We start from the raw sequence: 115343 nt of genomic DNA, 5'->3' as shown, positions 1-115343 counted from the left end.
GCTCTGTTCATTCCGGCTTCGCTGGTACCGTTGTTCATCGTTGTGGAATTGGTGATGCTCGTAGCCGCTTTTATTATCCGGATCCGGGGGCGGCATATCGGCTACGGGTTCCTGTATGCGTTTACCGCGGTTTCCGGGGTAACGCTTTATCCGGTCATTCAGACGTACGGCGGTCTGATCGGAGCAAACCTCGTGTCGGGAGCGTTTTTCGCGACGGCGGCTATTTTCGGCGGACTGGCTTTTTACGCGCACCGTTCGCAAAGAGATTTCAGCTACCTGGGCGGATTTCTGTTTGCGGCGACGATCGGCCTGATCGTGATGAGCCTGATTGCGATGTTTGTCCCGATGGGCGGGACGATGAATCTCGTCTGGTCGTTGCTGGGCATTCTGATCTTCAGTGGCTGGGTTCTGTACGACGTCTCGCAGTATAAACACGGCGTCGCGGCGGAAGAAGTGCCGCTCGCAGCGCTGAACATTTATCTCGATTTCATCAATTTGTTCCTTTACATTTTGCGGTTTCTCGCGGCAATTACCGGCAACAGCCGGAACTGAACGAAATCATGCGTTTGCGGGCATAAGCAAAATACGGCAGAGCCCCGGAGCGATCCGGGGATGCTGCCGTTTTTGTTTTGTTTGCGGGGGCGGATAAGAAAAAAGGGGGAGTTATGTGGAACCGAAACTTAAACTGAGCGTGCTCGATATGGTGCCGATCCTGGAAGGAAGCGGCCCGGAGGAGGCGCTGCGCCAGGCGGCGCTGCTCGCACAAACCGCCGAAAGGCTCGGATACAGCCGCTACTGGACGTCGGAGCACCATGACATGGAGGTGCTGGCGTCGGCAAGCCCGGAGGTGCTGCTCGCGCATATCGGCATGCGGACGAGCCGCATCCGCATCGGCTCGGGGGCGGTGCTGCTGCCGCATTACAAGCCGCTGAAGGTGGCGGAGGCGTTTCATCTGCTCGCCGCGCTGTATCCGGGCCGGATCGATCTTGGCATCGGTCGGGCTCCCGGCGGGTCGGCCCATGCGACGATGGCGCTGAACGAGCGGTTTCTCGAGCAGGTCGGCCGGCTCCCTGAAGCGCTTGGCGATTTGACGGCGCTGCTCTCGCACACGTATCGGATCGAAGGCGAGCCGGTCATTGCGCGCCCGGTGCCGTCCGTCCCGCCCGAGCTGTGGCTGCTCGGCACCAACGTCAAAAGCGCAAAGTACGCCGCCGAATTCGGCGCGGGTTATGCGTTCGGGCATTTCATGAGCGAGCACGACGGAACGGAGGCGATGGCGGCTTATCGCGACGGCTTCCGGCCGTCGGCGGCGTTCGCCAAGCCGCAGACGATCGTAACCGTACAGGCCGTGTGCGCGGAGACGGAGGATGAGGCGCGCCGGATTGCCGCCGCCGGGGCGACGGTGTTCGGCCGCGGCGCCGCCGAGCTGCCGGAGGAGGCGCTTGCGGAGCGGCGGGCCCGGCTGCTTGCGGGAACGGCGGAGCAGGTGAAGCTAAGGCTGCTGGAGCTGCGGGAGAGGCTTGGTGCGGAAGAGTTTATGATCGTCACGTTGGCGCAGGAATACGGCCAGCGCCTGCGGTCTTACGAGCTGCTGGCGAAGGCCGTATTATAGGTGCGGAATATTATTGATCTTCGCTGTAGGATCCACGTTCTTCGGCGGCTTTCTGCATTTCCGGCGATAATATATAATCGATCACCTGGAATGCAAGTTCTTTTTGCTTGGACTGATTTGTGATAAACATGGCGGTCGATTGCGGTTGGAATTTCGCATGGGGCGCTTCCGGGAACACCGGAACTGCGGAAAAATCCCAGTTCAGGTTTTTGTTTTCGCTCGCCCATTTGGCTACGGTATCTACGGTATCGATGGCCATGGCGATCTTGCCTTGGGAGAATGCGTTCGTTTTGACGAGCTGATTGCCGGGAATATCATAGAAACGCCGAATGTTATTTGTAATTTTCGTCCAATTGTCTGAAATTAGTGCAGCCTTGTCTTCATTCGGATCGAGCGAAGGCTCCGACAGCTGGTTCCACATCATGTAATGGGAAGGGTTCACCTGGAACCCTTTGTAAGTGATGTCACCTTCCTGCCGCGTCAGCTTTTTGGCCAGCTCGTAAGCTTCGTCCCACGTCAAACCGGGCTTGGGGTATTCGACGCCGAATTTGTCGAAAATGTCCTTGTTGTATACCAGCACCCATTCGGCGGAGCTGTACGGCAGCGAATAAAGCTTCCCGTCCGAAGCGATAACGGACTGCTGCAGCATGGCCGGATTTATTTTGCCGGTATCGAAATTGTACTTTTTGATGAGCTCGGTCATGTCGTACTCCAAATTGTACCTGCGAATTTCCCGGTATGTGTTGCGGGCGGAATCGTCGATCACGATGTCGGGGACGGTTCCCGCCGCGAGCAGGTCCTTAAACTGCCTGCCCGGGTTATCCCATTGGATATGTTTGAAAGTGACGCCGGGAAACTTCTTGGCGAGGTACCTTCCGACCTGCTGCTCCCAAATTTCCTCTTTGATATAAAATTGCGGCCACACCGTGTAATTCAGCAGCTCGTTGCCGCCGGAGGATGATTGCGCTTGCGGAGTTTGGGGCGATGGAGCGCTTGAAGCCGTTTGCGCAATGGGGGATTCGGGTCCGCCCTCGCACCCGGCCAATACGGTGAAGCTTAATGCCGCCGACAACAAAAATCTGACTTTCATCATCTCACCCGCCGTTTAATGTTATGAAAACAAATTTATATTAATCGTACGGCGGGCAGGTTGGTAATTCTAAAATTTTAAGAAAGGTGGAGTATTTTAAACAAGATTTGCCGCAGACTTGCCAAAGGGTTCACGGTGAACGGCTCAATCGGAACGAGCACCAGGTTCCACCGTTTCGCTGCTGCGGTAATCGGTGGGGGAGACGCCGTATTTTTCCCGGAACACCCGGTGAAAATACGAATAGCTGCCGAAGCCGCAGCTTTCCGCGATTTGCTCCAGCGTCATCGTGCTGTATTTCATCCGTTCGATCGCGGTGGACAGCCGGATTTCCAGTGCGTATTGGATCATCGTTTTGCCGAAAATTTGCTTGAACAAATGAACCGCACGGGAAACGCTGAGACCGACGTGGTTCGCCACGTCCTCGACTTTGAACGGCATATTCGCATGTTCTTCCACGTAACTTTTCATCCGCGCGCCGGTAAACGATTTGCCGCGGTACGCATTCGTCTCCGAGACGGCCCGCTCGAGCTGCAGGCACAACGTGCGCAGCAAATAATCGGTAATCTCAGGATTTTCCTCCCCGATTCTTCTCCGTTCCAAAATGAGCTGCCGCCACGTCCCGAGCAAACTTTCACTCATATTGATGCGGGTCAGCGGGGGGCGAGAAGGCACCCGGTTCCACCATTCGTCGAGCCACGTTCCGCGGCACATCACATAATAGTCCCCGCTGGCGACGACCGCTCCGTTCCGCGGCGTATCGTGCTCCTCGATCCGCAGTTCGTAAGGGTCTCCCGGTTTAAACAGCAGCAAATCCCCGCCCTGGATCGGAACGAAACTTCCGTTCACCAAAGCGTGGCAGCTTCCTTCGGTTTGCAGCCGGAATAGGTAGGAAGGCAAGCCGCTTTTATGACCGTTGTAAAAACGTTGAGAATGATACGAATATCCGCAAATCAAGAGCTCTGCCGACATCTTTGCACCGTCACTTTTTAGCAAAATAGTTCATGTACTGACCATATAGTTCATTCCCATTATAAGCGATTTGCTTATACAATAGTAGTTGGGCATTGATCCTTCAATAACGTTAGGAGAGAGAATATGAGAAGAATGGGCATCGGTTTGCAAATGTACACGCTCCGTGACGAAACGGCCAAGGACTTTACCGGAACGCTTCGCCGCGTGGCCGAGCTGGGCTACGAAGGCGTTGAATTCGCCGGTTACGGCGGCTTGGCCGCAGAAGAGCTTCGCGATTTGCTTCAAGAGCTGAACCTGAAGGCGATAGGCGCACATGTCAGCCTCAAAAACCTGAAAGAAAATCTTGCCGGTGAAATCGCTTACCTGAAAACGATCGGCGCTCCTTATCTCATCTGTCCTTACGTAGCGCCTGAAGACCGGCAAACCGCCGAAGACTGGAAAGGGATCTACGCTTTCTTCCAGCAGGTCGGCGAAGAAGCGAAAAAGCAGGGACTGCAGTTCGCTTACCATAACCACGATTTCGAATTCCATCTGCAGGTGGACGGAGAGTTTGCCTTCGATGCGATGTACACGGCGACTTCCGCCGATGCCGTCAAAGTTGAGATGGACGTATGCTGGGTTCAGTTCGCCGGACAAAATCCGACCGAATACATCGGCAAATACGCCGGCAGACTTCCACTGCTGCACTTGAAAGATTTCACGAAGGATGCGGAAGGCAAAATGAACACGGTCGAGCTCGGCGTCGGCAGCGTCGATCTGAACGGCGTCATCTCCGCTTCGTCCGATGCGGGTGTCGAATGGCTGATCGTCGAGCAGGACCGCTGCCAAGGACCGTCGATCGAAAGCGTCACGATCAGCATGAAGTGGCTTCAGCAGCATTATTTGCCGGCTTTCCAAAACGCCTGATCCATAACTGGCGATAACCACATTTTTAGGAGGAACAGATCCATGAGCAAAATCAAAGTCGCCGTGATCGGATGCGGAGCTATCGCTCAGCGCCGTCACATTCCCGAATATGAAGAAAACCCTAATGTCGAGCTGGTGGCATTCGCCGATCCGGTTTTGGAAAGAGCGGAGCTGTATGCCAAGAAGCACAATGCGAAGGCGTACGCCAATTACGAAGATATGCTGAAGGAAGTCAAAGCGGACGCTGTCAGCGTGTGCACGCCGAACTATTTGCACGCTCCGGCGGCCATCGCCGCCGCCAACGCCGGCGCGCATGTGCTCGTCGAGAAGCCGATGGCGGCAACGGAGGAAGAAGCGCTTGCGATGATCGAAGCGGCCCGCAAAAACGGCGTTTATTTGATGGTCGGCCATAACCAGCGGCTCATGCCTCCACACGTGAAAGCGAAGGAGATTTTGGATTCCGGACGCCTCGGCAGGGTACTGACGTTCCGCACGTCGTTCGGCCACCCGGGTCCGGAGCGCTGGAGCGTCGACGGACGCGACAGCTGGTTTTTCCGCAAAGAAGAGGCGATCATGGGCGCTATGGGCGACCTCGGCGTTCATAAGTCCGACCTGATCCGTTACTTTTTGAACGACGAAGTGGTTGAAGTTGCCGCGTTCGTCGGCACGCTGGATAAAAAAGGCACCGATGTCGACGACAACTCAACCTGTCTGCTGCGCATGAAAAGCGGCGCGATCGGCACTCTGGTCGCCAGCTGGACTTATTACAAAGGCGAAGACAACAGCACGGTGTTCTGGTGTGAGAACGGCGTGATGAAGATCGGCACACACCCTGACGACCAAGTCATCGTCGAGCTTCGGGACGGCACGGTGGAGCGTTATAAAGTCGGCGCCATCGCCACCAACGAGAAGCAAACGAGCAGCGGCGTCATCGACGCATTTGTCGAAAGCATCGTGACGAAAACGCCTCCGAGCATTTCCGGGGAAGAGGGAATGCGTTCGCTCAAGGTTATTTTGGCCGCGTTCGAATCTCAGGCAACAGGTCAAGTCGTAAAGCTTGGCTGATCGGATACAATCAGGACAGTCTCTTCGGGGGCTGTCCTTTGTTTTTCAGAAAAAGGAGGAGATCAAGGGGATATTGTTGAAATATACATAAAAATCCAGAGATGCAGATTGAAGGGGATACGTGTTCATGGAGAAAAAGCTCGTTAAAGGAGCTGTGTATAGCTTTGTGTTAAGTTTTTTGCTGGGATTGTTGGTGTTTCCGGATACGGATACGGTTCATACGGGCAGCGTCGTAGAGACAAGAATTATACTGATGAGGGAGTATTTGTTTGAAGTGATCCGGTTTTCCATAAAAATGATGTTTGGAACGATCGTTGTTATATGGCTTTTCCACATGTTCAAGTTTGAAAAAAGCGAAGCCCTGCAGTTTATTTCCGGGTTTGTCAAATCGTTTGTGATTGTGTTTGCACTAATTATCTTGGTGGTGGTTCTTTTTTCAATTTGGTGGTGATAGGGGTTTAAATGTAACAACGACATATGAATTATTTCAGGAGGATAAATATGAATAAAATACTGTACTTTCCATATATTTCGATACCTAAGGGAGCTTGGTTAACCTCATCCATTTTATATTGGGATAAAGTAGCTTCTATTGTTCCATATGAATTTATTGAAAAACCACATAAATTAGATAAATATATGCGCTCACTTGTTGAATTGGAGCTGATTGAACAAATTATTCCCGAACAATATACCTGGAGAATTCATAAATTTGAAGATTCTTTTCTTGAGATGATTGACAGAAACCCGGTATTTCATAATATAGCTGCACTTAATAATGCCGGATTGATTAATCCTAATGGTGTAATAAAAGATACGATAAAAATTCATTTAGGAAAACTGGAAAGCATAGGAGAAAAATTGATGGAAAGAGGCTTAGCCTGGAGGGAAGGCTGGTCGTGGTTTGTTATGGATTCATATACTGGAAATTTATTCATGACCTATCTAGCGACTGTAATTGGTCAGGAGACCGATTTTATTCCATCGACGGATAGTTATGACGGATTAACATATTTATTGCCTGTTAATAAGAGAGGCAATCCTCGTCAAAGAGTTCAACAAGAACTATACGCACAAATACTCCCGGATATATTTCCGTTACCAGATCAGATTGGCAATCCGTATGAATTATATCGATTCAAAGAAAAATACAATTATGAATTGTTAAGGTTAAGGAGATATGTTGAGAGTTTTATATTAGATTTAGAATTAATACCGGAAACTCAAAGAAAAGATAGAATCAAAATATTCGTTGAAGATATAAATGATGAGGTTGGTTATATAACAGACCGAATGAGATCTTTTCACTGGAGGAATATAAATTTTACTACGATATGTTCAATTGCCTCTTCTGCGATTCCTTTGATAAATGCTGCTAATACTAATGATTCAGCAAAGGCTATTGAAAGCACTCCGGGATTAATAAATACAATTTACTCATTGGTTAATAATGTAGAAAAAAGAGAAATACAAAGAAAACCGCTGGCTTATGCAGCAATAGCAAGGAAACGTTTCGGAAATCGCCTCTCACGGAATTCATCACATGGAGAACAAGCCTCCTCTGCCTATCAAGAGGAATAAGCAAAAACTGTTAGTCAGTGATGGGAACGGCTGTTAACTACCCTACCCCCCAAAAGAAGGTTTTGTCAGCGGGCAGTCGGGAATAATCGGGATGTCCCGGTTAAAGTCCGACAACTTGCTTAAGAAATAACACGTTTCCGGGATGTGATGCTCCAGAAAGCGCAGCGTCGCCCGGTTCAGCACTTCGGAATCTTTATACAGGGCGATCACCTCCAGAACAAGCTCATAGAAGGCGGTCACCGTTTGGGCAACCTCTGCCGCAAAGCGGAGTTGAAGCGGGAAGTTCGGCGGGGTAAAACGCAGATAACCTTTGATAGCTAAATTTTTGGCCATATGGGCCTGAAATTGTTTTGCGGCCGCATGCACCCGCTCGACAAGCGGAATTTCCGCCGGATCAAGGACATTGGCAAGCAGCAAAGCGTGGCCAAGCTGGTCTTCGAGCCACAAATCCAATAGCGCGATCAGCGGAAGCGGGTCAGGATGCTCGCCGCGCACAAAATAAGAAAGCAGCCGCAAATATTCGGCATTTTCGCTTAACGTGCCGTTCAGAAAAGACGGGGTTAGGTTCAAATTGATCCTGTTGAAAATGCGCAAGTGCTGCATATGGCCTTCCAACCGGTAGTAACCGGCGGAGGAGGATTGGCTTTCGAAGGCGAATTGAATCATTTGCGGGGAAGAGGGCGGAAGATCCCTTCCCAACGTCTCCAACCGTTCACGGAGCCGGTGAAATTCGTCGATATAGGATTGTGCGGCAGAAACCCACTCGGCTTCTTCCGGAGACATATAATCCCTCAAGAAGTGGGCATGGTCGCACAATATTTCCAGCCAAAATCGGTGTTCTTCCCAAACAGGCAGATCGTTAGCAACCGGCATCGTAAATCCCTCCCCAGCACATCATTGCCATTATATGCCGAAGACTGCCTCATTATGTCATATAACGTCCCCGTATAAATCTGCTTTAAAGAAACGGGCCCCCCGGTGCCTATAAGTAGATCAGGGAGCTTAAGCAAAGGAACTTGCTTAGGCTTTTCTTTTTTCTACTAATGATGAAAGGTATTGATGGATGGATAGGTTTCATGTAAACTTCTGGTAACAAGATGAAGGAGACTGCCGCTATGCACGAGATCAGAGAAATGGCTTTACAAGACTACGAGATGTGCATCGAATTATGGAAACGAACGGAGGGGATGGCCTTAAGCGATGCGGATTCCAAAGAAAATATCGAGCTTTATTTGAACAGAAACAAAGGGTTGAGCTTCGTTTGCGTAGATCACGGCCGGGTCGTGGGAACCATACTTTGCGGACACGATGGACGGAGAGGGTATATTTACCATGTTGCCGTAAGCCCGGACTATCGCGGCCAATCCATCGGCAGCAAGTTGGTGGATTACGGCCTGTCCAGGCTGAGATCGGAAGGGATAACCAAGTGCCATATCATGGTGATCGAAGATAACGAGGTCGGAAACCGTTTCTGGACGAATGCCGGCTGGCAAAAAAGAGATGGCATCCTGCTATACTCCAGCAGCACGGAACGGAGAAACCCATGAACATTCTGTGGGATTTTGACGGCACTTTGTTTGATACGTACCCGGCATACACGAGAATTGTTAAAGACGTATTGGGTGACACCGCCACCTATGAAGAAGTTTACGCCCGGCTCAAAGTTTCTTTTCCCCATGCTATTCAGCATTACGGAGAACCTGCCTGTTTCAAAACGACACGCCGGGGGCGGATATTTACTTGACAAGGTATGAGGATTTTTTTGAAATCGTGTATAAAAAACTTGACGGATAGGAGAACGGCACAATGGGGAGAGGTCATCAAGATGTGAAGTTTGCTCTTTATACGATGTGCCTGGTGCAGAATGGAAACAAGGTGCTTCTTGTAAACAGACCGGATAAGCTTGGATTTCCGGGATGGATCGGACCGGGAGGCAAAGTCGACTTTCCGGAAAGTTTGACGGAAGGAGCGATTCGTGAGGTTTGGGAGGAAACGGGTCTTCGCGTGAAGGAACTGGAGTACAAAGGACTGGATGAGTTTGTGGACCCGAAACAGAACAGCCGCTATATGGTGTTCAATTATTTAGCCAAATCGTTCGAAGGCGAGCTGCTGCAAAACCCGCCGGAAGGCGAGCTGCGTTGGATTCCGATCGAAGAGGCGCTTAGTTATCCGATGCAGCCGTGGTTTAAGCGGCGATTTCCGCTGTTTTTTGAAAAGGGAACTTTTGAAATCTATGAGATCTACGATCAAGAGGAACAGAGAACGATTAAGGAGTCTATTAAGAAGCTTTAGTTTAACCGTCTTCAAAAATACGGAAGGAGTTTTTTACGGCAGATGAAAGGACTCTCGTTATAGCGATATTCATGGATGGGAAGGAGGGCACCCGATTGGACGAGCTAGTGGCCGATTTACCGGGTACAACGATTTACTTTATAAGACACGCTGAATCTCCCTATACGCCGGGAAATGAAAGAGAAAGGGGGCTTTCGGATAAAGGAAGGGAAGACGCTCAGAGAGTAAGCGCCGTTTTGGCGGAGGAGCAGATCGAATTGTTCGTATCGAGCCCTTATGAAAGGGCGATCCGGACGATTGCGCCGCTTGCGGCTGCCCAAGGCAAGGATATCGCTATCGAAGAGGATTTGAGAGAGCGGAAGATGGCGGGGGCGGACTTTATTATCGGGGACCGCTTTATCCAGTCGAAGCAATTGCTGTACGAAGACTTTAACTATTCGTTTCTCGGCGGAGAGTCGAGCAGGGAAGCTCAACATAGAGCGATTGACGTTATCCTCAGGCTGCTGGACGAGCATAAGGGGAAGAAGATAGCCATCGGCACGCACGGGGATATTATGACCCTTATGATGAACTATTTTGATCCGGCATATAACTTCGAGTTTTGGAAGCAATTGACGATGCCCGATATTTACCGACTCCTTTTCAAAGGAACAAAGCTGGTGGAAGTGGACCGAATGAGGTTTTCCTGATAGGAACGCGAACGGGCGGCGAGGGGGATAAAAGTATGAGCGTATTATACGTATCCGACCTGGACGGAACGCTGCTGAATGACAATCAGAAGCTGGATACGGAGACGGTCGGGAAAATTGTGAAATCTTAACAAATTATTTACGTTCCCTTTACATTTCACTTACTCTAGCAGAACGTGAACCTACTATAATGAAGCTTGCATATACAAAAATGGGAGAGTGATCGATGATGAAAATCAGATTAACCGTCCTGGCCGGCCTCACTGCTAGTACGTTGTTCGCGGGAAGTGCGCTGGCCGCTCCGGTAAAACCGGTTTCGCATGCGGACTGGATGCAGAAAAAAACGTTTATCGAGGGCGAGGGGAGCGGCAATCTTGCGCTGGAGAGGAATTTAACGGTCGCCGAAGCGGTCACCGTTATCGCGCGCGTAAAGGGAGAGAAAAATTTGAAGGCGGACGCTTCCGCTTCTCATTGGGCGGCGGGAGCGCTTGCCTGGGCCAGCAAAAACGGCATCATCACCGATGCGGAGGCCAAGGCACCGAACCAGGCGCCGACCGCTTCCAGAATCACGGAGATGGCAAGCAAAGCGGGCTACAGCTTGTCGCTGCCGGAGAAGGATGCCGTCACGAGAGCGGAGTTTTTCAATGCGCTCGGAGACGCGATCACCCTGCATATTACGATCGGCCATACCAATGACGTACACGGACATATCGAAGAAAACACAGGGAACAAGGAGTTCGGTTACGCCAAAATCGCCACGCTGATCAAGCAGTGGCGCGAGGAAAACCCGAATTTTATGCTGATGGATGCGGGCGATACATTCCAGGGAACGGTGTTCGTCAACCTGTTTAAGGGCGAGTCGATCGTGCCGATTTTGAATTCGCTTGAGTACAATGCGATGGCTGCCGGCAACCACGAATTCGATTTTGGCTACGAGCAGCTGCTGAAGCTGAAAGGGATGCTCAAATACCCGGTCATCAACGCAAACGTGTTTAAAGAGGACGGCACCGAGCTGTTGACACCTGTTTATTACGCTGAGGTTGGCGGCCAGAAGTTTGCATTCATCGGTTTTGTAACCGACGAAACGCCGATTTTGACCCACCCGGACAACGTCAAAGGGCTGACGTTCAAGAAGCCGGTCGAAATTGCCAAGAAGCTCGTACCCGAGCTGAAAAAGCAGGTCGATCACGTCGTTGTCGTGTCCCACGTCGGCATCGAAACCGACCGCGAAATTGCGAAAAACGTACCGGGCATCGACTTCATCGTCGGCGGCCATTCTCATACCCCGATCCGTACGCCGGAAAACGTAAACGGTACATACATCGTGCAGGACTGGGAATACGGGAAATCTCTCGGACGAGCGGACCTGTACTACTTGGGCAAGGAGTTGGTCAACTTTACGGGCGGGTTAGTCGAATATGACGAGAAGGTGGCCGCCGATCCGGAGGTTGCCGAAATGGTGAAAAAAGTGACCGGCCAAATCGACGAGGCGCTGAACGTCGTCATCGCGAAAGCGGAGGTGCCGCTTGACGGGGACCGTTCGATCGTGCGCAAACGCGAGAGCAACCTCGGAAACTTCATCGCCGACGCGATGCTGGAAAGATCGAAATCGTTCAAGGGCTACGAAGCCGATGTCGCATTGACGAACGGCGGCGGCATCCGCACGCAAATCAATCAAGGCGATATTACGAAAAAAGCGCTGTACGACGTGCTGCCGTTCCCGAACACGCTCGTCGTTCTCGAAGCGACGGGAGCGGAAATCCAAGCGGCGCTGGAAAACGGCGTCAGCCAGGTCGAAAACGGAGCGGGCCGTTTCCCGCAAATTGGCGGCATGAGCTTCACGTATAATCCGGACAAGCCGGCCGGCGAACGTGTGATCGAAGTTAAGGTTGGCGGCAAGCCGATCGATCCGGCCAAAACGTATAGGCTCGTAACGAACGATTTTATCGCTTCGGGCGGAGACGGTTACTCGATGTTCACGAACAAGAAAGCGATGAACTCCGGCGTTACGCTGTATGAACTGGTGGAAGAAGCGTTCATCAAGCAAAAAACGATCAACGCCGCTGTAGACGGCCGCATCCAGGAAGTAAAGTAAGCCTATAGCATGGCGAAAAGCCTCCGGCCAAAGGACCGGGGGCTTGCTTTTGCCGCCTGCCCCGAATATCCTTATTACACCGGCATAATTGAATGCGATTACAGCGGCTTCAATGGGAAAAAGCCGGGCAGGCGAGCCGAATGTGCATTGCTCGTCTGACGAGCTGCTCTCATTACCATTTGATTTGCCGGATCAGACGGATCATGCCGTCGCGCTCGTCCGCTTCGAGCGGCCAGGAACGGATTTCCCGGACGATTTGTTCCATATTGGCGTACCCTTTCGCCAAGCCGTTCAACCGGGCGGCCAAGGTGGAGTTGACCAAATCTTCATGGGACGGATAGATGGCGCCGAGTTTGGCGATAGCGTCGGGATACCGCTTCAAATAATATTTCTGATGTCTGTCCTCGGCTAAATAAAATTCAGAGAAGGGCGATACCTCGGTGTCGGGTTTACCCGCACCCTGCTCTTCAAGCTTCTTCATCGTCTGAACGATGACATCAAATTGCCGCTTGTCGCGGTACAAAACCAAAGATCTATACTGCCGCCCTTTATAATCGTTAATATTGGCCGGGTTATGATGGGACCAAAACACATTTAGTAGATGTCCCAGCGTTACCGTTTGCGGGTCAAAATCGATTTCGACCGTCTCGGAATGATCTCCGAGCTGCCGGTACGTCGGATTCGCCGACGTTCCCCCGGCATAGCCGACGCGCGTTCTGACGACGCCGGGCAAATGGCCGAATAAAGCGTCGGGGCTCCAAAAGCACCCCATACCCAGTGTCACCGTCCGGACGTTGCTGCTGTTCATGACGATCGCCTCCTAAAGGCCATCATACCACTACTTTTTCGGAATTGACAAAAAACGGCGGGGCATTTAGACTGGGTAAAAACTTGGAGAGAACATGCCGGATATAAGATGCGCGGTATCGTTCTTGTGAGGGGGATCCGGTAATGGTTAGTCAAGGTACGCTGCTGGCGTTTGCCGTCGTATCGCTGGGCATGGTTTGCACTCCGGGCCCCAACATGATTTACCTGATTTCCCGCTCGATCGCGCAGGGGCGCCTGGCGGGAGTCATTTCTTTGCTCGGCGTCATGCTCGGCTTCATCGTCTACATCGTCGCGACGATGTTCGGGCTGACCGTTCTGTTTACGGCGGTGCCGTACGTGTTCGAAGCCGTCAAGCTGGCAGGCGCCGCCTATTTGCTTTATTTGGCCTGGAATGCCGTAAAGCCGGGTGCCGCTTCAGTGTTTGAGCCCCGCGCCCTCACCGTGGACCCGCCGAAGAAGCTGTTTTTGATGGGCTTCATGACCAATCTGCTGAATCCGAAAATCGCGATCCTGTACATGTCGCTGCTGCCTCAATTCGAGGATCCTGCCCGGGGATCTTTGCTGCTGCAAAGCGCAGCGCTCGGCCTCGTGCAAATTTCCGTCAGCTTCACGGTCAACCTGTTGATCGTGCTCGGGGCAAGCCGGGTCGCCCTGTGGTTCGGCAAACGTCCGGCGTGGCTGCGGGTGCAGCGCTGGATCATGGGCGGCGTGCTGACCGGTCTTGCCGTGCGACTGGCATTTGAACGCCGGCAGTAAGCGGATGCCGTAAGATACAAGCCCGATTTCGATCCCAGTCTTAGGAAGTTGCAACCGTTGGAGGGGAAATGGATTTTGCCACAAACGAAAGCGGCCGTCGCTTTGTTTACCCTCGCCGGCATCGGCACGGAGCGTGGGTTTATGGACCCGATCCGCGAGGAACTGTCACTGTGGCTGCGAAGCCGGGGTTACCCCGTAAAGGTGGCCTCGCTGTATCCGTACGGAGATTGGACGCGGCGGATCGCTGCCCAAGTGCTGGAAATCGTCTGGGACTGGGCGGACATCCATGAGCGGTTCTGGAGTTCACTCGGCACGCGGGCTGCTTGGGAGCCGGTCCTGCAAGCGGCGGCGGACGGCTGCACCGTGCTGCTGGTCGGACACAGCGGGGGCGGGGTTACCGCCATTCAGCTGGCCGCGCTGCTCATTCGGGCGGGACATGCACCGCCGCTCGTCGTCCAGATCGGCTGCCCGAAATGTCCGATCCGCGACGATATGAAGGACCGGGTGCTGTACTTGTACGGCATGATGGACGGCGGCGGACGCAAAGATCCGATCGTCCGCCTCGGCGGATGGGGAGGCTGGGTCCGAAGAGGCGGAATTCCGCTGTGGAAGCGGGATGCGCACGCTCCGGACGCGATCGCGGGTTTTCCGCTGGTCGGCGGCCATCCCGACTATTTTCGCGGATACCGGCCTTACATCAATGAGGAGGGCAACTCTAACCTCGAGCAGACGCTAAGGCCGCTCCTGCCATGGCTGGAACGCAAGCTGGCTGCGGAGGGGGGCGAGGCGCACAGGTAGCGGACAGACAATTGTAATAGTTTTGCTAATTTGCCGATAAAAATTTATTGACGGGTTCGTTTTTGCATAATAGAATATTCCAAACTGTTTGTAAAGGAAGTGTGGCCAATGAGGAGATACCGTTGGATCAAGTGGCGAAGATTCCTCCTCTGGGTCGCCGCCCTCGCCTGTGTAGGCGTGCTGATATGGCAGGGTGGACCGAGAACGTGGTATGTGGCTCTCGAGATCGCCGGCCTGCTGTTTCAGCTGCTGTTTGCCGTGCTGTTCATGATCATCCAGTTCGTCGCTCTGTTCTGGTTTTTGGCGCGGGGCCGCACGTACTGGATATTGCCCGGCGAAACCGGAGCGACATGGGACGATTACCGGGGGAATCCCGAGATTGTGGAAAACGCCAAACGGATTGTGACGCTGCTGAGCGGCGTCAAGGAGTTCAAGGAGATGGGCGGCGAAGCGATTCGCGGCTTCCTGCTCTGCGGTCCGCCGGGAACCGGCAAATCCTATCTGGCCCAGGTGATCGCTAACGAAGCGAAGGTGCCTTTCGCTTACGCCTCCGCGCCCAGCTTCCAGAACATGTTTTTCGGCGTCGGCAACCTGAAGGTGATGAGTTTATACAAAAAAGCCCGCAAACTCGCCAAAGTATACGGGGCTTGCATTATTTTCATCGACGAGATCGACGCGATCGGCATGCAGCGGCAGTCCGGCGGCATGGGCGGGATGCTCGGCATGGGCGGCGCAGGCCTGCTCAATGAGCTGCTGCTGCAGATGGATCCGCCGAACCTCGACAACTCGCGGATCGCCAAGCTGCTCCGTTCGCTCGGTCTGCGCCGCAAGAAGGCGGAGCGTCCAGCGGTGCTTACGGTGGCGGCGACGAACCTGCCCAGTGTTCTCGATCCGGCGCTGCTTCGGCCGGGCCGGTTTGATCGGCAGCTTTGGGTGGATGTACCCGACTACGATGGGCGCGTGGACATCTTCCAATATTACTTGCAGAAAATTAAGCGGGATGCAACGCTTACGCCGGAGCGGGCATCGCTCGATACGATCGGCTACAGCCCGGCGCAAATCAAACATATCGTCAACGAATCGGTTGTCATCGCCCACCAGCGCGGCGCATTGGAGGCCGGATACGAAGACTTCCGGGCGGCGATGGAAACGTACGAGTGGGGGCTGAAGCAGCCGCACCGCTCGATGAGCGACGATGAGAAGCGCAATGTCGCTTATCACGAAGCAGGTCACGCGGTAGCCCAATATTTCCTGAAGCCGCATGCGCGCGTGTGGAAGGTGACGATCATCCGACGGGGAGACGCATTAGGGCTTGCGGTGACGAAGCCGACGCAGGAGCGCTACAACTGGACCGACAGCGAGATTTTGGCGGAAATTCAGGTTTGTTTGGCAGCCAGGGCGGTTGAGGAGGAATTCCTCGGCAAAAAGCTGAACGGCGTCACCTCCGACCTGCAGCAGGCTACCCAACTTGCGGGTACTTATCTAGGCATGGTCGGTATGGGCGACGAGCTGTTCAGCTGGCTGGCCCTCGGCTCGCGTGCCGATGCGCTCAAGGCGCTGCGGCCGAAGATCAACGAGCTGCTGAAGGATCAAATGGCCCAGGTGAAGAAGCTGGTCAAAGAGCACGCCGATTTTGTCCATGCGATTGCGGAAGAGCTGCTGCTGAGGGAAGAACTGACGGGCGAGGAAATCGAACAGATTCACGTTCGTTTATATGGGCAAACCCGTCCGGAGCCCCCCGCGGTGAAAAGCATCGCATTCGATTCGCTGGCCCAAGCGGCCCCGACTCAGGAAGAACCCGCCCGGAGCGAGGCGGACGATCCGGAAGATAACGAGAATAACGAATAACATACTAGCATACGTTGTGGAGCTTGCCTCGAAGATGAGGCAGGCTCTTTTTTTGGAGGCTCCCCCAAAAGTAGCAGGAATAGGCCGCAAAGGTTCACTTCACTTTCGGGGGATTTGTTCCGTTCGGCGGCCGGGACCGTCAAAATTTCAACCTTAGATCGAAAGATTGCCTCCTCGGCAGAGGCGCTCCCTTTTTGTACGATGGAAATGCAAGGAAATTGCAAAGAAATCGATGAGCCGAAAGGGGAACGAAAGATGAGTCTGTTCAAAAAATGGGGAGCCGCAGGGGCGGCACTGCTGCTTGCCGCATCGGTCACCGCGTGCAGCGGCGGAGGAGCGCCGGCTTCCGCTCCTGCGAAAAACGGGGGAGACGCAAAGCCGGGAACGACTACGGATAAACCGGCGGATAAGCCAACGGATAAGCCGGTGGAGCTGGTTTTCTGGTCGCTCGGCACAAACGGTTACGAAAAGCTGGCTGAAGAGTACAAAACCGTGAAGCCGAACGTGACGATCAAAATCCAAAATACGGCGGACCAAACCGCCCATCATAACAACATGATGACCGCTTTGACCGCAGGAAAGGGCGCTCCGGATATTTTCATGCTCGAGATCGCCTTCCTGGAAAAGTTTCTCGAAGCGAAGGACAAGTTCAACAATCTGAACGAACTTGGGGCCGATAAAATCAAGGGCAACTACCTGGATTGGAAATGGAAGCAGGCTTCGTCCCCGGACGGGAAGTTCCAGCTCGGGCTGCCGACCGATGTGGGGCCTACCGTCGTCTACTACCGCACCGATCTGATCGAAAAAGCGGGTCTGCCGAGCAAGCCGGACGATTTCGGCAAAGAAATCGCCACCTGGGCCAAGTTTGCGGAAACGGCGAACAAGTACAAGGAGAAGACGGGAAAACCTTTCGTCGATATGCCGGATTTGGTGTTTAACGGCGTCCGCGATCAGGGCAACGAAATTTATTACAACGACAAGGACGAATTCATCGGCGATAAAAATGCGCAGGTGAAAAAGGCGTACGATTTCACCGTAAAAGGCATCAAGGAAGGCTGGGTCGGCAAAAACCAGCTGTGGACGCCGGAGTGGGCGAAAGATACGAACGACGGCGGCTTCGCGGTCATGCTGGCTCCGGCCTGGATGAACGGCGTCATCAAGGGCAACGCGAAGGACACCTCCGGAAAATGGATGATCACGCAAATGCCGGAAGGCGCGGGGAACTGGGGCGGTTCGTTCCTGACGATTCCGAAGGAGTCGAAAAACGCCAAGGAAGCGTATGAGTTCATCTCTTGGCTCGTCGGCAAGGAAAGCCAGCTGAAATCGTACGTCTCCAACGGGCTGATGCCGTCGATTCCGGCCGTGTACGACGATCCGAAGTTCAAGGAGCTGAAGGATCAGTTCTTCGCCGACCAGGCGATCTCCGTCGAATTCGCCAAAGCGACGAAAAGCGTGAAGCCGATCCGCTACGGCAAGCTGCACGATGCGACGGACGCGATTGTCAAGGAAAGCCTGCGCAACGTCCAGCTAAAAGGAGCCGATCCGCAGGCCGAATGGGACAACGCGATCAAGAAAATCAAAGAGCTGAATAAACGCAGCTGACGGGCGATTCCGAAGAGGCGCAGGTTCACGGGCAAAGGCTGTGAGCCTGCCGCCGTTTTCGGAGCCTTTTTCATGACATAGAAAATCAAGGGTCAGTCACTTTCGGGGGACCTTGTTTGGAGGTAGAAAATGATGAATGCAGGCGTTTCCGCATCACCCGCAGCAGTTCCGGCACGTCCCTGGCTCACCGAGCGGCGAAGAAGCCGGATTGCCGCTTATTTGTTCATATCCCCGTTTTTCATCCTGTTTGCGGTGTTCGGGGTGTATCCGATCTTTTTTACGTTTTATTTGTCGATGTACAAATGGAACGGGCTCGGCGACATGAAGTTCGTCGGCCTGAAAAACTTCGAGCTCGTGCTGACCGATCCGACCTTCTGGACGTCGTTTTTCAACACGTTTTTGATGGGCGGCATGGGCACGATCCCGCAGCTGATTCTGGCGCTTATTCTCGCAGTGGCGTTAAATTCCGCATTTATCCGCGGGACGAAGTTTCTGAGGGCGGTGTACTTTTTGCCGAACATCACCTCGATTGTCGCCGTGACGATTATTTTCAGCGGAATATTTGCGAATAAAGGCATTGCCAACTACGTCGTTTCGCTCGTCGGACTCGGTCCCTACGCGTGGACGGTTCAATACTGGCCGGTCAAAATCGCCGTAGCGATCATGGTCATTTGGCGCTGGACCGGGTACAACGCGATCATCTTTTTGGCCGGACTGCAAAGCATTCCGGGGGACTTGTACGAAGCGGCGCGCATCGACGGGGCGAACCGCCGCCAGCTGTTCCTGCACATTACGGTGCCTTTGCTGAAGCCGTTTATTTTGTTTACGACGCTCATCTCGACGATCGGCAGCATGCAGCTGTTCACCGAGCCGTACGTGTTCCTGAGCCAGGGCGGCACAGGCTCGACCCGTGAGGAAGGCGTCACAATGGTCATCTATTTGTATTCGGAGGCGTTCAAAAACTCGTTCTTCGGCACGGCGGCCGCTACGGCGGTCATCTTGTTCGTCTTTACGATCATGTTCTCGCTGCTGAATACGTGGGTGTCGCGCCGGATGGGAGGAGAAGCGTAATGCCTGTAGGGGAAAAACACGGCTTCCTTGCCCGCACGCTGATTTATGTCGTGCTGATTGCGGGAGCCGCTTTGTCGGCATATCCGTTTTATTGGATGCTGGTCATCGCGACGCGGACGAGGGATGCCGTTTACGAAATGCCGCCGGCGATTCTGCCGGGCCCTGAGCTGATCGCGAATATGTCGCATGCGCTGGAGCGGATCATCTTTTTCCGGGCGCTGTGGAACTCGGCGGTCGTTTCCGCTTCGACGACGGCGTCGGTGCTGTTTTTTTGTTCGCTGGCCGGCTACGCGTTCGCCAAATTCGATTTTCCGGGAAAAAAATGGCTTTTCCTGCTTGTGCTCGGTACGCTGCTCGTTCCGCAGCAGCTCAGCGTGCTGCCCAACTACATTTTGATGAGCAAGCTGTCGTGGATCGACTCGTATAAGGCGATCATCGTGCCGGGGATGGTGTCGGCGTTCGGCATTTTCTGGATGCGGCAGTATATCGGGGCGAGCATCCATCAGGAGCTGATCGAGGCGAGCCGGATCGACGGCTGCGGTTATTTCTACACGTTCGTGCGGATCGTGCTGCCGATTATTGTGCCGGCCCTCGCCACGCTCGGCATCTTCACGTTTTTGAACACGTGGAACGACTTTTTTTGGCCGCTCGTCGTGCTGAAAAACAACGAAAACTTCACGATTCAAATCGCGCTGCAGCAGCTGTTTTCCCGCAACGATTCGATCGATTACGGCATGATCATGGCCGCGACTTTTTTCGCTACGCTGCCGCTGCTCGTTGTCTTTGCACTGTTTAGCCGCTGGTTCATCTCCGGACTTACGTCGGGAGCCGTCAAAAGTTGACGCCTGACCCATGGGTAAGCAGGAAAAAATTGTCCGGGGTGAGAATTTTAAAAGTAGAATAATGTTTTGGAAAGGGAGCAAAGGAGAAAGGGGGAGCCGCAGGCATCCCCCGTCTTTTTAGCGTTACTTTTCCGCCGGAGGCCAACCATGTCGCTGCGCCATAAAATTATGCTTGGTGTGATCCTGCTCGTGTTTGTCCCCGTTCTGCTGATGGGCGTCGTGACGTTCCGGCTGTTTACGGGGGCGATCGGCGAGCAGACCGAACATTTCTATGCAAGCAGCTTGCTGGAAACGGACCGCAAAATGCAATACGCCTTGGGCGAAATGAACGGCGTATCCGATCTGAGCATTACTCAGCCGGTCGTGCAGCAGTTTTTGAAATTGAAGCATGCCGCGGATTTCCGGTTCGGGGAAGGACCGGCAGGCCGGCAGCTCGCGACGGAGCTGAACAATTTGCTGCTCTCCCATCCGAAAATCATATCGCTTTCGCTGTACGATCAAAACGACCTGGTGCATTCCACCGGCCCCGTGCCCTCCGTATCGCTGAGCAGGCTCAAGCAGGAGCCGTGGTTTCCGCGAATGATCGCTTTGAAAGGCCGGCCGCTATGGCTCGGTCCGTTCGAAAATGCGGCGATGCCGGGCCAGCAGCTAACCCACGTGCGAACGGTCAAGGACTACAATTCGCTGGAGGATATCGGGACGCTTGTGCTGACTGTGAAAACGGACGCCATCGAGCATATTTTATGGGAAGCGAGCACCTTGAAGGAAGGGGAAATGATGATCGTCAACCGGGACGGGACGGTCATTTTCAGCAAATCCGGCAAACACCTCGGCGAGCGCATGATCTTCCCTTTCCTGAATAAAAACGGCGAGCGGCATGCTTACACGGATCAATATGAAGGGGAGAAAACGTTCATCACCTATTACCCGTCGCAAATCGAGGGCTGGTACCTGGTCGCTTTGACCCCTTTGAGCAAAATGTATGCCGATACAGCCGGCATCCGCAATTTGGCGCTCGGGCTGCTTGCCTTCACGCTGCTCAGCGTGCTGCTGTTCGACATGCTGTTCACACGCAAGCTGGTGCGCTCGATCGTTTCCGTCGTGAGGGCGCTGAAGCTGGCGGAGTCCGGCCAATTTACGGAAATAGCGGCGCACCGCGAGATGTACCGGGACGAATCCGGGCTGCTCGTCCGAGGTTTCAACCGGATGAGCGGGCAAATTCAGGAGCTGATCCGGCGCGTGGAGGAAGAGCAGCAGCGCAAAAACGAAGCGCAGATGCAGGCGCTCGTCGCGCAAATCAATCCCCATTTCATTTACAACTCGCTGGAGACGATCAATTCGATGGCTGTGCTGCAGGGCAACAAGGAGATCAGCCGGCTTGTCATCTCCCTCGGCAAGCTGCTGCGCATCAGCATCAGCGAGACGCAGGAGCTTGTGCCGATCGCGACCGAACTCGAGCATGTCCGGCACTACCTGTTCATTCAGACATGCCGGTTCGGCGACAAGCTGCTGTACGAGATCGATGTGCCCGAGCGGTGGAAGCGGCATTTGACGCTCAAGCTGATCGTGCAGCCGATCGTTGAAAACGCGCTGTATCACGGGATCGAGCAGATGGAAGGTCAAGGCATAATCCGCATCCGGGTGATCGAGGCGGGGGACGACCTCGTCGTGGAAGTGGCGGACAACGGCCAAGGCATCGATCCCGATCGCCTCGAGCGGCTGTTTGTGGAGAAAACCGACGGCATGAGCAAATCGAAGCATCGGGGTGTAGGGATGAGAAACGTGCATGACCGGCTGCGCATCCGCTTCGGCGGCAAATACGGCATCATGGTTTGTTCGGCGGCGGGTGAGGGAACGATCGTGCGCATTCGAATTCCTCGCATGGACGCAGTCATAAAGGGGGCGGCGATATGAGCGGGCGGCTGCATAAGAGCCTGCTGACCTTTGCGGCAGCGGCTATGTTGGGAGCGTCTTCCGGCTGTTCGCCGAAAGCGGCGGATCCGCCGCAGGAGAAGATCAAGCTCAGCTTTCGCCATGTATGGATACAGGAGCATAATTTGAAAATGCAGCGCATCGTCTGGGATGTGATCAAGCAGTTCGAGGCGGAGCATCCGAACGTGCGGGTCGATTTCGAAGGGCTGCACCAGACGATCCATCGTGAGATGAGACTGAAGAGCGAGATGGTGACGGGCAACCCGCCGGATTTGTTCGCCTTGTTCGGAGGCGCCGAGATCGAGCCGTACGTACGCGCAGGGCGGCTGCTCGATTTGTCCGGATTTTTGCAGGAAAACGGGATGGAAAACAGCTTTCACGACCTCAGTCTGTGGACATTCGGCCAAGGCGTTTACGGACTGCCGATCGAAGGCTTCGCCGAGCCGGTGTATTACAACAAGCGAATATTCGCGAACCTCGGGCTGACCGTGCCGACCGATTGGATGCAGCTTGTCGATACGATCGGGAAGCTGAAGGCGGCGGGCATCGTGCCTTTCGCGATGGGAAACGAGGAACGTTGGCCGGGCGCCATGCACTACCATTACTTTTTGCAGCGGTATGCCGGCTCGGGAGCGATCGACCGTATCGTGAAAGGAAGCGGCAGCTTCTTAAGCGGCGAATACGAGCGGGCGACCGAACGTTTTGCCGAATTTGCCCGGCTGAATCCGTTTCCCGACCAGTCGGAAAGCCGCAGCATCGCGTATGCGGAAAATTTGTTCATGGACGGGAAGGCCGGGATGTTTTTGAACGGGAGCTGGGAACTGAATTTGTTTCAGGGCGACGGTGCCAGAAACGGCTTTGCGGAGAATGTGGGGGTGTTCAACTTTCCGGAGCTGGCGCAGCCGGCCAAAGATTCTTCGCAGGGGCTTGCCAGCGGCTACACGTTCGGCATCGGTCTTTCCGCCAATCTGGAAGGGGAACGGAAAAAGGCGGCGCTGGAGCTGCTGAAGGCGATTTACTCCCCGGACGTGCAGCGGCGCATCGTCTATGAGTCGTCGCGCCTTCCGTCGATGAAAATCGATGTCGATTATGCCCGGACCGGGCCGGTGTACAAGCAAATCGTCGATTTGCTGGAGGCGTCCAAGGCGACATTCGTGCCGTATGATAACACGCTTCCTCCGGCGCTGCAGGAGCCTTTTTTCCAGGCGGCCGAACGGCTCATTTCCGGAGGCGTCACCGCCCGGGAAGCGCTGGAGTCGATGGAAAAGGAGCTTCGCCAGTATTATGAGCTGACCGGGAAATAAGGAACACGCCAAGAACGATTGAGACGAAATCTTTAAAAGGGAGGAGGTTTCACTTGTCCAGGATGTACCGGGTTGTCCTTGTGGACGACGAACCGATCATTTTGCGAAGTCTAAAGGTCGCGCTGCCGTGGGAAGAGCTGGGCATTGCGATCGTCGGCGAAGCGGCCAACGGCGAAGAAGGGCTTGCCGTGATCCGAAGCGCGAAGCCGGATATTGTGATCAGCGATATCCGGATGCCGATGCTGGACGGGATCTCCATGATGAAGGAGGCGGGGCAGCGCGAGGGAACCCCTCTTTTCGTGCTGCTGAGCGGGTACGGGGAGTTCGAGTATGCCCGGGAGGCGCTGCGGCACGGCGCTTTCGACTATTTGCTCAAGCCGATCGACCACGAGGAATTGGAGTCGGTGATGCGCGAAGCGAAAACCCGCCTCGATCAGGAGGCCGAGATTCATTCGGAGCGCGATTACTTGACGCGGTCGGCTCAGGCGCTGTCCAGCCTCGTCAGGGAACGACTGATCGGCAGCATGCTGGAGGGCGGCGACAAGCCGTTCGATCCTTCGTATTGGCTGCGAGGCTGGGATCTCGAGCATCCGTACGCGATGCTGGTCATCGCGCTCGACGACATGCTGGAGGTCGCCCGCTGGAGCCGCGAGGACCGGAAGCTGTGGTTTTTCGCGGTCGGCAACGTGCTGACCGAATACGGGGAGAAATGCGGCGCGTTCACCGTATTTCCGTTCCGCAGCGGAGAATGGGTCATGCTGCTGCAGCATGCCGATTCGTCCCGCGGGGATCAGGCGGACGCGGAAATCGGGCGGATCGCCGAAGAGATCATCCGGCTGGTCAAATCGTGCACGAAGCTGTCGTGTTCGGTCGGCATCAGCCGGAAGCATTCCGGCGTAAGCGAGCTTTACGCATGCTACCGCAGCGCGTCGCATGCGCTGCTGGCGCGATTCGCCGGCGGACGCGAGCGGGTGTACGCCGATGCGCAGCCGTCGGCAGTCGGACAGGAGGCAGGCGGCGGCACGTCACCGCGCAGCCGGACCGCCGCAGCGGCGCTGCCCGGCTGGGAGCTGCGGCTTGCCGAGGCGATGGCCGGCTTCGACAAGCCGCGGCTGGCTGCGCATATCGGGCGGCTCACCGGCGATATGCGGGAGGGCGACCTGCACCAGGAGGAGGCGGCCGCGCTGATGATCGAGCTGTCGGTCGGCCTGTCCCGCCGGCTTGCCGATCTGTGCGGCAAACCGCTGCCGCAGCTGCAGGAGCTGATCGCCCAGTTCCCGCAATGCGGCACGCTCGACGAAGCCGAACGGCTGCTTGCGGCGACGCTGGAGCGGTATATCGACGAATTTGCCGACGACGTTTCCCGGGAGGAAGAGAAGCGTTCGATCCGCAAAGCGATGGACTATATGGCGGAGAGGTACCATTACGATCTCGGCATCGATGAGGTTGCGGAGTTCGCGGGCCTCAGCTGCAGCCATTTTTGCGTGCTGTTCAAGAAAGAGAGCGGCGTGACGTTTCTTGAATATTTAACCCAATTGCGCATCGATCGGGCATGCTCCATTTTGCGGAATACGGAAGTGAAGGTGTATCAGGTGGCGCCCCTTGTCGGTTACAGGGACCCGAAATATTTTACCCAGGTGTTCAAGAAGCTGAAAGGCAAGACTCCGTCCGAATACCGCACCGCGGTTCAATTGTGATACAATGGCTGTGGGTACGCTGACGGACCTGCAGCCCAATTAACCGGGAGGTGCAGATGATGGAACATCGCGAAGTGGCGATGGGGTCGGCAACGCCGATCATCCGCATTTTTGATGAAGAGAAGGCGAAGCGGTTTTACTTGGACTTTTTGGAGTTCCGGTGCGACTGGGAGCATCGGTTCGAGGAGAATTTGCCGCTGTATATGCAAATTTCCCTCGGCTCCTGCGTGCTCCATTTGTCGGAGCATCATGGGGACGCTTGCCCGGGGGCGGCGGTTCGCATCCCCGTAAGCGGCATCGCTGAGTACCATGCGGGACTGCTCGGTAAAAACTATAAATACGCCCGTCCCGGACTGGAGCGGACTCCGTGGGACACCAAGGAGTTTAGCGTGCACGATCCGTTCGGGAACCGAATTGTTTTTTACGAGGAGGCCGCTCCTCGTCAAGATGATTGACCGTGATTAAACAGTACGGTATCATAAAAAGTAATTTCATACGCCATGGGAGCCCGCAGGAGCGGGCTGAGAGTACGGCCGGTCCGCCGTTTACCGTTTGAACCTGCCAGGATAATGCCGGCGTAGGGAGAGCGAAGATGCAGAGCACCTTTGCCTGACGCGGAGGTGTTTTTTTGTCTGCTTCGCGAAAAAAAAGGAGGAAAACCGCATGACCGTAAACTCCGGGCGAATCGCCGACATTTTGGAGAAAGTGCGGGCCCAAAGCCCGCTAGTGCATAACATTACGAATGTGGTGGTGACGAACTTTACCGCCAACGGGCTGCTCGCTTTGGGGGCATCGCCCGTGATGGCCTACGCCCATGAAGAAGTGGCCGATATGGCGAAAATCGCCGGCGCCCTCGTGCTGAATATGGGGACGCTCGACGAATCGGTCGTTCGGTCGATGAGGATTGCCGGCGAGTCGGCGAATTTGCATGGCGTGCCGGTTATTTTCGACCCGGTTGGAGCCGGGGCGACGCCCTACCGTACGGAAACCGCCAGGCGCATCATGAAGGAGCTGCGGGTGTCCATCTTAAGAGGCAACGCGGCGGAAGTGGCCAATGTCATCGGCAAAGCTTGGTCGATCAAAGGCGTCGATGCGGCTGAGCAGTCGGGAGCCGATGTCGTCGCGTTGGCCCGCGAAGCGGCGAAAACGTTAGGCTGCACGGTGGCGGTTACCGGCAAGGAAGACGTCGTGAGCGATGGCGAGCTCGCGTACATAGTCAGCGGCGGAACGCCGCTCCTGACCCGAGTAACGGGAACGGGCTGCCTGCTCACATCGATCATCGGTGCGTTTGCCGCAGTGGAGCCGGACCCGGTGGCGGCTACCGCAGCGGCGCTCGCCTATTACAGCGCAGCGGCCGAAGCCGCCGTACGGCTTTCCGGCCCGGATAGCCCCGGCGCCTTTCAGGTGGAGCTGCTGAACCGGCTGCACCGGATTGGCCGGACCGAGCTTGCCGAGTACGCATCGGTTCGCCGAGCCGACTAGACGGGGGAGAAGCGCATGACGGCGAAAGTCGCGTTTTTATTTGCCCATCCGGACGACGAGACGTTTCTTTGTTCGTGCCTCATCCGCAAGCTGGCGGACGCGCAGGTGCCCGTATCGCTGCTGCTTGCCACAAAGGGGGACGCAGGGTACAAAAACGGCTACGTCAAAGATTTGAATTTGACCAGAGAGCAGCTTGGAGCAATCCGTGTTCGGGAAATGGAAGAGGCGGCACGCATCCTGGGGATTCCGCAAGAGGCGGTTCAGTTTCTCGATTTTCCGGACGGGCAGCTGCAGGAAGCCGATCCGGACGAGTTTTTGCGGCAGGTGACGGCTTTTTTGCAGCGGCACGAACCGCAGGTGGTCGTGACGTTTCCGCCGGACGGGGGAAACGGGCATCGCGACCATATCGCGATCTCGCAGGTGACGACGAAGGCGGTGCTCGGCGGAGGAGGCCCGTCGGTGCAAAAGCTGTACTACTGCTCTTCTCCCGCGCTTGAGTTAAGCGGGCATCTTCCGTCCGTCAGGCTGGACACGGCGGACATGTGGGCGATGAAAGCGGAGGCGCTCAAGGCGCATCGCTCCCAGCTGCTGGCGATCGAACGCGCATTCGGAACGTTGGATAAAGTTCCGGAAGCGAGGCGCTACGAGGAGTTTGTGCTTGCCTGGGAGCGGGGAATCCGCTGGCCGAAAAAAACGGAGAAGTCCGTGCTGGATGGGCTTCATGACGACACCAACCACAGTTAAATTTGCGTTTATTTTCGCAAACGGGATGCGATGATTTTGTCCCTGCGATGATGGTATGATGGGGATGAATCTTATTAAACGCAGATTGGGTGATCATTTTGAAAATTGCGGCACAGCTATACACGTTAAGAGATTTTTTGAAAACTCCGGAAGACATCGCGGCGACGCTGAAAAAAGTGAAGCAAATCGGTTACAATGCGGTTCAGGTGTCCGGGGTAGGTCCGATCGACAGCCGCCGGCTGAAGGAACTGGCGGACCAGGAGCAGCTGGCGATCTGCGCGACGCACATTTCGTACGGAGATTTGACGGAGAAGCTGGACGAAGTAATCGAGAAACACCAGCTGTGGAACTGCAAATATGTCGGGCTCGGCGGGTTGCCGCAAGAGTTTCGGGATTCCCGCGAAGGGTACGAAAAGTTTGCCAAAATCGCCACGGATATCGGCAAAAAGCTGCGTGAAGCCGGGCTGCAGTTTATTTATCACAACCACGATTTCGAGTTTGTCAAATTCGACGGCAAAACCGGCATGGACATTTTGTTCGAGCAGGCCGATCCGGAAGCGGTCCATTTTGAGCTCGACGTGCATTGGGTGCAGGCCGGCGGCGCCGATCCGGCGGCGTGGATCGAAAAGGTCAAAGGCCGCATGATGGTCGTGCACCTGAAGGACATGAAGGTAACGAATAACCGCGGCGAGCGGTTGTTTGCCGAAGTGGGCGAAGGCAACATGAACTTCCCGCGCATTTTGCAGGCATGCGTGGATACCGGCGTCGAGTGGGGCGCGGTGGAGCAGGATCAGTGCTATGAGCGCAATCCGTTCGACAGCCTGGAGATCAGCTTGCGCAATTTGCAGGCGCTTGGCTTCGGAAAATAAATCGGCGAATCGCGGAAAGCCGTCCCGACGGGGACGGCTTTTTTGCCTTATTAGGAAACTAGGTGCGGCTGATATTTGAGGATAAACGGGGGCCCCCAAAATGTATTTCCAAACGCTTTGATCGGCGAATCCAGGAAGTTCATCCGTGGTTAGGTGGAGCGTCCGGTGCCGGCAGATCCTTCTGCTCTAACGGTATAGGCTGCGGAGGTTCACTGCACTTTGGGGATTTGTTCGCGTTGTTATGCCGCCGGTTACGTGTTTTTTCGCAAGATGGGGGTTACAATGGGTAAAAAGGGTGCGGATTTAGGAAAGGAGAGAGAATGTGCCGACGTTCATACCGCCCATGCTGGCCGCGCCGGGAACGGCGCCGTTTGACGACGATAATTACATATTTGAGCCGAAATGGGATGGAGCGAGGATACAGCTGCACAAAAACGGCGACCGCGTGGAGGCATATGCCCGAAACGGGGCAAATGTCACCTTTAAATTCCCTGAGCTTGCGCAGGCGGCCGACGCGATCGATGCGCATTCGGCGATTTTGGATTGCGAAGGCATCTGCCTGCGTGACGGCAGGCCGGCGTTTGACGATTTTGCCTATCGGCTCAGGCTCAGCCATTCGCTCAAAATCGAACAGGCGCTGCGAACGCATCCTGCGACATTTGTTGCGTTCGACGTGTTGTTCAGCGGCGGCGATTCTCTCTTGAACGAACCGCTGATGGAACGGAAGCGCCGTCTGCAGGGCATAATCCGGCCTTCCGCTCTTTTGACCCCTACGATGTACCGGGAGGGGGACGGACGCGTTTTGTTCGAGCAGACGGATGCGCTCGGACTGGAAGGAATCGTGGCGAAGCGGAAGCATTCGCTGTACGTCCCGGGCTCGCGCACTGCGGACTGGCTTAAATTCAAGCATGTCCGGACCATTGATACCGTAGTGCTCGGATACCGTATGGAGCCGTTCGAACTGGTGCTCGGCCTTCATTTCCGAACAGTCAAAAACAAACCGGTCGCATCGGTCAGCAGCGGCATTTCCGAGGAAATGCGGCGGCTTTTTCTGGAGTTGGCGCAGCCTTTGCATGCGGCCCGGGAAAGGGGCGTTCAGCGGCTGGAGCCTCGCCTCGTGTGCCGCATCCAATATGCGGACCGCACGGATACGCATCAGCTGAAGGAAACGTCGTTTGTACGGTTCGTTCCGGACAAGGCTCCGGAAGATTGCGTTTGGCCAGGGTAAGCGTTTCGGCGCTGCGGAGGCGGTCGGTCAAACGCTTAAAGGGGCGTCAGATCAGGCTTTCAGCTTGCGGTATTCGGTCGGGACTACGCCTTTGCTCTCCCGAAAGATGCGGGAAAACGTCTTGTACGAGCCGTAACCGACCTCCAGCGCGATTTCCGCCACGCTCATTTCGGTGGAAACCAGCAGGCCGCAGGCGTGGCGGATACGCAGATCGTGCAGAAAGTGGACGAACGTCTGCCCCGTCGTCTGCTTGATCACCTCGCTGATGCGCGAGACGCTGAGCGGAAACTTTTTGGCCAGATCGGAAAGCGACAGGTCCTCCTGGTAGTTGCGGTGAATGTAATGGATGATCGGCCATACCGGATACCCTTGCTTGACGGCGGGGCGGGACGGAGTGGCCGGGTCGGATGCGTGTCCCCTGCGGAAACGGTCGAAATAGACGAGCGCCTCCTTCAGCTTGAGCAGGATCACCGTTTCTCTCCAGCGCCCGCTGCCTCCATATTCGCGGTACATTTGATCGAGAAGGCGGTCCATGCATTCCATATCCGAGCCGGTAAGCTGCGCGTAAGAAGGAAGCAGCTCCTCATCGTCCAGCAGCGCGGAGAAATCGCCGTCCGTGCTTTTTTCCATGAGCAGGTCCATGCTGAACATGCAGTTGTACAGCACCAGCGTGCTGCCAGGGTCCGTAAACAGCTCGTGCACCTGATACGGCAGCACGAACGTAAAGGTACCGGGCTCCATGCGATGATTGATGCCGTTGATCGTTTCCGAGCCGCTTCCCTCGACCACGTAGGAAAACTCGAGAAAATCGTGGCGATGGGCCGGATAGCCGTTCGACAGCCGGTTCATGCTCAGGTGAAACGGAAAAGAGGAGTGCATATTCGGGTACGTTTTTAAATATTTTGGAAAGTAAGTCATGCCTCGGGCGGTTCCTTTCCGAAAATGGATTCCGAAAAAATGGGATATTGTCCGAAAAATGCGCAACGCTTTTTTCTCCGCTTTATTTTACCATATATTCGTGAGGAAAAATTTGTTGAACACGCTTCCGAGGAGGAATTTTCGATGGGAAACAGCGGTAAAATCAGAATCGGCGTAATCGGAGCCGGCAACATTGGAAACGTTCACATGCGCGAATTTTCCAAGCTGGGGAATGAATGCGTCATTACGGCGGTGACCGACGCCTATATGCCTTTGGCGGAGCAGCGCGCGAAGGAATATGACATTGCCAAAGTCGCTTCCAGCCCGGAGGAGCTCATCCAGAGCGGCGACGTTGATGCCGTCATCATCGGCGTGCCGAATCAGTTTCACGCTCCGTTGGCCGTTCAGGCCCTCGAAGCCGGCAAACACGTGCTGCTGGAGAAGCCGATGGGCCTTAACGCCGAGGCGGCCCGGCAAATCTATAAAGCGAGCCAGGCGTCGGACAAAGTGCTGATGGTGTCGCATCAGATGCGCTGGGAATCCGTGGCGATGCAAATCAAGGAGCAGGCGGACCGCGGCGAGCTTGGCCGCATTTACACCGCCAAAACCGGCTGGTTCCGCCGCAAGGGGATCCCCGGCTGGGGCACCTGGTTCACGCGGATGGACCAATCGGGCGGCGGCCCGCTCATCGATATCGGCGTGCACATGCTCGACCTCGCGCTCTACCTGATGGGCAATCCGAAGCCGGTTTCCGTATTCGGCTCGACTTACGCCGAGTTCGGGCCGCGCCGCAAAGGGATCGGCACATGGGGCAAACCGGACTGGAACGGGGTCTACGACGTCGAGGACATGGCTACCGCGCTGATCAAAATGGAAGACGGCAGCACGCTGACGCTGGAAGTCAGCTGGGCGGTCCACATGGATACCGACAACGTGCCTTTCATCCATTTGATGGGCACCGAAGGCGGCGCTTCTTATAAAGGACCGCAAGGCAAGCTGCTGACCGAGAAGTTCGACCGTCCGATCGAGACGGAGCTGCGGAGGCCCGACAACGACGAAGGCGAGCGTCAGCGCCTGAGCCGCCACTTCCTCGAATGCGTGCGCGAAGGCAAGGAGCCGATCAGCTCGGCATTAACCGGGTATACGAACAATTTGGTGCTGGATGCGATTTATGAATCGTCCCGCACCGGACATGAAGTGCGGCTGAAATGGGATTAATGGACGATTTCATAAGGGAGGCGGAATACGTATGCTGAGAGGGTTAACGCGCGCCGGACTTGGCGACATCGGGAGCAATGAACGTTTTATCGAGCTGGCGGCGCAATACGGCTTCCAGTCGGTCGATGCAAGCGCGAAGGAGCTTGTCGACGCGCATGGTGTGGACGGTGCCAGGGCTCTGCTGGAGAAGCACGGGATAAGCATCGGCTCCATTGGCCTTATCGTACAGTGGAGGACGACGGAAGAGGAGTTTCGCGCCGGATTGAGCGGGCTGGCGGCGCACGCCGAAGCGGCGGCACAGCTCGGCTGCACCGCGTGCACCACGTACATTTTGCCGTCGACGGATTATCCGGCTGCGCATTTTATGGCTTTGGCGACGCGGCGCCTGCGCACGTGCGCGCAAATTTTGGGAGCGTACGGCGTGCGTCTTGGCCTCGAATTCGTCGGGCCGCACCATTTGCGCACCCGATGGGCGAACCCGTTTATTTGGACGCTGCAGGAAACGCTCGATTGGATCGATGCCATCGGCGAACCGAACGTGGGCCTGCTGTTTGACGCATATCATTGGTATACGAACGAGCTGAACGTGGACGACATACGCGCGCTGCGGCCGTCACAAATCGTGCATGTGCACATCAACGACGCGCCGGACGTGCCGGTGGCCGAAGTGCTCGACAACGAGCGGCTGTATACGGGCGAAGGCGTGATCGACCTGGTCGGCTTCGTGCGCGGCCTGCGCGATATCGGCTACACGGGCGCAGTGGCGCAGGAAGTGCTGCTGCCGAAGCCTCCGGCCGAATCTCCGGAGAAGCTGCTCGAGCGGTCGAAGGCAGGCTTCGACAAGGTGTTCGGCGCCGCCGGGCTGTAACCTGCGCTGCCGGATGGCAGAAGCGGACCGGCTAGAAATAGAGCCCAATCGGCGGTTGGGCTCTATTTCTGTTTTCAGTGCGTGCACGGTCTTGCGTGCCCATTCCCGGCTGGCCGCATTCAACATGCCGGGTCAGAAGTTTCGCTTCATATCCGCGTAGGTCCGGATGACCGGCGGTTTTACGCTCGGTTCCCAATCGAGGTACTTATCCGCGTGCGAAGTGTTGAAAAGCACCACCGTTTCGCGGCTGCCGATCCAGCCGCTCGCCCGCAGCCGCAAAAAGCCCGCCCAAGTGGAAGCTCCTTCGGGAGAGCAGCTTAGCCCTTGGCGGCCCATCTGCCGTGCCGCATCCTGAATCTCCTCCCGGCTCACCGCGACGGCCGTTCCGTTTGTTTTCAGCAATATAGATACAATCAGCTCGCCGTCCGGCGGATTCGGCACCCGCAAGCCCGTAGGGCTCGATGACGCGTGGGCAGGCTTGGAAGGCCAACGTCCTCCTTGGCGCACCGCATCGACGATAGGCTGGCAGCCGGCCTCCTGCACGCTCACGAGACGAGGCAGATCGCCGCTCACCCAATTCATTTGTTTCAGCTCGCGGAACGCTTTCCACAACCCGACGATTCCTGATCCGCCGCCGGTCGGATAGATGATCACGTCCGGGAGCCGCCAGCCAAGTTGTTCGGCGATTTCAAGCCCCATCGTTTTTTTGCCTTCGACTCGCCCCGGCTCCCGCATGGTGCCGATATTAAACCACGTTTGCTCGTCTTTTCCTTCGTCGATAATCCGGCCTGCATCGTGGATCAACCCGTCCACATAATATGTTCGTGCTCCATAGCGTAGACATTCCTCTACGATGATCCCCGGGCAATCTCGGGGTACGATCACCGTCGCCTCGATGCCGGCCCTGGCGGCGTAAGCGGCCAGCGCGGATGCCGCGTTGCCGTTGGAAGGCACGGCCGCTTTGCGAATGCCCCATTCTTTTAACAGGGAGACGGCCGCCGAGAACCCCCGGGATTTAAAGCTGCCCGTCGGATTCTGCTCCTCGCGTTTCACGAGCAGCGCAGCGACATCGTGCCGTTTTTCAAGCACCGGCATGCGAATCAGCGGTGTCCAGCCTTCCCCCAGCGTGACGATAGATTTCTCGTCCGACACGGGAAGCCATTCCTTATACCTCCACATGGATGAAATACGCGCGCACAGCTCCGTCTTCGTCAAAGCGGAAGCGATGCGCTCCAAATCGTATTCGACCAGCATGGTGCCGCCGCAACTGCATTTCGCCTTGAGCCCGAACGGCTCGCGGCGGTGGCATTGCAAGCACACCAGATCCAACTTGGTCATCAGCATCACCACATTTTCTTTTTGAAGTATGCAGCCTGGATGGAAGCGGAATGCATGAAGTGCCATTATTACAATAATCCGCGCGGCGGATATGGACACGGCAGTTACCTAAATAGCGGCAGGATAGGCAGGAGTCCCGAAACAAAGGCGGGCTCTTTCATACTATAGGGTAACGTCTGATTCCGGGAGTTGACCTTGATTGCAAAGATTGATGTGCAAAGGCAAAATACATCGGGCCACCGTCACGGAAGCCCGTCTCGATTACGTAGGAAGCATTACGATAGATGCCCGTTTGATGAAGGAAGCGAATATTCGGCCTTACGAAATGGTGCAAATCACCAGCCTGAGAAACGCTACCCGCTGGAAAACGTATGCGATCGAAGCGCCTGCAGGTTCCGGGAAGATTTGCTTGAACGGACCGCCGGCCCATCTGTTTCAGCCCGGCGATATCGTGATCATACTGAGCCTCGGCTTGTTTGACGAAGAGGAGCTGAAGACGCTGCGGCCCAAGGTGGTGTTTGTCGATGAAAACAACGAAATGACCCGCATCGAAACTCACGATCTGATCGTGAGGGAGCAGGACGATGCATTGAGAGAAGGGTAATGGACAATGCCGGGCAAATGGGGGCTGCACCGCTTTTATGCCAAGGACAACCGCATTAAAGGTCATTTGCCGCCGACCGAGATTTTCCGGCTGAATACGCTGAGGAAATTCATGCGGTTGTACGGTTCCGTCTATATTAAGCCGAACATGGAGCATATGGGAAAAGGTATCGTGAAAGCATGGAGAATTTCCGAGGGCTATACTTTCGTCAAGGTGAGGGGAAAGCCTTCGCCTGCGGTGCCAACTGTACGTGAGCTTTATCGAATGCTGAACATTACGCCGAAATCGTCTTCCCACATTATTCAAAAAACGATCGAGCTCGCCGAAATCGACGGCCGCCCGTTTGATATCCGCGTGATGATGATGCGAAACGGCCGGGGAAAATGGGAGTATGCGGCCATGCTCGCCAAAGTTGCCGGCCAGCGCAGCATCGTCACCAATGTGCGGCGCGGCCGCGGATATGTGCTTGAGGTTCCCGAGGCGCTGAAAAAAACCAAGCTGTTCGGTTCGAAGCAAATCGGCATGCTCGAGGAAGAACTGATCGAACTGAGCGAGCGCATTTGCCGCAGGTTCGATAAATACAAGCGTTCCTCGCAAATCGGTATAGACTTTGCCGTCGACAGGGCTGGCCGCATCTGGGTGATCGAAATCAATTTCGATTTTCCGTCCCATGAACTGTTTAAGAAGCTGCCGGATCTAACGGCATACCGCAAAATCAAACGGATGGCGGCCGTGCTGCGGCGGTTGCGAAGGAAGCGAAGCCGCCGGATAGAGTCTTGAGGGAGACTGCCGCCGCATATTAAAGGTCGGGATCAAGGAGCGGAAAATACCGGCCGCCACAACGTGAGGCCGGTATTTTCGCAATTGCCGGGAGTAAGCCCAATTATCCAACATTTACAAACTGGGCGGTTATTTTCGATTTTGACGGATTGATCCGGGATACGGAGACGTTCGATTGAAGATTCGCCGATCGGCGCCAAAGCAGCCAAAGCGGCAGGCATGCGCTGCGTCATCGTGCCGAACGAGCTGACGATGAATTTGCCTTTTGGCGAATACGATTTGCGGTTAAGTTCGATGCTCGATATGGAATTGGCGCGAATTGTCCAATTGTTTAACAATTGAAGCTTGATTATTTTGCCGGAAGGCGCGATGATATGTAAAGAAGAGATGGCAAAACTTAGGCGCAGTGAAAAACGGCAAGTTTATATAGGACAAGCCGGCTGTGCGATCTGAAGGAGGAGCTGCAGGGAATGGGTTTGACGAAGGAAACCGCACGCATCGGATTTATCGGCACGGGAGTTATGGGCCAGAGCATGGTACGCAATTTAATCAAAGCCGGCTATGAGCTGCATGTTTACAGCCGAACGAAATCGAAAACGGACGAGCTTGTCGCGCTCGGCGCGAAATGGCACGATACGCCGGCGGAGCTGGCTAGGGAAACGAACGTCGTGATTACGATGGTCGGCTACCCGCACGACGTGGAGGAGATTTACCTCGGTGAAGCGGGAGTCGTCCGCCATGCGCAGCCAGGCGCTTATCTTATCGACATGACGACCTCCAGCCCGTCGCTCGCGCGGCGCATCGAGAAGGAAGCGGCGCTGCGGGGCTGCCATTCGCTGGATGCTCCGGTTTCCGGCGGCGACGTGGGAGCGCGGGAGGCGCGCCTGTCGATCATGGTCGGCGGCGAGACGGAAGTATTCGACGCCGTCAAGCCGATTTTCGAAGCGCTCGGCACCAACATCGTTCATCAGGGACCGGCCGGAGCGGGCCAGCATACGAAAATGTGCAATCAGATTGCAATCGCTTCCAACATGATCGGCGTCTGCGAGGCGCTCGCCTACGCGAAGAAAGCCGGTCTTGATCAGGCGACGGTGCTGAAGAGCATCGAAACCGGCGCGGCCGGCAGTTGGTCGCTCAGCAACTTGGGGCCGCGTATGATTGCCGGCAATTTCGAGCCGGGTTTTTACATCAAGCATTTCATCAAGGATCTCGGCATCGCGCTGCAGGCTGCAGAGGAGATGGGTCTGGAAACGCATGGCGTGAAGCTCGCCAAATCGCTGTACGGGCAGCTCGCCGCACATGGAAAAGAAGACAAGGGCACACAGGCGTTGTACACACTTTATATATAAGGCCGGTGAACGCGGTTGGAAACCTTTTTGCAATATGGGAAAACGTCGCTTTCCGTTACCGTCCCGGACAGCTCCGTGGTCATAGAACCGCGATTTTTGGCGGGGCTTTCGGATGAGAAGGCGGCGGTTCAGCAGGCGCTGCTCAGTCCGATCGGGCTGCCGCCGCTTAAGGACTTGGTGAAATCGACCGACAAGGTGGCGATCGTCATCAGCGACATCACCCGGCCGACGCCGAACGATAAATTGGTTCCGTGGCTGCTCGAAGAGTTGGCGCATGTCCCGGACGAGCAATTCGTCGTCATTAACGGGACGGGGACCCACCGCGATCAAACGCGCGAGGAGTTCGTGCAGATGCTCGGGGAGAAGGTCGTGAGCCGCGTAAGGGTTGTCAATCATCACTGCCATAACAAGGACGAGCTTGTCCACCTCGGGCGCAGCTCGTTCGGCTGCGACGTATATTTGAACAAGGAGTACGTGGAAGCCGACTTCCGCATCGTGACGGGGTTTATCGAGCCGCACTTTTTTGCGGGTTTCTCCGGCGGGCCGAAGGGCATCATGCCCGGCATCGCGGGCATCGAGACGATTCTCACTTTCCATAATGCGCGGATGATCGGAGATCCGCTCGCAACATGGGGCAACATGGAGAACAACCCTCTGCAGCGGATGGCGCGCGAGGTGAACGGCATGTGCAAGCCGGATTTCATGCTGAACGTAACGCTGAACAAGGACAAGGCGATAACGCAGGTGTTCGCCGGCGAGCTGTTCGAAGCGCATGAGAAAGGCTGCGCATTTGCCAAGGAGCACGCGATGGTACCGGTTTCGGAACGTTTCGACGTCGTCATTACTTCCAACTCCGGTTATCCGCTCGACCAAAACTTGTACCAAGCGGTTAAAGGAATGAGCGCGGCCCACAAAATCGTGAAGCAGGGCGGAACGATCATCTGTGCGGCCGAATGCTCCGACGGCATCCCGAACCACGGCAACTACACGGAAATTTTGCAAATGAGAGCGACGCCCAAGGACATATTGGAAATGATTGGCGACCCTTCGTTCCAAAAGTTCGACCAATGGCAGGTGCAAAAGCAGGCGGTCGTGCAGGTGTGGGCGGACGTGTACGTCTACTCCTCGCTGCCGGATGAAGATGTGAAACAGGCGATGCTGAAGCCGACGCACGATATCGCAGCGACTTTGGAGCAACTGAAGGCGCGATACGGCGAAAACATGTCGGTCGCGGTACTTCCGCTCGGTCCGCTGACGATTCCTTATGTGAGCGGCACATAACTTGCCCAAACCCCATATGCTATAGGCGAGCAACCATATGGGAGATGGGTATGACATGATCGCTAACGAAACGCAAATTCGTCGGATCCGGATGCATTTGCCGCAAGGCGCGGAGCTGCTTACGATAGAGCGGCCGTTTCCTCATCCGGCCGCGGTGGCGGCGGATTTGGACGGCGACGGCATCGCGGAGCTGGCCGGGGCTTACCGCCTTGAGGGGCAGGTCTACGTCATCGTGCTGAAAAGACAGGGCAGCACATGGATAGCAGCGGCCCGTTTGCATAACTCGGGCTATAATGTGACGGTGCTGACCGCCGCTACGGTTTCAATCCGTAACCGGCAAAATTTGCTCGTCGGCTGGCAGGCCGGCGCGAGCTGGTCGCAGCTGTCGGTTTACGACTGGGCCCGCGAAGGGGTTCGCGACATCGCCCCGGCAGATACTTACTTCAGCTTCCTGGAAACGGAGGATATGCCGGGGCCGGCCGGAAGGGACGGCCTGGCGGAGCTGGCGCTGTGGATCCACGATACGGGGGACGCTTACCGCGTGGAGGTGATCCGGCGGCAGCACGGCCGGTGGACGGAGGCCCGCGACGTATATCCGCATTATTTTCGCCGGGTTGCCGGCTATTATGAGCGGATGGTCCGCCGGTTTCCGGACTACGGGTTTTACTGGTATTACCTCGCCGACGCGCAAATCAAGGTGGGAATGAGAAATGCGGCGATCGCTTCGCTGCGCAAGGCGCTCAGCTTCCGGCAGCCTTATCCGTCCAGGGAAAAGCTGGAGCAAATGCTTGAGCAGCTGGAGGCTGGGGCTGCGACGAGGGGACCGGCTCTGTTCCCGGCATCGGTGAAAACGGCGAGCGGCACAAAGTGGGGATACATCGACAGCCAAGGCCGGATGGTTATCCGGCCGCAGTACGACGATGCTCTCGATTTTCAGGACAACGGCCTCGCCATCGTTCAGGTCAATGGACGAAGCGGCCTCATCGATACGTCCGGGCATTTTGCAGATCAGCCGGTTTACGATTCAATCAGCCCGTTTTCCGAAGGCCGTGCGGTCGTGATCGACAAGCAAGGATTTAAGCTGATGGACACATCCGGGCGCATCGTTACGGGCAAAGCATATGATTATATATCCGCCGTACGCGGCGGAAGGGCCGTGTTTTCAGAAGTAAGCGGCGGTGTCAACCGTTACGGTTATCTCGACCTGCAGGGGCGAGAGGTCATTCCTGCGCAGTATATGCAGGCGGATGACTTTCATGACGGCAAAGCGGTTGTGAAGGTGAAGGAAGGCGAATTTGTTTTGATCGATCCTTCCGGCAAAAGGCTTGCGGCTTATCCGTATTCCAATGTCGGTTCGCTGCGCGAAGGGCTGATGCCGTTCCAAAAGGAACAATCCGGCAGGATGGGCTACATCGACGAACAGGGGCACGTCGTCATCTCTCCCGCCTATACGGGAGCGCTGCCGTTCCGCGACGGCCGGGCCGTCGTGAGTACAGCCGAAAATTATAACTACCGGTACGGTTTGATAGACAGGCAAGGTAAAATCATCATCCATCCGGAGTTTAACGACATCCGCCAGCTTGGCGAGATGAGGGTCGCCGTCGGCAAGCCGGTCGATCCGGCTAAACCCTATGTCGGCTCACTGTTCGCGATTGCCGATAACGATGGCCGCTTTCTTACCGACTACCAATATTACGATGTCACGGAATACGAGCGGGGTTTGGCGTCGGCTTACGACCGGACGCATACGTTTTTTATCGACAAAAGCGGTCTTCCGGCTCCCGGTCTTCCTCGTCTGAGCGGCAGCGGAAACCTGCGGATGGCGGACGGTCTCATCCAGGCGAACGTAGATCAGAGGTTGTCTTACCTGAACCGATCCGGACGTGCGATCTGGAGCCAAAACACGGTCATTCCGCTTGTCCCGCCGTACCGGATAAAGGAAGAGAAGTATAAACCCAATAAGGATTATTTGGTCTATTACCCGCAAATCGAAGGAATGGCCGATACCGCCGCGCAGCAAAAGGCGAACGCGACGCTGAGGGAGATGTCCGGGGTCAAAAGTGTGCCTGCCGGTGTGCAGCTTGATTATTCGTATACCGGCGATTTCGACGTAACATTTTTCCAAAAGCATCTGGTCGTTCTGAACATGAACGCCTACAATTTCCCGTTCGGCGCCGCGCACGGCATGCCGTCCAAGCTTTATGCTCATGTCGATCTGGCTAGCAGCCGCTTCTACGAGCTAAAAGATTTGTTCAAGCCGGGCAGAGACTACGTGCAGGTGCTGAGCGGCATCGTCGGCAGGAAAATAAAAGAGGACCCGCAATATTCCTACGTATTTCCGGGCAGCTATAAAGGCATCAAGCCGAATCAGCCGTTTTATGTAACGCAGAACGCTTTGCATTTGTATTTCGAGCCGTATGAAATCGCTCCGTACGCGGCCGGCTTCCCGACTTTCACGATTCCTTATGCGGAGATTATGACTATTATCGCGGTTGACGAACCATTCTGGAGGTCGTTCCATTGAGCCGCCCGGCTGCCGCAGATCAAGCTTGCCCGCGGGAGCGGGCTTTTTTTTCTTGCTTGACGGGCCGGACAAATGGGCATACAGTGGTAAGGTACATACACATCCTGCAGAAAAAGAAGGTTCGGCCGATGGAAGCATGGCGACGCAACTTGTACATCTTGTGGTTCGGAAACTTTTTTTGTTCCGTAGGCATCAGCATGATCATTCCTTTTTTGCCGTTATACGTCCAGGAGCTTGGCGTTCATGATCCGAACAAGGCCGCGCTTTGGTCGGCGATGATTTTCGGCATCAACCATCTGATGATTGCGCTTGTTTCACCGTTTTGGGGAAAATTTTCCGATACTTACGGGCAAAAGCTGTCGCTCGTGCGGGCGGGCTTCGGCCTCTCGGTGATCATTGCGGCGATGGGCTTCGTCCATACGCCGCTTCAGCTGCTGCTGCTACGCGCGTTATTCGGGACGATGGGCGGATTCATGTCCAACACTGTCGCGCTGGTGGCGATCGAGACGCCGAAGGAGCATACGGGCAAGGCGCTCGGGACGCTGCAAACCGGCCAGGTGTCCGGGCAACTGCTCGGACCGCTGCTTGGCGGGGTAATGGCGGAATGGCTCGGCATGCGCAATTCGTTCTTTTTTACCGGATTTTTCATATTTGTGGCAGCGGCACTGATCTTGTTCGGCGTCAAAGAGACGAGGCAATATCCCCGTTTCAGCTTCAAACATTTATGGAACCGCGGCGGCGTATTGCCGGACGAAAAGAAACCTGCCGCTCGGAACACGTCCCTTCGCGAGCTGGTGAGGACAACTCCGGCGGTTCTGACCTTATTCGTCTCGACGCTGCTGATTGCTGCGAGCTTTCAAAGCATCAGCCCGATCATTTCGCTGTATGTCAAAAGCATGCACATCGAAAAGCACATCGAGCTGATGGCCGGCCTTATCTTCGCCTCGAGCGCGCTAGGCACGATGATCGCCGCGCCTTTTTTGGGAAGGCTTGGCGACCGCTACGGCCACCTGCTGGTGCTGCTTAGCTCGCTGTTTATGATCTCGGTGCTGTACATTCCGCAGGCGCGGATCACCGACCCTTGGGTGCTGATGGCGACCCGCTTTTTATCGGGGCTGTGCGTGGGCGGCCTCATCCCGTCGATCAGCTCGCTGCTGCGCAAGCTGACTTCGCGCGAGATCCAGGGGACCGTATTCGCTTACAATACGAGCGCCAACTCGCTGGGCAACGTATCCGGTTCACTTTTCGGCGGGGTGGTGGCGGGCCATTTCGGCATCCCGGTTGTCTTCTACATCATTTCCGGCGTGTTTTTCCTGCATTTTGTCATGCTGGCCGTGCAGTTCCGCAAGATCAACCGCGCGCAGCTCAGCCGCGAATCCGCGCCGCAATAGCGGCTTTAGGATAGAGAGCCCCTTCCGGATGGAAGCGGGCTTTTTTTCGTAACAGGCTTTGCTTTGAAAGCTGATTCACCGGTTCGGCCGCTTTGTTTTACGGTATTGTGCTACAAGCAATCTGTAAAAAAGCAGCAAAATACATTGCATATACAAGTAGACGATGTACGAATAACCAAGATGCCAGCCTTTATAATGATACACTCCCATTTGAACGCCGATCCATTCAATTCCGATGCCGAGCAGCGAGTATAACAGCATATAAAATATCACGGAAATGCCGCGTATACGCCACCGCTCATACAAATAAATAAATACGAATCCGAAAGGGGCGTATACGAAATGAAGGAAAACATCCGTTACTTCCAATTGCGGACTGTCGTTCAGATCGTATAGGTTAAAAGGCTGAAATCCGACGATAACATCCATAACTTTGGCAAACGTCAAACCGACAAAGAGCAGAAGGATGCCAATTGAAGGCGGGAATTTTTTGCGGAGCGGAAATACCATAACGAACCCGACGATCAACCCCCCGATAATAAACCATTCGTTGGCGTCAAAACGTTTAGGCAGCGGCAATGCGTTCATGGAAGAAAGACCTCCTTGCGCAATATGCTGCGAAACCAACTCATAGCCGCGATGCAGATCAGCAACATAACAAGCCAACCTAAAAAGACCCACAGGATCACAGGCTCAGCAAAATTCACTAGGCTGAAAGCCTTCATCAATGAATGAATCAAGGTGAAAATAGCCGAACAAACGAGGATAAAAACCATTTTGGCCAAAAAAGAACGGAGTGTCATATAAATTTGGAGCAGCAATAACAAGAGAACCGGGTTTAGGATAAACCTGATCAAAATAAACGAGATTTCTCTGTCCAATCCCTCGGAGACCGTAATCAGCTTCAAATTGGTAAATATGCTAAACAGGTACGTATGGAGATAATTCAAAGTGAAGCTGTTGAAGAAAAGCTCAAACAAATGCATGTTTTTCGGTACGGTGACCAGGATCGCAAGAATAAGAATCGCAACAATCATGCTGATCGGCAATATCACGAAGGATTTCATTCCTTTTGTCAAAATGGTTCGCTAGCCTCAGTATAGGATATTTTCGGAAGTAATATCCCTGTGTCGGAATTCATGGCGGCGGCATCCGGGGAGTTTCGCCGCTTAGGGCTGCCCGTAAGAACGAGCAAACCGGGTCTGACGATGTTCGACTTCGAGGGCAGCTATTTGATGATCGAACATAACGGAGTCGCATCGGCAACGGCGAAATCAAGGGCGCAAAATCCGACGGTTATCCGCTTGAACGTTTACGATTTTGAAGAATCGGTTCGGGAGATGACCGAACGCGGCGTGGAAGTAAGCGTGCGCCGGTTCGACTGGGGGGGGACCATCGGCGCCATCACCGATCCCGAAGGAAACCGGATTGAGATCAAACAAGCAAGCTGAATCCCGTTCATGAAAATAACGGCTCCCTTGGGAGGAGCCGTTTTCATCTGCTGGCATGCACACTTCCGTATTTAACTTTGCCTGCCGCTGTCGCCGTACAACAAACCGACCGCCGTTGGCGCATCGATCGCGGCATCATTATCATCCTCATAAAACGCTTCGTCATCTTGATGCAGCACCGGAGTGTTGGCGATCTCGGCCGCTTCCCCTTCGGACAGCTCTCTGTCGAATTTCTCTTCCAGCCTTTGAATCTCTTCCTTTTCCAAATTCGAATCCTCCTTACTGGCGGGTAATATGGATATTTTTTACCCTGCAGCCGGGATTTATGCTTTTTTTAATTTTAAATCAAACCAACTATTCCATTTGATGGTATTATGATAGAGGAAATCAAGAGCGGAGGGAATCGGGATGTACCTCTATAGAGGCCTGACGTTGAGTATTTCGAACCATTTCGAGCATTTGCAAAATCCGGCCCCATTCAGAAACGATAAGGAAATCGACTATGTTCCCTTGCTGGACATATTGCGTTTTATTGGAGCTTCCTTTGAATGGGATCCGGTTGATCGGGTTGCTCGGATTTCACTGGAAGAGGGGTTTAACCATACGTCGTCTGTATCGGAGAATACCGTTTCTAGCCCATATCCGTTAAGCAATGAAATTGAAGAAATTCGGATGGAAATCTTCCGCGACTCTTACAAAATGATGCTTTTTCATCCTCTATACACATGGAAAGGCTCGCTTTTCATCGCACTGAGCGATTTGCCAAAAATGATACCGCTCAGGCACAGCTACAACCATTGGGACGATTATATCGTGCTCGATTTTTCTAGCACTTCTTAACACATGAGAAACGAAAGGACATGCCATGGGAGACTGTCTATTATACCATTATTACGAGGCCCAAAGAGGCCCATTCGATAATTTGTCCCGCTTAAGCCTCGCCGAAGCGCAGCGTGTGCTTGACGAACTCAAGAGGAACGGTCATGTATTTGCCTCCAAACGTTCGGCCGATTATATGGCCGTTCGCCGGGAACTTGAGGCGAAAGCACGCGAGCTTTTTATACGCAAAGGCGGCAGGCCCGTGAACGATTATCCGCATTACATGACCGTCGAAGCGTGTAGCTGGATCAAATCTTGGTATGAGAACGGGCGTGAGCTCGCGCTTGACATAGACGAATTTGACGAAAGCTCGATCAGCTTTACATATGGGGATTTATTCCCGACGATGCGGTTCAAGGACGGCAAATCTTACAGGGGAAACGTGTATACGAAGCCGGAAATATTCAGACTGATTCAAACGTTCGGTTTGTCCCAGGCATGGAATGCGGACGGAAGCAAGGGCCCGGAAAGGTACATCGAAGTGCAAATATGGGACGATGCAGTGGTTGGCAAATACATAGGGCAAAGGGATCTGCATTAGTTTGAGGAGGAGCCCAAATGAAAGAACTTCCGATTGAAATCGCGTTGGATGACGTTATATTCCCGCTGAAGAAACAGCACGACTTTACCTGGCTGCAAAGCTTAGGACGGGTGTTCCGCGTATTCGACCGGCAGGACTCGGGCAACATCAGCTTCGGTGTTCAAGCCGATGGAGTAAAGCGGTTCGTCAAATATGCCGGCGCTGAAACCGTCCGTTCCAATTACGATCCGCAAGCCGCTGTCGCGAATTTACGGCAAGCGATGCCGTTGTACGAGAAGCTGCGGCATCGCCGCTTGGTGCGGTTGCTCGATTATTTCGAAGCAGGTGAGCAAGGCTATGCCGCAGTCTTCGAATGGTTCGAGGGGGAAAATCTCGGCCGGAATCAGCCGGGCTCTCCTTTTATCCTCTTTAGACAATTGCCTGTAAAGGAGCGGCTTGCCGCGCTGGACTGCATATTTGAGTTCCACGCTCATGTGGAAGCGTGCGGTTTCGTCGCCGTTGATTTTTACGACGGCAGCATCCTGTATGATTTCGCAACGAAATCGACAAAGATCTGCGACATCGATTTGTACCGGCAGCCTTTCGTCAATACGGTAGGGAGACTTTGGGGCTCATCGCGGTTTATGGCGCCAGAGGAATTCGAAATGGGGGCAGTCATTGACAGAAGGACAAATGTGTATAACATGGGAGCGGCGGCCTTTGAGTTTGTTGGCGGGGGACGCGACCGTTCGCTCGACATATGGGAGGCGGCGGATGAGCTTTATCACGTTGCTGTGCGTGCGGTAGAACCGGACAGGGAGAAGAGATACCCGTCCGTGGCGGAGTTTTTTTCAGCCTGGCGGCAGGCGCAAAGTTAAACGGCTCGTTGGATCATGCATGGCCGCGCAGGGTTATTTGTTAGGAATGTAAGCCGATTCGGTCCGATACCGGGTGATGACCGTTCCTATTTCTGCGTTTCCTGCGGCCGTGTACGGCCGCCGTTAATATACCCTCTGGCGATTCGCGATGCCCGTATTGTGGAAACGATAATGATCGTTTCCTCGCGCGACATCGTCTTGCCCTCGTAAGAAAAATCCGATAAATCGGCGATTTGTTCATCCGTGTATTTGTCGAATAAATCGATTAACGTCTCGATGTTCTGATCCATGTAAGGTTTCTCCTTATGCGGTTGAATACGACTATTATGGCAGAGGCCGCTTAACCCTGTCAATTTGACGAAACCATCCGGGAGGCGGAAAAATTACCACTTACCCATACAAGGCTTAGAGCTTCTGAAAGTGTAACCAAGTACATTCCATGGAAGCAATCTGCGTATACAAGGCAGGAACGTTTTGTTAAAATGAGGGTAATACCCACCTTAAAAAAGGGAGACTCATGCGAAGAGGCACCTTTCAACTGACACCGGTTTTTTACAAATATTTGCTCTCGTATGTCGCAGTTTTGCTCATTCCGCTCGGGCTGCTCGGCTACAACGGCTCGCTGCAGCTGAGCGAAATCGTCAATCATTACGTCGAATGGACGAACAAAGAAATGCTGAGCCAGCTCGCGGACAGCGTCGATACGAAGATCATCGAAATGAACCGGATTTCGGCGCGCATTTCCGCCAACCCGGAGTTAACTCCGTACGCCGTGACGAAGGACGCTTTCAGCACTTACCAAGCCAAGCAGCTGCTGGACTACAAGGTGTCGAACGATTTTATCCAGGAGCTGCTTTACTACATCAGAGGACAACATACGCTGGTTTCCTCGGTCAGCACGTACCGCGTCCCCAATTTTATCAACGATATTTACCGTTTCCACAACTGGCCGGAAGCGGAGTTTCTGGACGATCTGAACTCCATTCGCAAGCCGACGCTGCGAACCGCGGAAGACGTCACATTCGTATCGTCCTCCAAGGAAAAATATATCAGCTACCTGCTGCCCATCCCGATGGGCAGCGTCAATCCGTACGGAACGGTCATTTTTCTGATCAAGGAAAGCTCCATTCTGAGTTATCTGAAGCCGGACGCGTTCCCCAGGTCGGGCAATATGATCATTTATGACGAGAAAAATCGCGTCGTTACTTCCTACAAAGGCGACAGTCATATCAAGGAAGATGCGATGCAAAGCTTTGCAAATCCGGAAGGCGAACCGTTTTCCGTGCAAAAAATCGACGGAGTCGATTATTTCGTCTCCCGCCTGAAATCGGACCTAACCGGGTGGACGTACGTCAGCGCTTTGCCGGTCGGCGAAATTATGAAACCGTTTAACGCCGTCGTGGCCAAATGGATGCGAACGCTGCTTGTCATCCTGCTGATCGGCAGCGCAGCGATCTATACGGCGCTGAGGTACAATTACAATCCGATCAAAAAGCTGGCCCAGCTCGCCGAAACGCACTTGGGCAAGCCGTTGTCCAGAACGAATGAGCTGGAGGCGGTGCACACTCTCATCGACAGGATGATGTTGTCCAACCGGGAGCTCGGGCAAAAATGGGAAAAACACCGGTCGGCGCTTTATGAGCACCTTCTGTTCAGCTTGCTGAAGGGCGAGATCGAAACGAGGGAGCAGCTCAGCGAACGCAGCGCGGAAGCGGGTGTTCCGCTATCGTTCGACTATGCGGCTCAGGGCGTATTTGTCGTGGAGGGCTCCGAGCATAGTGGTGCCGTCAAACGGCAGCTCGCCGAAACGATCGCCTGCCGCTCCGGTCCCGGCATTGCCGTGTACAGCAAGGAGAGCCTGGAGAACGATCGGATGATCTTTCTTGTTTCCACCGACTTTTCCGAGCAGCAGCTCGGCAGGTGGATGGATGACTGGCACGGCGCGATCTACCGCGACTTCGGCATCCGGCTGAGCTGCGGCGTGGGCCTGCTGCGGCAGGAGCTGAATCAGCTTGGACGCTCCTTCATCGAGGCGTCGACTGCGGCCGACTACAAGTTCATTCGCGGAAGCGGACAAATTATTTATTTTCGCGAGGTCGCCTCAGACCACGCTTCGACGCTGTACGACTCGAGCCATAACATGGAGCATTTAAGTTATTTGCTGCGCGAAGGAAAAACCGGACAAATCGCCGATACGCTGACGCATTTCGCGCAAAGGATCAAAACCGGCGGCACGACGCTGTTCGTAGCGCGCTGTCTGTGCTTCGACATCATTCACACCGTGATGAAAACGGCGGACGAGATGAAGCACGAGTTTCCGGAAATTACAGGGAAATTCCCCGACGTGCTGACGCTGATGAAGTTTCATACCGCCCAAGATCTGATTGAGCTGATTTCGAAAGCTTGTATCGACGTTTGCCAGGCGATTCAGGAGCGCAAAGGCGATCCGGGGGTACGGATGATCGAGCAGATGATCGATTATTTGCGCGAACGCTGCCACCAGTACGATTTTTCCGTTCAGACGATGGCGCACGATTTTTCGCTGTCCGCGTCGTATTTGAGTCGTTTTTTCAAGGAACATACGGGACAGACGATTACCGATTACATGAACACGCTTCGCATCAATCAAGCGAAACGGCTGCTCGTGGAAAGCGACGATTCGATCAAAGATATCGTCCAGCGCATTGGGTATTTTGATACGTCGAGTTTCATCCGCAAGTTTAAGGCAGAAGTCGGCGTAACGCCGGGCGAGTACCGAAAAATGTCGCGGGAAGCAAGCAAATAACAAGAGTCGCCGCAAAACCGGTTCATGCAGCCGGTTTTTTTTCTTTGAAAGGCCGTGTCAAATTTCGCATATGTCCGGTTCATTTTTCGCCTATATTCCGGTGGACGGCGCTTTTCCGCCGCTTTTTCATCATCGTCGCACATGCAAGTCATATGCCGCATATGCGAATCGAAAGCGCTTATATACACTGCCCGGGCCTGCCCGCTACTATGGAATTGTGACCAACACATAAACAAGGGGGGTGAAGCGTTGACAGCAAGAACCGCTGCGAACACGGCGCCGCTGAAGCGGCAAAAAACGGCATGGCGGAAACGTTCGGCGATGGTGCGGATATGGCAAAACTATGAGCTGTACCTGTTTTTGATTCCGACTTTGGCGTATTTCATCCTATTCCATTATGTTCCGATGTACGGCGTGCAAATTGCGTTTAAAAACTTTATCGCGGTGAAAGGCATTTCCGGCAGCCCATGGGTAGGATTCGATCACTTTGAGCGGTTTTTCGCATCGTATCAGTTTATGACGGTGCTTCGCAACACGCTCGGCATCAGCTTGTACGAGCTGCTCGTGGCGTTCCCGGCTCCGATTGCTCTGGCGCTGCTGCTTAACCAGGTGACGAGCGAGCGTTTTAAAAAATTCGTGCAAACCGTCACCTACGCTCCGCATTTTATTTCCGTCGTCGTTGTCGTCGGCATGCTGTACCTGTTTTTGTCGCCGAAGCACGGACTTGTCAATATCGCGCTGCAGGGGCTCGGCATGGAACCGATTTATTTCATGGCCAAGGCGGAATGGTTCAAGACGATTTTCGTGTTCTCGGGCATATGGCAAAACCTCGGGTGGGCGACGATCATTTATTTGGCTGCATTGTCCGGAGTGAATCCCGATCTGCACGAAGCGGCCGTCGTGGATGGAGCCACGAAGGTTCAGCGCATTCGCCATATCGACCTGCCCAGCATCATGCCGACGATTATGATTTTGCTTATCCTGAATGTCGGCCATATGATGAGCGTCGGCTTCGAGAAGGTGTACCTGATGCAAAACCAGCTGAACGTCGACTCGTCGGAGGTCATTCAGACCTACGTGTACAAGTCCGGCTTGCTGAATGCGCAGTTCAGCTACTCGGCGGCTATCGGACTGTTCAACTCCGTGGTCAACTTTATTTTGCTCATTACGGTCAACCAATTGGCCAAAAAAATGAAGCAAGCCAGCTTATGGTAACAGGAGGGAGCCACACCATGGTCATAAGCCGCTCGCGCTCGGACCGAATTTTTGACGGCTTTACGTACGCCGCTCTTTCCGTTTTGCTGCTCATCGTATTGTATCCGCTTTATTTCGTCGTCATCTCGTCGATCAGCAATCCGGATATGGTGAATCTCGGCAAGGTGACGTTTTATCCGCAGGAGCCGACTTTGGAAGGGTACCGGAGAATATTCGGAGATTCGAGCATATGGATGGGCTACCGCAATTCGCTGATGTATACCGTGCTCGGGACAACGTTGAACGTCGTCCTGACGTTAACCGCCGGATACGCGCTGTCGAGGCCGGATCTGAGCGGACGCAATCTGTTTATGCTGGTCATCGTGTTTACAATGTTTTTCAGCGGCGGGCTTATTCCGACGTATTTGCTCATCAAAAGCATGGGGATGGTCAACACGGTTTGGGCGATGATTCTCCCGAATGCGGTTTCCGCCTATAATATCATCATTACGAGAACGTTTTTTCAAGGCAACATCCCGGCTGAGCTGCTGGAGGCGGCCAAAATGGACGGATGCTCGAATACCCGATTTTTCCTGCAAATCGTACTGCCGGTATCGCTGCCGATCGTGGCGGTCATGATTTTGTTCAGTGCGGTGGGGCATTGGAATTCCTATTTCCAGGCGCTGATTTATTTGAAGGATGACAACCTGCAGCCGCTGCAAATCATTCTTCGCAAAATTCTCATCAGCAACGAAGCGTCGGAGCAAATGATGGACGGGCTTGTCAATCAGGCGGAGCTGGTCAAAATGGCGGAAACGATGAAATACGGCGTCATTATCGTATCGAGCTTGCCGGTGCTGATTTTATATCCGTTTTTGCAAAAATATTTCATTAAGGGCGTCATGATCGGGTCGCTCAAGGGGTAGGAGTCTGCGGGGTTACACGAAGTGATGAATTATTATTCATACGTAGTGTTCATTCCAGTTAAGGGATGGCTTCGAAGCTCAAACATGTTTTGATTGCCTTGATTTTATTCGAATGTACAAGGTAACAAGGCAATCAAAAAACTCGCCCTGAAGCCATTCCCTTACCTTCCATTCACACATAGAATAATAATTCATCAAAATCAGTAACCCTGCAGACTGTATGAAAAATAGTAGTAGAAAGGGGTTCAAAGATGAAACGGAAATTATGGCTTCAAGGCGGTTTGACGACCGCGCTGGCTATGGCCGTCGGCCTGACCGGCTGCGGAGGAGGCAGCGGCGCGGACGGCGGAACTGCCGGAAAGACGGACGGAAAGACACCGCAGGGGCAGGCCCCCGCCAATATGAACGCAACCGGCCTGCCGATCGTCAAGGACAAGGTCAAGCTGAAAATCGCGGCGGTGTACGGCATTGCCGGACAAAAGCCGTTCGGCGACCTGCCTTTCTTCAAGGACGTGGAAGAGAAAACGAACGTGCAGATCGAATGGAACATGAACGACAAGAACAACTGGAAAGAGAAGAAAAACCTGCTGTTCGCGAGCGGCGATTACCCGGACGCCGTATACGGCCACTATGTTCTGGAAACGGACGAAGTCGCCAAATACGGCACGCAGGGCATTTTCATCCCGCTGGAAGGGCTGATCGAGAAATATGCGCCGAATTTCAGCAAAATTTTGAAGGAAAATCCGCAGTACAAAAAAGAGCTGACATCGCCGGACGGGCATATCTACTCCTTGCCGACGATCGACGCGACGTATCCGGTGACGAAAGACGCGCTGTTCATCAACAAAAAGTGGCTGGATAAGCTGGGTCTTCCGATTCCGGCGACGCCGGACGAGTTTTACAAGACGCTGAAGGCGTTCAAGGACAACGACATGAACGGCAACGGCAAGAAAGACGAAGTTCCGTTCTCCTTCCGCGTCCACGCGATAACCGGCATTTATTCGATGTACGGTTCGTTCGGCCTGCTCGACAGGCAGGATCACATCCTTATGGACGGCGATCAGGTCATTTACTCGGCGATTCGTCCTGAATTTAAAGAAGCGACCAAATATTTCAACAAGCTGTTCGCGGAAGGTCTTGTAGATGTGGAATCGCTGACTCACGATGAGAAGGTGTACGGCTCGAAGCTGAGAAGCAAGGACCGCAACGTCGGCGCTTATGTCGCATGGCTGCCCAACACCTATATGGAGGACGACCAAGCGGCCGATTACGTTCCGGTTCCGCCGTTAAAAGGACCGAACGGGGTTCAGCTGTGGAACAGCTACCCGGCGGGAATTTTGAGCAAGGGGGCCTTTGTGATCACCTCCGCGAACAAAAACCCGGAAATTACGATGAGATGGATCGATTACATGTACGATCCGATGGTCAGCATCCAGGCCGTTAATGGCATGATCGGCGCGGTGCAGAAGCAAAATCCGGACGGCACGCTCGAAGTAAACGATCCGCCAAGCGGCATGAACGCCAACGAATTCAGGCATTCGAACGCGCCGGCTTCGTCGTCCGTTTTCGCCAAAACGAAGGATACGCCTGCGTCCAAAACAAAAGGGATCACCAAAGGGGAAATGGATAAAGTGTATGCGCCGTTCCTCGACAAAAACGTTTTCCCGAACCTTTATTTCACGACGGAGGAAGACGATGTGCGCACGCGTTACCTGACCGATATTTCCGCTTATGTTTCGAAGATGCAGGCCAAATGGCTTATGCAGGGCGGCATCGATGCCGAGTGGGACGACTATGTGAAGAAGCTGAAGGAAATGAACCTGGACAAGGTGGTTAAAGTGTACCAGGACGCTTACAACCGGTATAAAGCTATGAAATAAGATGGTGTAAAGGCTGCCGTTGACCGGCAGTCTTATCTTTCAATCCGATAATCGAAGGGGCAGCAAGAATATGAAAACGGCGGAACAATGGTTTCAAAGCATGACGCTCGAGCAAAAAATCGGCCAGATGATCTGCGTTCGCGCTTTTCCGTTCGAAGGGAAGGTGCGCGAAGCGCTTTCTTCCGGCAAGATCGGCGCAGTCGGCTCCGTGCTGATTCTTCCGGGTTATGAAGATTTGAGCGGGCTGCTGGAGACGGTGAACGAATACTTAAGGCGTTCCCCGGTGCCTTTGCTGTTTTTTTCCGACGCGGAGCGCGGGGCGTACCACAACCTGAAAGTGGGCACTTCGTTTCCGTCGATGATGGCGCTCGGGGCGACGTTTTCGAGCGAACTGGCGTACCGGATGGGATACGTCATCGGCAAGGAGTGCCGGGCGGCCGGGTTCGGCATGATCTGCAATCCGGTGCTTGACGTCAACTCCAACCCGGATAATCCGATCATCAGCACACGGGCGATGAGCGACCGGACCGATCTGATCATCGAACTGGGCGCAGCGTACGTGCAGGGGATGCAGGAGGCGGGGGTGATCCCGAACGGAAAGCATTTTCCCGGCCACGGCGATACGAAAACCGACTCCCACGTGGCGATGCCGATTGTGGAGCACAGCCGCGAATATTTGATGGAAGTGGAGCTGAAACCGTTTCGTGAGCTGATCCGGCGGGGGATGGCAGGCATTATGACAGCGCACATTCTCTACCCCGCGCTTGCGGGAGCAGGCGAGGAGAAGCTTCCGGCGACGCTGGCGCGATCGGTGATGACCGGGCTGCTGCGCGAGGAGTTCGGGTTTGAGGGGCTGATCGTTTCGGACAGCTTGACGATGAAATCGATTAAAGAGCAGTTCGGCATCGAACGGGCGGCCGTCATGGCTATCCGGGCGGGAAACGATATCATCCTGCAAGATTATCAATCCGATCCCGAGCTGACGTTCCGCGCGCTGCTGGACGCCGTCCGTTCAGGCGAGCTTGGCCTGGAGCAGGTGGACGCGTCGGTTCGGCGCATTTTGCAGACGAAGGAAAAGTTCGGTTTGCTGGAAAATACGCCGGTTTCGCGGATGGAGGCGGAGAAAACGCTGGGGGCGCCCGAGCATATCGAGCTGTCGAAGGAAATTGCCGCGCGTTCGATTACAGTTTTGGAAAAGGAGCGGCTCCCGCTGAGGCAAAACGCAAACGCCGGCACTAAAACGCTCGCGATCGCCACTCGAAGCGCGGATGAAGGGAAGGAAGCCGAGGATATGGGGACGCGCATTACCGGGAAGGCGGCCTACCTGCGGCAAAGCTGCTTAAGGTATGAACCTGGGACGGACGTGCTGGTCATCGATGAAAATCCGACGGAGCAGGATATGCAAAACGTGCTGGATGCGCTTAACTCCGCCGCATACGAGCATGTCATGTATGCAGCGTTCGTGCGGGTGATCAGCTACAAGGAGGGAAGCGGCACGATTCCCGGCGGACAGTTCGAGCTGATCCGCAGGATCAAGCGGCTTCGGCCGGATCTGATCATGCTCGTGTTCGGCAGCCCGTACATTTTGCGGCATATGGAGCGATTCCGCACCTGCATTTGCGCCTACAGCGACTGCGATTACTCGATCGACGCCGCGCTCGACGTCGTTTACGGCGCCCGCCAGGCTCAGGGCAGGCTGCCGGTCAGCGTTAATGAAACGTATGGATTCGGCTGCGGATTGTGAGGAGGAGATTCGACGAATATGAGCCTCATGAGCACAAAACTGTACGACCCGCGCACATGGCAGGTCGGCACGTCAATGAGCGTATTGCAGCCGCTTGATCTGCAGCGTCTTCGGAGTGCAGGACTCTCCTGCGTTGAGCTGACTTGGCAGGCCAAGCAGGCGAACCTTCCGCATCATCCCGAGACGAGGGCGCATGCCGACCGGACGGTTCGGGCTATCCGGCAGGCTGGAATCGATATCGCTTCAGTGCATATTCCTTACGGGCATGCTTGGGACATTTCGACGCCGGACGAAGAGGAGCGGAAAAACATCCTTATCCGGATTGCGGACATCCTTGGTATGGCCCGGGAATGGGGAGTCGGCCGGGCGATACTCCATCCGAGCTACGAGCCCATTGCGCAAAACCAGCGGCAGCGCCGGATCGAGCACGCGAAGGAATCGCTGTTTCGCCTGGCAGCGGTCGCTTTGGCTAGCGGCGTGGAGCTTGCCGTAGAATGCCTGCCGCGTACGTGTCTCGGCAACTGCGGGCGGGAAATCGAAGAGCTGGTCGGCGTTCATCCGAACCTCGGAGTATGCTGCGACGTCAACCATCTGTTCGTGGAAGCGCCGGAAGCGTTTATCCGCAGACTCGGATCGCGGATCGTGACAACCCATATTTCCGATAATGATGGGGTGGACGAAAAACATTGGATGCCCGGCGACGGCATCTTGAACTGGAAGGCGATTATCGGGGCACTTGCGGAGGTCGGTTACACAGGGCCGTTTATGTATGAGGTCAGGAAACCGGACCCGGAAGCGATTTTCGGCAATTGGCAGCGATTAAATTCCTGAACATAAGCCGGTTGGCGCTTGGCTGCGCGGCCGGCTTTTTTCCATTGACCGAAAAGCGGGATATCGCCAGTAGACAATTGCGCACGTCTGAGAAAAAGTGATTGACAGATACTCAATATTTCGATATTTTTATAATCATGGAAATATTGAAGTTATATATATCCAAATTAATAATGAAAAGGTGTGTTTAGAATGAGTCATAAACCTTTGTTGGTTATCGTCGGTTCCGGACCGGGGGTAAGCGCCGGTATTGCCAAAAAATTCGGGAGCAATGGTTTCCGGGTGGTTCTCATCTCAAGAACCGAAGCAACACTGGAGCGCAGCTTGGAGGATCTTCGACAGGTCCATATCGAATCGTACGGAGTTACTGCAGATGCATCGGATCCGGATTCTTTAAAAGCGGCCTTTAATCAAATAAAAAACGAATATGGAGCTACAGATGTTCTGGTATATAATGTGGCGCATATCGTGCCAGGCGATCCTCTTTCGTTGTCCGAACAGCAGCTTATCGAAGATTTTAAGGCGAACACCGTCGGTGCGTTGACCAGTGCCCAACAAGTAATTCCGGATATGGTCGAACGCAGACAGGGAACGCTTTTTTTCACAGGGGGAGCTATAGCGCTGACGCCGAATCCGCTTTATGCGTCTTTATCCATCGGCAAGGCCGCGGTTCGCTCTCTTGCGCTTTCCATGGCAGAGACACTGGCTCCTTACGGAATTTATGTAGGCCAGGTTCTTATCGCCGATCAAGTCGTTAAGGGGACCTATTACGATCCGGACCGGATAGCCGACGTGTATTGGGAATTATTTAACAAAAAGGATCAGGGGGAATATTTGTTTAAAGAATGATTGTTGCTGCAAAAGTCAGTTCCCGCAAGCACAAGCTGTTGCTTGAATGGGAATTGATTTTTTTTTTTATTTTCATATGAAAGGGGGAAATGATGTATGCTTAAGGCTAAGAGGTGAACAGCTGTGTTATTTATGGATGAACAGGACCATAACCGCAATGCTGCCGGACAAAGAGAGCTCGTTGATGTGCAAATGTGCGGGGTACAAGCGTGGTGCATTGCGGGATCTCATGAAGATGGAAAGGATATTTTCCCTTATCTGCTGATAGAAACGGATAAACCGGTACGAACCTTGAATTCTTCGCCTTGGGGCGGAGGTTTCGGCCTGCATAGATGTCTGGTGAATCGGCAAGTGGACTTGAAGTATGACAGTGAGGACCCGAATCTCGAAATGCTGAATTTCCTGAAAAGACAACAGCTTAACCCGCAAGCGACAACCTGTTTGATGACGGCGGCTCGCGTCGCCGATGCTGCGGCAGAGACAGCCAAGCATGGAGATGCCCGGGTGGCGGCGATTGTGACGGCCGGATTCGGCAATAAAGCGCGAGCGGGGTTCGTACTGCCGAATCGGCGGCTGTATCCCGGCACGATCAATACGATCGTTCTGGTGCAAGGAAGCATGACGGATGCGGCTATGGTGAACGCCGTGATCACGGCGACCGAGGCGAAGGCTGCCGCGCTGCAAGCGCTGGACGAGCGTGTCGCCCCTGCCGGTGTGCAAGGCGATGAAACGCTTTATGCAACGGGGACGACGACCGATGCAGTGCTCATTGCGTCCATCGGGGATGGCCCCCATCACCGCTATGCAGGAACGGCCACGGAGGTCGGCTACCTGATCGGGAAAACAGTATTCGACTCGACCGTAGCGGCGGGGCGAAAGTATCGATCCTATGCACCGTAAACATATTTTTGGTAAGAGCCGGCTAAAGGGAAAGGGTCTTGGCTGACCATGGTATTCTATGATTTCGCCAATTAACGCTAAAACATCGGAGGTGTAAACATGATTTATTTTGAAACATCCAGATTGCGATTGCGGGACTGGGAAGAAACAGATTTGGAGCCATTTCGTCGACTAAATGCAGATGAACGGGTTATGAAGTATTTTCCTAAAACTTTGTCGACCGAAGAAACAAACGCATTTTATAAATCGATTATTTCCGAATTTGAGGAATGCGGTTTCGGGTTATATGCCGTCGAAGTAAAGGAAAATAAAGAGTTTATTGGCTTTATCGGATTTCGCAGGGCAACATTCGAGGCTGATTTTACACCATGTATCGAAATAGGATGGCGGCTGAAAAAAGAAGCTTGGGGAAAAGGGTATGCAACGGAAGGGGCGGCAGCCTGTCTACAGTATGGATTTAACGAATTGGGTTTTCACGAAGTTTTTAGTTTCACAGCCGATATTAATGAGCCTTCAAAAAAAGTAATGATTAAAATCGGCATGAATTTTATTAAAATGTTCGGTCACCCGCGAGTTGAGAAAGATAGTCCTTTAAATAAACATGTTCTTTTTCATATACAGCAAAATTCAGCAAACGGATTAAGGAGCTGAGAGCAATGAACGAAACAACTAAAAAAGCGGACCCCCGCAAGCTGGAACGGCTAGTCTCGATCGCTTTGCAAAAGGCGGGAGTACCGCAAGGCGACGCCGAATTGACGGCGGTCATCCTCGTCGACGCCGATCTGCGAGGGATTGATTCCCACGGCGTGATCAATCTTTACAACTATTACATCAAAGGCATTCAAAGTGGCCGGATTAATCCGAATCCGGATATCCAGATCTCCTGCGGCAGTCCGACGACCGCTTCCGTGGACGGAGATAACGGTCTCGGCTTCGTCATCGGCCATAAGGCGATGAGCGAAACGATCCGCATGGCCAAGGATTACGGAACGGGATGGGCTGCCGTATACAACAGCAATCATTTCGGTGCGGGAGCTTACTATGTGCAAATGGCGGCGAAGGAAAACATGATCGGCCTGCTTTTTTCGACCGGAGGCACGACCGTTACCGGCCCCGGAGGCACGTCCCGCCTGGTCGGCAACAATGTGATGGCTTTTGCCGCGCCGGGAGGGAAGCACGGTCCGTTTGTCCTCGATATGGCGCCGACGATGGCGATCGCGAACAAGCTGCATATGCTGCAGTGGGAAGGGAAAAGCATGCCGGAAGGTTGGGCCGTGGACGGCAAAGGCCGGCCGATTACCGATCCGAACGTTTATTTTGCCGAGAAGGGGGCGATTCTTCCGCTCGGCAGCACGCCGTCGCACGGCGTTCATAAAGGGTTCGGCCTACTGCTCGTCTCCGATATTTTAACCGGCCTGCTGACGGGGGACGGGGGCAGCATGTTCCGCCGTAAGGGAGAGGAGAGCCACGCTTTTTGCGCCTTGCGCATAGACGCTTTCCCTTCCGGGGGCGGGTTTGCGGACTTGATGGACGAAATGATCGGAAAGATCCATGAGGCGCCTACCGCAGAGGGGGCGGACCGCATGAGGTACCCAGGGGAGAAGGAGAACGAAATTTACCGCGAGCGAAGCGCAAACGGGATTCCGCTGAAGCAAAATGTCATAAGCGGCCTCGAGACGATGTGTACGGAACTCGGACTTTCCCTCGGCGATATTTGGCGCTAGCCGGCGTACCCGTGCACATTGGAATCGATTCGGATCCTTACTTTTGTGCAAATAACCAGTAGGTTTAGCCATTCGCCGCAAGCAGCGCCGCGTCTATAATGAGCATGCAAGCCTATACGGCGAACCGCTGACTGGAGGGTATGGCATGATCCCACGTTTTAAAGATGCGAGAGACGTATTTTTCGAGAGGCGCTTCGGCATGTTCGTGCATTGGGGGCTTTACGCCATACCGGCTTGGCATGAGCAAATTTTGTGGCGGGGCAAGGTGAAGCGCAAGGAATATGAGCAGTTGATCCGCGAGTTCAATCCGACCCGTTTCGATCCGGACGCATGGCTGGATCTCGCCGAAGCCGCCGGCATGCAGTACATCTGCTTTACGACGAAACATCACGACGGCTTCTGCATGTGGAATACGAAGCATACGGAATACAATGTGATGAACACGCCGTACGGCAAAGATATTTTGGGTATGCTGGCCGAGGCGTGCCATCGCCGTAATTTTCCGCTCAGCTTGTATTATTCGTGCCCGGACTGGCATCATCCGAATTATCCGAACCAGGGCAGGCACCATGAAATGTTCGGCCCGCGCCCCGGCGACGACCCGGATATCGAGAAGTACTACGATTTCGTCAAAAAGCAGATCGAAGAGCTGTGCACGAACTACGGGAACATATATCAGCTGTTCTGGGACGTCAATGTAGCGGAATATTACGAACCGTCCATCAACGAGTGGATTCGCTCGATGCAGCCCGGCATTTTGATCAACGACCGGGGTCCGGGTAAAGGCGATTACAACACGCCGGAGAGGCATGTGCCGGAGGGCGGCGTTTTCAGCAAGCCGACGGAGGCGTGCCAGTCGCTCGGCCGGGAAAGCTGGGGATATCGGGATAACGAGGATTATTACACGAACAAATTTATTATGCAGAGCATCGACAAAATATTGGCGATGGGCGGCAACTACTTGCTGAACGTCGGCCCGAAAGCCGACGGAACGATAACGTCCGAGAACGTGGAGGCGCTGCAAAGCATCGGGTCATGGTATAACCGGGTCAAGGAAGCGTTCGAAGGAACGGTTCCGGCCACCGACATGATTCATCAGGATGTGATGACGACGGCGGGCTCGAATCAGGTCATCCAGCGGGACCAGGTACTCATCACGCGAAAAGCCAATACGCTGTACGTCCACCTGTACCGCGACCCGCAGACGCAGTCGATTTTGCTGAAGCCGCTGGACGTGCTGCCGAAGCGGGCCGTGCTGCTGAATAATGGGCGGGAGCTGGAAGCGCAGGTCGATCTGATGCCGGTGTATTGGAAGGAGCGGCCATACCTGCGGATCCTCGGTTTGCCGGCGAATGAAATGAGCGGTGAGGTCATGGTCGTCAAACTCGAATTTGATGAGTCCGTCTGCGAATAGAGTTTTGTTGTTTACCGGGTGAAGGAGCTTCTGGCGGAGCTCCTTTTTTCCGTTTCCGGCGAAACTAACATATTCAAAAATAAACGGTCATATATATTGCAGTAAAAAACAAACCGCAAATCTGTCATTTTATCCGAATAGGCAGTATATATGGCCAAGGCATCGCAGGAAGACGGGTGCGGCAATGTGAAAGCGCTGTCAATTCGGCGGGATCCCGGAAGCAGATCTTGTGTGTTTTGAAATTTGATTTTACCCATGGATAAAATGAACCGTTTAGGGAGGATATATTCATGCTGGTTGCAGAGCGGCGCCGCGAAATTATGAATGTTCTCGATCATGGGGGGAGCGTAAGAGTGGTCGAACTCGCCCGATTATTTCAGGTAACGGAAGAGACGATTCGACGCGACCTGGAGAAGCTGGAAGCGGAAGGAAAGCTCGTGCGAAGCCACGGCGGGGCGATCAGCATCAAGAACGCAGAGCGGGAGACCCCTTTTTCGGAGAGGGAAATCAGCCATATGCAGGAAAAAATGGCCATTGCCAAAGAAGCGGTGAGGGCCGTCGAGGAGGGGGACACGATTCTTCTCGATGCCAGCACGACGGCATGGCAAATGGCGAGGCTGCTTCCGGACATGCGTCTTACGGTGCTGACCAACGCGATCAAAGTAGCCGTGGAGCTCGCCGACCGGACGCGCATCAGGGTCATTTCGACCGGCGGCACGCTGTCGCCTGCATCGCTTTCCTATATCGGCCCGTCGGCGGAAAGAATGCTTAAGGAATACCATGTGAACAAGCTGTTTTTTTCCTGCAAAGGTATCGATCTCGAACGCGGGTTAAGCGATTCCAGCGAATCGAATGCGATGATCAAACGCCGGATGATGTGTATCGCGGACCGCACCTATCTGCTTGCCGATCACAGCAAATTCGGGATCAAGGCGCTTGCCATGCTGGCCCCCCTCAAAGAAGTGGACGAGATCATTGCCGACCGCAAACTTGATCCTTCCATGCTCCAGCGGCTAACCGGCTTGAATTTGCCGGTGAAGCTGGTGTAAGCCGATGCTGCGTAAAAGGTGAGGCTTTGTCCAGAAAACGGTTTGCCACAAATGCTTTTTTGGTGTTATGTTAAATAATGCGTATATTTAATAAAAGACTTCAGATGGGAAAAAAAGATGAAAGCAAGAGCGAAATACATTCTAGCGGTAATCGTAACCATCGTGCTGGGGCTCGGTTCCAGGACGAATACCTCTTTACTGCCCGATTTTGTGGCGAAACATTTCGGCGACGCTCTTTGGGCGGCCATGATCTATTTCGGCATCCGAGTATGGCTCATCCGGACACCTCTTCCGATAGCCTTCGCCCTATGTCTCGGGTTCTGTTATGTTATCGAATTGAGCCAGCTGTACCAAGCGGACTGGATCGTCCACATTCGGAACACGCTGATCGGCGGGTTAATACTCGGCAAAGGGTTCCTTTATGCGGATTTGATTCGATACACCGTTGGCGCTGCGGCCGCCTTTGCACTGGATTATACGCTGATAGCGACAAAAAGGCCTAAAGAGCCACTTCATATTTAAACGCAGTCCCTTGGTATCCAAGGGCTTTTTTTGTGTTGGAATACAGGTTAAGCACGTAGATTTTTTGCGGATTAAGCATCGGTAAAGCACGTAGTTTTTTATTTTGAAAGTATGGGCTGAGATCGTAGTGAAGCGAGTCTGCCACGATTTTGCGCAAGCAAACAGTGGCAGACACCCGCGAGCACGAGGCACACACCCACTCCTATAGCATCGCGCCAAAAGTGAAGCGTGTCCGGCATAGGATTTTTTACCCGAAGGTAAAAAATCCATACCGGACAAACGCGACCTAGCAGCGAGCATTCCCGAACTACGGGCGGGTCCAGGGCGCCCGAGCGCCTTGAGGGCTTTGCGGAGCAAAGCCGGCTTCGGAAGCCTGGGGTCCCCCCAGTGGGGGGATTTAGGGGGGAGACCAGCGGATTTGATGGGAAAATAACGTTTAGCTCGAGGTCACTTCGAAGAGAAAATGGATTGAAATGAGGTCAAAAGCCGAAAAAAGGCAATAGGATGCCCGGTCCCCATAATGAATATTTTTTAAAAGAGCCTAACTGGTTGAGGGAAGTTCGTCTACTTTTTGTATCGAGTAACCTAATTTTTGTAGCCTACGAATCATTAGCTCTTCCTTGGAAATGCTTCGTCGTTTCTCTAAATAGTCCGCACCAAGTTCTTTGTACGGTTCGTTCTTCAATAGGATGTGGTACGCAATGACTAGAATCTTATGGGCGATCGCAATGACAGCCTTGTTTTTCCCGCGCCGACTTGTAATGGACCAGAACTTTGCACCTAAGTAGGATTTCGTGTTGCTGGCGGCCCAGGCTGCTTCTGTGAGAGCAGACTTAAGAATTTTATCGCCTTTGGTTATGGTAGTACTTTTTTTTTACCGGCACTCTCATTATTGCCCGGACTAAGCCCTGCCCAAGAAGATAGGTGCATCTCCGTGGGAAATACAGACATATCCGTTCCCAGTTCAGCCAAGATGATCTTGGCGGTATGCTCGCCAACACCAGGAATACTATCCAATAGCTCTAATTGCCGCTGATACGGTGCGAAGTATACTTCCATGTCGGCCTCTAACTCAGCGATGGATTGTTCGAGAAATTCGAGATGTTTGAGCGATCTAGCGATCATGGAACGATGGTGTTTGGTGACGCGACCATTGAGAGCAGAAACGAGTTGCGGAATCTTGGAGCGCAGAGAGGCTTTGGCAAGATCGGCGATTTGCGCGGGTTCAATAACTTCGCCATTCACAAGAGCTTGAAGCATGAGACGGCCGGAAACGCCAAAAACATCGCTCATAAAGGTGGAGAGCTTAATGTTAGCCATCTCGAGAACCTTCAAGATGCGGTTTCTTTCGGCGGTAGCGTGCCCAACGAGTTTTTTGCGGTATCTCGTCAAATCTCGCAATTCGCGGATTTCCACAGGAGGCACAAAGCTGCCGCGGATTAAATCGCACCGATGAAGTTCTGCGATCCATTGGGCATCTTTCATATCGGTTTTACGGCCTTTGATGGCTTTAATATGGGCAGCGTTGGCCAGAGTGATGGTGCAAGAAGCTTCAAGTACATTGTAAACAGGTTGCCAGAAGATGCCGGTGCTTTCCATGGCGATCTCTGTGCATCCTTCTTCAGTGAGCCAGTCGGCTAGTTCGAGCAGGCCGGAGAGTACCGTAGAAAACTCCCGAATCACTTTCGTCGGCTTTTGATGAAGAGGGCCTTTTAACAAGCAAACAACAACGTTGGCCTGATGAACATCGAGGCCGGCGCAGCAAGTACGAATCGCATCCAAATAGATCATCCTTTCTACACAGGCTACCAACACCCTCCCAGACCGAAATTTGATGGGTGTGCTCGTGGCGACAAAGATTTGTTCTCAGGGTGTGGTAAGTCAGTTTAGGGGGCGAGGTCGTACACTCAAAATCCCGGCGACTTACCTGCACTGTGTAGTAAAAAGAATTCACGGTTTAAACAGAGTTTAAACCGTGAACCGCTCGAACATTTTCATATCTTATTGTGACGCTCTGTCATCTTGTTTAGGGGGAGACCTTGCTTCCGTTTTTGTGGGAGCCTCCTTAATATTTTTGGGAATACGTCAGATTAAGTAATTTTTTCTTCCTCGCCATCGTAAGCTAAAACTAGAATAATAAAGCGCTTTCATACAATCGCACTCACGCGAAAAAACAGGAGGGATTACATGAAAAGGTCGTTTTTGTCGATGGTGGCGTCAAGTTTCCTGCTGTCCATGACCTTGAGCGGTTGTTTCGGCGGAGCGGCAAACGAACCGCCCAAAGAAACGCCAAAACAAACCACACAAACGGACAAAAAAGAAACCCCCGCTCCGGCGAATACCGGTCAGGCCGGAGGGGGCGCCGGAGCAAACGCCGGAGGAGTGCCGACGACGTTCAAGCAGGCGCCGATGTTCGAAGGCAAAAATTTGCCGCCGGTAAAAGACCGCTTGCCGGCTGACGTCAAAGTAGCCAACGAGATGCCGCCCGATATGCTGAAATACGAGATCGGAACGTACGGCGGCACGCTGCGCACGGTCACTTCCGTCGTCGGCTGGGATGCGGACGTATTCGTCATGACCAACGAACCGCTGCTCAACACGCCGGGTATTCTCGGGAAAGAAATTACCGGCAACGTGCTGAAGGATTACAAAGTAAATCCGGAGCAAACCCAGTTCGATTTTTACATGAGAAAAGGGCTGAAATGGTCGGACGGCAAACCGGTGACAACGGAGGATGTGAAATTTTCCATCGAGGATGTGCTGTTCAACGAGGAGCTTACCCCCGTATTCCCGGCATGGCTGAAAGCAGGCGGAAAAGCGGACGGCACGCCGATGAAATTCAAGGTGATCGACGAGTACACATTCCAAATTTCGTTCGACAAGCCGTATGGCGGTTTTCCGATTCGCCTCGCGATCGAAAGCTGGCGGGGTTATAACGATTACATTTTGAAGCCGGCGCATTTCTTAAAGCAGTTCCATAAGAAATATGCCGATCCGAAACAGCTTGAAGCCGCTCTCAAGGAAGGCAAATATGCCGAAGGCGAGTGGGTGAAGCTGTTCAACGACAAAGACATTACGAGCCGGGAGCTGACGAGGCCGCAGGCGATCGGATTCCCGACGCTGTACCCGTGGGTCATGACGAAAAGCACCGACACGGTCACGGAATATGAGAGAAATCCGTATTATTTCAAAGTCGACTCCCAGGGCAACCAACTGCCCTACATCGACAAAATCCAGAGCACGCTCGTGCAAAATATCGAGAGCGTGACGATGAAGACGATCGCCGGCGAGGTCGATTTCTCCCGCGAATCGGCCGCCCTGATCAAAATGCCGCTCTACAAGGAAAACGAGAAGAAAGGCGGATACCGGACGCTGCTTGCCGACATGCACGTCACGCCGACCGACATCTTCATCAATCAGACGTACAACGACCCGAACTGGCGCAAAGTCGTGCAGGACGTCAGGTTCCGAAAGGCGCTTAATCTGGCGCTGGACCGCAAGGAAATCATCGACACGATTTATTACGGCTTTGCCGAGCCGGGAAAAATCGTCGATTCCACCTTTAATCTGGATCAGGCGAATAAGCTGCTTGACGAAATGGGCATGAAAAAGGGGCCCGACGGCTTCCGTCAAGGGCCGGACGGCAAAAAATTCACCATTCCGATCGAAGTAGGGGCGCAAGCGCCGGATATCGTGCCATTGACTCAACTGGTCGTGGAGTTTTGGAAAAAACTCGGTCTTGACGTCACGATGAAAACGATCGACCAGACGCTTTGGGGTTCGAGACGCGATGCCAACGAGCTGCAGGCGACGATGATCTGGACGCATACCCCGCTTTGGTACATGGCGGACTGGGGGCAAAACTATTGGGGGAGATTGTGGAAGCTGTGGCTGGATACCGGAGGAAAACAAGGCGAAGAGCCGCCGGCGGACGTCAAGAAATTTTACGATTTGATCGACAAGGTCGCCACGAGCCCGCCTCAGGACGCGATCAAAGCAATTGACGAAGTAAAAAGCGAAATGAACAAAAACGTCTGGTATTTCGTGCACATCGATAACGTCAAACAACCGCTTGTCGTAAACGCGAAGCTGGGCAATATTCCGGAGAAAGGTTTTGCCATCGCAGGCAATTTCAGCGGCGAGCAGTTTTTCTTCAAAAAATAAGCCGGACCGTACAGATATCACGGTGAACGGCCGGCAAGATCTCAGGCATCGGAAGCGCGAAGCGAGCCGCTGCCTGGGATTTTTTTGCCAAGCGCAAACGGAGAAAAGGAGATGGGCTCATGTTGCATTTCATCGGACATCGGCTGCTTCAGTTGATCCCGCTTTTAATCGCCATCAGCATCATCGTCTTTGTCATCATTCAACTGCCGCCGGGGGATTTTTTAACGACGTACATCCAGCAGCTGGAATTGTCCGGAACGAAGGTCGATGCGGGCACGATCATCAGCCTGAAGCAGCAGTACGGCCTCGATCAGCCGGCGTATATGCAATATTTCATCTGGATGAAAAACATCCTTTTGCACGGCGATCTCGGCCGGTCTTTCCAATGGAATATGCCCGTTTCCGAGGTCATCGGGGAGCGGCTTGGGCTGACGATGCTGATTTCCACGCTGACGCTGGTGTTCGTATGGGTGGTGGCGATTCCGATCGGCATTTACTCCGCCACCCACCAATATTCGTTCCTCGATTACGTGTTCACGTTTATCGGTTTCATCGGGCTTGCGGTGCCCGGATTTCTGATCGCGCTCATTCTCGTTTATGCGGTATTCGTCAATACCGGCGTTTCCATCACAGGGTTGTTTTCACCGGAGTACGTGAATGCGCCGTGGAGCTGGGATAAGGTCGTCAACATGCTGCAGCGCATTTGGCTGCCCATCGTCGTCATCGGCATGTCGGGGACGGCGGGGCTGATCCGCGTGACGCGGGGCATGCTGCTTGACGAGCTGCAAAAGCAATACGTGATTACGGCTCGCGCGAAAGGCGTGGAGGAGCGGAGGTTGCTGTTCAAATATCCGGTGCGCATGGCGATCAATCCGCTGATCAGCACGATCGGCTGGACCCTTCCGGGCATCATCTCCGGCGAAGCGATCGTCTCCATCGTGCTCAACATGCCGACGACGGGGCCGATTTTGCTGAAGGCGCTTATGTTTCAGGATATGTATTTGGCCGGCAGCTTTCTTCTCATCTTAAGCGTGCTGACCGTGGTCGGGACGCTGCTTTCCGACATCCTGCTGGCCGTCGTCGATCCGCGTATCCGGTTTGGAGGGGTGCAGGAATGAACGCGATCGTAAAAAAAGTCATCGGCGGTTTCCGCAGCAAAACGGGAGCGGGCAAACGCGAAAGAAATACCGCCGGGCAGGATATGTACGAAGTTGCTTCGCAGTGGCAGCTCATGTGGTGGAAGTTTAAGAAACACCGGATGGCGATGGTCGCGGGCATCGTGCTGATTGCGTTTTACCTGATGGCGGTGTTTTGCGAATTTTTAAGCCCGACGCTTCCGCTTGAACGGTTTACCGAATACAAAAACGCACCTCCTTCGAAAATTCGCTTTGTCGACCAAGAAAACGGCTTCAGCTTGCGTCCCTTCGTTTACGACATCAAGATGCAGGTTGACAAAGAGACGTTTCGCAGAACGTTCCAGGAGGATACGTCGAAAAAGTTCCCGATTTATTTCTTCGTACGCGGGGACACGTACAAATTTTGGGGACTGTTCGAAACGAACGTGCATTTGTTCGGCCTGCAGGACCCGAAGGGGCCGCTTTTCCTGATGGGAACCGACGATCTCGGCCGCGATTTGTTCACGCGAATTTTGTACGGATCGCGCATATCGCTTTCGTTCGGCTTGATCGGCATCTTTTTTACGCTCATTCTGGGTTTGCTGCTTGGCGGACTTTCCGGTTATTTGGGCGGAATCACCGACACGATCATTCAGCGTCTGATCGACCTGCTCATCTCCAAGCCGACGATTCCGCTCTGGATGGCCTTGGCCGCAGCCTTGCCCAAGGACTGGACGCCGCTGCAAATTTACTTCGGCATGGTCCTGATCATGTCGATCATCGGCTGGACGGGACTCGCCCGCGTCGTTCGCGGCAAAATGCTGTCGCTGCGTGAAGAGGATTTTACGATGGCGGCGCGGCTTGCCGGGGCCAGCGACATGCGGATCATCACAAAGCATCTGCTGCCGTCATTTGCCAGCTATATCATCGTCAATGTCACGCTGTCGATTCCGGCGACCATACTCGGGGAAACGTCGCTCAGCTTTCTCGGCCTCGGGCTACAGCCTCCCGTCGTCAGCTGGGGCGTGCTGCTGCAGTCGGCGCAAAATCTGGAGACGCTTGCGCACCATCCTTGGCTGCTTTGGCCGGCCGCATTCATCGTGGTGACGGTGCTGATGTTCAACTTTCTCGGGGACGGCCTGCGGGATGCCGCGGACCCGTACAAGTAAAGGAGGACTGCCCGCTTATGGAAGACAACGTGATTTTGGAAGTAAAAGGGTTAAAAACATACTTCCACCTCGATGAAGGCGTGCTCAAGGCGGTGGACGGGGTGGACCTCAAGATCAAAGAAGGCAGGACGCTCGGCATCGTCGGGGAGAGCGGTTCCGGCAAAAGCGTGACATCACAGTCGATTTTGCGAATCGTCCCGAACACGGGCAAGGTGGAAGGCGAAATCGTGCTCCGCCGAAGAAAAAACGGCCAAACCGAGACGGTCGATTTGGCCCGCCTGGAGCCGCAGGGCAAGGAAATCCGCTCGATTCGCGGCGGGGAAATCAGCATGATTTTCCAGGAGCCGATGAAGGCGTTCTCGCCGATCCATACGATCGGGAACCAGATCGTCGAGGCGATCCTGCTGCATCATACGGAGGATCCGGCGGAGGCGAAACGGGTGGCGATCGAGACGCTGAAAAAGGTCGGCATGTCGAATCCGGAGCAGCGGTTTAACGAGTACCCTCATCAGCTGTCCGGCGGCATGCGGCAGCGGGCGATGATCGCGATGGCGCTCGCGTGCAACCCGTCGATTCTGATCGCCGACGAGCCGACAACGGCGCTCGATGTGACGGTGCAGGCCCAGGTGCTCCAGCTTATCAACGATCTGAAGGCGAAGATCGGCACCTCCGTCATTTTCATCACCCACGATCTGGGGGTCATTGCGGAAATGTCGGACGACGTCGCCGTCATGTATCTCGGCAAAGTCGTCGAGTATACGGATGTCGATACACTGTTTCACGGCGCGCTGCATCCGTACACAAAGGCGCTGCTGCATTCGATCCCAACGCTCTCGAAAATGAGCCGGCGCCTCGATTCGATCGAGGGTACGGTGCCGTACCCGATGAATTTGCCGAAGGGATGCGGGTTTTATTCGCGCTGCAAGATGGCCAAGGACGGAGTTTGCAATGTGGACGACGTGCCGATGGTCGAAGTGAAGGAAGGCCACTTTGTGCGGTGTGTGCTGGTGGAAAATCAAGAGACGGCGGAGGTGGGAAGCCTGCATGGAAAGCGGTAGCCGCATTTTGGAAGTGAAGTCGCTGAAGAAATATTTTCCGGTCAAAAAAGGGTTTCTGAAGCGTACTGCCGGATACGTGAAAGCGGTCGACGACATACACCTGCATATCAAGGAGGGAGAAACGTTCGGGCTTGTCGGGGAGTCGGGCTGCGGCAAAACGACGCTGGGCCGGTGCATTCTTCGTGCTATAGAGCCTTCCGAAGGATCGGCACTGTTCAAGGATCGCAAGGGGAGCGTGGTTGATATCACCAAGCTCGATCACAGGCAGCTGCGAGCGATCCGCCGGGATATGCAGCTTATTTTCCAGGACCCTTACTCGTCGCTTAACCCGCGCATGACGGTGATGAACATCATCGGCGAGCCGCTTGTCTGCAACGGCATCGCCAAAGGAGAGGAGCTGCGCGAGCGGGTGAAACACCTGATGGAACTCGTCGGGCTGAACAGCAGGCATCTCGAGCGTTATCCGCACGCGTTCAGCGGGGGGCAGCGGCAGCGGATCGGCATCGCCCGCGCGCTGGCGACAAACCCGCGGTTTGTCGTATGCGACGAGGCCGTCTCCGCTCTCGATGTGTCCGTCCAGGCGCAAATATTGAATCTGCTGCAGGATTTGCAGGAGCAGCTGCATTTGAGCTATTTGTTCATTTCCCACGATCTCGGCGTCATCCAGCATATATCCGACCGCGTCGGCGTCATGTACGTCGGGAAAATGGTGGAAATGGCCGGCACTGACGAGCTGTTCAACCATCCGAAGCATCCGTACACGGAGGCGCTGCTTTCCGCCAAGCCGATTCCCGATCCGAGGGTCAAATCCCAGCGGATCATCCTCGAAGGGGAGGTGGCGAACCCGGCGAATCCGCCTTCCGGCTGCTATTTTCATCCCCGCTGCAAATATGCGAAGGACATCTGCAGGAAGCAGCAGCCCGAATGGGCGGAGGTCGGCAAGGACCATTACGCCGCCTGTCATTTGGCAGGGGAACTGAATCTGCAAGGAGTTTATGCGCGATGACGAACGTATGGCTGATATTGCTCGTGACGATTATATTTATTTTTGCGTTTATGATCGTCTCTATCTGGATCATGAACAAGTTCATGAGAATGTATATCGGTACGAAGCACCGGCAGTTGGAGGAAATCGTCACGACGAAAAAGGTGCCGGAAAGCTGGCTGCGCAGCTTCGAAGGGTGGAACGGGAGCATCGGCAGCGGGCGTCCTGCGGAAAGAGGGATCGGCGACAAGGAATTGCGGACCTGTTTGAAAAAGCTGGACCGGCTGACGCGTTACGTAAAAAAAACGAGCCTCGTACAGGATGAGGACACCCGCCGAATGCTGCTTGCCGATCTGGAGCAGATCCGCGGTGAAATGGGGGGAAACGGGTGACATGAAGTCCGAACCTTCCGCAAGTAAAAAATGGATAGCCGGTATTGTCGCAGCCAGCTTGCTGAGCGCCGTTTCCGCGGTGCTCGGACTGCTCAATTGGATCATACTCAGGGAAGCGGAACAAACGATCGTCGTCCGCAGCTCTATAAGCCGATGGTCCTGGCAGGCGATCGACAGCTTTTCTTTTTTGCTGCTCGGCATGGCTTGGCTGTCGTTTGTTTTGTTCGTGCAGCACTATTTGATGAAAGCGCCCGATGTCCGCAGCTTATGGGGCCGGGCGCTGTGCGTGATCGGCGCTCAGACGCTGCTATTGTTCGCCTGCCGTTTGGCGGCGACCGCACTCGGTCCGGCCGGAACCGGCCTTTCGCAAACCGTTATTCTGATCGCGGAAGGAGCTCTGGGAACAGGTTTGTCGTACGCGGGCATCCGTTTGTTGAAAAAGGCAGGTCATCCGAATAACGGGAGGGAGCTTGTATGATGAATGTCGGCGTCGTATCGCGGAGCTTTCGGGAGCTGACCAATGAGGAGGCGGCGGGGCTCATGGCGGGAAACGGGTTCAAATGGACGGAGCTTTGTTTTTCCCAGACGGACTCCAACTACTGGGTGTATAACGGAAGATCGGATTTAACGGATTTAACCGACGAGAGGAGCAGCAGCATCGTCGATACTTACCGGAGCCGAGGCGTCGAAGTGACTTCGATCGGCGTGTTTACGAATTTGCTGGAACCCGACGACCATGAGCTGGAGCTCAATTTGGCCTATTTCGAGAGGCATATGCAGATCGCTGCTGCGAACCGGATTCCATATGTCGCGACGGAATGCGGGTTTATCAAGGGAAATCGCGGGGTACAGGCCGACACGTACGAATCCGCTTTTCAAAGGTTGGTTGGCAGTTTCAGATGGCTTTGCGCCAAAGCGGAGCTTTACGGCGTATACGTGGCGCTGGAGCCGTGCGTGCTCGACGTCGTGCCGAGCGCGAAGCGGACGGCCGATTTTATTGACCAGGTCGGCTCGGAACGGGTGCGGGTGCTACTCGATCCCGCCAATCTGATCGCGAACAGCTCGGAGGAGGATATGTTCCGCTACCTGGCTCCGCATATCGCCTACTTCCACGGCAAGGACCGGAAGGTGAACGACGCGTATGGCCGGGCTGTAGGCGACGGAGACATCAATTGGCCGCTTTTTTTGCAGCTGTATCACCGGCATACGGAAGGTGTGCCTTTTATCCTGGAGTACGTGAACGCCGGCAACTTTTGCGAAATTCGCGACCGCGTGCTGGCATACGATCGGGAGGCACTGGGGTGAACGAGCTGCATTGGGGCGGCTTGTGAGGGGCAACGAAAACGGGGAACGGCTGAAATGCAACATGGGAAAACGTGAGGGGAGAGTGCAAGAGGGAGGAAGCGGACGGGAAATCCGCTAATCCTCCCTAATCGGATCAAACCTCCTCACTACTTTACCCGGTACGCCTGATAAGTGACCGGGAACTCGTCGCCTTGCAATATCTCGCCGGCCGGCACGTGCACATGGGCTTCCATCGGATGTTTGCCGGTCGGCACGTACCGGGTGTGACCCGGCATGTAATGAACGGCGATGGCCCGGCGTTTTCGCTCGGAGCGGTTGTGCGGGCTGCCGTGCCAGGTCAGGCTGTGGTGGTAACCGACCTGGCCTTTTTTAATTTCGAACGGCACCGCTTCCACCACGGCGCCTTCCGGCAGCAGGTGCGGCGCTTGGTGGTACGGCTTGAAGTCGGGCGTGCTCGCCAAATACTTTTGCTGATCGCCCCACTTGTGGCTGCCCGGCACCATCCACATGCAGCCGTTTTCGATGGTCGCGTCGTCCAGAGCGACCCAGGCGCTGACCAGATCGGCAGGTTGGATAATCGGCCAGAGCGGGTGGTCCTGGTGCCATTTCGTCGGCCCCCCTGTAATCGGCGGCTTATATTGCACCTGGTCGTGCCATATGCGCACCGTATCGGTCCGCATCAGCTGGGCGATTTCTTCGCAAATGCGCGGGTTGCAGGCGTGTTGGAAGAAGGCGTCGCTGGCCATCCATATGTTCACGATCTGTACGACGGTTTCGCGGCTTGTGATGGACATTCCGTAATCGGCGCCGCCATCCAGCAAATTGCGGTTAAGCACCGGCTGTTTTACGGATTTGCCGGCAATCACCAAATCCAGATCCTCACGCAGACGCTCCACCTCTTCGTCGCTGAGAACGACATCGCCTTTAAGAAAACCGTTCTCGTCAAATTCTTTTATTTGCTCGTCGGTCAACATGGCAATCATCCTTTCCGAAGGTTAGGTTTCGGTAAGACTTACAATTTGAGAATAGCAGGAAATCCGGTTCATTGTCGTTAGAGCTTTCGCAACATAAGTTGCACTTTTCACACAAGTTGTCTGCTGCAACGCTTTTTGCATAAATTGTCTGCTATAATATGGAAGGATGTGAACAAAGGAGCTGAGAACATGCAGAGTCATGTCCATGTCGGGCCGCTTTCCGCGCTCAGGCCCACCGTCAATTTTGCCAACCGCATGAGCACTTCGCCGAGGCAGGAGTGGGGACCGCGCATCATACCCGACTGCCAGCTGCTGTACGTCATCTCCGGACAGGCGGAGCTTGCGCTCGGCCCCGAGCGGTTTCTTCTAACCGCCGGAGACTGCGTTTTTTACGGCTCAGGCAGTCCGCACCGGCTGATGTCGTCGGAGTCCGATCCGTTCATGTTCGCAAGCATCCACTTTAACTGGGACAGGGAGTCGCCGGAGCCGGTACACCCTGTTCCGGGAATCGTCAATTGCCGGTTCGAAGACTTGTCCACGCCCGCAGCCGCTTATTTTGTTCAAGTAAACGAATACGGGGATATCGCCATCCCTCACCGGTTTGCGATCCCGAATCTGGAAGGGCTGTTCATGCAGGTGGTGCGCGAATACCGGTTGGAGGAGATCGGATACGCGTCCACGCTGCGGGCGCTGTTGACCCAACTGCTCGTCGTGATCGTTCGCCATCAGATCAGCGGGCTGCAGACTTCGGCCGACAGGAGAAAAATTGCTCCGGCCCTGGAGGCGATACGGAAGCATCCGTACATCAGCTGGAAAACGGAAGAGCTGGCCGGCATGTGCGGCTATCATCCGACTTATTTCGCTGCGCTGTTTCGGGAAACGGTCGGACATTCGCCCAAGCATTACCTCGTTCTCGAGCGCATACGGAAGGCGAAGCAGCTGCTGCTTGAAGCGGAAACGGTCGAAGAGGTGGCCGAGAAACTGGGCTATACGAGCATTCATTATTTCAGCCGCAACTTCAAATCGGTGACCGGACTTACCCCGTCAGAATTCAGACAGCAAAGCGTCGAGCTGTAACCATAAAAATTTGGAGGTCAGATGCAAATGAAAATCGGTCAAGGCGAGTTTCAGTATGAAGTCGTAAACGGCTGGGCACGGCTGCCGGAACATGCGTCATTCGGCTATACCCACGGAATAGTTGTCGATTCCGAGGACAACGTGTACCTATTTCACACAGGGGCTCCGTCTTTGATGAAATTTGACCGCGAAGGTCGTTATTTGTCCGGCTGGGGAGAGTTTCCGGGAGCCCACGGATGTCTCCTGCACGAGGAGGCGGACGAAGCTTATTTATATTTGACCGATACAAAGCTGGGGATTGTGGTCAAAACGACGCTGGACGGCAAAGAAGTGCTGCGGATCGGTACGCCGGAAATGGAAGGAGTGTATGATACGGAGCGCAGATTCGTTCCGACCGACGTCGCCGTGGCGCCGAACGGCGATATTTACGTGGCCGACGGATACGGACAATCGTGGGTTCACCGATACGACCGACGGGGCGAACGCATCCAATCGTGGGGCGGCAAAGGATCGGAGCCGGGCCAAATGTCGTGTCCGCACGGCGTATCCGTATGTCTCCGGGGGAAAGAACCCGAGCTTTATGTCGCGGACCGCGGCAATAACCGGATTCAGGTTTTTACCTTGGACGGCGTACACAAAAGGTTTGTCACGGACGATTTAGATATGCCGTGCAGCTTTTACTTCCGCGGCGGGGAAACGTATATTCCGGATCTTCACAGCAGAGTCACGATTTTGGACGGCGGCGACAGGCTGATCGCCCACTTGGGCGAAGATCCGGAAGCTTTCCGCCAGACGGGCTGGCCGAATTTGCAGAAATCGTATTTCCGGCCGGATAAGTTCAGCTCGCCCCACGGGATTTGTGTAGATTCCAAAGGCGATGTGTATGTGTCCGAATGGATTTCGGACGGGAGGGTGACGAAGTTGAAACGAATGTAAATAAAATATTTTCGAAAATTCAGAAAAATGATAGCGCTTACTAGTAAAAATATGTTATTATTTTTGTAGAATTATATTATCGCTTAAATCGTCGAAAGGGCAAAGCCATTGAAAAATGGCGGCGCAAAGCTACAGGGGCTAACGTTAAGGGACCCCCATAAGACATTATCTCCAGCAGCAAAGTTGATCTTCGCTTTTTGGGGGTTCAAGCTAACAATGCCAGCCAGCTGCCGAATCGAGCATCCTCCGCCGATTTATGCGAATCATGCAAAGGAGGCAGTGTTATGTTGTCCGAATCGCTCCGAATGTATTTGCTGATGGCGGAAATCAAAGCTTTAAAACAATGCATAATCGACCGATACGAGCAGTGCGGAAACTTTCGTGACCCTGTCCTGCTTAAGCTCAGCCAAATTTTGGACAAAAGGCTGAACCGGCTCAGCCGGTCGCAGCTCAAGCAGCGATTGCAGGCGCACGCTGTCTTGGAGCATCGGTAAAGCTAAAAGGTACGCATAGCGGAACATTGTCTGGAATAGAAGTCTGAGAAATCAGGCTTCTTTCTTTTTTGTCCGGCAACTGCGGTTTAAAGTAAAAAAAACACACCGCATTGTAAAAACGCGATTCTTTCGGCCTTAATTGAGAGCGGTTACAATGTAGCTATGACAAACAGGAGGTGAAGAACGTTGAATCCTGCGACTTGGGGGAATAAAGCGGGAAATGCTGCACAGACCGCAAAACCGGCAACGGCGTCCCGCTCCATGGGCAGCTTTCGAAGACGGAAAGCGTTTTGGTGTTATTTGTTTATTTTGCCGCAGCTTTTGATGTTTCTTGTATTCACGCTTTATCCGATCGCGATGAGCTACGTTTACAGCTTTTACCGCTGGAACGGATACGGGCCGCTTGAGGAATTTGTCGGGTTTGGCAATTTTGTGGAGACGGTGTACGACCCGGTTTTTTGGAACGCGTTCAAAAACAACTTTGTTTTTATGGTCTCGTTAGTTTGCGTGCAGGTGCCGCTCGCGCTTATCCTCGCGATCGTTCTCAATTCCTCATGGCTTAAAGGTTCCGCCGCTTACCGGGCGATCTTTTTTCTGCCGGTCGTGACGACTACGGCGGTGGTGGGGCTGGTGATGCGGTTTATTTTCGGCGCCTACAAGGGGCTTGTCAACGAGGTGCTGATCAAGCTGGGCTTGCTCGACAAGCCGGTCGACTGGATCGGCTCCATCGATACGGCGCTGCTGATCGTTATCGTGGTAGGAATATGGAAAAGCTTCGGGATGAAAATGATCTATTGGCTGGCCGGGCTGCAGTCGCTGCCGAAGGAAATTTATGAGGCGGCCCGCGTGGACGGAGCAAACAGCCTGCATCAGTTCCGCTACATTACGGTGCCGCTGCTTCTTCCGGTGGGAAGCGTCATCGTGCTTCTATCGGCCGTTAACGCGCTGCACGTCTTCGATCTGGTCAAGGCGATGACCGAGGGCGGACCGGCCTTTGCTACGGATATGGTCGATCTGTACATTTACCGCTACGCCTTCTCGAGCGCCGGGGAAGCGAGAGTCGGGTTTGCTTCGGCGGCGGGCATTTTTTACGGCATTGCGGTGCTGTTCATCTCGCTGCTACTCGGCGCATTGGTCAAAATGACCGGTGGCAAGTCATCGCAAGGACATTGACATAGGGGGAGAAGCTCATGCATCTGCAGGGAATATATCGCGGGCTGCCGAAGGCGCTAACGCACGCGGGCTTGATCGCAGTCGGGATCGTCTGGATTTATCCGTTCATATGGATGGTCGCCTCATCGCTCAAGACGAATTCGGAATACTTGACGGGAGGGTTGTCGCTGCTGCCGCAAAAGCTGCAGTTCGAGAACTATGCGCGCGCCTGGAAGACGGCTCATTTCTCGACGTATTTTTTCAACACGGTCATCGTTACGTTGTCCACGGTAGCCTTGGTTGTCCTGCTTTGCTCGCTGACCGGCTACGCGCTCGGCCGTTATCAGTTTAAAGGTCGCATCTTATTCGTTTCCGCAGTGACGGCGACGATGTTTATGCCGAAAGGATTTACGATCATTCCGGTATATTCGCTCATCAATGCGATCGGCCTGAACAACACGCTGCTCGGCGTCATTTTGGCCGAATCCGGCGGGGCGCACGTGCTGTTCATCCTGCTGTTCATGACCCATTTCCGCGGGCTGCCCAAGGAACTTGAAGAGTCGGCCGAAATGGACGGCTGCGGGTTTCTCCGCACCTTCGTGCAGATCATGCTGCCGCTGTCCAAACCGATTATCGCCACTACCGCCATCATGCAGTTTATGTGGACTTGGAATTCCTTCCTCATTCCATTAGTATTTACTTTAGGCAAGGAAAACCTGCGTACGTTGGGAGTGGGGATGTATCAATTCGTCGGAGAGCACAGCATCGATTACACGGGGATGGCGGCGGCGGCCAGCATCTCGCTGCTGCCGATCATCGCGATTTTTCTCTTCTTCCAGCGATATTTCGTGGAAGGAATTGCAGGTTCGGTCAAAGGATAACGGGGCGGGTGTCCGGCTATGCTGAGGCTTGGAGAAAAGCTGCTTCTGGCGCTCAAGGATGCCAGCGTCGTCAAAAAGCTGTTCCTCGCCTTTTGTCTGGCCAGCCTGATTCCGCTGCTCATGTCGGCTTTCGCCTTTCATAAAAGCGCTTCCAAGGTTCTTGAGGAAGAGCTTGCGGTCAATACCGCGGAAATACTCAAGCAGGTGGACAGCAGGCTCGGCTCTTTTATCCAGGAAACGGAACGGATGGCAAATATGGTCCGCTTCGCCGAAGCGACGATCAATTTTATGGATTTGCAGGAGCTGAGCGACGACCTGTTTACGATTCAAACCTACGGAGAAATCCGCAAAATGCTTTGGTCGATCGCGAATCTGCGCAGCTTCCTCGCGGGAATTTACATTATCAACGATCATGGTCTTGCGGTCTATGCGAACTCCGAAAACCGGATCGTGCAGACGAAGTACGATTTTTCCTCGCAGAGCTGGTATCGGGAAATCAAAAATAACAAGCAGTTTCGCCTGTATCCCGCGCGGGAGCAGGATTATGTCGATCGGCAGCCGGTGGTGAGCTATGCCGGGCGGATTTTCGACGTGAACCGCAATCTGGACAGAGGCACGCTGCTGATCAATTTTCAGCCCGACGTCATCGCTTTTATGACGCAAAACATCCAGCTCGGCAAAACGGGATACGTGTTTCTGATGACGCCGGACGGGAAACGGGTCAGCCAAGGGGGCAAATTTCCCGAGGGCCTTATCGCTCTGCCCGAATTTGTCGAAGGACTACAGAGCGAAAGCGGCCATCTTATCCTCCCGTATAACGGGGTGAAAACGATGGTCAGCTTTTTTACCTCGCCGGCGACCGGCTGGAAAATTGTCGGTGTCGTCCCTTTCGAGGAAATCGCCGGGGGCATTCAAAACGTGCGTTATACGCTGTATGTCATTCTTCTGCTGGCTGCGGTGCTGATCGCCATTTTGTCGGTTGTTCTTTCGCGGGTGATCACCCGTCCGCTCAAAAGGCTCGAGGACAACATGCGCAAGGTGGAAAGCGGCAATTTTACCACCACGGCGGAGCGGTGGAGCCGCGACGAAATCGGCCGCCTCGGCAAAAGGTTCAACCGCATGGTGAGCGAGCTCGAACGGATGCGCGAGGAGATTTATTTGTCCAAGCTGCGGGAATACAAGCTGGATATGCTGCACAAGGAAGCGGAACTGAAGGCGCTGCAGGCGCAAATCAATCCGCATTTTTTGTACAACACGCTGAACACGATCGCCTGCATCGGGGAAATTAACGAGGTGGAGGAAATCTCCGTGATCAGCGGCTGCCTGGCCACGATGTTCAAATACAGCATAAGCCCGAACCATTATGCGACCTTGCACGAGGAGCTGGAGCACGTTGGCGCCTATATGAAAATTATCGGCATCCGCTTCCGCGAACGGATCCGGTTTCATCTTGAGGTTCCGGATGAGCTGATGAGCGCGCATGTTGTCAAGCTAACGGTGCAGCCGATCGTGGAAAACTGCGTCAACCATGGGCTTAGTCGCAAAATAGGAGAAGGCAACATCTGGGTCCATATTTTTTCCCGTGAGGAGAACCTCATTATCCGTATTGTCGACGATGGAGTCGGCATGACGGAGGAGAGACTCGCCGAACTGAACGGGCAGTTAACCCGTCCCGGTCTTTTGGAGCGCCGAATGAAGGACCATATCGGACTGCTTAACGTTCGCCAGCGGCTTCATTTGCATTACGAAGAAAGAGGAAAAATTCATCTGAACAGCAGGTTAGGCCAAGGCACAGTGGTGGAAATCGGGATCCCGATGGGGACGGCGTGAGGAGGGAGCGTCATGTACAACGTGCTCGTCGTCGATGACGAATCGTGGATGTGCGAGGGCATGGTCCATATCATTCACAAAACAAACGAGCAATTCAGGGTCGTGCGGACGGCGGAAAACGGTCTGGACGGCCTTGCCGCGCTGCAGGAACGTCAGGTGGATGTTGTGGTGGCCGATATATGCATGCCGGGCATGGACGGACTGGAAATGCTCCGCCGGATGCGGGAGGAAGGGTACCGCCAGCCGGTTGTGATCATTTCGGGGCATAACGAGTTCGACTATGCGAAAACGGCGATTCGCTACGGCGTGTTCGATTATTTGCTGAAGCCGGTGAACCGTCAGGAAATTTCCGGAGTGCTCGGCAAGCTGGCGCAGAGACTCGAAGAGGAGGGAGAGTATTCCCACGGCCAGAAGCCGAAGGAGGAGCCTTTCCGCCAGGAAGAGCTCCGCAGCGGTGCGCAAATCGTGCGGATGATGAAGGAGCAAGCACAGCTGAAGTATATGGAGGACTTATCCATCTCCGTCATTTCCGATCTGACGGGTTTCAATCCGTCGTACCTCAGCCGCATTTTCAAGCAGGAAACCGGGAAAGGGTACGTGCAGTATTTGACGGAAATCCGCATGGAGGCGGCGAAAAAGCTGCTTATCGGGAGACCGGAGCTGCATGTGGCCGAGGTCGCCCGTTTATCGGGGTATTGGGACGAAAAGCATTTCAGCAAGCAGTTCAAAAGGGAGGTTGGCGTGACGCCCAGCGAATTTCGACGAGGAACCAACGAAACTGCCCTCGGGTAAGAAATCGACACTCGAAAGTAAAAAATCGATTCTTTTGGCGACGGATGACAGCGGTTACAATGAGGGCACAGCCTGCAAAGCGGAGGGCGCGTCCTTAAAATCCGAGGCAGGCGAACGCGATGGTTGAGGGGGAGTTACCAATGGCATCTAGCAGAAAAGCGACGGCTTCCGCGCTGGCGGCATTCATGCTCGCATCCGCGGCGCTTGCCGGCTGTACCGGAGGAAGCGGCGACGGAAAGCCCGGCAGCGAGTCGGGAAGCGCAGGGAAGCTGGGGGAGAAAGAAGCGGTGATCCGGGTATGGGGGCCGCATGATTTCATGAAGGGCGACGAGAGCCCAGGGCAGATGATGGTCAAGGCGTTCAACGAGAAAAACAAAGGCAAAATCCGCGTGGAAATGAAGTACATGCCGTGGGCCGAGTACAACACCGCGATACAGGCGGCCGTGACATCAAACGATTTGCCGGATATTTTCAACCTGCCGCAAAACATCGACTTCCAGCAGGTGCTCTCCTCGAAATGGATTCGGCCGCTCGACGGCATCGTTTCGGATGCGTGGAGGAAGCAGTTCTACAACGGGGCGTTCGCCGAAGGGGTCAACGTGATTGGCGGCAAAACGTACACGTGGCCGATATTCGGGCCGCAGCTGAATCAACTGCTGTACTACAACAAGGACGTGCTGAAAAATGCCGGGCTCGATCCGGATAAGCCGCCGAAAACGTGGGATGAGCTGAGGAGCATGGCCAAAACCGTCACGGAAAAAGGCAAGGGAGACGTCTTCGGCGTCGTGTTCGCGCTGGCGGAAAACGGCTACGCCACCAACACCGTGACCGGTTTTGCGGCGGGCATCAACAATTTGGAATCGGGCGGCTTCAACTACAAGACCGGAACCTACACGTACGATTCCAAGGCGATTTCCGATTCGGTCAAATTGATTTTGGATTTGAAAAAAGACGGCAGCATTTTGCCATCCTCATACAACCTGAAGCATCCGGAGGCCGGTGCGCTGTTCGGTCAAGGCAAAGCGGCGTTTCTGTTCGACGGGCGATGGAGAATGTGGCTGATCAAGCGGGATACGCCGGATGCCAAGTACGGGATGGCGGCGCTGCCGACGCCGGCCGGAGAGCCGATGATCATGCATCATACGCTGGCGAATAACGGCGGCTTTATGGTCTCGGCAAGCACGAAATACCCGGAAGCGGTTGGAAAGTTCATCGAGGAAGGACTCGCCTCCGAGCTGTTTTACGAAGGCTTCATGAAAAGCGGCGTCGGGCTTTCGCCGATCGAGAAGCTGAACGCGGACAAATCGAAATATCCGTACCCCGAATACGAAGTGTTCGCCAAGCTGCATAAAGACGTGCTGCGTCTTCGTCCGGATCCGGCGGTCCGCAACCCCGAGGCGACGAAGGTTTTGGTGGAGATCGGCGGAATGGGGCAGCCGAAGATCAAGCCGAGCTTTAACGAGCTTTTGCAGGCGATCATCATGGGAGCCGAGAAGGATCCCGACAGTGCGCTTAGGGCATATAACGAGAAGATGGCCAAGGGCTTTAAGGACGGCCTCGAGAAAGTGAAGCAAAGCGGAGCCAAAGTCGACGCTTCCGATTTCAGCTTTCCGAACTGGGACCCGAAGAAGGATTACACGGATCAGGATTATGCCGCGCTAAAAAAATGACGGGAGACGGTTATCCATGACGGAAAAACTGAACGTGATCGTGTTTTTTACCGACCAGCAGCGGTGGGATACGACCGGCGCGCACGGCAACCCGCTGGGCCTTACGCCGCATTTCGACCGGATGGCGCGAGCCGGCACCCATCTGTTCAACACTTTCACCTGCCAGCCGGTGTGCGGACCGGCGCGCTCGTGCCTGCAAACCGGACTGTATGCGACGGCGTCCGGCTGCTACCGCAACGGCATTCCGCTGCCGCCGGGCAGCCGCACGCTCGCGCATTATTTTAAGGATGCGGGGTATGCGACCGGTTATATCGGCAAATGGCACCTCGCCGCGCACGAGCCGGTGCCGCAGGAGGAGCGGGGCGGTTATGAGGAGTGGTTGGCCGCAAACCTCCTCGAATTTTCTTCGGACGCCTACGATACGGTGCTGTACGACAACGACAACCGGGAGGTGAAGCTTCCCGGCTACCGGGTCGACGCGCAGACGGATGCGGCGATCCGCTACATCGACCGGCACCGGGACGATCCGTTTTTCCTGTTCCTTTCTTATTTGGAGCCGCATCATCAAAACCATACCGACAATTACCCGGCCCCGGACGGCTACGAGGAAATGTACGCGGGGAAATGGATGCCGCCGGATTTGCAGGCGCTCGGAGGGACGGCCCCCCAGCATCTCGGCGGCTACTGTGGAATGGTAAAGCGGCTCGACGAGGCGCTGGGCAGGCTGCTGGACTGTCTGAAAAGCCTGAACCTGCAGCAGCGGACCCTCGTGCTGTTCACCTCGGATCACGGCTGCCATTTCAAGACGCGGAACAGCGAGTACAAGCGCTCCTGCCACGAAAGCTCGATTCGAATTCCGTGCGCGATGACCGGGCCGGATTGGTTGAACGGCGGCCAAATCCGCGAGCTCGTCAGCTTGATCGATCTGCCGCCGACCTTGCTGGACGCAGCGGACATCCCGGTGCCGGCTCATATGCAGGGCCGGTCGGTAATGCCGCTTATCCGGCGGGAGAAGTCGGAGCGACGCTCCGAAGTTTTCGTTCAGATCAGCGAATCCCAGGTCGCCCGCGCGATCCGCACGGACCGGTGGAAATACGCTATCCACGCTCCGGAACGAAGCGGCTGGAACGATGCAGGTGCAGACCGATACGAGGAGCAGTTTCTGTACGATCTTCATGCGGATCCGCATGAGCTCACGAACCTGATCGGCATGGACAGCTATGAAGCGGTTACGGAGCAGCTGCGGCAGCGGTTGATCGCGAGGATGATGGAGGCCGGCGAGCAGGCTCCTGTCATTGTGCCGGCTGTATCCAGAGCCGGCGGGCAGCGCTGCGCGTCGATAGCGGAGCGCCGGGCCGACATATCGAACGGGCCGGTGCCTCGTTGTTAGGAAGGGGAAGGAGGAGGAACACCTTGAAAGCGATCATCGTCATGTTCGACTCGCTCAACCGGCATATGCTGCCCCCTTACGGGGGCGAAGGCGTGCATGCGCCGAATTTCAGCCGGCTTGCGGCCAAAAGCGTCACCTTCGACAACAACTGGGTGGGCAGCATGCCCTGCATGCCGGCCCGCCGCGATTTGCTGACGGGACGGTACAACTTCCTGCACCGCAGCTGGGGGCCGCTCGAGCCGTTCGACGACTCGATGCCCGCTATTCTTGGGGAGCACGGCGTTTATTCGCATCTCGTCAGCGACCATTATCATTATTGGGAGCCCGGAGGGGCGACGTATCACAGCCAGTACAGCACGTGGGAGTTTATCCGCGGGCAGGAGGGCGATCCGTGGAAAGGCGAAGTGGCGGACCCGGACATTCCCGACCATGTCGGTGACGTACAGGGCTACCGGGCGAAGCTGTTTCGCCAGGACTGGATCAATCGCAAATATATGGCGGAGGAGGAGCTTCATCCGCAAGCCGAAACGTTTGCGCGGGGGATCGAATTTATCCGCATGAACGGCAAGGAAGACCGCTGGCTGCTGCAAATCGAGGCTTTCGACCCGCATGAGCCGTTTTTTTCGCCGCAGCGCTATAAGGAGCTGTACCCACACGAATACGCGGGAAAGCATTTCGACTGGCCACTTTACCAGCGCGTACAGGAGACGCGGGATGAAGTCGAACACTGCCGGTATGAGTACGCTGCGCTGCTCAGCATGTGCGACGCCTATTTGGGCCGCGTCCTCGACGTGATGGACGAATGCGATTTGTGGAAGGATACGATGCTGATCGTCACGACCGACCACGGCTTCCTGCTCGGCGAGCACGACTGGTGGGGCAAAAACATCATGCCGTTTTACAACGAAATTGCCCGCACTCCGCTCTTTATGTGGGACCCGCGCGAAGGGCGGCAGGGGGAACGGTGCGGCGGCTTGACCCAAATGATCGATCTGGCGCCGACGCTGCTCGATTTCTTCGGCGCCGACGCAACCGGCGACATGCAGGGTATTCCGCTGCGCGAGACGCTGCGGGGGGACGACCGCGCCCGCGAGGCCGTGCTGTTCGGCATGCACGGCGGCCACGTCAACTGCACGGACGGGCGCTACGTGTACATGCGCGCTCCGGCGCGCTCCGACAATACGCCGCTTTACAATTACACACTGATGCCGACGCACATGGCGTCGATGTTCAGCGCAGAGGAGCTGAGGCAGTTGGAGCTGGCGGAACCGTTTTCGTTCACGAAGGGGGTCCGCACGCTGAAAATTCCGGCGGCCTCGCGGCATACGGCCCATCACTTCGGGACGCTGCTGTACGACCTGCATGCCGATCCGCAGCAGCGGCAGCCGGTCCGCGATCCCGAGGCCGAAGCGAAGATGGTCGGGCACCTGGTACGCCTGATGCAGGAGCACGATGCGCCCGCCGAGCAGTACGAGCGGCTTGGACTTGAAGAGCCGATGCAGCGCTGATGGCGGCATGCGATTGACGGCCGTCCTGCGATGTCACACCGCATACGGGAAGCTGCGTGCGGTGCGACTTCACAAACCGGCAAGCGCTAAGCAGACCGAACTACCAAGAAAAGAACTGTTATCCCGCTAAATATAGTTGTTCATAAGCATAAAGGAACTGAGGTTCGCTATCCTCGGGAAAATCGTCACATTCGAAAAAGTAGAGGAACTGAGATGCGCTAAATCGTCGGAAAATGGCTTGAGGGCCGGAAAAACAAGCAAATAACGCACCTTGGTTCCTCTAACCTTGGCGAACGGCTCAAAATGGCCATTTTAGCGCACTGCAGTTCCTTTATGAACCGGGGGACAAGTGGGGCGGCGTTCTGCATCCATCTGCCTGATAACGTGGGCAAGCGCTGGGGGGAGAGAACCGCAGCGTCGACGGCCTATAACGAGAGCATGCTTACGCGGCTGGCGGAATATGGGCTTCCATTCCGTGAATAACATCTCATTTTTTACGTTTTCGGCAGCGCGCCGAACGTTTTGCGGTACTGCAGCGGAGACATTTTCGCATAACGCCCGAACATCCGGTAAAAATGCTGCAAATTGTTAAAGCCGCAGCCGAGGGCGATTTGCACGATCGGCTGGTCCGTTTGCTCGAGCAGCTTTTTCGCTTCCAAAATGCGCCGGTTCGCCACGTATTCGAACACGGTAAATCGCGTCGTTTCCTTGAACAAATGGCTGATGTAATATTTGCTCAGTCCGAACTGCTTTTCCAGCAGCTCGAGGGTGATCGGATTCATATACTGCTCGTCGATGTAGCGGATCAGCCCTTTGATATGCGGGTTGTATGGAACCGGCGGAGGCTGCTGCCCGGCAAGCCGCCGAAACCGGATGAGCAGAAGCAGCAAATTGCATTTGAGCGCAGCGAGCGCGACCGGATCGCCGGATTCCGAAAATCGGCCGAACTCCGCCGCCATCGCGGCAAATAAGGAAAGCAGCTCGTTTCTTTGCTCCGGCGTCGTTTCAACCTTGCGGGGTCCTTCGCTCACAATCCATTCCAACGTCTCCTCAAGACCTGCTTCGCATAGAACTCCCCTTATAAAATCTTTGCTGAAATTGATCACATATCTTGCGTAAGGCCGGTTCGGCTGATAAAAAATGCGGTGAATTTCATATTCGTCGATGAAAAAGAAGTCGCCGTCGCGGATCGTATATTTGTTATCCTTCACGAAAATATCCAGCTCCGCTTTTACGAAAAAGTCAAGCTCGAACGCATTGTGGTAATGGTGGATCGCCGGTTTGTTGCGGATATCCCGTTCGTTCGAATAGCTCACCCAGCAGGGGGGAGTTTGGTCGTAAGGAACGTGTTCCACGGGAGCACCTCCAGCACCTGGAAATTTAGTCGTATAAATTATAGCAAGATACGTGAATATTGGCGATGAAAAACAAGATAGACGAAGATTTCCCAAAAACCGGGATGATACGATAGGAGCGTGCAATTGCCCGATTCACTTTGGGGCCAGGAGGCGGTATCTATGGATAACATCGTATTAACGGTCATTGGGGGCGGCAGCGTCAACTGGATGACGGGGCTTATGCGCGACGTCTATTTGCTGGATGAGATCAAGGGGGGCGAAATCCGCCTTGTCGACCCGAACCGCGAGCACGTGGAAGCGGTTGCGGCGATGCTGCAAACGTTCAACAGGTTGAGAGGCAAAGAGTACGGCATACGCATCTTCGAAAACCGGAAGGAAGCGTTGGATGGAGCGGATTTCGTGCTCACCACGTTCAGTCCCGGCGCGATGGATGCGTTCTGGAACGACCTGGAGCTGCCGATCAAATACGGCATCCGCCAGCCGGTGTCGATGACGGTCGGGCCCTGCGGCATCTCCGCGTCTTTGCGGACCGCTCCGGCGGCTTACGAGCTCGTGCAGGAGATGGAGGAGATGTGCCCAGGCGCTTGGCTGCTCAATGTGACCAATCCGATGAGCGTCGTCACCCGCGCGATGAATATGGCGGCGAAAACGGTCAAGGTGGTCGGCATGTGCCATGAGCTGCATGCGGCGCCGAAATATTTCGGCCCGATGCTCGGCTTAAGCAAGCCGGAAGGCATGGAAGTGACGGATTACCTGTACCGCTGGCTGCCCGAGCAGGGGCTGCGCTATACCGTCGCCGGGGTGAACCATTTCATCTGGCTCACCGAAGCGAAGCTGAACGGCGAGGATGTGCTGCCGAGAATTCGAAGTTATGCCGAAAGCCGCTGGGAGTTCGACGGCGATTCGGCCAAACCGGTCGATTCGTTCCATAACCGTGGAGCGGCGAAGCTGGCTCTTTGTCGCCAGCTCGGCTGCCTGCCGCTTGCCGGAGACCGTCACCTGATCGAGTTTTACCCGAGCCTGTGCAATGTAAGAATTGGATACGGAATGAAATATTCGGTGCTCAAAACGACCGTTGACGCGCGGCGCCTCACCAAGGTCAGCCAATTGGAGCAGATCCGCAAGCTGGCCAGCGGCGAGAGAGAAGTTTCCTGGCAACGGTCCGGCGAAGAAATGACGGAAATTATGAAGGCGGTCGTAACCGGAGGAGAGACGGCAGCCATCGTGAATGCGCCGAACCGGGGGCAAATCGCCAATATGCCCCGCGACGTTGTCGTCGAGACACTCGCCACCGTGGACAGGGACGGGGTGCATCCATGGCCGTCCGGCGATCTTCCCGGCGCTATCGGCAGCTTGTGCCGTCTTCATGCCGACGTGCATGAGTTGACGGTGAAGGCCGCGCTGGAGGGCAGCCGCCGGACGCTGATTGAAGCGCTGAGCCTCGACCCGCTCAGCGGGCTCGCCGATTTTTCCGAGCTCGGCGAGCTGGCGGACGACCTGCTGCAGGCGAATCGCCGGTGGCTGCCGAGATTTTTTTCATGAGGGAGAGAAGAGATATGAACCATATGGCCAAAGGCACCGTGCTGCAGCATCGATTCGAGAGGCGCCCCGACCCCGCGACGGGGCGAACGGTGACGCAGCTGACTTCGCTGCCGGGAAACCATCATCATCTGTATTTTACGAGCAGCAGCTTTACTGCGGATAACCGCAGTGTCTTGTACATTAGCGATGGCGGCAGCGGCAGCCCGAACTTGTTCAAGCTGTCGCTGGACGACGGAAACGCCGTGCAGTTAACCGGCAACCGCGATGGGTATATGAAAAGCTATGTGTACTACGACGGCCATCCGTACCGCGGACTCGCCAAGGCAAGCCCGAGCTTCTCGCCGGGGACCGGGCGGCTACTGTACATTCAGGGCGGCGAAGTGCGGCTGCTTGACGTGGAGAGCCTCGAGGAACGGGTGATCCATACGCTGCCGGAGCGCGTCATGACCGGCTTTACGCATCTTTCCGCCGATGGGCGGTATGCATGTATTCCCTACATCGACGCTGAGGCGTTTGAAGTGGGGGAGGGTAATCCGTTCAGCCTTATCCGGGAGAAAGTGAAAAGGGAAGGCATTGAATCGCGGGTCGTTGTCGTCGATACGGAAACGGGCGTCGAGGTTTACTCCTTTGCACATCAGGGCTGGGTGACGCACGTGCAATTTCATCCGAAGGATCCGCGGGTCATTTTGTTCAACCACGAAGGGGGAATGGTGGATCAGCGTATTTGGCTTTATGACCATGGCGTCATCGGCAGGGTGAGGGATCAGTCGGAAGGAGGCTCCGCGGAGACGTTATGGATTTGCCACGAAATGTGGGCGGCCGGCGGTGCCGGCGTCATCTATCACGGCACGCGCGGCGTTCCGAACGATCCGGCGATGAAGGATGTGGCAAAGGACGGCGGCATCGTCAGCTTTGTCGGGTATATGGACATGCGTTCGTCGCAGTATAAGGAGGTCAGCTTTGAGCCGGAGATGACGGCGTACGGGCATTTTACGGCAAGCAGCGACGATTCGCTGCTCGTCACGGACGGCATCATCGATGCGCGCAGCATTCATTTGTGCCGCATGGATTGGCGGCGGGGGAGCTTAGGAATGTCTCTCGTTTGCCGCCACGACAGCAGCTTCTCTGTTCAGGATGTGCATCCTCACCCGATTTTCAGCCACGATGACCGGTACGTTTTATTTACATCCGACGCTCACAATGATCGGACCCGCGGGAATGTGTACGTCGTCGATTTGCAGCAAAACGTTTAGCGGACAGTCAGGAGGAATTTAAGATTATGCATCCTTTTATGGGAATCGAAGAGTGGGACAAAATCGGCATGTCCGTCGCCGAATCGGCCGGCCGGCTTCAGCGAATCGCCTATCTCGACAGGCAGCTGGCGATGATCGAAGCGGGGCATATGATCGCCCGTGCGGAATATGAAATCAAAGGCGCGTTGGGCCGCATTTTGTGGCAGGACTCGGTCCACTGCGATCAGCTTCGCGAACGCTGCAGGCAGCTGCGCATGAGCTCCGTTGCTTTCGACAAGTGTCCCGATCCGCTGCTGGAGCAGTTGACACAGCTTGTGCTGGAATCCGGTTCGGCGCTGCTTTTGCTTGGCGCGCTGTTCGAAGTCGTCAAGCCGGCACAGCTGAAGGCGATCGAAGATTACATGCAAAGGGCGCAGCCGATTGTCGACGAGCCGACGATTGCGCTGCTTAGGCACCAACGGCTGGACCGCGAGGCGCAGATCGAATGGGGCATCGCGGCGCTGGCGGAACTGAAGCAGGGGGCGACGGAGGAGGAGCTGCGGCAGCTGGCGCGGTGGACGGCGCATTTGCAGGACCTTGTGCAGGCTGCCGGGGAAGTGACGGGAGCGGGGCCTCGCAGGGAGCCCGACTCCCTTTTGGCCGTGGTGACCTCGCCGTTTCAGGTGCCAAAAAGCAGCCCGCGGGACAGCCGGTTTACGACAAGCGTCCGCAAATTCGCCGGGATGACGTTCGAGGACAGCGATGCGGGGCGATTTGAGGCGATGCTGCTGCACCGCTATTATGAAATGACGACCGCCGAGGCGCTGGCTTATATTTATTTTACCGCGGAAGATAAGCCGTGGGCGTTTTACTGCGATGTGGCCCGGCACATATGGGACGAAACTCGGCATTCCTGGTTCGGGGAGGCGGCGCTGCGTGCGAGGGGCCGCGATGTGTACGCGATCCCGAGCTGGATCGGGTTTTACGAGATGTGCCGGAACGTATTCGACGATATTGACGAAGCATATACGCACTTAACGATCGCGATCGAAAAAGCGGCGATGAAATACCCTCCGGGCAAGCGGGAGGAATGGGAGTTTTGCCGCGATACGGTCAAGGAGCCGCTGATGACGACGTTCCAGGATTTCGACTGGGCCGACGAGGTCGTTCACGCCGGGTTCGGGCAAAAGTGGATCATCGACGGGGTGCACCGTGGCGATCAGGAAAAGGCGCAGCAAGCCGCTGCCGTCACGCAGGAGAAGCGGGAGCGTTTCATGGAGCGCGCGGCGCAGGCGGGCGGTTCCGGGGCCGACCGGTTTGCCGGCGGGTATTGAGGGGGACGGAAAGGCAGCCATCGCGGGCTGCCTTTCCTTGTTTGGAGGACGCCGGCTTGTGCGGGTGCTCAGGCATGTTGAGGGGCCTGAGAAGGGAGACGAAGGGCCGGGAAAGGCGGAGGAGTGAGCGGACCGGAATGCCGAGAGGCGGAAAAACCTGCTCTCAGCCAGGTGGCCCCGCTGCTCCAGCGCTTGAGAGCGCAAAAACGCGCTCTCGGGCCGCGGAAGGCGGAGGAGCGGGTGGGTAGGGAGGCCGAGAGGAGGAAAACCCGACTCTCGGCCAAGTGGCCCCGCTGCTCTGGCGCGCGAGAGCGCAAAAACGCGCTCTCGGGCCGGGGAGGGCGGAGGAGCGAGCGAACCGGGAGGCCGAGAGTAGGAAAACCCGGCTCTCAGCCAAGTGGCCCCGCTGCTCCAACGCCTGAGAGCGCAAAAACGCGCTCTCGGGCCGGGGAGGGCGGAGGAGCGGGCGGGTAGGGAGGCTGAGAGGAGGAAAACCCGACTCTCAGCCAAGTGGCCCCGCTGCTCCAGCACGCGAGAGCGCAAAAACGCGCTCTCGGACCGGGGAAGGCGGAGGAGCGAGCGAACCGGGAGGCCGAGAGGAGGAAAACCCGGCTCTCGGCCAAGTGGCCCCGCTGCTCCAACGCCTGAGAGCGCGAAAACGCGCTCTCGGGCCGAGGGGGGAGAAGGAGCGGGCGGATAGGGAAAGCGAAGGGAAGCGCCGCCGCCGCACGGGCAAATCCATAGACGAATTTGACCATTTACACCACACGACAATTGCGTGATGATAGAAGCATACTCGCTCCGCGTCCATGAACCGGCACATATTTGCAAACGGTTCCAGCATACGATAAGTTACAGCCGCAAGCCGGGGCGGAACCGGAACGCCTATCGCTGGGAGGACCGAACTTATGAAAATGAGCTGGTATTATCGTGTGCTGCTGTCGTATACCCCGATTTTCTTCGTCGTGATCTCCGTGCTTATCTTCTCTTTTTTCGCCCAGTTAAACGCTTCCATGAAAAAGCAGATCGACTTGACCGACAAAGCGATCGCCACGAAGGTGATGCAGGTGATCGATGCCAACCTGAAGGCGACCGAGCGGGTTGTGATCAAGGAAATGTACCAGAACGCAACGTTCAAATCGTTTTTCTCCGATACGGACGGAAAAGAGCTTTACGATTACTTCATGATCTCGCAGAAAATGGATCAATTCGCCTCCGTCCTGCCCTTTTCGAGTTCGATTTATTTATACAACGAAAAAACGGGCCAGGTGCTGTCCCGCAGCGGAATCTCGGCTTTGGAGCAGTTCGGGGACCGCGATTTTGTGGAGGAAGCCTACCGTTCAAAACCCGCCTACGCATGGACAAGCCCGAGAACGTTCCGGGAGTTCGTCAACGATCCGTCCGAGGAATACGTCGTCTCGCTGGCGAAGCAGTACCCCTCGCCTGCGGATAAGACGGGAGTGCTCGTCGTCAACGTCCGGGTGTCTTCGCTCATCGGGTTCGTCAAAGATTTGACCCGCTACGACGACGGCCTCGTTCAGCTGTTTACCCCGAACCGCATTCCGTTCGATAAAATCAACTCCCATTCCGCGCTGCCACCGGATGCGGGGGATGAAATCGTCCCCACCCGTTCCGAGTATACGGGGTGGCTGCTTTATTCCGGCGGAACGAGCAGCCGGCGGCTGTCGCTGCTGGCGTTTTTAAACAATTGGTGGCTTGTTGTCGGATTTACCGCCATTGTGACCGGACTGATCGGGTTCACCTACATCACACACCGCAACTACAAGCCGATCCGCTCGATCGCCGGGCGCATCCGGGAGTATGCGAAGCGCAAAAGCGAAGAGCTCATCCGTCAAACGTCGCCGGACGAGATCAAATTTATCGACGCGGCCATCGACGGGCTGCTGGAGAGAACGATCCGATACGAGCAGTCGCATAAGGACGATCTGCTGATCCGCAAAAGGCAGCTGTTTTTCGAATGGCTGGAAGGGCACAAGAAGCTAAGCGAAGCCGAGTGGGGCCGGGAATTGGAGAAGCTGCAAATCCGCGTGCCGTACCGGTGGCTCGGCGTAGCGGTGCTGGAGATCGACCGCTTTGCACGGTTTTCCGAAACGTACAACGACCGTGACCGGTATTTGTTCAAGTATGTCGTCAGCAACGTATTGCAGGAAATCGCCCAAGAGTCGGGCATGTTCATTTGGAACGAGTGGCTTGAGCCGCAGCAGATGGCGGTTGTCCTCTTTTTGAACTGTGAGCCTGTTTCGAACGAAGAGGGATCATGCGGTATGATGAAAAAACTGCAAAGCTGGGTCGGCGCCAACCTTGAATTTACCGTTTCCGTCGGCGTCGGTCCATACAGCCGCGGCATGGTGGAGGTGCCCGATTCCTACAAGATGGCCAAGGAAGCGTTGTCCTGCAAACCCGTGTTTGGTGTCGGGGCGCTCATCACACAAGCTGACGTCCGTTACAGAGAGGAAGGACGCATATATCCCCATCTGCAGCTGGTGCGGTCGATCGCCAAATCGCTCCGTCTGGATGACGGGCAGTGGACATCCCACTTGAACCATCTTTACGAAGCGTTATCCCGCGGGCTTGTCTCGCAGGGGGAACTGAAGAGCATCACGCTTTACCTGAAAAACCAGTTCGGTAAAGAGTTGCCGGAAATGGGCGATGACATAGGACGCCTGTGGGCGGACGAATACGCTTCGAAGCTGGCCGCTGTTGCGGACCAGGCGGAAACGCTGGGGGAATGGTACGACCGGCTCGGCATGCTGTTTGCGGCGCTTGAGCCGCGTATCCGGGAAGTGCGAACGGTGAAAAACCAACATGCCGTTATGACCCAGGTCAAAGAGTATATCGAGACGCATTACGCCGACCCTGAGCTCTCGTTAATCCGCGTCAGCGACCGGTTCGGGATGAATCCGCGTTACCTCAGCAAGCTGTTTAAGGAAGAATTCGGCGAAAAATTCATCGATTATATGATGCGGCTGCGTTTGGAGAAGGCGCGGCGCCTGCTGCTGGACACCGATCTGCCGGTACAAAGCGTCGCCGAGACGGTCGGTTACGTTCATGTCATTTCTTTTCACCGCGCGTTTAAAAACATGTTCGGAATGCCGCCAGGCGATTACCGGAAAAAAGCGGAGATCCGATAGCGAGAGCAGGGTTTTTGCGAAAACGTTAAGTGTGACAAAATGTTAATCGGTCCGGGGCGAAGCCCGACATTACATTTGGTTAAACGGCGATTTTCGTAAATTGACCGTCCGGCGAAAGGTGGATTACCGTAAAGGTAGAATCTGCGAAAAGGAGGAGACCTATGCCGGGCAACGAAACGGACAAAGTGATAACCGCTCATGCGATGCCCCGAAGTTTAACTAAAAAAAGGTGGAAGCTGTCTGTTATCCAGGACTGGCAGCTGTACGCCCTGCTGCTGGTTCCGATGCTGTACTTCGTCGTATTCAAGTACATTCCGATGTATGGCGTCACGATTGCATTCAAGGAGTTCAACATGTTTCAGGGCATATGGAAAAGCCCGTGGGCCGGGTTCGACGCGTTCCGCGAAATTTTCAAAATGAAAGATTTCTACAAGGTGCTGCGCAATACGTTCATGCTGAATTTGCTCGATCTCGTCATCTCTTTCCCGGCGCCGATCATCCTGGCTTTGTTACTGAATGAAGTCCGCGTCAAATGGTTCAAAAAAGGTGCGCAAACGGTGTTGTATTTGCCTCATTTCATTTCCTGGGTCATTATTGGGGGCATGGTGTACCAGCTGCTGTCCACGAATACGGGGCTGGTCAATATTTTGTTAAAATCCGCAGGGGTGAAAGCGATTCCATTTCTGACCGAACCGGCTTATTGGGTCGCTACGTACGTCGGCACAGGCGTCTGGCAAAATGCGGGCTGGGGCACGATCATTTATCTCGCCGCGCTGACGGGCATCAACAAGGAGCTGTACGAAGCGGCGGAGGTGGACGGGGCAGGGCGGCTGCGCAAAATATGGAACATCACGCTGCCCGGCATCAAACCGACGATCATTATCCTCTTGATCATCAACATCGGCCACATGGCCAGCATCGGTTTCGAACGTCCGTACGTGCTGGGCAATCCGCTCGTCACCGACGTATCGGACGTGATCAGCACGTTCGTGTACAAGGTCGGCATTCATTCCGCGCGCTACACGATAGCGACGGCGATCGGGCTGTTCCAGGCGGTGGTCGGCCTCGTGTTTTTGCTCTCGTCCAATTACATCTCCAAAAAAATTACCGACCAGGGCATCTGGTGAAGGAGGCGTAACGTGAAACGAAGTATTCAGGATAAAATCATGGACTCATTTATCCTTGTCGTGGTCACGGCGGCTTCCGTTTTATGTCTCGTGCCGATTTTGCACCTGGCCGCCATATCGCTCAGTTCGAACGGTGCGATTCTCTCCAACAAAGTGACGATCATTCCGGTCGAGCTCAGCATCATGGCGTACGAGGTCGTTTTGAAGGATGCGAAAATGATCGGGTCGCTGTTTTTTACGATTTTGCTGGTCATCTTGTATACCATTATCTGCATGATCATGACCATCTGCGCGGCATATCCACTGACCAAGAAAAAGCTGAAAGGCCGCGATTTGTTCCTGCTGATGATCGTCTTCACGATGTTTTTCAGCGGGGGGTTGATCCCCGAATATATCCTGGTCAAGACGCTGAAGCTGACGAACACGATTTGGGCGCTTGTTCTTCCCGGCATGATCAATGCGTTTTATCTCATCATCTTAAAATCGTTCTTTTCTTCGATACCCGAAGAGCTGGAGGAGTCGGCGAAGATGGACGGCAGCACGCATTTCGGGACGCTCGTGCGCATCGTGCTGCCTTTGTCGCTGCCCGTGCTGGCGACGCTGAGCCTGTTTTACGCTGTCGGCCGCTGGAACGGCTTTATGGACGCTTTGTTTTACATCACGAAGGCGGAGCTGTACCCGATCCAGCTGAAGTTGTACCAGCTTGTGATCAGCAACCAGATGAGCGACGCCACCGCTACGGAAGGGCTGACGTCGACGGCCCCGATTCCGGAGAGCCTGAAGGCGGCGAGCATCATGTTCGCGACGATACCGATTTTACTGGTGTACCCTTGGCTGCAGCGTTATTTTATTTCCGGCATTATGATCGGGGCGGTCAAAGGTTGAAGAGCAGATCGGACAAATGGAAAAGGGAGTTGACGCATATGCGCATTCGCAGACCGTTATATAAAACGGCCGGCTGTTCGCTTGCCGTTTGCCTGCTGGCGGGGATCGCGGCTGCCTGCTCCGGAGGGGAACCTTCGGGTCAAGGGGCCGGCGGCGGAGGAGCGAAGAAGGGCAATCCGGTCACGCTGAAAATCGAGCTGTTCGACCGCGGCAATACGCCGCCGGGAGCGCCGCCGCTCACCGAGAGCCACTTCGTCAAGTACATGCAAAAAAACTTCGGCGATCCGAACAACATCAAGCTCGAATTCGTTACCGTGCCGCGCACCGAGGAGGTGCCCAAGCTGAACGTGCTGATGTCGGCGGGCGAAGCGCCGGATATTATTTTCACGTACAGCGACCCCGCTGTGCAAAACTGGATCAAGCAGGGCGGTCTCACCGAGCTGAACGACCTGCTCAATCAATACGGCCCGAATTTGAAAAAATATCTCGGCGACCAGCTGCTCGCCTACGGCAATTTTAACGGCAAGCAGTATACGATACCGGCCAAACGCATCATTCTTGCTTCACAAACGCCGATCATCCGCAAGGATTGGCTCGACAAGCTCGGCATGCAGCCGCCGAAAACGACCGACGAGCTTTATGCCACGCTCAAGGCGTTTAAGGAAAAGGATCCCGGCGGTACCGGCGGCAAGGTGATACCGTACGGGATCAAGTACAACAACAACCTCGACCCGCTGATCCGCTCGTTTTGGCAGAAGATGTCGGAAGAGGATTATTACGCGCTGCCGGACCTGATGAAACCCGGGAACAAGGACGCTTACCGGTTCCTGAACAAGCTGTACAACGAAGGGCTGATCAGTCCGGACTTCGCGCTCGACAAGGACGGTAAAAAGTTTCAGGCCGACCTCGTCAACGGTCTCGTCGGCTTTACGGTGACGAACACGAACGAGCCGGTGTACTTCGCTTATTACTCGACGATGCAAAAAAACGTGCCCGGCTCCGAGCTGCTTCCGGTCGATCCGTTCACCAACTACGAAGGCAAACATCCGAAAGCGACCTACCATCCGCTCTCGGCGCATATAATGATCCCGAAATCGAGCCAGCGGGCGGTGGAAGCGATCAAATTCCTCAACTGGATGTCGGATTACAAGATCATTTTCGACCTGCAAAACGGCACCGAAGGCGTGACGTACAAAATGGGCGACGACGGCATTCCGGTGTTCCTCGATACGGATGAAGCCAAGCGGATTATGTACAATTACCTCGACTACAGCATGCTTATCAACGGCAAGGACATGGGCGATCCGGACAAGACGTTAAAGGCGAATGCGGCCGATCCGAAATATAAAGATTTCACGATGAACAGCATCAAGGTCGGCACGCAGGACGGCCAGCTGCCTCCACGCTTCGACCGGCCGATTGAAGCGCAGATCAAGTACAACCAGACGTTGGGCGACAAATCCGTCGAAATTCTCGTGAAAACGGTGACGGCGAAACCTGCCGACTTCGACAAGCTGTACGACGACATGGTGAACGAATACATGAAAATCGGCGGCAAAGAAGTGATGGATGAGCAGAGGAAGGCTTATTTGGAAATGAAGAAGAAGTAGCGAATATAAGCAGCTGCGTGGGATCGTGAGCTGGAGCTTAAAAGCAGCCTCAAACAATGAGTGAATCCGTGTGTCATGGGCGGGTACCCCCTCCGGCCGCTCTTGAAATGATGAAGTACGATGAAAATGGTCCGCTTCGTGTCCCGGATCGTGCTTCCGATCGCTCTTGTTCTCGGATTTCTTGATTTATACCGCTTTTCAGCGGTTGAAATCCGAGAACAAAGGCGAACGCTGCCGCTTCTTCAGCACGAATCCGTCCACTCCGCTTCTTTTCATCAATATACAACCAAATAAGTTTTCAAAGGCGGCACGTAAACTCTTCGGGGGTTACCCCTCACCCTATCGCTGGATTCATTCTGATTTGGATTTTTAAGCAGCCGAGCTTACGATCACTTGACGCAAGCTGCTTATATTCGTGGGAGAAAGAGTAAAAAGAGCAAAACTTATAAGGGCACGAAATAGCTGATCTGCATTCCCGCCGGATGGCGGGATTTTCCTTTTCTACGGGAAAAAACAACTAGGTTGTTCCATTTTATGGTATTATTTATGAGTCTATGAAATTGTTTGTTTGGAGGTATTCGATGGAGTTCAAGCCGACTCGAAGACCGCTCGCCGGTATGGCGGTTATGGGGAATGTTGGAAATCATGCGAAATTGGGGCCATAAAACGCTGGAAGAAATCGAGATAGCGCTTTATAATGCGATCAAGCAATGTACAAGAGGGAGTGCTTTATGACGAGCAACGACCGGCCGACATTTTCCAAGCATCTGTCCGTGCAAGAATTCGAGAAGCATTATTGGTATAAAAACGAATTAACTGCCATATGCGGCAAATGCAATCTCCCTGTGTCCGGAACAAAAGCGGAGCTGGAAGAAAGAATTAAAAAATGGTTGTCCGGCGAAAAAATAACCGATCCTCGCAAAGCAAATTCGGCTGTCAGGAAAAAGCAGGAGCTTCAGGAATTAAAGCTGAGCACGAGGCTTATTGCGGACGGCTTTAAATTTAACCGGCAGGCGAGGGAGTTTTTTGCCAATTATTACAACAAGCCTAAATTTTCGTTCACCAAAGAAATGGCGGCGGCCTTAAGAGAAGCCGAACGTCAAAACGATATGGAAATGACCGTTGCCGACTTAATCGAGGTATACGAAGGAAGGAGAAATCCGGACAACCTCGAGGAACGGACGTATCAATGGAACGGCTTTGTCAAAGATTTTAATCGTGACCCTCGAACTAAAAATATGAAAGACCGGATGAAAATCGCAGCGGAATTATGGAAAAAGGTTCGCGACAATCCGGGGCCCAAACAGTATTCGCCCGAGTTGCTTGACAAGCTTATTGCAAATATGAAGGAGGATTAAATGAATGTCTTCGGGTAAGGCGCTGTTAATTATTGATGTTCAAGTCAACATGTTTAACGAATCGAATCCCGTATATCACGGCTGGGGCCGATTGACCGGAAAAATCTCCATGTCGGCGGCATTCAGAGTTTTGTAAACCAAGTATGGAAGGACGTTTGAATTCATGAATTCCATTACAATAAGACCCGCAACGAAGAAGGATGTTCCATTTTTATGGGAAATGCTTTACGAATCCATCCATGTGGCCGAAGGGAAGGAGAAACCGGATCGGAATATCGTTTTTCATCCTTCCATCGCGAAATATTTGGAGAACTGGGGGCGTGAGGGCGATTTTGCGCTTGTTGCCGTAAATGAGTCCGGGGAACCTGTTGGTTCCATTACCCTTCGTTTTTTCAAACAAGCCGATAAAGGGTATGGTTATGTCAATGACGAGACGCCCGAATTAGGTATGGCTATACTACCGGCTTACCGGGGACAAGGGATAGGAACCGCGTTGATGAAGGCTTTGGTGGAGTATGGAAGAGCGGCGGGAATTCAGGCGATATCCTTAAGTGTGGATCCCTCCAATCCCGCAATGAGCTTATACAAGCGAACCGGGTTTAAGGAAGTCGGAATCGAAGGCACGTCCATTACGATGCTGCTATTGTTACAAGCTTAGGCCAAAAGGAGCCGGTTATGAAGTTATATCATTTCAGCGAGGAGTCCGGCATTGAAGTGTTCGAGCCGCGAAAGCTGGCCTACCGGGCCGACGAACCTGCAATGGTTTGGACGATCGACGAGTTCCACGCCCCGCATTACTTTTTTCCGAGAGATTGCCCGAGGGTATGCATATGGCCGCAGGAAAGTACGACGGATGACGATTTGCAGCTCTTTTTCGGGCATTCCCGAACGAATCGGATGATCGCCATCGAATCGGACTGGCTGGAGCGGGTGAGTAAGGCCGCCGGATCAGATTTGTTTGGCATTTTTCATTCGGATCATGGAAAAGTTGACTGTCGACGCTAAAATCGCGTCCCTCAGAGGCAATAACGACGGGGTAATTCGCAGCTCGACACCGAGAGACACGATACGGCCCAACAGATCGTCCAGTTTTTCCACCGAAACGGGCTTCACTGTCTGCACAGTCGTATAGTAACCTGCGTTAGGTTCGTACAAAGTGAAGCTTTCCGGCTCAAATGTATATTTGTAAATGGCGCGGGTGATTTTGGAAGATGAAAATCAGGGAAGCGGCTGTAGCGGATTCGGAAATTATTGCACGTGTGCATGTTGACAGTTGGAGAACGACATACGCAGGCATTCTCTCGGAAGATTACCTTGCGAATTTAAGCGTGGAGAAACGGAAGAAAAGCTGGGACTGGACGTTTCGCAATTTGAACAAAGACGAGAATATTTTTGTATGCGAGGATAGTTCCGGCCAAATCGTCGGGTTTGTTAACGGCGGAGTGGAAAGAAGCGGAGAATACCCGTATACCGGAGAATTATATGCGATTTACTTATTGAAGGAGTATCAGGGGAGAGGGATCGGCTCGCAGCTTTTCAAGATCATGGCGGAGTGGCTACATGAAAAAGGACATTTATCCATGCTGCTGTGGGTGCTCGAGGCGAACAAATCGGCCGGATTTTACACCCGCATGGGCGGCCAGGTGGTGGGAGACAAAATGATAAAGATCGGCGACGATGAATTGAAGGAACTTGCTGTCGGTTGGTCGGATATTCGGCAAACTGTCCGAAAGGAGCGATAGAAGGCAATGAATCGCCCATTGATCTTCCGGCAAGCGGTTATTCAGGATTTGCCCCGACTCGTGCCGCTCTTCGATTCGTACCGGGAGTATTTCGGGCAATCGAAGGATCCGGCTGCGGTAGAGCGGTTTCTGTTTGAAAAATTCGAACACCGCGAATCCGTAATTTTTATTGCGGAGGGGGAAGAGGCCATGGCCGGGTTTGCCCAGCTGTATCCGTCGTTTTCTTCTCTCAGCTTGCAGCGCGTATGGATTTTGAACGATTTTTTCATTTCCGAACCGTACCGTCATCGAGGGACTGGCCGGCGGCTTCTTCAAGCCGTAAAGGAGTTTGCCACGCTTACCGGAGCAAAAGGAGTGGAGCTGTCGGTAGAACATACGAACGAAAGGGCTTGGCGGTTTTATGAAATGCAAGGGTTTGTGATGGACGAGGAGTTTCGCCATTATTTTTGGAAAATATGACCGATGGCGCTTAGATCCGATGTATCGCTTTTTTCGGCGAACGTCGGATTTTTTTCTATTTACCGTTTTGGGAAAATGTACTATAATTACGATGATATTCGACAAAATATTCAATTATTCAACAAAATATATAACGAAAAATGTCGAAAATGATCGTAGAGGACGAGGTGGACTGCCGCATCTTTTATACTTCGAGAGAAGGACAACTTCTCTGAAAAATGCTAACAAGATATCGTTGATTTCGAAGAATTCCGAACAGCAAGGGGAGGCACCATATGAAATTTGTCCATTCGCTCAAATTCAGGCTCACACTCATTCAGTTAGCGGTCGCGCTCGTTCCGCTGCTTTGCTTATCCCTCTTTTTGCTTAATCAGTTCAACTCCGTGCTCAGTGAAAATATGAAAGAGCAGGAGATCGGCCTGGCAGCAAGCAATGTGGAAACGATCAGTTCGTGGCTGGACAGCAAAGCATCGCAGTTGAAGGAGCTGCAAAAAGCGCATCCGGAATTTCAAAAAATGAATACCGACGGTATCCGGTCAGTGATGAACTACCTCGATGAAAGTGATGCGGAAATTGAACTGGCCTCCGCGGCTGACAAGGATGGAAAGGCGGATACCATCAATCTCAGCGACAGGGATTATTTTAAAAAAGCCAAGGAAACAAAAGAAATTGCCGTCAGCGACGTGATCGTCAACCGCTCCTCCGGCAACCGAAATATTGTCGTGGCGGCTCCCGTTCTCGACGGCAATAAAAATTTCATGGGCATCATCGCCACTTACATCAATATAAGCGCTCTGGAAAATTATATTGGGAAAATCAAGCTCGCCCAGACCGGATACGGGTATTTGTTATCGTCCAAAGGCGAGTTTATATATCATCCGAGCAAGGAGATCGTCGGAAAAAGCTATAAAGAGGTTGTCAAAAACGAGGATCTTTCGAAAACGATAAGCGATCAAATATTGGCTCAGGATTCCGGGACCGTTACATATACGGACGATTCCGGCGTGCAGCAAATTGCCGCTTTTTCGACCGTGCCCAGGACCGGCTGGAAAGTCGTCGTAACGGCTCCTGCGAAGGAAGTGTTCGCCCGGGTAAACTCGGCAGCCCGGACATCGCAGATGCTTGTCATTGCCGGCGTTTTGCTGGTAATACTTGTATCGTTCTATGCATCCGGTTTTGTCGTAAGACCGATCAAGCAGGCGGCGACCCATTTGAACGTGCTTGCCAATGCGGATTTCAGCCAAGCCGTACCCGACAAATTAAAAAGAAGAAAAGACGAGATCGGACTGCTTGCCCGTTCCATGCAAACGATGGGCGTATCGATCAGATCCGTTGTGCAGGATGTCATACGCGAGACTAACGTCGTAAAGGAAAATATTGCGAATTCTAACCGGGACGTACGCGATTTGACCGCGCAGATCGAAGAAGTATCCGCCACAACGGAGGAAATGTCTGCCGGGATGGAAGAGACGGCTGCATCGACCCAGCAGATGAATGCCACGTCTTCGGAAATCGGAAATGCCGTGGAATCGATCGCGATGAAAGCCCAGGACGGCTCGGAGATGGCGGAGACGATCAGCCGACGGGCGCAAAGCTTGAAAGAAAGCGCCGTTGAATCGCAAAAAACGGCTTACGACATTCGAAACGACATTGATGCAGAGATGAGGGCGGCTTTGGAGCAGACCAAGGCGGTGGAACAAATCCACGTTTTGACGCAGTCCATTCTTGAAATTACGGGTAAAACGAATCTTCTTGCGCTGAATGCCGGAATAGAAGCCGCGAGAGCCGGGGAAGCGGGCAAAGGCTTCGCCGTTGTCGCGACGGAAATCCGCAAGCTCGCCGAGGATTCGAAAAACAACGCGAATGAGATCCAGCATGTGGCCGAGCTAGTCGTAAACTCAGTGGACAGCTTGAAGGCAAGCTCCGAAAAGGCGCTGAAATTCATTGATACAACCGTCATTTCCGATTATAAAGAAATGGTCGGTATCGGCGAACAGTATTACAAGGATTCGGAGTCGATCCAGGACCTTGTAACAGATTTCAGCGCCACTTCCGAACAACTGCTCGCTTCCATTCAAAGCATGATTCGGGCCATTAACGAAGTAACCGTCTCCAATAACGAAGGAGCCCAGGGGACGGAGAATATAGCGCAAATGGCAGAAGGCGTGATGCAGAAGGCAGGCAACGTAGGCGAATTGATGAGGTCTACGGAGCAAAGCGTCGAAAAGCTGGCCGAAATCGTTTCCAAATTTACCGTTTAGTTTAATGTCAGCAGCCGGTGCTTCCGCATTCAGCGGGACATCGGTTCTTTTTTTATCCGTGATCGGGCACCCGCCGGAAAAGCAAAATCTGCTGTTGCTCCAGGCCCGGCGTATGGTATGATTTTATAGAAGCAGACGAAGATGGAGGTAATTGGAATTATGGCATTGGTTGCTGAAAAAGAATACAACGGCGAACGAGCCGTCTGGCTGACAGCAGGTCCGTACGAGGCCGTGATGCTGCCGAATGTCGGCGCGAATCTGATTGCTTTCCGCGACACGGTTCGCGGGTACCGGTTTTTGCACGAGCCGGCGGCGGAAGAAATGGAAGCGTTTAAGGCGAGACCGATCATTCACGGAATTCCCGTTTTGTTCCCGCCTAACCGCTACGAGGACGGGCGTTTTCCGTGGAACGGAAAGACTTACAGCTTTCCGGTTAACGAGGCGCGGACTGGAAACCATCTTCACGGGTTTTTGGCGGACATTCCTTGGGAAGTGGAACACAGCGGCGTGAACGGAGAGGAAGCGTACGTCCAGCTTGTGTTAAAGGTGGACCGGCAGCACGCGGTCTACAATCATTTTCCGCATGAATTTACGTTCCGGCTTCGGTATACGCTGAGCGAAGACGGGCTTCAGCAGCACGTGGCGATACGCAACGACGGCGCGGAGACGATGCCATGCCTGCTCGCTTTCCATACCGCGCTGAACGCGCCTTTCGCGGCCGGCAGTACGGCGGAGGATTACCGCGTGAAGCTGACAATGGACAAGCGTTACGAGATGAGTGAAAGGATGCTGCCGACCGGACGATTTCAGCAGCTCTCCGTGCAGGAAGAGCAGCTGAAGGGCGAGGGAGTTTATCCGTTCTTCGAGCCGCTGGACAATCACTACACGTCGGTTCCGCAAAACGGCCGAAACCGAGCCGAGCTTAGCGATCTGCGCGAGAAGGTAACGCTCGTCTACGATGCGGGGGCTTCCTACAAGCATTGGATGATTTGGAACAACAACGCGACGCCCGGATTTTTTTGCCCGGAGCCGCAAATCAATCTGGTCAATGCGCCTAACGTGGATATGCCGGCGGAACAATCGGGGTTGTTTTCGCTCGATGCCGGCGAAATTTGGGAGGAGACCAGCCGCTTGTACATCGTAAAAAGAGGTTAGCGATCCGGTTCCGCGAGGATGATGAAGCTGTTTAAAAGGTGGTTAATCCAGCCTGTATTCAAGGACTCGTTCTAAAAAGAACGAAGTCCTTATTTTTTTATTTCGACCGCTGCAAGATTGTGGTAATATTTGATATATCAGATATTACATAGAGACGGTCGGGAGGAAATGTATGAATTACGGAGAATTCAGTAAAAGGCTGGAAACGATTACAGCGATAACGGTGACCCCTTTCGACGAGACGACGAAGGCGATCGATTGGGACGGCGTAGCCGCCAACGTAGAATTTTTGATCGTAGGCGGCGCCGAAGTTATCGTCCCTTGCGGCAACACAAGCGAGTTTTATGCGCTTACGCTTGAGGAAGCGAAGGAGGAGACGAGGCGGGTTACGGAGCTGGCCGCCCGCCGGGCGATTGTGATGCCGGGCATCGGGTATTCGGCGGAGACGGCGATCGAGCTCGGGCGCAATGCCGAGAAGGCCGGTGCGGATTGCGTCATGATCCACCAGCCGATCCATCCGTATATGACGACAAGCGGCGCGATCTCGTATTACCGCAAGGTAATCGAAGCTCTGGATATCCCGTCGGTGCTGTACGTGCGAGATCCGCATATTTCCGACGAGGTGCTGGTAGAGGTGACAAAGCTGGACAAATGCGTCGGCGTCAAATACGCGATCAACGATTTGCCCCGTTTTACCCAAACGGTCCGCACGATTCCGGCCGAATGCGGCATTGCATGGATCTGCGGTACCGCGGAAAAATGGGCGCCGTTTTTTTACAATGCAGGAGCTAGAGGTTTTACTTCAGGACTGATGAACGTATACCCTGAGCTTTCGCAAGCAATGCTTCGGGCACTGAGGACCGGAGATTGGGAAACGGTTTGGCAGCTTTGGGAAAACGTCGTGCCGTTCGAAAACTTAAGGGCGAAATACAATAACGGAAATAATGTCGTGGCGGTGAAGGAAGCGATGGAGCAGCTCGGCCTGAGGGCGGGCGTAACACGCGAGCCGGTCGATCCGCTGGATGAACAGGACAAACGGGAAGTGACCCGCATTTTGAAATCGTGGGGAAAAATCACATGAACGTAGAGGAGGAGCAGTCGATGGAGCTTTATCAAATGGCGGATACGATTACGTCGCAAACCCGCTCGATTCGCGAGGTCGTATACGAGAAGCTGAAGGAGGCCATTTTATCGGGGCAATTTCAGCCGGGGCATCATTTGCGGGAGAGGGAGCTGGCGGAGACGTTCGGCATCAGCACGACTCCGCTCAAGGAAGCGCTGCGCATGCTGGAGCAGGAGGGGCTGGTGACGACTTCCGCGAGAAAAGGGACGTACGTTTCGAGCGATATCATGAATTCGATCGAGGAAATCAACTGGGCGCGTTCGGCGCTGGAAGGGGTGGCGGCAAGACTTGCGGCGCTGAAAATTACGGACTCGGAGCTGGCGCAATTGACCTCGGTGATCGACAAGATGGAAATCGCGACCATGAACAAGGATAACGGGCAGCTCATCGTATTAAATGCCAGCTTTCATAAAATAATCCGGGTCGCCGCCAAAAACAATTACATTTTTCAGCAAATTTCCGCGATCCGCTCTTATGACCAAACGTTCCGGAAAAAAGCGCTGGCGCATACGGACGAGCTGGATCGGGCTTACAAGGAGCACCGCCTGATCTACGAGAAAATCGCCGCGAGAATGCCCGACGGCGCCGAGCAAGCGATGATCTCTCATATTCGCCGGACGATCGTTTTTGTCAAGAAAAACGAAAACTAACCGAAAGGGAGCGCGCGTACGATGAAAATTTCCGATTTGCGATTAACGGTGGTGGGCGTGCCCAGACAAACGGGTTTTGTCAGCAAACATGTGATCGTCGAGATCATGACGGATGAAGGACTGACGGGGATTGGCGAAATGTCGGATTTTTCCCATCTGCCGTATTATTCGCTCGATGTCAAGGATTTGACCTCGGTGCTGAAGTCGATTTTGGTCGGGCAAAACCCGTTCGATATTTCGCTGATCAACCGCGAGCTGCTCAGCCATTTTCCGGAGACGCATTTTTACTATGAAAAAGGCAACTTCGTCCGCAACGGCGTCGACGCGGCGCTGCATGACCTTTGCGCGAAGGCGCTTAACACCTCCGTCGCGGACTTTATCGGCGGCAGGGTGAAGGACAAGATCAAGGTGTGCTACCCGATTTTCCGCCATCGCTTCATGGAGGAAGTCGAGGAGAATCTCGAGGTGGTCCGCCAAAGATACAAGATGGGCTTCGATGTGTTCAGGCTTTATGTCGGCAAAAATTTGGACGCGGACGAAGCGTTCCTCGACGGGGTGCAGAGGGAATTCGGCTCGAAGGTGACGATCAAGTCGCTGGACTTCAGCCATTTGCTCGATTGGAAATCGGCCCTGCAGGCGGTTAAACGGCTGTCTGCCTACAAGTTCCAGTTGATCGAAAGCCCGTCCGTGCAAAACGATTTCGAAGGGCTGTACCAGTTCCGCACGCGGGTCGATTATCCGGTCAGCGAGCACGTATGGAGTTTCTACCAGCAGCATCACATGATCCGGCACGATTCGGTCGATATTTTCAACATTTCCCCGATTTTTATCGGGGGACTGACATGCGCGCGCAAGGCAGCGGCGGCGGCCGAGATTGCCGGCAAAGGCGTGCTGCTTGGCACGACGCAAGAGCTTTCGATCGGTACAGCGGCGATGGCGCATCTGGGTGCGTCGCTGGTGAATTTGAATTACACCTCCGACCCAACCGGTCCGGAGCTGTATGTCGGCGATATCGTCAAAAATCCGGTCGTTTATGAAAGCGGATACTTGCTTGTGCCGGACCGCGGATTGCCGGGGCTCGGGATGGAGCTCGACCGGGAGAAGATCGACCGATTCAAGGTCGACGATTTGAGCTGGGGCAATTCGACGGTTCATCAGCTTCAGGACCGCACCGCTTCGAAAAAATAATCGGGCATGCGCCGTCGGCGGCATGCCGGAAAGGTGGTTTTTCATGCGTACCGTTCATGTGGATGAAATCAGGGATACCGTAGCCCGCTTATGCTGGGAAGCCTGCTATTATTTGCCGGCCGATGTCGTGCAGGGGTTTAAGAAAGCCGAGCAGGAGGAAAAGTCGCCCCTTGGCAAAACGATCATCAGCCAGCTGATCGAAAACGCCGAGCTGGCCGCGGGCGAGCATATGCCGTACTGCCACGACACCGGGCTCGCGGTCGTTTACGCGGAAGTAGGGCAGGACGTTCATATTACCGGAGGCGCGTTCCTCGAATCGATTCATGCCGGCGTGCGCAAAGGATACGACGAAGGGTTCCTGCGCAAATCGGTCGTCGGCGACCCGCTGCTGCGCGTCAACACCGGCGACAATACGCCGGCGGTCGTCCATACGGAAATCGTGCCAGGGGACCTGGTCAAGCTGACGCTGCTGCCCAAGGGCGGAGGCAGCGAAAACATGAGCGCCATGAAGTTTTTGCTGCCAGGCGAAGGGGAAGAAGGCGTCAAGCAGTTTGTGCTTGACACGATGATCGCCGCCGGCGGCAAGGCGTGCCCGCCGGTGATCATTGGCGTCGGCATCGGCGGCAGCTTCGACAAAGTGACGGCGATTGCGAAGGAGGCGGTGCTGCGAGAGGTCGGCCAGCACCATCACGAGCCGCATATCGCGAAGCTGGAAGCGGATCTGCTCGAGCTGGTCAACAAGACCGGCATCGGCCCGCAAGGGCTCGGCGGCACCAGCACCGCGCTGTGGGTCGCGGTGGAGACGTACGCCTGCCATATAACGGCGCTTCCGGTCGCCGTTAATATCCAGTGCCACGCCGCCCGCAAAAAATCGGCGGTCATCTAGGGAGGAGCGAAGTAGATGGCGCAATATCATCTGACGACACCGCTGGCGGGCGATGCGATCCGGCAGCTTCGCGCCGGCGACGAGGTGCTGCTGACCGGGACGATTTACATGGCCCGCGACGCGGCGCACAAGCGCATGATCGAGCTGCTGGAGCGGGGGGAGACGTTGCCCGTCGATCTTCGCGGGCAAATCATCTTTTACGCGGGCCCGTGTCCGCCGAAGCCCGGACAAATCATCGGCCCGGTCGCGCCGACGACGGCTTACCGGATGGACCCGTACGCGCCGGCCATGTATGAGTACGGCGTGAAAGGCACGATCGGCAAAGGTCCGCGCCGCGATATGGTCAAGGAGGCGTGCATGCGGTACAACGCCGTTTCGTTTGCGGCGATCGGCGGCTTGTCCGCCGTTCTCAGCCAAAAGGTGCGGGGCGTCGAGGTCGTAGCCTACGACGACCTTGGCCCGGAAGCGATCCGCCGCCTGCAGGTGGAGGCGTTCCCGATGCTTGTGGCTTACGACGCGTACGGCGGCGACTTGTACGAGCAGGAAATCGCCAAGTATCGGCAGCTGCCCTAATGAGGTCTGCGCCGAACGGCTTTAGATGGAATACGGAGACGGTTATCCTTCGCGGATAACCGTCTCTTTTTTCGTCTGACATCTCCTATTTTTTCGGCCATATGGGCTTCTGCCTATGAAAATGCTCCGGGCTCTGAATAAGCTGCAGAAGGCGATTTTTACTTTGTTCCACTGACCGGAGGTCGGACATGAAAAGGACAGTCGGCATCTTACTCGATCACGAGACGTTTATGGGGATCCGCAGCAGGAAAACCGGTTACGAGCGGATCCGTTTCTACGAGAAGGCGGCGGGCGAGCTAAATTTGAAGCCATTTTATATGAGCTTGCGAAAAATATCCGGGGCGACAGCCAGCGGTTATACGTACAGTTCCGGGAAGTACCGCCTCGTCAAAAGGCCGATTCCGGGGGTGATCCATAACCGCGCCATGGTGCTGGCGCCCTATTGGTCCCGAAAGCTGAAGAAGCTGGCCCGCTCGTGCATCATGTTCAACAGAATCACCCGTTTCGGCAAATACCGAATTTACCGGATATTGTCCCGCAGCGGCTCGCTGCGCGGATATTTGCCTGAGACGATGAAATATTCGGGGCAAAATTTGAAGCGTGCAATGCGGAAATTCGGCGATCTCTACATTAAACCGACCAGCGGCAGCGTCGGCGACGGCGTTCTGAAAATTTCGCGAAAAGAAAGCGGGCGGTGGGAGATTTGCGGAAAAAAGAAGAAGGCGATACGGAGATCGGCTGCTAAAACCGCTCTATTAATTGCACGATATATCGGCAGAAAAAGCTATCTCATCCAGGAAGCGATCCCGCTGCCCCAATACCGTGGAAGGCCTTATGATCTGAGGGTTTCGGTGCAGCGGGGCGGAACCGGCTCATGGCAAGTAACGGGGATCGTAGGAAAAGTGGCGGCAAAAGGCCGCCATGTCACGAACGTCGCCAAAGGAGGCAAGGTCAGGCGTTGCGAGCAATTGTTCGAAGCGAGCGGGCTGCCGGTCGAGGAGACGAAGAGCCGAGTCCGTGAGGCCTCCCTGGAGATCGCCGAATATTTGGGGGAGCGGCTTCCGCATTTGGCGGATATCGGACTCGACATGGCTGTCGATGAGAGCGGACGCATCAAATTCATCGAAATGAACGGCAGGGATCAGCGGATTACGTTTGGAAAAGCAGGCCTGCGCACCGTGTTTTACTCCACGTATTTGACCCCGCTTGCATACGCCAGATATTTGATGGATAACGTCAAGAATAAATCGGGCGGTCCGAAGAACGATTGAATATTATATGGTCTTAATCGTGCCAAAATATGGTATAATGGCGGTGATTTGGGAGATTCGCGGAAGGGGCGCTGTGTCGTGACGGGAAAAACCTCAAATGACCAATCGGAAAGCAAAGTGACATACGAAGGCGGCATCGTGGTGGCGGTGAGCCGCAGTGCGGCCCATACGTTCAGCAAGCCGAATGAGAGCTGCATTCGGCTTCTGGCAGGCTTGGGCGTCGAAGGCGATGCTCATCTGGGCAAGACGGTTAAGCATCGCTCGCGGGTGGCGCAAGATCCATCACAGCCGAACCTGCGCCAGGTGCATTTGATTCACGCCGAGCTGCACGATGAGCTGCGTGCGGCCGGTTTCACGGTTTCGCCCGGACAGATGGGCGAGAATGTCACCACGCGCGGCGTCGACTTGCTCGGGCTGCCCGTCGGTGCTCGGCTGCATCTGGGAGGCTCCGCGATGGTTGAAGTGACCGGGCTGCGCAACCCTTGCGCGCAGCTCGACCGCTTCCAGCCGGGCCTCATGGCGGCCGTTCTGGGGCGTGACGAGCAGGGCAACCTTGTGCGCAAAGCCGGCATCATGGGCATTGTGCTCGCCGGAGGCGAGGTGTGGCCCGGCGACCAGATCCGCGTCGTGCTGCCGCCCGGGCCGCCTCGGCCGCTTGAGCGGGTATAAGGATTCTGTTGGAGGCGATTTCATGGCGATGCACGAGATCAGGTTGGCCCAAGAATCATTGGTCGGCTCTTTTACCAAGGAAGTTCCCCCGCTGTTAACGATTTCATTTTATTTGAGAGATTAGAAGAATCACAACGAAGGAGGACCTAATGAACTATAGATTGGCTGTAACTGACGACCTGGATCAGTTGATCAGAATGAGGTGGGATTTCACCAATGAATACATGGAGAACAAAATCGGGGAAGATCGATATGAATCGTTTTACCCGGAATGTAGATTATTCCTGACGGAAGCGATTCGCGGAGGCAAATGGTTTATTTGGGTAGCCGAGCAGGACGGGCGAATTGTTGCCCATGTTTATATGCAGCTGATCGATAAAGTGCCGCGACCGGGGCGGATAACGACCCCTTTTTGTTATATGACCAACGTATATACATTGCCCGAATTCAGAAGCAAAGGCATCGGAAGCAAGCTGCTTAGGGAGATTGAGGTGTGGGCAAAAACGAACAGCTACGAGTTCATCATCGTTTGGCCGAGTGAATGGAGCGTCGAATTTTATGAACGAAATGGATTCAGCCATTGTAATGAGCCGATGGAGTTGAAATTATAGAGACATGATAAATAAAAGATTGCTGATTGAATCCGTTATTTTTTCGCTTGTAGTCATTGTGCTTTGGGTTTTGTGGCAAGTGCTCCAAGGCTACTTGTTAACGCTGAGATATGTGCCGGATATCGCAAACGGCTACAGGACAGCCGATGTTCTGGAGTCTAAAGTCGCTTTTGGAGTCATTTACAGACCGGATTGGCTGTCTTACGTGTCAGGAATAGGCATTTTCATTGTTTTGGCGATGGTTTACTACGGGATTCGAACGTTCATTCGTCGCTTGGTTACAAAGAATCAGCTTCGTTAAAACAGAAAGGATGCTGCCTCTCTTGTACGAGTGGACGGCCTGTCGCAGCCCACGTTGGCCATAGAAGTTTTCGGCATTCGGTTACGGAGCCGTCACTATTCGTGTTTGCGGGGCGGTTAGCTGCATTACAGCTTAAAATAATCCTTCAGTCCGGCAGCGATCGCTTCCGCCGCTTTCTTCTGGTAATCGCTTGTCCGGACGACCGCTTCATCCTTCGGATTGGACAGAAAACCGAGCTCCACTAATGTTGATGGCCTGTCGTTCTCGCGAAGCACATGGTAATTGCCGTGTGAAATGCCGCTGCTCTTCAAGCCGGTTATTTGACGAAGACGGCTTTCGATTTTCCTCGACAGCGTCAAATCCTTCGATTCAGAATAATAAAACGTTAATGTGCCGGAGTTCGATTTCAAGGACGAGTTATAATGAATGCTGACAAATGCATCCGCACGGTTCCGCTCGCTAACGGCTACTCGTTCGGAGAGCTCAGGCTGCTCCTTGTCGTCAGTCCTTGTCATGACAACCTTCGCCCCGGCTTGACGCAGCATATCGGCCAAATAACGGGAGGTTGACAAATTAAGCGTCTTCTCCATACTGCCGTACTTTTTGCCGATAACTCCGCTGTCGTTCCCGCCATGACCCGGATCGATGACGATCACTTTCCCCTTTAGCCCGGACTGAACGGATTTTTGCTTCTTTGTCTCTGCCTTGCCAGTTTGGCTGCTGCGCGCGGCTGCACCCGACTGCTTGTCCGTTGAACCGGCGCTCATTCTCTGCAAATATTGTCCCGCCACCCATCCGGTCATACGTCCGGATTTGACCTTTACCCAGCCGAACGATTCCTCGGAAATCGAAACGACGTCATTCCGCTTCAAAGATCCGATGACTGGTGATTGAGCATCCGCTTTGCTGCGCACATTCAGCGATTGTACCGCCACTTTAGCGCTTTTGTTATCTGCCGCCTGAACTTTGTCCGAATAAAACCACATCATGGCGAACAGGAGCGTACAAACGACGGCTGTTTTCATACGGTTTCGTTTCATTGGCTTCCCTCATCGACGCGAATATATCGTTTACGAATACTTTAACATGATAAATTAGGCAATAAAAGTTTATATTTTCCTATTTTTCTCACTCGTGCGTCAAAGGTTCTTTAATATTGTCAGGAACATAGCATGAATATATGTTAAAAATAACCTATATTTTAATTGACTCATAAATTCAAATGTGTTATTTTTATAATAAGTTAAAATTAACCTATATTAATGAAAAGGAGAAATTGATATGGCAAAAGGTTCGCTGATCGTTGGTTGGGGCGAAATCATCCCGGGGCGTGAGAAGGCGGCACAGGCCACGCTCAATAGCGCAATGCAATACTGTATTCGACTGCAGCAGGAAGGAAAGATAGACCGCTTTGAGGTAGTAGTTCTTGAGCCTCACGGCAGCGATTTTAACGGTTTCGTCCTTATCACAGGGGACAAAGAGACTGTGGCTAAGCTAAGAGTGGAAGAGGAGTTTGTGTCGGTCATTATTGGAGTGCAGTTGGTGCATCGATATGTAAGAGTGGTTGGTGCCTATGCAGGAGCTGAATTGCAATCCTTGTTCGCGATGTGGGATGAACAAGAGGATAAAATACTCGTTGGATAGAATATGGGGGAGCCGTACTTCTTATTTCGGAATGACGAAAACCGATTAAGGGCATCAGAGCCGGCTTGCGGTGCCGGCTTTGTTCTTTTTACCTTATATTTTTCGATTAAATATGGGTTTTGAATAAATCGATAAAGTTTTGCGCCGAGCTGGATAAGCGGTGATTTTTTAGCCATATGAGTCCTACCGGGGAAGACATTTCGGCCGCATCGGATATTTTTTGTGCATATACCGCATATCCTTTGTGCCTTTTCAACAATGTTTCCGGAACGATCGATGCGCAAAAATCGGATGCAACCAAGCTCATCAAAAGCGAAATATCGGAGCATTCGCCCGCAATGTTGGGATGCAGATGGAGTCTGGAGAATGCCTCCTGAATCAAATAATGCACGCCCAATCCTTGAGTGCTGGGCAGCAGGAGCGGAAGATCTTGAACATCGGCAAGCGATACGTTATGACCAATCCGTTTCTGTTTATCCGATGTTATGAAGTAAAACGGTTCGGTATAAAGGTGCAGAACGCATATATCATCGCCAAGCTCAAGGGGCAGCCGAACGAACGCCAATTCGACCGTCCGGTCCCTTACCAGCCGGCATAGATGTGCGGATTCGTTTTGCTGAATTTTATATGTCACCTTGGGGTAAATCTTGCGAAATTGTTCGAGGATTTCGGGAAGCTCCGCTACCGAAAACGTATTTACGCCTATCGCCAGCGTTCCGTTTACCCCGTTTCCCACTTCCTTCACTTCCGCTGTGGCTTCTTCCATTAACTGCGCCATTTGCAAGGCATAAGCATATAACTTTTTTCCCGCTTCCGTTACTTCCAAGTATTTACCGCTTTTTTCCACCAATTTGATACCCAGCTCCTCTTCCATCGCTTTCAATTGCTGGCTTAACGGCGGTTGAGAGAGATGAAGTCTTTTCGCAGCGGCGGAAACCGTTCGTTCCTCCACAATCGCTATAAAATATCGCAGCTGCCTTATATCCATCGTCGCGTTCACTCCTATATATATATGAAAAACCTAAGCAAAACCTATTTTTTTTATATTTTTCGTTTAGGTATCTTCATGTTAACATAATTGAATAACAACGAAGAAGGCAGGAGCGGAAAAGCAGCGTGTAAGCCTGCTGCATAACGAATAGAGGAGGCACGTTCATGATAAATGAAACCGATCTGAAGCATCTGCGACGCTGTATCGAACTGGCAAGGGCTGCGCTGGAGGCTGGAGATGAACCATTCGGTTCAGTTCTTGTCTCCGCCGACGGAGATGTGCTTGCGGAAGATCATAACCATGTTGCCGGCGGCGATCACACCCAGCACCCGGAGTTCGCGTTGGCACGCTGGGCAGCCGGCAACATGACTAAGGAAGAACGGGGCAAGGCAACGGTCTATACCTCAGGCGAACATTGTCCTATGTGCGCTGCGGCCCACGGCTGGGTCGAATTAGGTCGGATTGTTTATGCGAGTTCCTCTGAGCAACTGGCTGGATGGCTGAGTGAAATGGGGGTCGCTGCGCCGCGCGTTCGCAATCTTCCGATCCAGGACGTCATTCGCGATACCGTCATAGACGGCCCTGTACCTGAGCTCGCCGAGCAAGTTCGCGAGCTGCACCGTCAGTTTTACGCGATGAGACGGTGAGCCCAGCAACAACTTCGGTTGCCCCTGAAAGGGCGGAAGGGCGGGGAAGAGCACGGAAGATCAAAGCGCAGTTGGAAACTTGGAACAATACGTGACTCGGAACGGAGGTAGTCCATGCTGATCTCATTAATCGCGGCCGTTTCAACCAATAATGTTATTGGCAAAGATGAGGCAATCCCGTGGAAAATACCGGGAGAACAGAAGCGGTTTAAGGAATTGACGACGGGCCGAACGATCGTGATGGGGAGAAAAACCTACGAATCGATAGGAAAACCGCTGCCCGACCGCAAGACGGTGATCGTTTCCAGAAGCTGCAAAATTGCGGCGGAACGCTGCGTAACGGTAACTTCGCTTGATGAAGCGTATGAGCTGCTAAGGGACGAAAATGAGATTTTTATTGCCGGCGGAGGAGAGATTTACAAAGAAGCCTTGCCGCATGCGGATAAAATTTACTTGACCGTCATCGATCAAGAAGTGGAAGGCAATATTTTTTTCCCGGCATGGGATAAGGACGATTTCGAAATGGTCGATGAGGAGCGGATCACAAGCTCAACAATCCCCTATACATACTACACCTATATCAGGAAGAGCAAATAAAAGGAAGCGAAGGGAAGTTTACCGGATTATCGGATAAAGAGACTGTCATAGAGGACCTCCTATCATAAAAAAACGTATGCATGCCGCAATTCAGCATAATTTAGAGCTTTGCCCTTTCTTTTAAAATAGGAGAGAGCGAACTCTAGCTCCATTGCGACGCGCGTTTTGCGGAGGAGGAACCGAATCATGAGCAAGCCGGATTACCGGGAGCACGTTTCCCGTGCGGATTTACATTACGAACATACGGTCAAACGCAGCGAAGGGGGGCTGCCGGTCGGCAACGGCAGGATGGGCAGCCTTATCTGGACGTCGCCGTCGGCCGTCAAACTGCAGATTAATAGGGTGGACGTGTATGCCAGCGACGGTTCGACCCTCAGCTTCAACCAAAGGCATACGGATTACGCGTACGCTTGCGGGTTTGTCGACATCGATTTCGTCGATTACGGAGAAGATGTGTTTCGGGACGGCGGCATCCGCCAGCATTTGAGCATGTACGATGCTGTGGCGTCCATTTGCGGCGAAGGCGTTCGGGCCGAAGCGTTTGCTTACGATCACAGCGATGTGTTTGCGTTTCGGGTGGAGGACAGCCGCGACATGCCGCAGACGATTAATGTCAGGCTGAAGATGCTGCGTCCGGCTGAGGTGGTGACCAAGCAGCACTCCGCGATTTCTACGCTCAGCATGCTGGGGGATATGATCGTGCTGAAGCAGGAATTCCGCGAAGGAGCCCATTACTGCAGCTCGGCCGTCGTTATTGGCATATCCGGCCGAAAGGCGGTAGCGCGGATGAACGATGAGTTCGGCGGGCGGCAGCCGGTTGGAGCATTTCGGAAAACGAAAGTGCTCGGCCAGCCCGGCGAAACGGAAATGCGGCTGTGCATCGAACCGGGAGCAGGGGAATTTGAGCTGTTTATTGCCAGCGCAGCTGCGTTCGATGAGACGGAGGATGCCGCCGCCTTAGCTGC

At 54.3% G+C, this 115343-nt stretch carries 111 protein-coding genes, 2 pseudogenes and 2 riboswitches (2 of these 115 cut by a window edge); of the genes and pseudogenes, 96 read left to right on the top strand and 17 right to left on the bottom strand.

The genetic code is table 11. The features are described from left to right. On the top strand, positions 1-552 hold the 3' portion of the coding sequence (locus MYS68_RS13150; protein WP_248926277.1) for a Bax inhibitor-1/YccA family protein. Its footprint begins 105 nt before the window's first position; the window shows 552 of its 657 coding nt (coding positions 106-657); the start codon falls outside the window, past its left edge; it ends in the stop codon at positions 550-552. A gap of 115 nt (positions 553-667) precedes the next feature. Next, positions 668-1612: an MsnO8 family LLM class oxidoreductase gene (locus tag MYS68_RS13145; RefSeq protein ID WP_248926276.1), complete on the top strand. Its 945-nt coding sequence runs from the start codon at positions 668-670 to the stop codon at positions 1610-1612. Between the two features lie 10 nt (positions 1613-1622). Here the strand turns inward: MYS68_RS13145 and MYS68_RS13140 are convergent, their stop codons facing one another. The 3 genes and pseudogenes from MYS68_RS13140 to MYS68_RS13135 form a co-directional block, all read right to left on the bottom strand. Beyond that, complete coding sequence (locus tag MYS68_RS13140; protein WP_248926275.1) at positions 1623-2705, bottom strand: ABC transporter substrate-binding protein; 1083 nt, start codon at positions 2703-2705, stop codon at positions 1623-1625. A gap of 141 nt (positions 2706-2846) precedes the next feature. Next, complete coding sequence (locus MYS68_RS39090) at positions 2847-3077, bottom strand: helix-turn-helix domain-containing protein (RefSeq protein WP_420852214.1); 231 nt, start codon at positions 3075-3077, stop codon at positions 2847-2849. 15 nt (positions 3078-3092) lie between these two features. Further along, a pseudogene (locus tag MYS68_RS13135) lies at positions 3093-3671 on the bottom strand (AraC family ligand binding domain-containing protein); the annotation flags it as partial. Positions 3672-3797: 126 nt separating this feature from the next. On the opposite strand from MYS68_RS13135, the gene MYS68_RS13130 reads away from it, so the two are divergent. The 4 genes from MYS68_RS13130 (at position 3798) to MYS68_RS13115 (ending at position 7226) form a co-directional block, all read left to right on the top strand. Continuing rightward, positions 3798-4580, top strand: coding sequence for a sugar phosphate isomerase/epimerase family protein (locus MYS68_RS13130; protein ID WP_248926273.1), 783 nt, complete (start codon positions 3798-3800; stop codon positions 4578-4580). Positions 4581-4622: 42 nt separating this feature from the next. Next, the gene (locus MYS68_RS13125; RefSeq protein ID WP_248926272.1) at positions 4623-5645 is read left to right on the top strand and encodes a Gfo/Idh/MocA family protein; all 1023 of its coding nucleotides are present in this window, start codon (positions 4623-4625) and stop codon (positions 5643-5645) included. A gap of 127 nt (positions 5646-5772) precedes the next feature. Next, entirely contained in the window at positions 5773-6096 is a 324-nt protein-coding gene (locus MYS68_RS13120) for a hypothetical protein (RefSeq protein ID WP_248926271.1), read from the top strand. A 50-nt stretch (positions 6097-6146) separates the two neighbouring features. Next, positions 6147-7226, top strand: a complete 1080-nt coding sequence (locus MYS68_RS13115) for a hypothetical protein (RefSeq protein WP_248926270.1) — start codon at positions 6147-6149, stop codon at positions 7224-7226. A gap of 42 nt (positions 7227-7268) precedes the next feature. On the opposite strand, the gene MYS68_RS13110 is transcribed toward MYS68_RS13115, so the two are convergent. Next, a complete protein-coding gene (locus tag MYS68_RS13110) occupies positions 7269-8099 on the bottom strand; it encodes a DUF2935 domain-containing protein (protein WP_248926269.1) in 831 nt (276 codons plus the stop codon). 242 nt (positions 8100-8341) lie between these two features. Here MYS68_RS13110 and MYS68_RS13105 point away from each other — a divergent pair, with 242 nt between their 5' ends. The 5 genes and pseudogenes from MYS68_RS13105 to MYS68_RS13085 all read left to right on the top strand — a co-directional run bounded on the left by MYS68_RS13105 (position 8342) and on the right by MYS68_RS13085 (position 12302). Then, complete coding sequence (locus MYS68_RS13105) at positions 8342-8773, top strand: GNAT family N-acetyltransferase (protein WP_248926268.1); 432 nt, start codon at positions 8342-8344, stop codon at positions 8771-8773. Continuing rightward, positions 8770-8919, top strand: a pseudogene (locus MYS68_RS13100) (HAD family hydrolase); the annotation flags it as partial. The gene MYS68_RS13105 and the pseudogene MYS68_RS13100, both read left to right, overlap by 4 nt. 113 nt (positions 8920-9032) lie before the next feature. Then, positions 9033-9518: an 8-oxo-dGTP diphosphatase gene (locus MYS68_RS13095; protein WP_248926267.1), complete on the top strand. Its 486-nt coding sequence runs from the start codon at positions 9033-9035 to the stop codon at positions 9516-9518. Between the two features lie 95 nt (positions 9519-9613). Further along, complete coding sequence (locus MYS68_RS13090) at positions 9614-10207, top strand: histidine phosphatase family protein (protein ID WP_248926266.1); 594 nt, start codon at positions 9614-9616, stop codon at positions 10205-10207. Positions 10208-10433: 226 nt separating this feature from the next. After that, positions 10434-12302, top strand: a complete 1869-nt coding sequence (locus MYS68_RS13085) for a bifunctional metallophosphatase/5'-nucleotidase (RefSeq protein WP_248926265.1) — start codon at positions 10434-10436, stop codon at positions 12300-12302. Positions 12303-12474: 172 nt separating this feature from the next. On the opposite strand, the gene msrA is transcribed toward MYS68_RS13085, so the two are convergent. Further along, entirely contained in the window at positions 12475-13110 is a 636-nt protein-coding gene (msrA, locus tag MYS68_RS13080) for a peptide-methionine (S)-S-oxide reductase MsrA (protein ID WP_248926264.1), read from the bottom strand. Positions 13111-13253: 143 nt separating this feature from the next. Here msrA and MYS68_RS13075 point away from each other — a divergent pair, with 143 nt between their 5' ends. The 14 genes from MYS68_RS13075 (at position 13254) to MYS68_RS13010 (ending at position 29303) form a co-directional block, all read left to right on the top strand. After that, positions 13254-13886, top strand: a complete 633-nt coding sequence (locus MYS68_RS13075; protein ID WP_248926263.1) for a LysE family translocator — start codon at positions 13254-13256, stop codon at positions 13884-13886. Between the two features lie 75 nt (positions 13887-13961). Continuing rightward, positions 13962-14684 carry an alpha/beta hydrolase family protein gene (locus MYS68_RS13070; RefSeq protein WP_248926262.1) on the top strand — a complete coding sequence of 241 codons (723 nt, stop codon included), beginning with the start codon at positions 13962-13964 and terminating at the stop codon, positions 14682-14684. A gap of 108 nt (positions 14685-14792) precedes the next feature. Beyond that, positions 14793-16532, top strand: coding sequence for an AAA family ATPase (locus tag MYS68_RS13065; RefSeq protein WP_248926261.1), 1740 nt, complete (start codon positions 14793-14795; stop codon positions 16530-16532). Positions 16533-16787: 255 nt separating this feature from the next. Next, a complete protein-coding gene (locus MYS68_RS13060) occupies positions 16788-18134 on the top strand; it encodes an ABC transporter substrate-binding protein (protein ID WP_248926260.1) in 1347 nt (448 codons plus the stop codon). A gap of 129 nt (positions 18135-18263) precedes the next feature. Next, positions 18264-19205 (top strand): carbohydrate ABC transporter permease, encoded by a 942-nt coding sequence (locus MYS68_RS13055; protein WP_248926259.1) that lies wholly within the window; start codon positions 18264-18266, stop codon positions 19203-19205. After that, a complete protein-coding gene (locus tag MYS68_RS13050; protein ID WP_248926258.1) occupies positions 19205-20047 on the top strand; it encodes a carbohydrate ABC transporter permease in 843 nt (280 codons plus the stop codon). The genes MYS68_RS13055 and MYS68_RS13050 overlap by 1 nt, the downstream gene beginning before the upstream one ends. A gap of 147 nt (positions 20048-20194) precedes the next feature. Next, a complete protein-coding gene (locus MYS68_RS13045; RefSeq protein WP_248926257.1) occupies positions 20195-21961 on the top strand; it encodes a cache domain-containing sensor histidine kinase in 1767 nt (588 codons plus the stop codon). Further along, complete coding sequence (locus MYS68_RS13040) at positions 21958-23283, top strand: ABC transporter substrate-binding protein (protein WP_248926256.1); 1326 nt, start codon at positions 21958-21960, stop codon at positions 23281-23283. The genes MYS68_RS13045 and MYS68_RS13040 overlap by 4 nt, the downstream gene beginning before the upstream one ends. A gap of 62 nt (positions 23284-23345) precedes the next feature. Next, entirely contained in the window at positions 23346-24980 is a 1635-nt protein-coding gene (locus MYS68_RS13035; RefSeq protein WP_248930900.1) for a response regulator, read from the top strand. A gap of 59 nt (positions 24981-25039) precedes the next feature. Next, on the top strand, positions 25040-25435 hold the full coding sequence (locus tag MYS68_RS13030; RefSeq protein ID WP_248930899.1) for a glyoxalase superfamily protein: 396 nt from the start codon (positions 25040-25042) through the stop codon (positions 25433-25435). Positions 25436-25470: 35 nt separating this feature from the next. Beyond that, positions 25471-25582: riboswitch (TPP riboswitch) on the top strand. Between the two features lie 61 nt (positions 25583-25643). After that, positions 25644-26462, top strand: coding sequence for a hydroxyethylthiazole kinase (gene thiM, locus MYS68_RS13025; protein ID WP_248926255.1), 819 nt, complete (start codon positions 25644-25646; stop codon positions 26460-26462). 15 nt (positions 26463-26477) lie between these two features. Continuing rightward, on the top strand, positions 26478-27206 hold the full coding sequence (locus MYS68_RS13020; RefSeq protein ID WP_248926254.1) for a PIG-L deacetylase family protein: 729 nt from the start codon (positions 26478-26480) through the stop codon (positions 27204-27206). A 98-nt stretch (positions 27207-27304) separates the two neighbouring features. Beyond that, positions 27305-28075, top strand: coding sequence for a sugar phosphate isomerase/epimerase family protein (locus MYS68_RS13015; protein WP_275983469.1), 771 nt, complete (start codon positions 27305-27307; stop codon positions 28073-28075). 322 nt (positions 28076-28397) lie between these two features. Beyond that, positions 28398-29303, top strand: coding sequence for an ATP-dependent DNA ligase (locus MYS68_RS13010; RefSeq protein ID WP_248926252.1), 906 nt, complete (start codon positions 28398-28400; stop codon positions 29301-29303). 51 nt (positions 29304-29354) lie between these two features. Here the strand turns inward: MYS68_RS13010 and MYS68_RS13005 are convergent, their stop codons facing one another. Further along, positions 29355-30221 carry an AraC family transcriptional regulator gene (locus MYS68_RS13005; protein ID WP_248926251.1) on the bottom strand — a complete coding sequence of 289 codons (867 nt, stop codon included), beginning with the start codon at positions 30219-30221 and terminating at the stop codon, positions 29355-29357. A gap of 144 nt (positions 30222-30365) precedes the next feature. On the opposite strand from MYS68_RS13005, the gene MYS68_RS13000 reads away from it, so the two are divergent. Together MYS68_RS13000 and MYS68_RS12995 are read left to right on the top strand one after the other, a co-directional pair. Next, positions 30366-31439, top strand: coding sequence for a Gfo/Idh/MocA family protein (locus tag MYS68_RS13000; protein ID WP_248926250.1), 1074 nt, complete (start codon positions 30366-30368; stop codon positions 31437-31439). A gap of 31 nt (positions 31440-31470) precedes the next feature. Then, positions 31471-32307 (top strand): sugar phosphate isomerase/epimerase family protein, encoded by an 837-nt coding sequence (locus MYS68_RS12995; protein WP_248926249.1) that lies wholly within the window; start codon positions 31471-31473, stop codon positions 32305-32307. 132 nt (positions 32308-32439) lie between these two features. On the opposite strand, the gene MYS68_RS12990 is transcribed toward MYS68_RS12995, so the two are convergent. After that, on the bottom strand, positions 32440-33645 hold the full coding sequence (locus MYS68_RS12990; RefSeq protein WP_248926248.1) for a threonine synthase: 1206 nt from the start codon (positions 33643-33645) through the stop codon (positions 32440-32442). A gap of 199 nt (positions 33646-33844) precedes the next feature. On the opposite strand from MYS68_RS12990, the gene panD reads away from it, so the two are divergent. From panD to MYS68_RS12960, 7 genes are all read left to right on the top strand, one after another. Further along, positions 33845-34249 carry an aspartate 1-decarboxylase gene (gene panD, locus MYS68_RS12985; protein ID WP_248926247.1) on the top strand — a complete coding sequence of 135 codons (405 nt, stop codon included), beginning with the start codon at positions 33845-33847 and terminating at the stop codon, positions 34247-34249. 6 nt (positions 34250-34255) lie between these two features. Continuing rightward, a complete protein-coding gene (locus MYS68_RS12980; RefSeq protein ID WP_248926246.1) occupies positions 34256-35029 on the top strand; it encodes a YheC/YheD family protein in 774 nt (257 codons plus the stop codon). Between the two features lie 219 nt (positions 35030-35248). Beyond that, a complete protein-coding gene (locus MYS68_RS38530; protein ID WP_275983468.1) occupies positions 35249-35371 on the top strand; it encodes a hypothetical protein in 123 nt (40 codons plus the stop codon). 128 nt (positions 35372-35499) lie between these two features. Continuing rightward, a complete protein-coding gene (locus MYS68_RS12975) occupies positions 35500-36378 on the top strand; it encodes an NAD(P)-dependent oxidoreductase (protein ID WP_248926245.1) in 879 nt (292 codons plus the stop codon). Between the two features lie 15 nt (positions 36379-36393). Further along, positions 36394-37659 (top strand): nickel-dependent lactate racemase, encoded by a 1266-nt coding sequence (gene larA / locus MYS68_RS12970; protein ID WP_248926244.1) that lies wholly within the window; start codon positions 36394-36396, stop codon positions 37657-37659. 55 nt (positions 37660-37714) lie between these two features. After that, the gene (locus MYS68_RS12965; RefSeq protein WP_248926243.1) at positions 37715-40183 is read left to right on the top strand and encodes a WG repeat-containing protein; all 2469 of its coding nucleotides are present in this window, start codon (positions 37715-37717) and stop codon (positions 40181-40183) included. A 128-nt stretch (positions 40184-40311) separates the two neighbouring features. Continuing rightward, positions 40312-41574, top strand: coding sequence for an MFS transporter (locus MYS68_RS12960; protein WP_248926242.1), 1263 nt, complete (start codon positions 40312-40314; stop codon positions 41572-41574). 75 nt (positions 41575-41649) lie between these two features. On the opposite strand, the gene MYS68_RS12955 is transcribed toward MYS68_RS12960, so the two are convergent. Then, positions 41650-42162 (bottom strand): hypothetical protein, encoded by a 513-nt coding sequence (locus MYS68_RS12955; protein ID WP_248926241.1) that lies wholly within the window; start codon positions 42160-42162, stop codon positions 41650-41652. Continuing rightward, the gene (locus MYS68_RS12950; RefSeq protein ID WP_248926240.1) at positions 42159-42629 is read right to left on the bottom strand and encodes a hypothetical protein; all 471 of its coding nucleotides are present in this window, start codon (positions 42627-42629) and stop codon (positions 42159-42161) included. The genes MYS68_RS12955 and MYS68_RS12950 overlap by 4 nt, the downstream gene beginning before the upstream one ends. A 72-nt stretch (positions 42630-42701) precedes the next feature. On the opposite strand from MYS68_RS12950, the gene MYS68_RS12945 reads away from it, so the two are divergent. Next, positions 42702-43025: a VOC family protein gene (locus tag MYS68_RS12945; RefSeq protein WP_248926239.1), complete on the top strand. Its 324-nt coding sequence runs from the start codon at positions 42702-42704 to the stop codon at positions 43023-43025. Positions 43026-43096: 71 nt separating this feature from the next. Here MYS68_RS12945 and MYS68_RS12940 read toward each other — a convergent pair whose 3' ends face one another. Continuing rightward, positions 43097-43291 (bottom strand): hypothetical protein, encoded by a 195-nt coding sequence (locus tag MYS68_RS12940; RefSeq protein WP_248926238.1) that lies wholly within the window; start codon positions 43289-43291, stop codon positions 43097-43099. Between the two features lie 142 nt (positions 43292-43433). Between MYS68_RS12940 and MYS68_RS12935 the strand changes: the two genes are divergently transcribed. From MYS68_RS12935 to MYS68_RS12925, 3 genes are all read left to right on the top strand, one after another. Then, positions 43434-43865, top strand: coding sequence for a hypothetical protein (locus MYS68_RS12935; RefSeq protein WP_248926237.1), 432 nt, complete (start codon positions 43434-43436; stop codon positions 43863-43865). Between the two features lie 82 nt (positions 43866-43947). Continuing rightward, on the top strand, positions 43948-44445 hold the full coding sequence (locus MYS68_RS12930; RefSeq protein WP_338043571.1) for a hypothetical protein: 498 nt from the start codon (positions 43948-43950) through the stop codon (positions 44443-44445). 17 nt (positions 44446-44462) lie between these two features. Then, complete coding sequence (locus tag MYS68_RS12925; RefSeq protein ID WP_248926235.1) at positions 44463-45302, top strand: serine/threonine-protein kinase; 840 nt, start codon at positions 44463-44465, stop codon at positions 45300-45302. A gap of 86 nt (positions 45303-45388) precedes the next feature. Here the strand turns inward: MYS68_RS12925 and MYS68_RS12920 are convergent, their stop codons facing one another. Next, positions 45389-45592: a hypothetical protein gene (locus MYS68_RS12920; protein WP_248926234.1), complete on the bottom strand. Its 204-nt coding sequence runs from the start codon at positions 45590-45592 to the stop codon at positions 45389-45391. A 227-nt stretch (positions 45593-45819) separates the two neighbouring features. On the opposite strand from MYS68_RS12920, the gene MYS68_RS12915 reads away from it, so the two are divergent. The 13 genes from MYS68_RS12915 to MYS68_RS12855 all read left to right on the top strand — a co-directional run bounded on the left by MYS68_RS12915 (position 45820) and on the right by MYS68_RS12855 (position 61120). Beyond that, the gene (locus MYS68_RS12915; protein ID WP_248926233.1) at positions 45820-48087 is read left to right on the top strand and encodes a helix-turn-helix domain-containing protein; all 2268 of its coding nucleotides are present in this window, start codon (positions 45820-45822) and stop codon (positions 48085-48087) included. 249 nt (positions 48088-48336) lie between these two features. After that, on the top strand, positions 48337-49302 hold the full coding sequence (locus tag MYS68_RS12910) for an ABC transporter permease (protein ID WP_420852115.1): 966 nt from the start codon (positions 48337-48339) through the stop codon (positions 49300-49302). A 17-nt stretch (positions 49303-49319) separates the two neighbouring features. Continuing rightward, on the top strand, positions 49320-50207 hold the full coding sequence (locus MYS68_RS12905; RefSeq protein WP_248926232.1) for a carbohydrate ABC transporter permease: 888 nt from the start codon (positions 49320-49322) through the stop codon (positions 50205-50207). Positions 50208-50458: 251 nt separating this feature from the next. Next, positions 50459-52087 (top strand): type 2 periplasmic-binding domain-containing protein, encoded by a 1629-nt coding sequence (locus tag MYS68_RS12900; RefSeq protein WP_248926231.1) that lies wholly within the window; start codon positions 50459-50461, stop codon positions 52085-52087. 70 nt (positions 52088-52157) lie between these two features. Beyond that, the gene (locus MYS68_RS12895) at positions 52158-53831 is read left to right on the top strand and encodes a glycoside hydrolase family 3 protein (RefSeq protein ID WP_248926230.1); all 1674 of its coding nucleotides are present in this window, start codon (positions 52158-52160) and stop codon (positions 53829-53831) included. A gap of 18 nt (positions 53832-53849) precedes the next feature. After that, positions 53850-54662, top strand: a complete 813-nt coding sequence (locus MYS68_RS12890) for a sugar phosphate isomerase/epimerase family protein (RefSeq protein WP_248926229.1) — start codon at positions 53850-53852, stop codon at positions 54660-54662. Positions 54663-54854: 192 nt separating this feature from the next. Next, entirely contained in the window at positions 54855-55511 is a 657-nt protein-coding gene (locus MYS68_RS12885) for an SDR family NAD(P)-dependent oxidoreductase (protein WP_248926228.1), read from the top strand. A 132-nt stretch (positions 55512-55643) separates the two neighbouring features. After that, the gene (locus MYS68_RS12880) at positions 55644-56411 is read left to right on the top strand and encodes an adenosylcobinamide amidohydrolase (RefSeq protein ID WP_248930897.1); all 768 of its coding nucleotides are present in this window, start codon (positions 55644-55646) and stop codon (positions 56409-56411) included. Between the two features lie 99 nt (positions 56412-56510). Next, the gene (locus MYS68_RS12875; RefSeq protein WP_248926227.1) at positions 56511-57062 is read left to right on the top strand and encodes a GNAT family N-acetyltransferase; all 552 of its coding nucleotides are present in this window, start codon (positions 56511-56513) and stop codon (positions 57060-57062) included. Positions 57063-57067: 5 nt separating this feature from the next. Next, complete coding sequence (locus tag MYS68_RS12870) at positions 57068-58135, top strand: Ldh family oxidoreductase (RefSeq protein WP_248926226.1); 1068 nt, start codon at positions 57068-57070, stop codon at positions 58133-58135. A 145-nt stretch (positions 58136-58280) separates the two neighbouring features. Next, the gene (locus MYS68_RS12865) at positions 58281-59549 is read left to right on the top strand and encodes an alpha-L-fucosidase (protein ID WP_248926225.1); all 1269 of its coding nucleotides are present in this window, start codon (positions 58281-58283) and stop codon (positions 59547-59549) included. Positions 59550-59839: 290 nt separating this feature from the next. Continuing rightward, on the top strand, positions 59840-60598 hold the full coding sequence (locus MYS68_RS12860) for a DeoR/GlpR family DNA-binding transcription regulator (protein WP_248926224.1): 759 nt from the start codon (positions 59840-59842) through the stop codon (positions 60596-60598). Positions 60599-60715: 117 nt separating this feature from the next. After that, the gene (locus MYS68_RS12855; RefSeq protein WP_248926223.1) at positions 60716-61120 is read left to right on the top strand and encodes a ribosomal maturation YjgA family protein; all 405 of its coding nucleotides are present in this window, start codon (positions 60716-60718) and stop codon (positions 61118-61120) included. 855 nt (positions 61121-61975) lie between these two features. On the opposite strand, the gene MYS68_RS12850 is transcribed toward MYS68_RS12855, so the two are convergent. Further along, positions 61976-62902: an IS110 family RNA-guided transposase gene (locus MYS68_RS12850; RefSeq protein WP_248925012.1), complete on the bottom strand. Its 927-nt coding sequence runs from the start codon at positions 62900-62902 to the stop codon at positions 61976-61978. A 405-nt stretch (positions 62903-63307) separates the two neighbouring features. On the opposite strand from MYS68_RS12850, the gene MYS68_RS12845 reads away from it, so the two are divergent. The 8 genes from MYS68_RS12845 (at position 63308) to MYS68_RS12810 (ending at position 71308) form a co-directional block, all read left to right on the top strand. Further along, on the top strand, positions 63308-65284 hold the full coding sequence (locus MYS68_RS12845) for an ABC transporter substrate-binding protein (RefSeq protein WP_248926222.1): 1977 nt from the start codon (positions 63308-63310) through the stop codon (positions 65282-65284). Between the two features lie 119 nt (positions 65285-65403). After that, on the top strand, positions 65404-66402 hold the full coding sequence (locus tag MYS68_RS12840) for an ABC transporter permease (RefSeq protein ID WP_248926221.1): 999 nt from the start codon (positions 65404-65406) through the stop codon (positions 66400-66402). Further along, a complete protein-coding gene (locus MYS68_RS12835; protein WP_248926220.1) occupies positions 66399-67568 on the top strand; it encodes an ABC transporter permease in 1170 nt (389 codons plus the stop codon). Before MYS68_RS12840 ends, MYS68_RS12835 begins: the two co-directional genes overlap by 4 nt. 17 nt (positions 67569-67585) lie before the next feature. Next, positions 67586-68626 carry an ABC transporter ATP-binding protein gene (locus tag MYS68_RS12830; protein WP_248926219.1) on the top strand — a complete coding sequence of 347 codons (1041 nt, stop codon included), beginning with the start codon at positions 67586-67588 and terminating at the stop codon, positions 68624-68626. Further along, complete coding sequence (locus tag MYS68_RS12825) at positions 68613-69632, top strand: ABC transporter ATP-binding protein (RefSeq protein ID WP_248926218.1); 1020 nt, start codon at positions 68613-68615, stop codon at positions 69630-69632. Before MYS68_RS12830 ends, MYS68_RS12825 begins: the two co-directional genes overlap by 14 nt. Continuing rightward, positions 69629-70003 (top strand): hypothetical protein, encoded by a 375-nt coding sequence (locus MYS68_RS12820; protein WP_248926217.1) that lies wholly within the window; start codon positions 69629-69631, stop codon positions 70001-70003. The genes MYS68_RS12825 and MYS68_RS12820 overlap by 4 nt, the downstream gene beginning before the upstream one ends. A gap of 1 nt (position 70004) precedes the next feature. Beyond that, positions 70005-70481 (top strand): hypothetical protein, encoded by a 477-nt coding sequence (locus MYS68_RS12815; RefSeq protein WP_248926216.1) that lies wholly within the window; start codon positions 70005-70007, stop codon positions 70479-70481. Next, complete coding sequence (locus tag MYS68_RS12810; RefSeq protein ID WP_248926215.1) at positions 70478-71308, top strand: sugar phosphate isomerase/epimerase family protein; 831 nt, start codon at positions 70478-70480, stop codon at positions 71306-71308. Before MYS68_RS12815 ends, MYS68_RS12810 begins: the two co-directional genes overlap by 4 nt. Before the next feature lie 146 nt (positions 71309-71454). Here the strand turns inward: MYS68_RS12810 and MYS68_RS12805 are convergent, their stop codons facing one another. Beyond that, positions 71455-72282 (bottom strand): phytanoyl-CoA dioxygenase family protein, encoded by an 828-nt coding sequence (locus MYS68_RS12805; RefSeq protein ID WP_248926214.1) that lies wholly within the window; start codon positions 72280-72282, stop codon positions 71455-71457. Positions 72283-72471: 189 nt separating this feature from the next. Between MYS68_RS12805 and MYS68_RS12800 the strand changes: the two genes are divergently transcribed. The 10 genes from MYS68_RS12800 (at position 72472) to MYS68_RS12755 (ending at position 84012) form a co-directional block, all read left to right on the top strand. After that, entirely contained in the window at positions 72472-73359 is an 888-nt protein-coding gene (locus MYS68_RS12800) for a helix-turn-helix transcriptional regulator (RefSeq protein ID WP_248926213.1), read from the top strand. A 27-nt stretch (positions 73360-73386) separates the two neighbouring features. Next, positions 73387-74295 (top strand): NHL repeat-containing protein, encoded by a 909-nt coding sequence (locus MYS68_RS12795; RefSeq protein WP_248926212.1) that lies wholly within the window; start codon positions 73387-73389, stop codon positions 74293-74295. Positions 74296-74383: 88 nt separating this feature from the next. Beyond that, positions 74384-74441: riboswitch (cyclic di-GMP riboswitch) on the top strand. A 138-nt stretch (positions 74442-74579) separates the two neighbouring features. Further along, complete coding sequence (locus MYS68_RS12790) at positions 74580-74789, top strand: Spo0E family sporulation regulatory protein-aspartic acid phosphatase (protein ID WP_248926211.1); 210 nt, start codon at positions 74580-74582, stop codon at positions 74787-74789. 186 nt (positions 74790-74975) lie between these two features. Next, the gene (locus tag MYS68_RS12785; protein ID WP_248926210.1) at positions 74976-75962 is read left to right on the top strand and encodes a carbohydrate ABC transporter permease; all 987 of its coding nucleotides are present in this window, start codon (positions 74976-74978) and stop codon (positions 75960-75962) included. Positions 75963-75979: 17 nt separating this feature from the next. Continuing rightward, positions 75980-76822 (top strand): carbohydrate ABC transporter permease, encoded by an 843-nt coding sequence (locus MYS68_RS12780; protein ID WP_248926209.1) that lies wholly within the window; start codon positions 75980-75982, stop codon positions 76820-76822. Positions 76823-76840: 18 nt separating this feature from the next. Next, positions 76841-78652, top strand: coding sequence for a sensor histidine kinase (locus MYS68_RS12775; protein ID WP_248926208.1), 1812 nt, complete (start codon positions 76841-76843; stop codon positions 78650-78652). Positions 78653-78664: 12 nt separating this feature from the next. Then, on the top strand, positions 78665-79444 hold the full coding sequence (locus MYS68_RS12770) for a response regulator transcription factor (protein ID WP_248926207.1): 780 nt from the start codon (positions 78665-78667) through the stop codon (positions 79442-79444). A 140-nt stretch (positions 79445-79584) separates the two neighbouring features. Then, positions 79585-81114, top strand: coding sequence for an ABC transporter substrate-binding protein (locus MYS68_RS12765; protein WP_248926206.1), 1530 nt, complete (start codon positions 79585-79587; stop codon positions 81112-81114). 16 nt (positions 81115-81130) lie between these two features. After that, positions 81131-82504: a sulfatase family protein gene (locus MYS68_RS12760; protein WP_248926205.1), complete on the top strand. Its 1374-nt coding sequence runs from the start codon at positions 81131-81133 to the stop codon at positions 82502-82504. Positions 82505-82527: 23 nt separating this feature from the next. Continuing rightward, positions 82528-84012: a sulfatase gene (locus tag MYS68_RS12755; protein WP_248926204.1), complete on the top strand. Its 1485-nt coding sequence runs from the start codon at positions 82528-82530 to the stop codon at positions 84010-84012. A 494-nt stretch (positions 84013-84506) separates the two neighbouring features. Here the strand turns inward: MYS68_RS12755 and MYS68_RS38840 are convergent, their stop codons facing one another. Then, positions 84507-85367 (bottom strand): AraC family transcriptional regulator, encoded by an 861-nt coding sequence (locus MYS68_RS38840; protein ID WP_248926203.1) that lies wholly within the window; start codon positions 85365-85367, stop codon positions 84507-84509. Positions 85368-85529: 162 nt separating this feature from the next. On the opposite strand from MYS68_RS38840, the gene MYS68_RS12745 reads away from it, so the two are divergent. From MYS68_RS12745 to MYS68_RS12700, 11 genes are all read left to right on the top strand, one after another. After that, a complete protein-coding gene (locus MYS68_RS12745) occupies positions 85530-86912 on the top strand; it encodes a family 4 glycosyl hydrolase (RefSeq protein WP_248926202.1) in 1383 nt (460 codons plus the stop codon). Positions 86913-86926: 14 nt separating this feature from the next. After that, entirely contained in the window at positions 86927-88165 is a 1239-nt protein-coding gene (locus MYS68_RS12740) for an oligogalacturonate lyase family protein (RefSeq protein ID WP_248926201.1), read from the top strand. Between the two features lie 26 nt (positions 88166-88191). Beyond that, on the top strand, positions 88192-89478 hold the full coding sequence (locus tag MYS68_RS12735) for a hypothetical protein (protein ID WP_248926200.1): 1287 nt from the start codon (positions 88192-88194) through the stop codon (positions 89476-89478). Between the two features lie 908 nt (positions 89479-90386). After that, positions 90387-92630, top strand: a complete 2244-nt coding sequence (locus tag MYS68_RS12730) for a helix-turn-helix domain-containing protein (protein WP_248926199.1) — start codon at positions 90387-90389, stop codon at positions 92628-92630. 203 nt (positions 92631-92833) lie between these two features. Beyond that, positions 92834-93757 carry an ABC transporter permease gene (locus MYS68_RS12725; protein ID WP_248930896.1) on the top strand — a complete coding sequence of 308 codons (924 nt, stop codon included), beginning with the start codon at positions 92834-92836 and terminating at the stop codon, positions 93755-93757. 12 nt (positions 93758-93769) lie between these two features. Beyond that, a complete protein-coding gene (locus MYS68_RS12720) occupies positions 93770-94642 on the top strand; it encodes a carbohydrate ABC transporter permease (RefSeq protein ID WP_248926198.1) in 873 nt (290 codons plus the stop codon). 38 nt (positions 94643-94680) lie between these two features. Then, positions 94681-96252: an extracellular solute-binding protein gene (locus tag MYS68_RS12715; RefSeq protein WP_248930895.1), complete on the top strand. Its 1572-nt coding sequence runs from the start codon at positions 94681-94683 to the stop codon at positions 96250-96252. A 731-nt stretch (positions 96253-96983) separates the two neighbouring features. Further along, positions 96984-97610: an SAP domain-containing protein gene (locus MYS68_RS12710; RefSeq protein WP_248926197.1), complete on the top strand. Its 627-nt coding sequence runs from the start codon at positions 96984-96986 to the stop codon at positions 97608-97610. Between the two features lie 4 nt (positions 97611-97614). After that, complete coding sequence (locus tag MYS68_RS38520) at positions 97615-97746, top strand: hypothetical protein (protein WP_275983467.1); 132 nt, start codon at positions 97615-97617, stop codon at positions 97744-97746. 27 nt (positions 97747-97773) lie between these two features. After that, a complete protein-coding gene (locus MYS68_RS12705) occupies positions 97774-98268 on the top strand; it encodes a GNAT family N-acetyltransferase (RefSeq protein WP_248926196.1) in 495 nt (164 codons plus the stop codon). A gap of 17 nt (positions 98269-98285) precedes the next feature. Next, on the top strand, positions 98286-98615 hold the full coding sequence (locus MYS68_RS12700) for a DUF6886 family protein (protein WP_248926195.1): 330 nt from the start codon (positions 98286-98288) through the stop codon (positions 98613-98615). On the opposite strand, the gene MYS68_RS39085 is transcribed toward MYS68_RS12700, so the two are convergent. Next, complete coding sequence (locus MYS68_RS39085) at positions 98559-98765, bottom strand: DUF6886 family protein (RefSeq protein WP_420852114.1); 207 nt, start codon at positions 98763-98765, stop codon at positions 98559-98561. The two genes, MYS68_RS12700 and MYS68_RS39085, sit on opposite strands and share 57 nt — an antisense overlap. A gap of 56 nt (positions 98766-98821) precedes the next feature. On the opposite strand from MYS68_RS39085, the gene MYS68_RS12695 reads away from it, so the two are divergent. From MYS68_RS12695 to MYS68_RS12640, 12 genes are all read left to right on the top strand, one after another. Further along, entirely contained in the window at positions 98822-99352 is a 531-nt protein-coding gene (locus MYS68_RS12695; protein ID WP_248926194.1) for a GNAT family N-acetyltransferase, read from the top strand. Between the two features lie 6 nt (positions 99353-99358). Then, positions 99359-99811: a GNAT family N-acetyltransferase gene (locus MYS68_RS12690; RefSeq protein ID WP_248926193.1), complete on the top strand. Its 453-nt coding sequence runs from the start codon at positions 99359-99361 to the stop codon at positions 99809-99811. Between the two features lie 275 nt (positions 99812-100086). Further along, positions 100087-102072 carry a methyl-accepting chemotaxis protein gene (locus MYS68_RS12685; protein WP_248926192.1) on the top strand — a complete coding sequence of 662 codons (1986 nt, stop codon included), beginning with the start codon at positions 100087-100089 and terminating at the stop codon, positions 102070-102072. A 159-nt stretch (positions 102073-102231) separates the two neighbouring features. After that, on the top strand, positions 102232-103227 hold the full coding sequence (locus tag MYS68_RS12680; RefSeq protein ID WP_248926191.1) for an aldose 1-epimerase: 996 nt from the start codon (positions 102232-102234) through the stop codon (positions 103225-103227). A 172-nt stretch (positions 103228-103399) separates the two neighbouring features. Beyond that, positions 103400-104308: a dihydrodipicolinate synthase family protein gene (locus MYS68_RS12675; RefSeq protein WP_248926190.1), complete on the top strand. Its 909-nt coding sequence runs from the start codon at positions 103400-103402 to the stop codon at positions 104306-104308. Beyond that, on the top strand, positions 104305-105000 hold the full coding sequence (locus MYS68_RS12670) for a GntR family transcriptional regulator (protein WP_248926189.1): 696 nt from the start codon (positions 104305-104307) through the stop codon (positions 104998-105000). The genes MYS68_RS12675 and MYS68_RS12670 overlap by 4 nt, the downstream gene beginning before the upstream one ends. Positions 105001-105021: 21 nt before the next feature. After that, positions 105022-106188 carry a mandelate racemase/muconate lactonizing enzyme family protein gene (locus MYS68_RS12665; protein ID WP_248926188.1) on the top strand — a complete coding sequence of 389 codons (1167 nt, stop codon included), beginning with the start codon at positions 105022-105024 and terminating at the stop codon, positions 106186-106188. A gap of 43 nt (positions 106189-106231) precedes the next feature. Further along, positions 106232-107074, top strand: coding sequence for a fumarate hydratase (locus tag MYS68_RS12660; RefSeq protein WP_248926187.1), 843 nt, complete (start codon positions 106232-106234; stop codon positions 107072-107074). A gap of 15 nt (positions 107075-107089) precedes the next feature. After that, complete coding sequence (locus MYS68_RS12655) at positions 107090-107647, top strand: FumA C-terminus/TtdB family hydratase beta subunit (protein ID WP_248926186.1); 558 nt, start codon at positions 107090-107092, stop codon at positions 107645-107647. 188 nt (positions 107648-107835) lie between these two features. Next, positions 107836-108918 (top strand): YheC/YheD family endospore coat-associated protein, encoded by a 1083-nt coding sequence (locus MYS68_RS12650; protein WP_248926185.1) that lies wholly within the window; start codon positions 107836-107838, stop codon positions 108916-108918. 78 nt (positions 108919-108996) lie between these two features. Then, entirely contained in the window at positions 108997-109587 is a 591-nt protein-coding gene (locus tag MYS68_RS12645) for an MOSC domain-containing protein (RefSeq protein WP_248926184.1), read from the top strand. Positions 109588-109736: 149 nt separating this feature from the next. Continuing rightward, the gene (locus tag MYS68_RS12640) at positions 109737-110198 is read left to right on the top strand and encodes a GNAT family N-acetyltransferase (protein ID WP_248926183.1); all 462 of its coding nucleotides are present in this window, start codon (positions 109737-109739) and stop codon (positions 110196-110198) included. A gap of 426 nt (positions 110199-110624) precedes the next feature. Here the strand turns inward: MYS68_RS12640 and MYS68_RS12635 are convergent, their stop codons facing one another. After that, entirely contained in the window at positions 110625-111539 is a 915-nt protein-coding gene (locus tag MYS68_RS12635) for an N-acetylmuramoyl-L-alanine amidase (RefSeq protein ID WP_248926182.1), read from the bottom strand. 241 nt (positions 111540-111780) lie between these two features. Here MYS68_RS12635 and MYS68_RS12630 point away from each other — a divergent pair, with 241 nt between their 5' ends. Continuing rightward, positions 111781-112143 (top strand): hypothetical protein, encoded by a 363-nt coding sequence (locus tag MYS68_RS12630; protein WP_248926181.1) that lies wholly within the window; start codon positions 111781-111783, stop codon positions 112141-112143. Between the two features lie 106 nt (positions 112144-112249). On the opposite strand, the gene MYS68_RS12625 is transcribed toward MYS68_RS12630, so the two are convergent. Further along, positions 112250-113131: a LysR family transcriptional regulator gene (locus MYS68_RS12625; protein WP_248926180.1), complete on the bottom strand. Its 882-nt coding sequence runs from the start codon at positions 113129-113131 to the stop codon at positions 112250-112252. A gap of 167 nt (positions 113132-113298) precedes the next feature. On the opposite strand from MYS68_RS12625, the gene MYS68_RS12620 reads away from it, so the two are divergent. The 3 genes from MYS68_RS12620 to MYS68_RS12610 all read left to right on the top strand — a co-directional run. Further along, positions 113299-113781 carry a nucleoside deaminase gene (locus MYS68_RS12620; protein WP_248926179.1) on the top strand — a complete coding sequence of 161 codons (483 nt, stop codon included), beginning with the start codon at positions 113299-113301 and terminating at the stop codon, positions 113779-113781. A gap of 114 nt (positions 113782-113895) precedes the next feature. Continuing rightward, entirely contained in the window at positions 113896-114378 is a 483-nt protein-coding gene (locus MYS68_RS12615; RefSeq protein ID WP_248926178.1) for a dihydrofolate reductase, read from the top strand. A 186-nt stretch (positions 114379-114564) separates the two neighbouring features. Then, positions 114565-115343: the 5' portion of a glycosyl hydrolase family 95 catalytic domain-containing protein gene (locus tag MYS68_RS12610; protein WP_248926177.1), read on the top strand. The gene runs 1759 nt beyond the window's last position; the window shows 779 of its 2538 coding nt (coding positions 1-779); the start codon lies at positions 114565-114567; its stop codon lies beyond the right edge, outside the window.

It is taken from the genome of Paenibacillus hamazuiensis, assembly GCF_023276405.1.
GTDB classification, from domain to species: Bacteria; Bacillota; Bacilli; order Paenibacillales; family NBRC-103111; genus Paenibacillus_AF; species Paenibacillus_AF hamazuiensis.
Note: the sequence above shows the minus strand (reverse complement) of the source record. Positions and strands in the feature narration are given on the sequence as shown.

Excerpts from the sequence above, each read along its gene's own strand:
- MYS68_RS12715 (WP_248930895.1), top strand. The coding sequence starts at position 94,681 with ATGCGCATTCGCAGACCGTTATATAAAACGGCCGGCTGTTCGCTTGCC.
- MYS68_RS12730 (WP_248926199.1), top strand. The coding sequence starts at position 90,387 with ATGAAAATGAGCTGGTATTATCGTGTGCTGCTGTCGTATACCCCGATT.
- MYS68_RS12745 (WP_248926202.1), top strand. The coding sequence starts at position 85,530 with ATGGATAACATCGTATTAACGGTCATTGGGGGCGGCAGCGTCAACTGG.
- MYS68_RS13055 (WP_248926259.1), top strand. The coding sequence starts at position 18,264 with ATGATGAATGCAGGCGTTTCCGCATCACCCGCAGCAGTTCCGGCACGT.
- MYS68_RS12740 (WP_248926201.1), top strand. The coding sequence starts at position 86,927 with ATGAACCATATGGCCAAAGGCACCGTGCTGCAGCATCGATTCGAGAGG.
- MYS68_RS38520 (WP_275983467.1), top strand. The coding sequence starts at position 97,615 with ATGTCTTCGGGTAAGGCGCTGTTAATTATTGATGTTCAAGTCAACATG.
- MYS68_RS12890 (WP_248926229.1), top strand. The coding sequence starts at position 53,850 with ATGAGCCTCATGAGCACAAAACTGTACGACCCGCGCACATGGCAGGTC.
- MYS68_RS12665 (WP_248926188.1), top strand. The coding sequence starts at position 105,022 with ATGAAAATTTCCGATTTGCGATTAACGGTGGTGGGCGTGCCCAGACAA.
- MYS68_RS12685 (WP_248926192.1), top strand. The coding sequence starts at position 100,087 with ATGAAATTTGTCCATTCGCTCAAATTCAGGCTCACACTCATTCAGTTA.
- MYS68_RS12935 (WP_248926237.1), top strand. The coding sequence starts at position 43,434 with ATGTACCTCTATAGAGGCCTGACGTTGAGTATTTCGAACCATTTCGAG.
- MYS68_RS12700 (WP_248926195.1), top strand. The coding sequence starts at position 98,286 with ATGAAGTTATATCATTTCAGCGAGGAGTCCGGCATTGAAGTGTTCGAG.
- MYS68_RS12925 (WP_248926235.1), top strand. The coding sequence starts at position 44,463 with ATGAAAGAACTTCCGATTGAAATCGCGTTGGATGACGTTATATTCCCG.
- MYS68_RS12875 (WP_248926227.1), top strand. The coding sequence starts at position 56,511 with ATGATTTATTTTGAAACATCCAGATTGCGATTGCGGGACTGGGAAGAA.
- MYS68_RS12775 (WP_248926208.1), top strand. The coding sequence starts at position 76,841 with ATGCTGAGGCTTGGAGAAAAGCTGCTTCTGGCGCTCAAGGATGCCAGC.
- MYS68_RS12725 (WP_248930896.1), top strand. The coding sequence starts at position 92,834 with ATGCCCCGAAGTTTAACTAAAAAAAGGTGGAAGCTGTCTGTTATCCAG.
- MYS68_RS13125 (WP_248926272.1), top strand. The coding sequence starts at position 4,623 with ATGAGCAAAATCAAAGTCGCCGTGATCGGATGCGGAGCTATCGCTCAG.
- MYS68_RS13120 (WP_248926271.1), top strand. The coding sequence starts at position 5,773 with ATGGAGAAAAAGCTCGTTAAAGGAGCTGTGTATAGCTTTGTGTTAAGT.
- MYS68_RS12800 (WP_248926213.1), top strand. The coding sequence starts at position 72,472 with ATGCAGAGTCATGTCCATGTCGGGCCGCTTTCCGCGCTCAGGCCCACC.
- MYS68_RS13035 (WP_248930900.1), top strand. The coding sequence starts at position 23,346 with ATGTACCGGGTTGTCCTTGTGGACGACGAACCGATCATTTTGCGAAGT.
- MYS68_RS12680 (WP_248926191.1), top strand. The coding sequence starts at position 102,232 with ATGGCATTGGTTGCTGAAAAAGAATACAACGGCGAACGAGCCGTCTGG.
- MYS68_RS12710 (WP_248926197.1), top strand. The coding sequence starts at position 96,984 with ATGACGAGCAACGACCGGCCGACATTTTCCAAGCATCTGTCCGTGCAA.
- MYS68_RS12675 (WP_248926190.1), top strand. The coding sequence starts at position 103,400 with ATGAATTACGGAGAATTCAGTAAAAGGCTGGAAACGATTACAGCGATA.
- MYS68_RS12650 (WP_248926185.1), top strand. The coding sequence starts at position 107,836 with ATGAAAAGGACAGTCGGCATCTTACTCGATCACGAGACGTTTATGGGG.
- MYS68_RS12870 (WP_248926226.1), top strand. The coding sequence starts at position 57,068 with ATGAACGAAACAACTAAAAAAGCGGACCCCCGCAAGCTGGAACGGCTA.
- MYS68_RS13060 (WP_248926260.1), top strand. The coding sequence starts at position 16,788 with ATGAGTCTGTTCAAAAAATGGGGAGCCGCAGGGGCGGCACTGCTGCTT.
- MYS68_RS13105 (WP_248926268.1), top strand. The coding sequence starts at position 8,342 with ATGCACGAGATCAGAGAAATGGCTTTACAAGACTACGAGATGTGCATC.
- MYS68_RS12880 (WP_248930897.1), top strand. The coding sequence starts at position 55,644 with ATGGATGAACAGGACCATAACCGCAATGCTGCCGGACAAAGAGAGCTC.
- MYS68_RS12865 (WP_248926225.1), top strand. The coding sequence starts at position 58,281 with ATGATCCCACGTTTTAAAGATGCGAGAGACGTATTTTTCGAGAGGCGC.
- thiM (WP_248926255.1), top strand. The coding sequence starts at position 25,644 with ATGACCGTAAACTCCGGGCGAATCGCCGACATTTTGGAGAAAGTGCGG.
- MYS68_RS12670 (WP_248926189.1), top strand. The coding sequence starts at position 104,305 with ATGAACGTAGAGGAGGAGCAGTCGATGGAGCTTTATCAAATGGCGGAT.
- MYS68_RS12830 (WP_248926219.1), top strand. The coding sequence starts at position 67,586 with ATGGAAGACAACGTGATTTTGGAAGTAAAAGGGTTAAAAACATACTTC.
- MYS68_RS12990 (WP_248926248.1), bottom strand. The coding sequence starts at position 33,645 with ATGACCAAGTTGGATCTGGTGTGCTTGCAATGCCACCGCCGCGAGCCG.
- MYS68_RS12790 (WP_248926211.1), top strand. The coding sequence starts at position 74,580 with ATGTTGTCCGAATCGCTCCGAATGTATTTGCTGATGGCGGAAATCAAA.
- MYS68_RS12895 (WP_248926230.1), top strand. The coding sequence starts at position 52,158 with ATGAAAACGGCGGAACAATGGTTTCAAAGCATGACGCTCGAGCAAAAA.
- MYS68_RS12615 (WP_248926178.1), top strand. The coding sequence starts at position 113,896 with ATGCTGATCTCATTAATCGCGGCCGTTTCAACCAATAATGTTATTGGC.
- MYS68_RS12780 (WP_248926209.1), top strand. The coding sequence starts at position 75,980 with ATGCATCTGCAGGGAATATATCGCGGGCTGCCGAAGGCGCTAACGCAC.
- MYS68_RS12695 (WP_248926194.1), top strand. The coding sequence starts at position 98,822 with ATGAAAATCAGGGAAGCGGCTGTAGCGGATTCGGAAATTATTGCACGT.
- MYS68_RS13050 (WP_248926258.1), top strand. The coding sequence starts at position 19,205 with ATGCCTGTAGGGGAAAAACACGGCTTCCTTGCCCGCACGCTGATTTAT.
- MYS68_RS12955 (WP_248926241.1), bottom strand. The coding sequence starts at position 42,162 with ATGAACGCATTGCCGCTGCCTAAACGTTTTGACGCCAACGAATGGTTT.
- MYS68_RS13000 (WP_248926250.1), top strand. The coding sequence starts at position 30,366 with ATGGGAAACAGCGGTAAAATCAGAATCGGCGTAATCGGAGCCGGCAAC.
- MYS68_RS13110 (WP_248926269.1), bottom strand. The coding sequence starts at position 8,099 with ATGCCGGTTGCTAACGATCTGCCTGTTTGGGAAGAACACCGATTTTGG.
- MYS68_RS12655 (WP_248926186.1), top strand. The coding sequence starts at position 107,090 with ATGGCGCAATATCATCTGACGACACCGCTGGCGGGCGATGCGATCCGG.
- MYS68_RS12795 (WP_248926212.1), top strand. The coding sequence starts at position 73,387 with ATGAAAATCGGTCAAGGCGAGTTTCAGTATGAAGTCGTAAACGGCTGG.
- MYS68_RS12770 (WP_248926207.1), top strand. The coding sequence starts at position 78,665 with ATGTACAACGTGCTCGTCGTCGATGACGAATCGTGGATGTGCGAGGGC.
- MYS68_RS13130 (WP_248926273.1), top strand. The coding sequence starts at position 3,798 with ATGAGAAGAATGGGCATCGGTTTGCAAATGTACACGCTCCGTGACGAA.
- MYS68_RS13020 (WP_248926254.1), top strand. The coding sequence starts at position 26,478 with ATGACGGCGAAAGTCGCGTTTTTATTTGCCCATCCGGACGACGAGACG.
- MYS68_RS12840 (WP_248926221.1), top strand. The coding sequence starts at position 65,404 with ATGTTGCATTTCATCGGACATCGGCTGCTTCAGTTGATCCCGCTTTTA.
- MYS68_RS12960 (WP_248926242.1), top strand. The coding sequence starts at position 40,312 with ATGGAAGCATGGCGACGCAACTTGTACATCTTGTGGTTCGGAAACTTT.
- MYS68_RS13045 (WP_248926257.1), top strand. The coding sequence starts at position 20,195 with ATGTCGCTGCGCCATAAAATTATGCTTGGTGTGATCCTGCTCGTGTTT.
- MYS68_RS12765 (WP_248926206.1), top strand. The coding sequence starts at position 79,585 with ATGGCATCTAGCAGAAAAGCGACGGCTTCCGCGCTGGCGGCATTCATG.
- MYS68_RS13040 (WP_248926256.1), top strand. The coding sequence starts at position 21,958 with ATGAGCGGGCGGCTGCATAAGAGCCTGCTGACCTTTGCGGCAGCGGCT.
- MYS68_RS12915 (WP_248926233.1), top strand. The coding sequence starts at position 45,820 with ATGCGAAGAGGCACCTTTCAACTGACACCGGTTTTTTACAAATATTTG.
- MYS68_RS12855 (WP_248926223.1), top strand. The coding sequence starts at position 60,716 with ATGAAAGCAAGAGCGAAATACATTCTAGCGGTAATCGTAACCATCGTG.
- MYS68_RS38530 (WP_275983468.1), top strand. The coding sequence starts at position 35,249 with ATGCGCTGCGTCATCGTGCCGAACGAGCTGACGATGAATTTGCCTTTT.
- MYS68_RS12805 (WP_248926214.1), bottom strand. The coding sequence starts at position 72,282 with ATGTTGACCGACGAGCAAATAAAAGAATTTGACGAGAACGGTTTTCTT.
- MYS68_RS13005 (WP_248926251.1), bottom strand. The coding sequence starts at position 30,221 with ATGACTTACTTTCCAAAATATTTAAAAACGTACCCGAATATGCACTCC.
- MYS68_RS12980 (WP_248926246.1), top strand. The coding sequence starts at position 34,256 with ATGCCGGGCAAATGGGGGCTGCACCGCTTTTATGCCAAGGACAACCGC.
- MYS68_RS13085 (WP_248926265.1), top strand. The coding sequence starts at position 10,434 with ATGATGAAAATCAGATTAACCGTCCTGGCCGGCCTCACTGCTAGTACG.
- MYS68_RS12705 (WP_248926196.1), top strand. The coding sequence starts at position 97,774 with ATGAATTCCATTACAATAAGACCCGCAACGAAGAAGGATGTTCCATTT.
- MYS68_RS13065 (WP_248926261.1), top strand. The coding sequence starts at position 14,793 with ATGAGGAGATACCGTTGGATCAAGTGGCGAAGATTCCTCCTCTGGGTC.
- MYS68_RS12905 (WP_248926232.1), top strand. The coding sequence starts at position 49,320 with ATGGTCATAAGCCGCTCGCGCTCGGACCGAATTTTTGACGGCTTTACG.
- MYS68_RS12630 (WP_248926181.1), top strand. The coding sequence starts at position 111,781 with ATGGCAAAAGGTTCGCTGATCGTTGGTTGGGGCGAAATCATCCCGGGG.
- MYS68_RS12885 (WP_248926228.1), top strand. The coding sequence starts at position 54,855 with ATGAGTCATAAACCTTTGTTGGTTATCGTCGGTTCCGGACCGGGGGTA.
- MYS68_RS12815 (WP_248926216.1), top strand. The coding sequence starts at position 70,005 with ATGAAGTCCGAACCTTCCGCAAGTAAAAAATGGATAGCCGGTATTGTC.
- msrA (WP_248926264.1), bottom strand. The coding sequence starts at position 13,110 with ATGAACAGCAGCAACGTCCGGACGGTGACACTGGGTATGGGGTGCTTT.
- MYS68_RS12995 (WP_248926249.1), top strand. The coding sequence starts at position 31,471 with ATGCTGAGAGGGTTAACGCGCGCCGGACTTGGCGACATCGGGAGCAAT.
- MYS68_RS12920 (WP_248926234.1), bottom strand. The coding sequence starts at position 45,592 with ATGGATCAGAACATCGAGACGTTAATCGATTTATTCGACAAATACACG.
- MYS68_RS12965 (WP_248926243.1), top strand. The coding sequence starts at position 37,715 with ATGATCGCTAACGAAACGCAAATTCGTCGGATCCGGATGCATTTGCCG.
- MYS68_RS12835 (WP_248926220.1), top strand. The coding sequence starts at position 66,399 with ATGAACGCGATCGTAAAAAAAGTCATCGGCGGTTTCCGCAGCAAAACG.
- MYS68_RS12640 (WP_248926183.1), top strand. The coding sequence starts at position 109,737 with ATGAACTATAGATTGGCTGTAACTGACGACCTGGATCAGTTGATCAGA.
- MYS68_RS12660 (WP_248926187.1), top strand. The coding sequence starts at position 106,232 with ATGCGTACCGTTCATGTGGATGAAATCAGGGATACCGTAGCCCGCTTA.
- MYS68_RS12635 (WP_248926182.1), bottom strand. The coding sequence starts at position 111,539 with ATGAAACGAAACCGTATGAAAACAGCCGTCGTTTGTACGCTCCTGTTC.
- MYS68_RS12625 (WP_248926180.1), bottom strand. The coding sequence starts at position 113,131 with ATGGATATAAGGCAGCTGCGATATTTTATAGCGATTGTGGAGGAACGA.
- MYS68_RS13075 (WP_248926263.1), top strand. The coding sequence starts at position 13,254 with ATGGTTAGTCAAGGTACGCTGCTGGCGTTTGCCGTCGTATCGCTGGGC.
- MYS68_RS12690 (WP_248926193.1), top strand. The coding sequence starts at position 99,359 with ATGAATCGCCCATTGATCTTCCGGCAAGCGGTTATTCAGGATTTGCCC.
- MYS68_RS12845 (WP_248926222.1), top strand. The coding sequence starts at position 63,308 with ATGAAAAGGTCGTTTTTGTCGATGGTGGCGTCAAGTTTCCTGCTGTCC.
- MYS68_RS13140 (WP_248926275.1), bottom strand. The coding sequence starts at position 2,705 with ATGATGAAAGTCAGATTTTTGTTGTCGGCGGCATTAAGCTTCACCGTA.
- MYS68_RS12760 (WP_248926205.1), top strand. The coding sequence starts at position 81,131 with ATGACGGAAAAACTGAACGTGATCGTGTTTTTTACCGACCAGCAGCGG.
- MYS68_RS12900 (WP_248926231.1), top strand. The coding sequence starts at position 50,459 with ATGAAACGGAAATTATGGCTTCAAGGCGGTTTGACGACCGCGCTGGCT.
- MYS68_RS13115 (WP_248926270.1), top strand. The coding sequence starts at position 6,147 with ATGAATAAAATACTGTACTTTCCATATATTTCGATACCTAAGGGAGCT.
- MYS68_RS13030 (WP_248930899.1), top strand. The coding sequence starts at position 25,040 with ATGGAACATCGCGAAGTGGCGATGGGGTCGGCAACGCCGATCATCCGC.
- MYS68_RS12735 (WP_248926200.1), top strand. The coding sequence starts at position 88,192 with ATGCATCCTTTTATGGGAATCGAAGAGTGGGACAAAATCGGCATGTCC.
- MYS68_RS12820 (WP_248926217.1), top strand. The coding sequence starts at position 69,629 with ATGACGAACGTATGGCTGATATTGCTCGTGACGATTATATTTATTTTT.
- MYS68_RS12620 (WP_248926179.1), top strand. The coding sequence starts at position 113,299 with ATGATAAATGAAACCGATCTGAAGCATCTGCGACGCTGTATCGAACTG.
- MYS68_RS12860 (WP_248926224.1), top strand. The coding sequence starts at position 59,840 with ATGCTGGTTGCAGAGCGGCGCCGCGAAATTATGAATGTTCTCGATCAT.
- MYS68_RS12810 (WP_248926215.1), top strand. The coding sequence starts at position 70,478 with ATGATGAATGTCGGCGTCGTATCGCGGAGCTTTCGGGAGCTGACCAAT.
- MYS68_RS12825 (WP_248926218.1), top strand. The coding sequence starts at position 68,613 with ATGGAAAGCGGTAGCCGCATTTTGGAAGTGAAGTCGCTGAAGAAATAT.
- MYS68_RS13095 (WP_248926267.1), top strand. The coding sequence starts at position 9,033 with ATGGGGAGAGGTCATCAAGATGTGAAGTTTGCTCTTTATACGATGTGC.
- MYS68_RS12975 (WP_248926245.1), top strand. The coding sequence starts at position 35,500 with ATGGGTTTGACGAAGGAAACCGCACGCATCGGATTTATCGGCACGGGA.